This is a genomic window from Streptomyces sp. NPDC031497 (assembly GCF_055580905.1).
This window is the reverse complement of record NZ_JBVIKO010000019.1, coordinates 1-115343: the sequence shown is the minus strand read 5'-3', so window position 1 is coordinate 115343 and position 115343 is coordinate 1. Positions and strand designations below refer to the sequence as shown.

Below are 115343 nucleotides of genomic sequence, written 5' to 3'. Positions count from 1 at the left end.
CCGGTGAGTTCGACCTCGACGTCCTCGTACGTCCCCGGGGTCCACTCGACCGCCTTGTCGCGGCCGTGCCTGCTCAGCAGGTTGAGCACCCCGCGGGTGACCAGCGTCGAGGAGCCGTCGGGAGCCACGTCGCACAGCCGGACGATCACATGGGCGCGCGGGGTGGTGCTGTCCAGGCGGAGCCGGACGCGCGGCCGGCCGAGGATCTCGACGCGCTCGGCGAGAGGTTCGGAGTCGAAGCACACCGAACGGCCGTCCTCCTCGCGCTGGTCGGGCGGCAGGTCGCTCGCGTTGCCGAAGGGGAAGAACCGGCCGGCGTCCAGGCCGGTGTGGAGCGGGGAACGGACCAGGACCGGGGTGCGGGAGCCGGGAGCGAGGGCGCGCTCGCTCCATGTCACCCGCGGGGAGGGCCAGTCGGGCTCCCCCACCCAGCGGCCCGGCATCGTGTCGTACGAAGTGGCGGGCGGGACCGGGTCGTTGATCCAGGCGCGCAGCAGCGGTTCGCGCAGCACCCCGGTGTCGGTGTTCTTGAGGTGCTGGTCCCACCAGCGCAGGGTCTCCTGGAGGAAGCCGATCGCCGGGCCGGGCGGCAGCCCGCGGTCGGGGTACTGGTGGGACCAGGGTCCGATCAGGCCGCGCACCCGGTCGGCCGGGAGGTGCTCGACGAGGCGCAGCACGGTGTCGCGGTAGGGGTCGTGCCAGCCGCCGACCGCGAGGACGGCGGCGTCGATGGCGGTGTAGTCCTCGCAGACGCTGCCGTGCTGCCAGTAGGCGTCGCGCTCCTGGTGGTCGAGCCAGGTGTGCAGGAAGGGCTGGAGGGTGTCGAGGCGTTCGCGCCACATGGGCAGCCAGCGGTCGGTGCCGACGCTCGCCGGGTCCGGGGGGCGGGAGGCGAAGGCGAGCATGGTGCCGGCCCAGGCGAGCATGTCGATGCCGAGGACGGCGCCGCCGGTGTAGTGGACGTCGTTGTCGTAGCGGTCGTCGGTGGAGCAGACGGTGACGACCGCCTTGAGCGGCTCGGGGGCGAGGGCCGCTATCTGGAGGGCGTTGAAGCCGCCCCAGGAGATGCCGAACATGCCGACCTTGCCGGTGCACCAGGGCTGTGCGGCGAGCCAGTTGACGACGTCGACGCCGTCCGCGAGTTCCTGGGCGTCGTACTCGTCCCCGGGGGTGCCCTCGCTGTCGCCGTGGCCTCGGATGTCGACGCGTACGGAGGCGTAGCCGTGTCCGGCGTACCAGGGGTGGCGCTGGGCGTCGCGGGGCGCGGTCCAGTCGCTCTTGCGGTACGGGAGGTATTCGAGCAGCGCGGGCACGGGGTCGGACCCGGCGTCGGCGGGCCGCCAGATGCGCGCGTGCAGCCGGGTGGCGCCGTCCCTGGTGGGGATCCAGACGTCCTCGCGGACGACCTGGCGCTCGAACTGGTCGCGGTACTTCACGAAACTCCTTCGGCCACAGGGGCGTCGACGGGCTGCCAGCGGCGGACGCGGTGGCCGTCGCCGAGGTCCGTCCAGATGTCGTCCGCCGCAGCGGCGTCCGCCCAGTCCGGGGCGTCGCCGGTCAGGGGCGGGGCGTCGGGGTCGGGTTCGAGGGCGGCCGCCATCAGCCGGCGGGTGTAGGGGTGGCCGGGCGCGTCGAAGACGGCTTCCGTGGGGCCCTCCTCGACGACGACTCCGTGCCGCAGGACGACGACGCGGTCGGCGATGCCGCGCACCACCGCGAGGTCGTGGCTGATGAACAGGCAGGCCAGGTCGCGTTCGCGGCGCAGGTCGTCCAGGAGGCGCAGCACCTCGGCCTGGACGGAGACGTCCAGGGCGGTGGTGATCTCGTCGGCGATCAGGACGTCCGGTTCTCCGGCCAGCGCCCGTGCGATGCCGATGCGCTGGCGCTGTCCGCCGGAGAGCTGGGCGGGCAGCCGGTCGGCGAGGGCCGGGTCCAGGCGTACGTCGGCGATGAGCCGGCGGGCCTGTTCGGCGGTCTCGGTGCGGCCGGTCGAGGTGCCGAAGAACCGCAGCGGGCGGCGCACGGCGTCACCGACGGAGCGGCGGGGGTTCAGGGAGGTGTCCGCGTTCTGGAAGACCAGCTGGACCCTGCGTCGCAGCGACAGCGGCCGCCGGGGCGCCGGGCGGGCCAGGTCCCCGGCCTCGTGCGTCATGGTGCCGCCGGACGGGGTGCGCAGGCCCGCCAGGGTCCAGGCCAGCGTGGACTTGCCGCTGCCCGACTCGCCGACGAGGGCGAGGACCTCGCCGCGGCGGACGTCGAAGGAGACCCCGTGCACGGCGCGGGTGCTGCCGTAGTCGATGGTGACGTCGCTCGCGGCGACCGCGACCGGTGCGCCGTCCGGGACCACGGACTTGGCGCGGACCGTCCGTTCCCCCGCCTCGTCCACGACCGCGAGACCGGCGTCGTCCAGCCGTGGCACGCTCGCCAGCAGCTTCTTCGTGTACGGGTCCTGGGGCGCGGCGAACAGCCGCCGGGTGGCCGCCGACTCCACCACCCGGCCGGTCTTGAGGACGCACATGTCGTCGGCCAGGTGGGCGACGACGCCGAGGTCGTGGCTCACCAGGACGGCGGCCAGGCCGAGTTCGTCGCGCAGGGCGGCGATCAGGTCCAGGACGCTGCGCTGGGTGATGACGTCCAGGCCGGTGGTCGGCTCGTCGAGGACCAGGACCTTGGGGCGGGCGGCGACGGCCATGGCGATGGCGACGCGCTGCTGCTGGCCGCCGGACAGCTCGTGCGGGTAGCGGCGGGCGAGTTCGGCGGGGCGGGGCAGCCGGACCTGTTCGAGGAGTTCGACGACCGGTATGTGGCCACCGGCCTCCTCGATCTGCCGCCCGATCCGCATGGTCGGGGTCAGCGCCTGCCCGGCGTTCTGGGCGACCATGGCGACGGTCCCGCCGCGCAGCCGCCGCAACCGCGGTGCGGGCAGCGCGAACACGTCCTGTCCGTCGACGTGGACGCTGCCGCCGGTGATCCGGGAGCCGTGCCGCAGATGGCCGAGGAGGGTGGCGGCGATCGTGGACTTGCCGCTGCCGGACTCGCCGACGAGGGCGAGCGTCCGGCCCGGCGCCACCTCCAGGGACACCTCGTGCACGACCGGGACGTCGCGGCCGCCCGAACGGTAGGCGACGGAGAGGGAGTCGACGGAGACGACAGAGGTGACGGGGTCGATGGAGACGACAGAGGTCATCAGGAACCCTCCCTGATCCGGTCCACGCCCCACGCCTTGGACAGGCCGTCGGCCGCGAGGTTGAGCCCGACCACGAGGGTGGCCAGGGCGAAGATCGGCGCGAGGCTCGCCATCGGGACGACGGTGATGGCGGTGCGGTTCTCGGCGACCATCAAGCCCCAGTCGGGGGTCGGCGGGTCGGCGCCGAAGCCGAGGAAGGACAGCGAGGAGATCAGCAGCACCACCCAGGACGCGCGCATCGCGAACTCCACGCAGACCACGTCGGTGATGTTCGGCAGGACCTCGCGGCGCAGGATCGCCCAGGTGCTCTCGCCGCGGGCGCGGGCGGCGGTGACGTAGTCCATGGGGACGACGGCCAGCGCGGCGCCACGCACCACGCGGACGACCTGCGGGACGTAGACGACGGCGATGGCGAGGACGATCACCGCGGGCCCGGTGCCGAGCGCGGTGACGACGACGAGCAGGGCGAGGATCGACGGCACGGACAGGATCGCGTCGAGGACCCGGCCGAGCAGGTCGTCGAACCAGCCGCCGCGCAGGGCGGCCGCGCAGCCGATCACGGTGCCGAGGGCGACGGTGATCAGGGTGGCGGCGACGGAGACGCCGAGCGCGTACCGGCCGCCGTACAGCACCCTGGCGAGGACGTCGCGGCCGTACTGGTCGGTGCCCGCCCAGTGCTCCCAGCTCGAGCCGAGCAGGGCGTGCGAGGCGTCGTTGGCGATCGGGTCGTAGGAGGTGAGGAGCGGGGCGAGCAGCGCGACCAGGATGTGCACGGCGACGACGGCCAGGCCCACCAGGGCGGTGCGGGAGGAGCGCAGGCTTCGCCAGGCGCGGGCGGCGGCGTGCGGGGCCGCCGGAGCGGTGGCCGGGGCGGCCGGGGTGGTGTCGAGCGCGGTCATCGGGTCCTCCCTCGGGTGCGGAGCCTGGGGTTGAGGGCCATGGCGCCGAGGTCCGCGGCGAGGTTGCAGACGACGTAGATCACGGCGCTGACGAGGGCGATGGCCTGGATGACGGGCAGATCGCGGTTCTGTACGGAGGAGAGCATCAGCTTTCCGATGCCGGGGTAGTTGAAGACGTTCTCGACGACGGCGACCCCGCCCGCGAGCCAGGCGACGTTGAGGGCGATCACGTGCAGGGTGGGCAGCAGGGCGCTGGGCAGGGCGTGCCGGGTGACGACCCGCCAGGTGGACAGGCCCTTGAGGCGGGCGGTGGTGACGTACTCGCCGGCCAGCACGTCGATGACCGAGGTACGGGCCATCCGCACGATGTAGGCGGCCATGACGACGGCGAGCGCGAGCGCGGGCAGCCACACGGCGGGCAGGAGCTGGCCGACGCTCGCCTCGGGGCCGTAGAGGACGACCGCGGGGAACCAGGGCAGCGCGACGGAGAAGCACAGCACCAGCACGGTGGCGACCACGAACTCGGGGACGCTCATGCCGACCAGGCTGACGGTGGAGATGAGGTGGTCGGGCCAGCGGTCCCGGTACAGGCCGGCGAGGACGCCCAGGACGAGGGAGCCGGTCACCGCGAACAGGATGGTGACGAGGGCGATGAGCGCGGAGTTGCCGAGGTACTGGGCGACTTCGCCGCCGACGCCCTTGCCGGAGACGAGGGAGGTACCGAAGTCGCCGTGCAGGGCGCCCCCGACCCAGTCGAGGTAGCGCTCCCAGGCGGGCCGGTCGAGGCCGAGCTGGTCGCGGAGGGCGGCGACGGCGTCCGGGGTGGCGTCCTTGCCGAGGATCTGGGTGGCCACGTCGCCCGGCAGCGCCTGTACGGCGAGGAAGACGAGGACCGAGGAGAGGAACAGCGTGCCGACGGCCGAGGCCAGCCGGCGCAGGGTGAACGACAGCATGCTCAGGCTCCCTTCACGCCGATGTTGAGGTAGTCGAACTCGAAACCGTGCTCGGCGTAGCCGCGGACCTTGCGGGAGATGCCGACCAGCCGGTCGGCGAACATCGGGGTCATCGCCCCGCCCCGCTCGATGACCAGCCGCTGCGCCTCGCCGTACAGTGCACGGCGCTCGGTGTCGTCGGTCTCGGCGCGGGCCCGGTCCAGGACGGTGTCGAACTCCTTGTCGGACCAGGCGGTCTCGTTGTAGGAGGAGCCGCTGCGGAAGATCTGGGTGAAGAGCTGGTCGACGGGCCGCCCGGTGAACCAGTAGGTGGCCATCAGCGGCTTCTTCATCCAGATCTGCGTGTAGTAGGAATCCGCGGCGGCCGTCCTGACCCGGACCCGGATGCCGGCCCGTTTGGCGGAGTCCTGGTAGGCGAGGGCCATCGGCGTGAACAGCGGGTCGTAGGAGGAGGTGTAGAGGTCGACGGCCAGGCCCTCGTGCCCGGCCTGCTTGAGAAGGTGGCGGGCCTGCTCGGGGTCGTGCGCGGGGTGCGCGGCGATGTGGGCGGGGTCGGTGGGCGGTACGGGGTTGTCCCAGCCGGCACTGCCCGCGCCCTGGAGCGCGACCTTCACGACGTGCTCAGGGTCGTAGGCGAGCTTCATCGCCTGCCGGACCCGTACGTCGGTGAAGGGCTTCTCGGTGGTGAGCATCGGCAGCACGTACCACTGCGCGTCCTTCACCCGGGCGATGGTGGCCCGGTCGGAGGCGGCGACCACCCGGGCGGTGGCGAAGTCGAGGTTGGTCTGGGACAGCAGGTCCACCTGGCCGGCGAGCAGGGCGTTGGAGCGGGCGGACATGTCGGCGACCGAGTAGAAGGAGATCGTGTCGAGGACCGGGCGGCCGGCCCAGTGGTCCTTGTTCGCGGTGACCCGGCCGGGGCCCGCCGGGGTGAACGACTCCAGCTTGAAGGGGCCGGTGCCGATGCCGGTGCGGCCGATGCCCTTGGCGCTGCCGTCCGGGACGACATAGCAGTTGTAGTGCGTCAGCAGACTCGGGAACTCGGCGTTCGGAGTCTTCAGGGGGACGACGAGGGTGTGGGCGTCGGGGGTGCGCAGCGTGCCCGGGTCGACGAGCGGGGCGAGGACGGCGGCCTGGGGTGAGGCGGTCGCCTTGGCGAGGATGTGGCGCAGCGTGTAGGCGGCGTCGGCGGAGGTGAAGGCACGTCCGTCGTGGAAGGTGACGCCCTTGCGCAGCCGGAAGGTCCAGGTACGGGCCTTGCTGTCGGACTCCCATGACTCGGCGAGGTCGGGGGCGAGTTCGCCGTCCGCGCCGACGCGGACCAGCCGGTTGTAGAGGGCGCCGAGGTACTCGTACGCCGACAGGGAGCTGGCGGGATCGAGGGTCTCGGCGTCGGAGGCCGGGGGCCGGGCGATGCGCAGGGTGCCGCCGGCGTCGGGGGCACCCTTCAGGGCGGCAGCCGTCAGGTCGGGGGCGGCGGCTGCCCCCGTACACCCGGTGAGCAGCCAGGACGCGCCGAGCGAGGCCGCGCCGGCCACGCCCGCGGCGAGCACCGAGCGGCGCCTCGGCAGGTGGATGTCGGACATGGACCGACCGTCTCTCTCGCTATTCGTTCACCGGAACGATTGAGTGAAGTTCGTGAACGATAACCAGGAGACGACTTCCAGCCAACCCTTCGGACGCGGAAATTAACCTCGCGAAACGGATCGGTAACGAGATCGTGCGAGGCGAGGGGCGTACGGACGGCGCGGCCGCCCGGCGCGGACGAGACGCGGTGGGCGGGCCGGCCGGCCGGCGCCGAGACGTCGCCGGACGACGGGATCGCCGGACGACGGGATCACCGGGCGACGACGGGATCGCCGGGCACGGGGCGCCGCTGGCTCGCACTCGGCCCGCCGGGCGGAGACTTCGTCGTCCGCCGCCGTCGGACGCCAGGTGAGGGGCGCAGTGGGGGTGGTGTTGAATACGGCTCCATGAGCGAGAGCGGGCGTGCGGCTAGCCGAACGGCGGTCCTGGTCTGTCAGGGGCGGGCGGCGGCGGACGGGAGGATCGCCGCGGGCCGGTTCGCGGATCCGGTGGCGGTACGGCTGCTGCGCGCCGCGGAGCGCGTGCCCGTGGACGAGGTGCGCGCGGGCAAGGTGCCGGAGGGCTGGCAGGCACGCGTGGCGTACGAGGGTGTGCGGGCGTGTGCCGAGGTGGTCGCGCCGCGGACGGTCGCGATCGACGAGGCTCTGCGCGCCCGTCCGACGGGCCGGCTCGTGATTCTCGGCGCCGGTCTGGACACCCGCGCGTGGCGGCTGCCCGAGCTTGCGCGGACCGATGTGTGGGAGGTCGACCATCCGGCCTCCCAGCAGGACAAGCGCGCCCGCCTTGCCGCCGCCTCGGAGTTGCCGGCCGTCGCCCGTTCCGTACGGTTCGCGCCGGTCGATTTCGCCGTCGACGATCTCGGTGCGGTGCTGGACGCGGCCGGGCACGACCCGTCCGCCCCGACGACATGGCTGTGGGAGGGCGTCGTGCCGTACCTCACGCGCGACGAGGTCCGGGCGACGGTCGCCGCGCTCGCCGCGCGGTCGGCCCCGGGCAGCGTGCTCGTCGTCAACTACCAGGCGCCGTCGGCCAGGGCGGCCGTCGGCCGGCTGCTGGCACGCGTGCTCCGCAGTTCCATGACGTCGGGCGAGCCGTGGCGCTCGCTGTGGCGGCCGGCGCAAATGGCCGCGCTGCTGGCGGAGTACGGGCTGCGGGTGGTGTCGGACGACGATCTCCTCACGCTCGCGCACACGTTGGGCAGCCCTGCGCAGCGACGGTCGTCCCTGCGGTCCGGTCGGGTGACGGTCGCGGAGTGCCACCGCGGGTGAGTCCGCCGGCAGCGGGCCGACTGGCCCATGCCGTCGTGCGGAGGCTGTCCGACGGCGTTGCGGTTCCTGTGGCCGACGGACTCGAACACGGTCGGCCTGCGGGGGCGTTCGCGGGAGCGGAGTCGAAGCTCGTCTCGTCGCCGGCCCGCAGCGTGGCCGACCGGCGGTGCCCCTCCCCCGTCCCCCTGGCGACAGAACAGCGGGCCCGCTTCCCCGCTACCCCGTTTCGCCGCTACCCCGGAGAACACGTCACGATGTCCGTCCCGCGCGCCCGGTGGCAAACCCGGTGCGAGGCCGCCTTCGTGGGGCGGCGCGCGTGCGCATCTCCTGTACGAGTCCTGTTCGCCCGTTGCATGCTTTCCCCGTGTCTGATGGCGGGCGGTCGTGCACGCGGCGGGTGCGATCCCGTGCGTCCACGGCCTTCTCGCCCCGAGTCCGCACGCTCCGGGTGTCGTCCGGGCTGACAACGTTGTCCCCGACCGGCCGGACCGTGCCGTGTATCGCGACGTTGGAGAGGTTCCGTGCCTGTCAGACCCGATGCCCGCTTGCCCCGCATGCTGCCTTCGAGAACCGCCCGCCGACCTCGCCGGCGGCTGCGCGCGACGATCGCCGTACTCCTCGCCGGGACGCTCGGCCTCGCCGCGCTGGTGGACGGCGGCACGGCCGCGGCGACGCCGGCCGTGACCAAGTCCGCGGGGTCCGCGGGCACATCCGGCGGCACTGACTACACGAAGCTCGTCGACCCGTTCGTGTCGACCGCCGGTGACGACGGCAACGACCTGCCGGGAGCCGAGGCGCCGCACAGCCTGGCCAAGGTCAACCCGCTGACCACGCCGAACCGCAACCACACCGGATACGACTACGACGAGGACCACATCGCCGGGTTCACCGCGACGAACCTCGACGGCGTCGGCGGTTCGGGAGGCGGCGGCGACCTGCTCGTCGTGCCGACCTCCGTGCGGTACGACAGACGTCCCGCCCCGAGCACGTATGCGCACACGTACGGCCACGACGACGAGACCGCGACGCCCGGTTACTACCAGGCGGGTCTCGGGGCGATCTCCGGAACCGGCTCGTCGGTGACGCAGGACCCCGGCACCATCAAGGCCGAGATGACCGCGACGACGCGCACGGCGCTCGAACGCTACAGCTTCCCCGCCGGGTCGAACCCCGAACTCGTCCTGGACCTCGCGAACAACTTCACCAGCCGCACCCGCGCGACGATGAAGGCGACGACGCTCCCGGACGGGACCACGTCGATCACCGGGCTCATCGCCGGGTCGTTCAACGGCGCCTCGTACAAGCTGTACTACGACGCCACCACCAACGTCCCCGTGACCTCCCTCAAGAGCTGGGGCAACGACGGCAGGCTGAGCGACGCGACCACGCAGGACGGGTCCGACACGGGCGCCGTCCTCGGCTTCGACAAGTCCGCCGGGAACGACGTCGAACTGCGCGTCACGCTGTCGCCGATCAGCGCCGAACAGGCCGCGACCGACCAGGCGAACGAGGTGGGCCACCTCACCTTCGACCAGGCGCGCGCCCAGACGACGGCGGACTGGAACACCACCCTCGGCGCAGTCGCCGTGAAGGCCTCCGCGACGTCCGACCCCGGGTCGACGCTCACCAAGGAGTTCTACACGCACCTGTACCGCATGTACGCGCTGCCGGTGAACGCCACCAGCACCAGCGGAACGTACCGCGGCGTCGACGGAGCCGTGCACAAGACGAACGGCTTCACCTACTACGACGGCTGGTCCACCTGGGACGACTTCCGCAAGTACTCGGTCGAGGCCTATATCGACCCGGCCACCTACCGGGACCTGGTGCAGTCGCTCGTCGAGCTCTTCGCCGACGCGCACAGCTCGGGCAAGAGCCTCGGCAGCCTCACCCACTCGGTGCCGACGGTGCGCTGGGAGCGCTCGGCCGTGGTGGTCGCCGACGCGCTGTCGAAGGGTTACAAGAACTTCGACCGGCTCGACGAGGCGTACCCGGCGCTGCTGTCGTACACCGGCTACTACACGGGCGCGCAGCTGCGGCAGGGATACGTCTCGGGTGATCCCGGTACGACCGTGCAGCGCGGCTACGACCAGTGGGCGCTGTCCGTCATCGCCGACGCGCTCGGCAAGGACGCGGACGCGAGGAAGCTGCGCACCCAGTCGACCATGGCGATCGACAACCTCGTGAAGTCCGGTGCCTGGAAGGCGGCCGACGGCACCGAGGTCGGTCTGCTCACCCCGCGGGCCACGGGCGGCGACTGGCAGAGCGCCGACTACGAGAAGTTCGAGGCGGCCGGCCTCTACCAGGGCACGCTCTGGCAGTACCACTGGTACGACGCGTACGACATGGGCGGACTCATCAAGGCCATGGGCGGTGACAAGGCCGGCAGGGCAGCGGTGGAGCACATGTTCGGCGAGGACTCCGACGCCGACGACGGCTCGACCATGCTGCACTCCAACGCGAACGAGATCGACCTCCAGGCCCCCTATCTCTTCAACTACGTCGGTGAGCCGAGCCTGACGCAGAAGTGGGTGCGGGCCATCTACACCGGCACGACGTGGAACCGCTACATCGCGACCGGCTCCACGAACGAAGCCCCCAGCTCCGGCGGTCAGTTCACGCCGCCGGTCAGGACCCAGGTCTACAAGCTCTCCCCGAACGGCTTCCTGCCGACCATGGACAACGACGCCGGGACCATGTCGACCATGTTCGTCGGCGCCGCCCTCGGCCTGTTCCCGGTGACCGCCGGTTCCAGCCAGTTCCAGATCGGCAGCCCGTTCTTCGACTCCACGACGATCACCTACGCCAACGGCTCCACGTTCACGGTGAAGGCCGACGGCGTCTCGCCGAGCAACTACTACGTGCAGAGCGCGACCCTCAACGGCAAGCGGTTCGACAACACGTGGCTGGACTACTCCCAGATCATCTCCGGCGGCACGCTGGACTTCACGATGGGCTCCAAGCCCTCCCAGTGGGGCGCACGCACGAAGCCCGCGTACTCGCTGGACGCCGGCTCGGGCGGCACGGGTGACGGCGGCACGGGAGCGGGCAAGGGCGGCACCGTCGTCTCCGCCCGCCCGGGCACGGTCGACACGGCGGCGGACGGCACCGTCGACGGCGGCATCAAGCTCACGCTGTCCGGGCCGGCCTCCTTCGCCGCCCGCAAGGGCACCAGCCTCACCAGGACCGGCGCGGCGAGCGTGACCGGCCTGCCGGACGGCGTCACGGCGGACCTCCGGGTCAGCGGCTCGCGCACGGCGACGCTGTCGCTCAGCGGCACCACGAAGGTCGACGCACGCCTCGGCATCACGTTCCGCGACGCGGCCTTCGGCCATGGCGTGCCGGCCTCGACGGTGAGCGGCACCGGGATATCCGTGACCGATCCGCTCGTCGTCTCCGCCGCCGCGGTGCACCGCAAGGCCCTCGGCGCACTCGTCGACCAGGCGTCGCTGGTGCGTAGCGGCAACTACTCCGACGGCTCCTGGAGTCTGTTCCGCTCGGCGCTCGAACGCGCGCGGACCGTCCTCGCGGACACCGCCTCCGCGACCGGCACGATCATGGCCGCGCACGACGCGCTGGAGACCGCGATCGACGCGCTCACCATCGACGAGGGCGGCTACGCCGTCCTGCAGGCCGAGTCCCCCGACGAGAAGGAGGGCCCCAGCCTCGTGAGCGAGGCGTACTACTCGGACGGCGACCTCGGCGGGGTCACCGAGGGCGCGTGGGAACGGTTCGCCAAGCTGGACTTCGGCGGGATCGCCCCGCGCAGCGTCTCGGTCCGCTACGCCAACTCGCAGGCGGCGAACGCGAAGCCGAGCAGCGTCGACATCCACGCCGGCGCCGCCGACGGCCCGGTTGTCGCGACCGTCTCGCTCCCCGGGACCGGCGGCTGGCAGTACTACACCACGGTGCAGGCGGCCGTCACCGACCCGGACGCCCTGCTCGGTGCGAAGAGCGCGACGTTCGTGTTCCATGCCCCGTCCGGGCAGCAGTGGGTGTCGAACTTCGACCGGTACCAGTTCTCGCCGAACGAGGTCTCCTCGTCCCCCTCGACCACACTCGCCACGCTGACCGCGGTGAACAGCACCACGACCGGCGGCGGTTCGCTCCCGCTCGACCTCGGCAACGGCATCTTCGAGAACGTGACGAACGGCGCGTGGGCTGAGTGGAAGGACACGAACCTCCAGGACGGCGCCGACACCGTCAGCGTCAGCTACGACAAGCCCCAGTCACGGGCGGCGTCGGACTCGCACATCGAACTGCACCTCGGCTCGAAGGACGGCGCGAAGAAGGTCGACATCCCCCTCGACTACACCGGATCGGGCTGGGGAACCGTCGCCACCAAGACCGTGCAGCTCGACCCGAGCGTCTTCACCGGCGTCCAGGACGTGTACGCCGACTTCATCTCCAGCACGCAGACCTCCGCCCAGCCCTACGTGGGCAACGTCTACTCGCTGACGCTGACGAAGACCGCCGACGCCCCCGTGGGCTTCGACGCCACCGCGTTCCGCTCGAACAGCGGCGGCGGGCTCAAGAGCGAGCCGGTCGGCTGGACCGGCGCGGGTTCCGCCACCGACCTCGGCGGCACCTACCACGGCGCCTGGCTCGACTACGGGGACATCGACTTCGGCAACTCCCCGAAGAGCACCGTCACGATCACCTACGTCAACAACTCGGCCCGCTGCGGCACCGGTTCAGCCGTCCAGCTGTACCTGGACTCCTTCGACGCGGCCGACCCCGGGACGCCGTACGCGACCGTACCGCTGCCGGTCACGGGCGCCGCGTGGTCGTCAGGAGGGACGACGAGCCTGGCCCTGCCGAAGGCGATCACCGGCACGCACGCCGTCCATCTGCGGCTGACGACGACCCCCGACTCCTCGCATCCGTACGTCGCGAACCTGGGCCGGATCACCTTCGACCACGTCGACACGCCCGCCGTCACCGACAAGTCCGCCCTGCGGAAGGCGATCGACCAGTACGAGGGGCTCTCCGGCGACGCGGAGCGCTACGACACCGTCGACTTCGGGGTGTACCTGCGCGAACTCGCCGCGGCGCGCGCCCTGGTGGACGCCGACGACGCGACCCAGCTCGAAGTCGACACGCATACCCGCAGCCTCACCCTGGCCGCGGGGCAGCTGATCCCGCTGCCGAGGCTGAAGCTGGAGGACCTGGTCGCGACCGCGTCGGCCCTGGACAACTCCCGTTACACGGACGCGTCGTGGAAGGCGTTCACCGAGGCACTCACCGCGGCGAAGACCGCCGTCGCGGACGACACGGCCACGGACGGCACCCTCACCGCAGGGTACGACGCCCTCCACCACGCCCTGTCCGCGCTGACCACGAAGCCCAGGACGGCGCCTGCCGTGCCCGGCGCGGTGTCGGCGACGTCGTCCGGCACCAGTGTGACGGTCGCCTGGTCCGCTCCCGAGGACGACGGCGGCTCCCCGGTCACCGGCTACCGGATCACCCTCGACGACGGCCACCGGGTCGAGGTCGACGACCGGGACAGCCGGAGCACGACGTTCACCCGGCTGCGGTCCGGCAGGTCGTACACGGCGCGCGTCGCGGCGGTGAACAGGTTCGGCGTCTCGCGCCCGAGCGCCGCCACGGCGCCCGTGGTGACCGACGGCGGCAAGCCGCAGACGCCGGCCGTGACGGGTGTGCTCACCGACGGCAAGCAGGTCCGGGTGACCTGGCGGGCGGCCGGCGACGGCGGATTCCCGGTCATCGGATACACCGTGACCCTGAACGACGGAACCACCGCGCACCTTCCCGCCACGGCGGACACGGCGCTGCTCACCACCACGGGCAGGGCGAAGGCACACACGGCCACCGTCACCGCGGTCACGCCGGCCGGTACCTCGGCCGACACCACCACGATCACCCCGGTGGACACCTCCGACCCGGCATACGAGTCGGCACCCTTCCCTGATGACACTCCAAGGTGCCCCACGGCACCGCGCTCACCGCCGAGAACGACAGGATCGCCGTGCGCATCAACAACGCGGCAACACAGAAGGAGGTGGACCGGGCCGAGGTCGACGCCACGAACAGCGCCACGGTCACGCTGGCCGACGGCCTCGGTTCCCGGCTCGGCCAGATCTACGGCGAGGCTCTCAGCAGCGGCCAACTGCCCAAGACCAGCGCTCTGTTCTCCCGTGTCACGCAGGGCCTCGACGGAGTCGACGCGGCGAAGAACCACTACGGCTACCCGCGTCCGTACGTGCGGCTCGGGTTCGTCGGCGACGGCGGCGACGTCTACGAGTCGCAGGACGGTTCGTACAGCAGCCTCGCCACCAGCGGCTCGTATCCGAGCGGCCACACCTACGGCGGCTACGAGGCGGGGACCGTCCTCGCCACGCTGCTGCCGGAGCTGGCACCGTCGATCCTCGCGCGGACCTCGGAGTACGGGAACAACCGCATCGTCCTCGGGTTCCACTACCCGCTCGACGTCATGGGCGGCCGCATCACCGGACAGGCCACCGTGGCGCACCGGTGGGCGGACCCCGACTTCGCGAACCTGCTGATGCAGGCCCACACCGAGATCGAGAACGTGCTGCTCGCGCGGTGCGAGACGGAGGGGTACGGCGAGACGCTCACGGCCTGCGCGGGCGACCCGTACGACGGCCTGAGCACGACGCAGGACATCGACCTGTACACCCGGCGCCTGACCTACGGGTTCTCGCAGGTGGGCAAGGTCGGGCAGGCTCTCAGGACGCCGTCCGACGCGGCGGCGCTGCTGATCACGGCCTTCCCGGACCTCACCACCGCACAGCGCACCCAGGTCCTGGAGCAGACCGCGACGGACTCCGGGTACCCGCTCGACCTCACCGCGGACGGCGAGGCGAGCTGGCAGCGGATCAACCTGGCGGCGGCGATGGCGGCGCACGTGGCCGTGGACGCCGACGGGTCGGTCACGGTGACGAACTTCTCGGACGCCACGAAGGCGAGTGTCGCCGACGCCAAGGCGATCACCGTCGGGGGCGTCGCGATCGACGGGTTCGAGCCGGACGTGTCCACCTACGTCGTCGACTGGCCGCAGGGCACGAGGATCCCGGCCGTCTCCGCCGTACCGGCCAGGTCCGGGGCACGGGTTAAGGTCACCGACGGCAGTTCGGTCCTCTCGTCGACCGGGTCCCGGCTGACCGCCCGCACCATCGAGGTGACCTCGGCCAACGGTTCGGTCACCCGGACCTACACGGTCGGGTTGCAGTCCACGGACCGCGACCACCGGCCGGTCGCGGCCGCAGGTGACGGCGCCGTCGCGGCACCCGGCGGATGGGCCGCTTCCGGCGCGTGGGGCGGCGCAGTGGGCTCCGCGGGCGGTGCCGGGCTCTGGTCACGGGGGACGGAGTGGGCGCAGACGCGCGGAGTGCCCTGGGCCCGGAGCACGAGGTGACCACCGGACCTGCCGTGCCCTGCGGGGGCACGGCAGGTTCCCGCGGGGGCGCCGTCAGGAGACGTCGGGGGTGCTCATGGCCCAGCGGATCGTGCGGGTGAGCAGCCGGCCGGCCGGGCGTACCGTGACGTCGCCGGGACGGTGTGGCCAGGTGACGGTGACGGTCTAGGCGCACGTCAGTGTCGGTGTCCCCCAGTCTCCGTGGTCGTTGCCGTTGCCGTCGCCCGCGTCACCGACCTTGAGGTCGATCACCTGGGCGCCGCTGACGTCGACGTCGATCGGCACGGCGGCCTGTTTGCCGCGGATCGTCGGCGTGGTCACCAGGGTCCTGCCGTCGGCGATCACGGAGAACGTCACCGTGCCCGCACCGCCCGTCTCGTCGTCGACGCCGACGTCCGCCGTCAGCCGCGAGCACTGCCCGGCGAGGTAGAGCTGGACGTCGCTGACGGAGTTGGTGCCCAGGCCCTTGGCATGGCCGACACCGGCGATGGTGAGCGGACGCCCGTCGCCGGCGGCCTGCTCGCCGACGCTGCTGTCACGCTCCACCGGGCCCCATCCGTTGGTGGACGACAGGAACGTCAGGTCGCTCACCGCGCTCTTCCCGGCCGGTGGTGCCGGCGGGATCCCGCCGATGATGCGCTCGTCGGTGCCGGTGGCCTCCCGGCCGTTCTGCCGGTAGCGCATCGTGGCGGTGAGTGCCGAGGCGGACGGCAGCGTCCCGGCCGGCGGGCGGACCTGCCAGGTGAAGGCGGCCGACGTGCCGGGTCGCAGCCGGTCGACCGATGTGGGGCTGGTGGCGTTCACGCTCCAGCCGTCGGGCGCGGAGAGCGAGGCCGTCAGCCGGGAGGCGGACGCCCGGTCCTTCGGGACGTCGACCGTCGCCTCGGCCGTGAAGGCCTGTCCCGGCTGGGCGGTGTCCGGCACGTCCAGGGTGACGTCCGCTCCCGGGCGCTTCGGCATGGCGTAGGTCCGGGCGTCGTAGCGCGGGCTGTCGTTCTGTGCGACGCGCAGGGACGAGGCGAAGCTGCCGTAGTCGGTGAGCGAGACCTTGCCGAGGCCGCCGGTGCTGCCGTCGAGGTTCCACACGGCGATGGCGATGCTGTTGTGCCCGTTCGGGTTCAGGATGCCGTCGGGGACCGGGAAGGTGTGCTGGGGGCCGAGGTAGTTGACGTAGTTGCCGACCTGCCAGCCGTTCACGAAGATCGTGGCGCGGTACTTGCGGGCCGGGTCGTCGGTGAACGTCAGCCCCAGCGAGGTGTCCTGGCCGTGCGGCAGGTCCAGGTCGGCGTCGGTGCGGTACCAGGAGACGCCGGGACGGGTGTCGGTCGTGGGCAGGGAGACCTGGGTCCAGTTCCGGTCCGGGTAGCCCGGCAGGGACCAGCCGGCCCGTTCGCCGTACAGGCCGCCCGTCGAGAGCGGTCCGCGCACGGTGTCCTGGAGGTCCTCGCCGCCGCGTACGCCCTGGAGCCGCCAGGTGACGGAGGTCAGCGGCGCCCCGACGAGGGAGGCGCTGGTCAGGCCACGCGCGGTCTTGTTGCCGTTGGTGGAGTTGTAGTCCTCCTCGTGCCCCATGTTCACGGTGAGCACGGACAGGACGTTGTCGCCCTCGGACTTCACCGCGCCGTCCGGGAAGGTGAAGTCGCCGCTGCCCGTGGTGGAGCTGCCCAGGAAGGTGCCGTTGAGCCAGACGGAGAACGCCTGCGCGTCTCCGCCGGAGTCCGAGACCAGGTGGATGCCGGTCTCCTTGCCGGTGGCGCGGAAGCGGCCGCGGTACCAGGTGTTGCCGGTGTGGAAGCCGTAGTCGTCCGCGTAGAGCACCGGCAGTGTGTTGACGCCGGAGACGCTGTTGGTGGTCGCCTTGTCGGCCACCTGCCAGCTGGAGTCGTCGAATGCGGGCGCCGCTTCGGGGGATTCGTCGGCGTGCTTCCAGTTCGTCAGCGCCGGCAGGTGGATCGGGGCGGCCACCGGGATGGTGCCGGTCAGGCTTCCCGTGTCGGTCGCCTCGGTGCCCAAGGTCCTGCCGTTCCAGGTGACATGGGCGGCGGAGGTGAACACCTCGATGTTCTTGTCGTCGGCGTTGTCGCCGGTGAGCGCCACGGTGTGGCCGCCGTCCTTGCTGGTCGCCGTCCGCAGCAGGTGGGTGCCGCGTACGAGCACCGGGCCGGACGCCGTGTCCTGGCGCCAGAAGGTCTTCGCCGTGGCCTTGTCACCCGCGAGCAGCAGCAGCGGGCGCTGTCCGCCGCCGCTGATGCTGATGCGGACGAGGCCCTTGTGCGTGTAGTTCAGCCGCAGGTCGCCGGTGGCAGCGTCCCAGGTGGTGGTGACCGTGCCGCCGGTGGCGGTCACGGTGGGCTTGGAGGCGTAGCGAAGGACGGTCTCGCCGTCGCTGCCCGGGTCGCCGTAGAGCACGGCGACGTCCCGGTCGCCGATGGTCGCGCTGGTCATGATCTCGGAGGTCGAGTACTGCAACTGCGCGTCCCCGAGCCGGTAGTTCGCCACGATGACGTGCGAGTCGCGCCCGTCGAGCGTGATCGCGGTGCCCGGCTGCTGCGGCACGACCGGGTAGGTCGGCTCCGCGGCGGAGTCGCCCGTCGGTACGTCGATGGCGTCGACGGCCACGTAGTTGTCCGTGGACCCCGAGCTGTGGTTCCCGGCGACGACGATCTTCAGCGTGTGCGCGCCGGGTGCCAGGCCGGTCTTCTGGAAGAGCACCGCCTGGCTCTCACTGCCGGAGTCGTCGACCGTCGCCACCTTGGTGCCGTCGAGGTAGACGTCGGCGTTGCCGTGGTTGTTCGTCTTCGAGCCGATCCAGCGGATCGCGGTGCCGTCGAAGGGGACGGTGAGCGAGTCGCCGGCCTTGTTGGAGAACGACTCGGTGTGCTTGTAGTCGCCGCCGGTGTAGCTCGTGTCGGCCACGTGCGACCACGAACCGGCGTACTGCAGCGCGGAGTCGGGGTCGTCCCAGGTGTAGGTGGTGTCCCCGGTCGGCTGGGCGTTGAAGTCCAGCGAGATGTGGGTCTTGTCGACGGCCGTGGACGTGGAGTTCCCGTGCCGCAGGACGTGGAACTGCGTCCTGGTGCCGGGGTTCATCCGGGCGGTGTCGACGATCGCGGAGTCGTCCGGCGGAGTCGCCCTGATCGCCTCGGTCTCGGTCAGCGGGGCGACCGACTGGGTGAAGTACCCGATCAGCTTGTCCTCGTAGTACTTGGGATCGAGCTGGCGGGTCTCGCGGATCGCGGCCCCGTAGTCGTACGACGTGTAGTTCTCGGGCATGCCGAGCCAGCCCCAGTTGGTGCCGCCGTAGGTCATGTAGAAGCTCTGGGCGGTGGCGCCGACGGCGATGTTCTGCTTGTAGAAGACGTTGGCGAACTGGTCGTTGATCAGCTGGGCGCACTTGTCGTAGCCCGGTCCGCCCCAGGGGTCGAAGGCGCCGCCCTGGAACTCCGGTGAGTACAGCGGCTTTCCGGCCGGGTGGTCGTAGCTGATGTCGGGGACGCCGTTCCACTTCGAGGGGTTGGAGCAGTCGAAGCCCTGGGGGTAGGAGTCCGGGCCGTCGACGTCCAGTGCGCCGGTACCGGAGTTGAAGGTGCCGTTGTTGTTGCCGGTCAGCGGTACCGTGATGCCGTCGGCGCGGGCCTTGTCCTCCAGATGCCGCATGTAGGAGCGGCCGGCGGCCGAGCCGTTGTAGTACTCGTTCTCGACCTGGTAGGCGATGACCGACCCGGTGCCGTTGGTCAGTTGGTGGCGGGCGATGATCCGGTCGATCTGGGTCAGCCACTCGTCCGCGTACTTCAGGAACCGCGGGTCGTCGCTGCGGTTGTTCCCGGCCTTGGTGGTCAGCCAGCCGGGCAGGCCGCCGCTGTCCACCTCCGCGTTGATGTACGGCGCCGGGCGGGCGATGACGTAGAGGCCGGCCTCCTGGGCCATGTCGAGGAGCTTGTCGACGTCCCGCACTCCGGTGAAGTCGTACACGCCCGGCTTGGGCGAGTGGTATCCCCAGTCGAAGTACAGGGAGGTGGAGTTGAAGCCGGCGGCCTTCATCTTCTGGAAGATGTCCCGCCACAGGTCCTGGCTCGGGAGCCGGAAGTAGTGGAACTCACCGGACCACAGGTAGGTGCGCTTGCCGTCGACGAGGAACGAGTAGCCGTCGAGACTCACCGTGTGCGCCTGCGGGCTGACGGCAGGGGCGTCGGAGGGTGTGGCGACGGATGTCTGCTTTCCGGCGTCCCGCGCCGCGGCGGGCGCGGCCATCCCCACGGCGAGAGCGATGGACGCGGCCGTCGCGAGGAGCGCCCTCCCCCACCGACGGCGACCGGGTCTCGCGACCTCTGAACGGATCCCACTGCCTCGCACTGCGGCCTCCATCCCCCTGAGCAATCAGCATCGAACAGACTCAGGCAAAGCCGAACAGTAGGGGGACACAAGGTCCAACACAATGGGGCGGTAGGACACGGTCGAGACGACAGAGCCGGTTCGCGACATCGTCAGGTGCCCGTGGCGACCCTGAGGGGCCGGCCGCCGTCGACGGCCAGGCAGGTGCCGGTCACAGGCCCTTGTAGGGGCAGAAGGTCTGGCCTTCGACGGGCCGGAGCCGGCTCTCGTCGATGTCCGCGCGGGGGACGTACCAGCGCGGGGCGAAACCGGACTCGTAGAGCACGACGGGGTGTTCGGAACGGGCGATGACGGTGCCGTCGGCGCGGACCTCCAGCTGCGGGAGGTCGTGCGGATGTCGATGCGGTGGTAGGCGTCGGCGGCGTGCCCGAGGATGCGTTCGTCCTCCTCGTAGAAGGCGTCCATGGCGCGCCATGCGAAGGCGATACGGCCGTCGAGATCGCCGGCGTGTTGGGGCAGTGCGGTGAATTCCCAGGCGGCGCGTTCGGTGGTGCGGTCACCGGCGCTCACCGAGTACCAGGCGGTGTCGCCCAGGTCCTGGTGACGGGTGATCTTGCCGCCGTCGACGAGGGCCGTCTCCTCGACGTGCTCCCGGGGGAAGTAGGCGACCGGGTAACGGCCGGGTTCGTGCAGCAGGACGACGTCCTCGCTGTCGGCGATCCAGGTTCCGTTGAACCTCACGCGCATGCGGCGACGCAGCCGCTCGGCGAACAGCAGGCGTTCGGGCAGCGGTTCGGGGGTGAGGAAGTGTCCGGTCGCACCGGTGGAGAGGGGGCCTTGTTGCCAGGACAGTCCCATGGCTTTTCCTTCCGGGTGCCCGGGTGGGGGTGCTGAAGGGAGCCGTCAGGCGAGGGCGCGGGCGAGGAAGTCGCGGATGAGCTCGCCGATGGTCTCCAGATGGCTCTCCAGGGCGAAGTGCCCCGAGTCGACGAGGTGGACCTCGGCCTTGGGCAGATCCTGGGTGAAGGCCCGGGCGCCGTCGGGGCCGAAGATCTCGTCGTTGGCGCCCCATACGGCCAGCAGCGGGACCTGGGAGTCGCTGAAGTACTGGTGGACCCGCGGGTAGAGGTCGACGTTGGTGGGATAGTCACGGAAGAGCTTGAGCTGGATCTCGTCGTTGCCGGGACGGTCCAGCAGGGCCTGGTCGTGCACCCAGTTGTCCGGGCTGACCAGGCTGGGGTCGGCGACTCCGTTCAGGTACTGCCAGCGGGTGCTCTCCAGGGTGAGGGCGCCGCGCATGGCGGCTTCGGTCTCGGGTCCCGGTGCCTCGGTGTAGGCGAAGACGCCGTCCCAGAACGGCTTGACGAAGCCCTCCTCGTAGGCGTTGCCGTTCTGGGTGACGATCGCCTTGATGCGGTCCGGGGCCCGCAGGGCCAGACGCCAGCCGATGGGGGCGCCGTAGTCCTGGACGTACATCGCGAACCGGGTGGCGCCCAGCTGGTCGAGGAGTCCGGCCGTGACGTCGGTGAGGGCGTCGAAGGTGTACGGGAAGTCCTGGAGGCTCGGCATGGCGGACTGGCCGAAGCCGATGTGGTCGGGGGCGATCACGTGGTAGCGGTCGGCGAGCGCCGGGATCAGGTTGCGGAACATGTGCGAGCTGGTCGGGAAGCCGTGCAGGAGGACCACGACGGGCGCCTGCGGATCACCGGCCTCCCGGTAGAACACGTCGAGGCCGTCGACGGTGGCGGTGCGGTGGTGGACTACGGGAACCATGGATCTAACCCTTCTGGAAGCCTTGACTGGTTATTCCTTCAGTCGAGCACAGACCATCTAACCTGTCAACGCGACTTTGATGGTTAGATATGAGAACGGATGCGAAGGCCGGCACGCAGGCGATATATCGACGTAGGACCACAGATCCGCATTGATGTAACCTGTCAAACCAGTCGATGCGGTTAGGAGGCTGGCTGCCATGGTGACCGGCCGGGAGCAGCAGGACACGCTGCTGGAGCTCCTCAACAGCACGCCCGTGGTCCACGGCGAGGTCCAGGACCTGCTGGCCGAACCGGAGGCCGCCAGGTCCTGGCAGCTGGGCCACGGGGGCACGGGCAGCGCGGAGGAGCACCGGCAGCTGCTCCAGGCGCGCGATCTCCTGCGGGACGTGGTGAGCGGCGACCGGCCCGCCACCTCGCTGGCCCCCCTGCTGGAGGATGTCACCTCGCGCCCGCGGCTGTCGTCGGACGGGGTGGCGTGGGAGCTGGACGCCCCCGTGGAACGCCGGATGGCGGTGACTGCCGTGCTGACCTGGAGCACCCTGCAGGAGACCATGCCGGGCCGGCTGCGCGCGTGCGGCAACCCGGAGTGCCGCCTGTTCCTCATAGACCGCAGCAAGACCAACAGGGCCCGCTGGTGCTCGATGGCCGTCTGCGGCAACCGGATGAAGGCACGGCGCCACTACCAGCGCACCCGCGACGCCGCGGCCGGGTGACACCCGCGCCGACGGACCGTACACACCACCTCCCCACCGTCGCCGCGGCGAGGCCCTCGCGCAGCCGCTCGGGGTCGGGGCTCAGCCCGGCGAGGCGGGGGTCCCGGTAGGCCCAGGAGCGATGGCGCCGTCCCGGACGCCCCGGTGGGCCACCTTCGGCCCGACCGCGGCCCACGGAGCGTCTGCCGCGCTTGAGGCCCGGTGCGCACGCCTGTCGCACTCGGCGCGGTACACGTGCCCGCTCCTGTCGGCGCGCGCCAGCCGGACCAAGGGTGAGGACGTCAGTCCTGGGTCTCTTCGCCGGGCTCCTCCTCGGCCGGAAGGCCCTCCGGGCGGCGGCCCCGGGGCTGCTGGGGCTCGGGGTTGACCGGCGCGGGCGGGACACGGCGTTCCACCGGCTCGTCGACGGTCACGGTCAGCGGCTCACCGAAGTGGAGCACGGTCAGCGGTTTTTCGCCTTCCACCAGCCGGTAGCGCACATGGGTCTGCCCGATATCGACCTTCAGCCGCTGCCCGAGTTCCTGCACCGTGAAGGCCACCCTGGACAGCGCCTCGGGCAGCCGCGGTGCGAACCCCAGCCGGCCCGGCCTCCCGTCGTCGTCAAGGTGTCGCCGCATGCCGCCGAAGCCGGCGACCAAGGCGATCCACGTCCCGGCGAGGGAGGCGATGTGCAGACCGTCACGGGTGTTGTGCTCCAGGTCGTCGAGGTCCATCAGGGCGGCCTCGGCGAGGTAGGCGTAGGCCAGTCGCAGGTGCCCGGTCTCGGCTGCGAGGACCGCCTGGCAGCACGCCGACAGAGACGAGTCACGGACGGTCAACGCCTCGTAGTAGGCGAAGTTGCGGGCCTTCTGGTCATCGGTGAACGCCCACGCGCACTCCAGCATCGCCAGTACGACGTCGGCCTGCTTCACCACCTGTTTGCGGTACAGGTCGAAGTAGGGATAGTGCAGGAGGAGCGGGTAGTGCTCGGGCGGGGTGGCGTCGAAGTCCCAGTGCTGGAGGTTGGTGAATCCGGCCGACTGTTCGTGCACGCCGAGCGTTTCGTTGTACGGCACCGCCATGCGGGCCGCGGCCTCGCGCCAGCCGGCGGTCTCCTCGTCGTCGACACCGAGTTCCTCGGCCCGGTCCGGATGACGCGCGGCCACGTCCGCGGCGGCCCGCAGATTCTGGCGGGCCATCAGGTTGGTGTACAGGTTGTCCCGCGAGATCGCGCTGTACTCGTCGGGTCCGGTGACGCCGTCGACATGGAAGACACCGTCCGCGTCATGGTGGCCGAGACGACGCCACAGTCGGGCGGTTTCGACGAGGAGGTCGAGCCCCTCGCCCCGCTCGAACTCCTCGTCACCGGTCACCATGACGTAGCGGAACGCGGCCATGGCGATGTCCGCGTTGATGTGGAAGGCAGCCGTCCCGGCCGGCCAGTAGGCGGAGGACTCCGAACCGTCGATCGTCCGCCAGGGGAACATGGCCCCCGCCAGATTCAGCTCACGGGCGCGTTCCCGCGCCGCCGGCAGCATGCTGTGCCGCCATCGCAGCGCCGACGCGACGGCCTCCGGAGCGGTGAACGTCAGTACCGGCAGCACATAGGACTCGGTGTCCCAGAAGCAGTGCCCGTCGTACCCGGTCCCGGTCAGCCCCTTCGCGGGAATCGCCCGGTTCTCGCCACGGGCGGCCGCCTGGAGCACGTGGAAGAGAGCGAAGCGCACCGCCTGCTGGATCTGTGCGTCCCCGTCCACCTCCACGTCCGCTCCGGCCCAGAAACGGTCCAGATAGGCCCGCTGCCCGGCCACCAGCCCGTCCCAGCCGGTGCTGACCGCGGCCGCCACCGCTCCGTCCACCTGATCGTGCACGGCCGACAGCGAACGCTCCCCCGACCAGCCGTAGGCCACGAACTTGAACAGCCGCAGCGGCTGTCCGGGCGTCAGGTCCGCCGTCACCGTCAGACGGCTGACGTCGGGCTCGCTCTCCGCCGTCCAGCGGGTGCTCTCCGGTCCTTCGATCAGATGGTCGGCCGCCGCTCCCACCCGGAGCGCACTGCGGTCGGTGCGGTGCAGCAGCCGCAGCCGGGTTCCCTGCGCGAAGCTGTCTTCCGAGGTCAACGGGGACTCGATCGCCGCGGCGACGCGCGGATCGCCCACCAGGCGGGGCAGTTGTTCGTTCGCGACGAGTTCGGACTGCACGGCCACCGTGGTCGGTCCGTCGACCGGTTCGATCTCGTACACCACCGCGGCCACCGCCCTCTGGATGAAGGACACCAGCCGCCGCGAGGTGATCCGGACCGTACGGCCGCCGGGCGAGGTCCATCTCGCGGTACGGCTGAGCACACCCGTTCGGAAGTCCAGCACCCGCTCGTGCTCCAGCAACTTGCCATAGCGGAGATCGCACGGGTGATCGTCGACCAGCAGCCGGATGATCTTGCCGTCGGTGATGTTGATCATCGTCTGGCCGGACTCGGGATATCCGTAGCCGGCCTCCGCGTAGGGCAGCGGATGCCGCTCGAACACGCCGTTGAGGTAAGCGCCGGGCAACCCGTGGGGCTCCCCCTCGTCGAGGTTGCCCCGCCATCCGATGTGCCCGTTGGACAGGGCGAACACCGACTCGCTCTGGGCGAGCAGGTCCAGGTTCAGCTCGTTTTCACGCAGGCACCATGGCTCCACCGTGAAATTGGGATGAATGATCACCGCGACTCCAGGATCTCGGCCGGACCACGGAGCACGACGTCCGCCACGCGGACGTGGCGGAACGAGCCCTTGTCGGGTAGCGCCCCGTCCTCACGGATCCGGCACCGCGCCAGGCTGCTCCTCCGCGCACCCGATCCGCAGGCGGACGCCGCACGCGACGAGAAACATGGACGCCCCGTCCTCACGGAGCCGGCCGTCCATGCGGTCGTCGCGGTCGTCCACCACCTCGAAGGGCACAAGGTCAATCGCCTCACTTACGACACGTTCGCTGAGATATCCGTCGAGCATCCTGTTCCGGGCAGCCGCGCTCATCCGCACGGTCCGGGTGGGTACGGCGCCGAGGCTAGGCGGCACCCGCCGCCGACGGTCCGCACGCACGGCCCGGCACGCCGGAAGGCACCCGCTCGGTCGAGACGCGCCCGGCCGACAAGGCGCCGATCAGGTCATGCACTCGAACGGGCCACGGACGGCGACGGCCATCGAGTCCGGTCGGACCGCGGTCGTCGGTGAGGAGGCCGCCGCTTCCGGTGCCCGGACGGGCTTCTCGTCCCCGACGCCGCTGTCACGGCATGGGCGGCGGCGAGGCCGGAGCACGACCACGGCGCACCTGTGCGATAGGACGCTTAATCCCTATGGTGGAGCAGCCTTGGTCTCTTCGTGTCCCATGGAGCCGCGCGTCCGACGACGACGGGAGCCCGGAGCTGCGGGAGGGGATCAGGGTGCCGCCCTCGATTTCAGTGAGTCGTACGGCTCCATGTGGTGGTCGGCCGGACCGGCTCCCGGGCGGGTGTGAGGATCCACACCTCCTCCGGGATTGCGTCGACCGGGCCGGCACGCAAGAGTGTTCCAACTACCGGACCCAGCACGCGAGATGCTTCCGTCGGGCACCGCACACGGTGGCGCGGGCGAAGAGGATGGGATGCACGTGAGCCCAATGCCGTTGAGAGGGTTCGCGGTGGCCTCGGCCACCGCGGTCACCGCCGTCGGAAGCGTCGTCGGTGTCGCCTCCGGCAGCAGCGCGCAGAACAACGACGCGCAGGCTCCGGCAACCGATGCCACCCTCCTCGCGGACCTGCCCGAGGGCCGGCAGGCGCAGGTGCAGACCGCGTCCCTGACGCAGCAGGCCGACGCCGTGGCCGTCCAGGCGGACGCGAGCGCCAGGAAGGACGCCGAGCAGACCGCCCGGGCGGCGGCGGCCAAGACCGCACAGGCCAAGAAGGACGCGGCCGACAAGGCCGCCAAAGACCGTGAAGAAGCCAGGACCACGGCCGGCGATTCCACCGCCACCTTCCCGGTGCAGAGCTCCTACACCGTGGCGCAGCTCAAAGCGATGGCCACAGAGATCGTCGGCAGCGGCCAGTTCCAGTGCTTCAGCAACATCGTGGACCACGAGTCCACCTGGAACTACCTCGCCGTCAACCCCTCTTCCGGCGCCTACGGGCTCGTCCAGGCCCTGCCCGGTTCCAAGATGGCCTCCGTCGCCGCCGACTGGCAGACCAACCCGGCCACCCAGATCAAGTGGGGCCTCAACTACATGAACACCACCTACGGCAGCCCCTGCCAGGCCTGGGCCTTCTGGCAAGTCCACCACGCGTACTGACGGCCCCCTGTCCGGTGGGGCCAGGCGTTTCACGCCCGTCCCCGGGGGATGTCATCCGCCGGCGGCGTCCTCGGCCTCCCAGCGCAGCAGGTCGCCCGGCTGACACTGGAGCACCTCGCAGAGCGCGGCGAGCGTCGCGAAACGTACTGCCCTGGCGCGGCCGTTCTTGAGTACCGCCAGGTTGGCGGGCGTGATCCCCACCCGGTCCGCGAGTTCGCCCACGGACATCTTCCGCCTGGCCAGCATCACGTCGATGTCGACGGCGATCGGCATCAGATCACCTCGTCCAACTCGGCCCGCATCTGCGCCGCTTCGACGTCGCGCGCGACGGCCTGGGCGAGCAGCATCCGCAGCACGAGCACGATGAGCGCGACCCCGAGGATGGCCACGCCGATCCCGCCCATGATCACAGTGACGCCGGGGTCGTCCCGCTGGCCCGGCGCGTTGACGGCCGTGACCGCGAACCACAACAGGGCAGCCGCCACGATCGCGCGGATCACGAAGTCCACGTACCGGAAGGCGGCGTGGGAGAACACGGTTCCGCGTCGCACCATCGTCACCAGCCGCCATACGCAGACCAGGGCGACCTGGGCAGACACCATGCCCAGGATCGTGATCACGCGCAGCGGGGTCAGTGGGAGCGACCCGTCCTCCGGGTCACTCCCACTGACCAACGCCCACACCATCCCTGCCTGCACGAACACGGTGCCGGCGAGCACCACCGCGAGCACCGCGCGCAGCGCACGCACTGTCAGCTTCCCCACGACCCATCCTTCCATCGAGCGACGATGGGAATCTATCGATTTTCGATAGGCCGAGCAAGGGGATGCGGCGCCGAGGCCGCCGGTCGGTCTGCCCGGCGGCGGAAAGTCTGCCCGGCGGCGGAAAGATCGAGGTGCCGCCGGGAGGGCGGGCCCCCTGGTCCTCAGTCCTCCGCGATCCGGATGACGGTCCTGCCCGGGACGCGTTGTTCAGGGGCGAAGGCCGCGACCGCCTCGGTCAGCGGACGCACCGCGCCGACGCGCACCCGGAGCCGTCCGTCCCGCACCCGCTGCGCCAGGTCCGCGAGGCGTGCACGGTCCGGTTCCACGACGAAGAACAAGGCCCGCCCGTCCTCGGGACGGACCGTGGGCGGCTGGACGATGGAGACGAGCGTGCCACCGGCCCGTACGAGCCCGGCCGAACGATCGAGGACGTCGCCGCCGATCACGTCGAACACCACGTCGACCTCGCCGGCGTCCGCCGGCAGGCCGGAGTCGAGGTCCAGGAACGTGTGCGCACCGAGCGCGAGGACGGTGTCCCGGTCGGCGGACCGGCCGGTGCCGATCACGCGGGTTCCCGCCTCCCGCGCGAGCTGCACCGCGAGCGAGCCGACGGCCCCCGCGGCACCGTGGATCAGGACGGTCTGGCCGGTCACGATCCGCGCGTGGTCGAACAGGCCCTGCCAGGCCGTCAGACCGGAGATCGGCAGCACGGCCGCCACCGTGTGGTCGACGTCCGCGGGCAGCGGGGCGAGGTTGCGGGCCTCCACGGCGACGTACTCGGCCAGCGAGCCGTCGCGGGTCCAGTCGGTCAGACCGAAGACCCGCTGACCGACCGTGAGACCGGTGGTCCCGTAGCCGAGCTCCGCCACGACACCCGAGACCTCGTGCCCGGGCACGCTCGGCGTCCGGTCGCGGCCCGTGCGATCGGTCCACGTTCCGGGCCAGGCGAGCTCCCCCCGGGTGAATCCGGCGGCATGGACCCGCACGACGACGTCGTTCTCGGCGGCATGGGGATACGGCCGGTCGGTAAGGAGCAGCCCGCTGACTCCGGCGTCGCGGTCGGTCGCGGTGATGGCTTGCATGAGCGTTCTTCCCGTCTGGTCGGTGAACTGGCCGGCGAGCTGGTCCGCCCCTGGCCTCTGTCTGGTTTCCCACGAAGTGCGCATATCCATCGCATCGGGCGGCCGGTGGTTCCGTAGGCAGGTGACCGTCCGACGTGGACGAGGGGGATCAGGGGCGCCGAGCGCCGGCACGGTAACGGTGGCCGGCCGGAACGACGACGGCGACGGCAGCGGCCGGAAGCCACCGGTCTCATCGGCTTTCCCCGCTTTCCCCGGGCGCCCTCGATATCAATTCGGCCAGGGCGCATCCATGATGCGTTCGACCATGGTCGTGCGACGGAAACCCGGAACAAAGTGCTCCAGCACGTCAGCATTGATGGTTCCGTACGTGGTGTCCGGACGGTTCTTGAGTCCGTCGACGAACGCCTCCAGGAATCCCTTCTTGAATTGTCCACGGGGGTGGGCGGCGATGATCTCGTCCACCCGGTCTCGATTCAGCCGGTCCAGTCCCCAGCCGACCGCGTCGGTCAGCACGCCGTAGTTCGTGGCGGCCGTCTCCGGGCCCATCCGGCCGGGGATCCCGGGCGTCGTGTGCAGTGCGATCGCCATCCACACGACGTCGGCCGCGCTCTTCGAGAAACCGCGGTCGAGCAGGAACGCGCGTGCGTGATCGGCGCCGTCGAGCTCGAAGCGCTGCTCGGTGTCGGAGAACGGGGTCGAAAGCCCCGTGTCGTGGAACATCGCGGACATGTAGAGCAGCTCGGGATCGGGCCGGAGACCGAGCGCGCGTGCTTGCAGGGAACCGAGGAGAAAAACCCGCCGTGAATGGTGGAAGATGAGCGGACTGGCCGTTTCCCGGAGGTAATCCGTGGCCTCCGTCACTGCTGAGGTATCGGGAATTTTCACACCCGCGATGATGTCGGACACGGTGTTCCACCTTTCGATGCGTCGACAGGGAGCAGGTACTTCCTTCGTTGTCTACGATGGCGGCCGTGCTGCTCCGCCGCCGCCTCGGTACGGCCAGGAACCACTCGAATCCAGACACCTGAGGAAGGGGACTGTGAGCTCCGGAACACATCGGGTCGCGATCCTCGTCTACGACGGGGTGGCGCTGCTGGACGTCGCCGGTCCGGCGGAGGTGTTCGGGGAGGCGAACCGGCTGGGCGCCGACTACCGGATCACCCTGCTGTCGACGACCGGTGCCGACGTCGCCTCGTCGATCGGGATCCGGATCGCCGTCGACGGCAGCCCCGCCTCCGAGCCGGATCCCGACACGTTCGTGCTGCCGGGCGGGGCCGTCTATCCGAGGGCTCCCGTCACTCGGGACCTGGTCGAGGCCACGACGGAGCTGGCGAGCCGGTCCGGCCGGGTGGCGTCCGTCTGCTCCGGCGCGTTCGTCCTCGGCGCCGCCGGTCTCCTGGACGGGAAGCGCGCGACCACCCACTGGAAGATCACGCGCGAACTCGCCGGCCGGTACCCGGGCATCCGTGTGGAACCCGATGCCCTTTACGTGCGCGACGGCACCACGTACACCTCGGCGGGGGTCACCGCCGGCATCGACCTGGCGCTGGCTCTCGTCGAGGAGGACCACGGCCCCGACCTGAGCCGGGACGTCGCCCGCGCCCTGGTGGTCTACCTGCAACGCGCAGGCGGCCAGTCGCAGTTCTCCGCGCCCCTGCAGACGCCGCCGCCCCGGTCCCCGGCATTGCGCACCGTCGTGGACATGGTGACGGCGGACCCTGCGGGGGACCACTCCCTCGGTGAACTCGCCAGGCATCTCCACCTCAGCCCCCGCCATCTGACGCGGCTGTTCAGGGAAGAGCTGGCCACCACACCGGCTCGCTACGTCGAGTCGATCCGGTTCGATCTCGCGAAGGCGCTGCTCGACCAGGGACACACCGCGACACAGGCGGCCGCGTTGGCCGGGTTCCCGGGTTACGAGAGTCTCCGGCGGGTCTTCGCAAGGGAGTTGTCGATCAGTCCGGCCGCGTACCAGCGCCGCTTCAGCACCGCCCGCCGCACTCCGTGACCTCGGCGCCACCGGCCGGCTCGCCCACTTGGTCGTAGCCGTGCCGGCCGTACTCGACGGCGAGGACATGGCCGTCGGGGCGACGAGGAGGCCGTCGCCGTCGCCAACGGCGACCGCTACGGGCTCAGGCAGAGAAGGGGACCGGGCGGCGAATGCCGCCTCGGTCCGGGCGAGTTGGTCGTTGCCGACGGTGGCCGGCCGGTCTCGGTGGGACGGTCGGGGCTCGTATGCCATACGTGATCACTGGCAAACCGAGGGAACGCCCCGCCCGGCTCGAAGCCTGGTGCGGCACGCGGTGGCGGCTCCCGGTGGTTCAGAAGCCGATGGCTTCGCGGAGCAGCAGGACGGTGCCGCGGCCGGGCTGATGTTCCCCGTTGAGGATGAGAAGGCGGTTGACGGCGCTGGGCCACCCGTAGGCTTCCCGGGTGCGGGCGCTTTCCAGCGGAAGGCAGTGGTCTTCGACGCGCCGTAGCGCGGTGTCCAGGTCGGGTACCACCTTCTGCGCCCCGACGATCCAGATCGCGCGGGCCGCGCCGCCGGCGTAGCCGGGCAACTGGCTTCCGCTGCCCGAGGCGACCACGAGGGAGCCGGTCTCGGTGACCGCGGCGACGCTGCCGACGATGACGTCGGGGCCGGCCAGCAGCCGCCGGATGTCGTCGGCGCCCGTGACCCGGTCCATGGCCAGGACGCGTGGCTTGATGGCCTGGTACCGTCCGCCCGCGTTGATGTCCTCGTCGATCCCGGACAGCCGGAGGGTCTCGCTGGCCCCGGTGAACACGCCGGCGCCCTCCGGTATCAGCTCTTTGACGCGGCTGCGCGCGGCAGCGGCGTCGTCGAGGATCTCCACGGTGAAACCGTGTGCGGTCAGCGCGGTGGCCGCCCGCTCCAGGCGCTGCGCGGGCGCCGGGTCGGTGAACGGTGTTGCCGGCATGGAGGTGGTCATGGTGTCTCCGCGCTTCCTGTTCGCTGGATGATGTGTTCGTCCCGTCGGTTCGACAACGCAGCCCGCCGGAATGTGAGGCGGCGCACGGCCTCACATTCCGATGCGCTGTCTTGTCGAACCGATGAGGGCAGACACGACCGAGGGAGCCGTCGCCACCATGACCACCCGATCCGGGCAAGGACACGCACAGCCCGATCCGGGCCTGGACGCGATCATGAGCGAGCGGCGTCAGCTGACGAACATCGCCTACCGGCTCCTGGGCTCCCTGGCCGAGGCCGAGGACGCCGTCCAGGAGACCTACACCCGCTGGTACACGATGTCCTCTCAGCAGCGGGACGCCGTCGAGTCCCCCGGCGCCTGGCTGACGACGGTCACCAGCCGCATCTGCCTCAACGTGCTCGGCTCTGCCCGGGCCCGGCGAGAGACCTACGTGGGCGAATGGCTCCCCGAGCCGCTGCCCGAACGTACGGAGTGGACCACGGGCTGGACCGGCGGTACCACCTCCGACCCGGCCGACCGGGTCACCCTGGACGAGTCGGTCAACCTGGCCTTTCTGGTCGTGCTCGAATCGATGACCCCGGCCGAACGCGTCGCGTTCATCCTCCACGACGTCTTCTGCCACTCCTTCGCCGAAGTGGCCGAGATCGTCGGCCGTACCCCGGCGGCATGCCGCCAGCTGGCCTCCTCGGCCCGCCGCCGTGTCCGGGCCTCGCGGCCCCCCGCGACTCCGGCTGCCGAGCGCGCCGGCATCATCAGGGACTTCAAGCAGGCATGGGAGGCCCAGGACATCGACGCACTCATCGGCCTGCTCGACCCCGATGCCACGGCGATCGCGGACGGCGGTGGCCTCGCCGCGACCTTCCTGCACCCCATCGAGGGCGGCGAGCGGATCGCCTACGCCTGGAGGGAGATCGCCCGCCGCAGGCCCGGCGACATGAAGCTCCTGGAGCGTACGGTCAACGGTCAGCCCGGTCTGGTGGCCGTGCAGGAAGGCGTCACCGTGACGGTGTTCGCCTTCGACGTCGCGGGCGACCGCATCACGCGCATCTGGGTCGTACGCAATCCCGAGAAACTCCGTCACTGGACGACGGCAGGCTGAACCCGCGTCTCCCCACCGCCGGTCCGCTGACAGTCAACACCGGCGGTGGAACACGGACCCGGACGCGAGACCCTGAGACGGCGTCCGGGCGGCATGCGCGTCCGGTCGGCGGGCCGCTTCACCGGCCGCGCAGGGCCGCGCTGATGGTCCTTGCCGTCTGCTGCGCCACGCCCACCAGCCGGTCCAGGCTGTGTGCGGGATCGGTCACGATGCTCAGGGACGCCGGCGGCGCGCCGTGCGGTCCGTGCACCGGTACGGCCACACAGCACACGCCGGCCGCCACGTCCTCCCGGTCGAAGGCGACGCCCAGCTCCCGGATCGCCTCGGCCTCCCGTCGCCAGGACCCCGGCAGCGGGCCCAGCGGGAGCCGCGGAAACGCCCCGGCGACCAGTACCTTCCCCGCCGCGGTGAACCACGGCCAGGCCCGGCCGTCGAGTGTTCGGCCGAGCACCCCGCCATCCTCGCCGGGCGTCCAGTCCAGGACCAGTGTCTGTCCCTCCCACAGCACGTTGAGCCCCACCGACGCGCCGGTGATCCGGGCCAGGCGGCGGGCCGGTGCGCCGCCGGCGGCGCGCAGACCGGGGTACGGCTGCCAGCCCTGCCCGAGCCGGAAGATCCGCGGTCCCATGCGGTAGCCCCGGCGGCTTCGCTCGACGGCGCCCAGTTCGACCAGCTGTTCAAGGAGCCGGTAGGCGGTCGTCTTGGGCAGTCCGCACTCGGCCGCGAGCCTGGTCAGTCCGGCCTCTTCGATCCGCTCCACCGCGCCCAGCAGAGCGAAGGCGCCCTCCAGCACACTCCGGCCGCCGCCGTCCGGCACCTGTGGCCGAGGCTGCGGGTGCGGTGCGACGGACCGGGTCTGCGGCTCGTACGGGTGGTCCGGCCGCCGCGCCGTCGATTCCGCCGTTCTCGTCTCTGTCGTCGCTGTCGCTCCCCGTTGGTGGTTCACGTCTCTCTCCCCGGATGCCACCGGACCGGCTCCCCCGCGGCGCCGCTCCCCGTGTGCGGTGCGCCGCCGTGCGCGGAGTCGCTCCGCCCCGGCAGACTGAAGTCCGCCTCATCAGACTGAAGTTCGAGTGTGGTCCGGAACGTTGTCGATAGGTTGTCGCCCGGCACAAGATTGTGTGCATCGAGTGAAGAAAATCTGTGCGGGGAGTGTGGACATCGTGGTGGAACTGCACCTTCTCGGTCCCGTGGAGCTCTCGGTGCAGGGCCGGACCGTCGAGGTCGGGCCGCCGCAGCGCCGGACGGTGCTGGCCGCGCTGGCGGTGGACGCCGGCCGGCCCGTCCCGGCCGACGTGCTGATCAGACGGGTCTGGGGCGCCGATCCACCGGACGGGGCGCGGCGCGCGCTGCACGCCCATGTCGCCCGGCTGCGTCGGCTGTGCGAGCAGACCGCGGACGCGGGACATCCCCGGTTGCGCCTGGTGCGCCGCTCGGCCGGATACCTTCTGGAGGCCCGCCCGGACCAGGTGGACATCCACCGGTTCCGGCAGCTGGCCGGCCGGGCCCGGGAGACGGAGCGGTCGGACGAGGCACGGGCGGCGCTGCTGCGTGAGGCGCTCGGACTGTGGCACGGGGAACCGCTGTCCGGGCTCGGCGGGCAGTGGGCGGCACAGGTCCGCGAGGCCTGGCGGCGGCAGCACGTGGACGCCTCGGTCGCCTGGGCCCGGGTGGAGTCGCGGGTCAGCGATCCGGTCGCCGTGATCGGCCCGCTGACCGAACTCCTCGACGCCTACCCGCTGGTGGAACCGCTGACCGAGGCGCTGATGCGGGCGCTGCACGCCGCCGGCCGCAGCGCGGAGGCGCTGGACTTCTACTCGACCGTCCGCAAGCGGCTCGCCGAGGAACTGGGCACCGACCCCGGCGCGGAGTTGCGCAAGGTCCACCAGACGATCCTGCGGGGAGGCCTTGCCGAGCCCGTCGCACGGCCGGTGCCCCGGTCGCCGGTCCGGGCCGCTCCCCCGGCGCGACGGCCGGCCGTGACGACTCCCTGGCCGGGCCCGGCACCTGGCCAACTACCCATGGGGGTAAGCGGATTCACCGGACGCGGGGAGGAACTCGCCCGCCTCGAGGACATCCTCGCCGCCACGGTGGAGCAGCCCTCGGCGGTGGTGATCACAGCGGTGTCGGGCACGGCCGGGGTGGGCAAGACCGCGCTGGCCGTGCACTGGGCTCGCCAGGCCCGACAAGCCTTTCCCGACGGCCAGTTGTACGTGAATCTGCACGGGTTCGCGCCCGGCGGATCGGCGACGAGCCCGGCGGAGGCGGTACGGGGGTTCCTGGACGCCCTCGAAGTGCCCCCGGCCCGTATCCCGGCCGGGCTGGAGGCGCAGGTCGGGCTGTACCGCAGCCTGCTGGCGGGGCGCCGGGTGCTGGTGGTGCTGGACAACGCCCGCGACGCCGAACAGGTCCGTCCGCTGCTGCCCGGAGCGCCCGGCTGTCTTGCGCTGATCACCAGCCGAAGATCCCTGACCGGTCTTGCCGCCACCGAGGGCGCACAGCTGCTGACCGTCGGCATGCTCACCCCCGAAGAGGCCCGGGAGCTGCTGATCCGCCGGCTGGGCACCGCCCGGGTGACGGCCGACCCCGAGGCCGTACGGGAGATCGTGGGCCGGTGCGCGGGCCTGCCGCTCGCACTCGCGATCGTCGCCGCCCGGGCCGCCGCCCAGCCCGGTCTGCCGCTCGCGGCCCTCGCCGAGGAGCTGCGCCGGGCCGACGGGCGCCTCGACGCCCTGGACGGCGGGGAGGCGAGCAGCGAGGTGCGGGCGGTGTTCTCCTGGTCGTACCGGGCACTCGGCCCCGACTCCGCCCGGCTCTTCCGATTACTGGGCCTCCACCCCGGTCCCGATGCCGCGCTCCCGGCCGTCGCCGCCCTGGCCGGCGTACCGGCCGCCCGCGCCCGGGTGCTGCTGGCCGAACTGGTCCGTGGACATCTGCTCACCGAAGAGCCCGCCGGCCGGTACGCCTTCCACGACCTGCTGCGCGCCTACGCCGCCGAGCTGGTCCGCGAGTACGACGGCGGCGACGTCCGGCACGCGGCGGAGCACCGGCTGCTCGACCATTACCTGCACACCGCGCACCGGGCGGACGCCCTGCTGACTCCCCGGCCCAGCCCGACGGCCCTGCCGGCCACCCAACCGGGCGTCACGGTCGCGGAGTTGACCGATCACCGGCAGGCCCAGGCCTGGTTCGCCGCCGAGCACCCGGTGCTGCTCGCCGCGGTGGAGCAGGCGGCCGCCGACGGCTTCCCCGGCCACACCTGGAGGCTGGCCTCCGCGCTGACGACCTATCTCGACCGGCACGGGTACTGGCGGGCACTGACCGCCGTGCACACCACGGCGCTGGACGCCGCCCGGCGCCGGGGCGACGAGGCCGGGCAGGCCGAGGCCCACCGGGGTCTCGGGCTCGCCGAGGACCGGCTGGACCATGCCGACGAAGCTCGCCGCCACTATCAGCGGGCGCTGGAGCTGTTCGGCGAGGTCGGCAGCCACGCCGGTCAGGCCCGCATCCATCAGCACCTGTCCCGGATGTCCGAGGCGCAGGGCCGGCACCAGGAGGCGCTCGGCCACGCCCAGGACAGCCTGTCGCACCACCGCGCCGCCGACGACCGGGCCGGGCAGTCCGCCGCCCTGAACCACATCGGCTGGATCCTCGCCCGGCGCGGTGACCACCAGGAGGCCCTGACGCATTGCCGGCAGGCCCTCGGTCTGGCGCTGGAGACCGGCGATCTCAACGGGCAGGCCCACATCCAGGACAGTCTCGGTTACATCCACCACCGGCTCGGCGAGCACGCCGAGGCCGTCGACCGCTATCAGCAGGCACTGGATCTGTTCCATCAGACGGGCGACCGCCACAGCGAGGCCGCCGGCCTGGTCTGTCTCGGCGACATCCACGACGCCACCGGCCGCCCGTATCCGGCCCGTGCCGCGTGGGCCCAGGCCCTGGCCATCACCGGTGAACTCGGCCTCCCGGACACGGATCCGCTCCGCGCCCGGCTCCTCGAACGGCATCGTCCCGGGACCGCCGACGCCACCACCGCCGAGTCGCGCCCGGCACCGGCGTGAGACCGGCGGCGTCGGGCCGCCGGCCGGTCAGGCACCGGGCGCCGACGCCGAGGGTGCGGGCGAGGCTCGCACCGCCGCCGACTCCGATCGGCTTCCGCGACGGGGACCGTGCGTGCGAACGGGGCCCGGACCGCATCCGCGGTTCACGCAGACCGACCGCTCCCCCGGCTGCCGCGGTACCCCGGCCGCGGGCTGCGCCGTGCCGCCCGAGTCCGCGCGCACGTGGTCCGCTGAGCGGAAAGGCACATGACAGACGCCTTCGGCCTGTTCACGCTGGCCGCCTCAGGTACATGCGAAACGCATGGCACACGGGACCGGCCGCTCAACCGACGGCCGCGACACGGGGGAACGGCGACTGGCGATGGTTTGGAACGAGTTGACGGCGGAACCGCGAAGAGACCTTACTGCAGGACGGGAACAGGATCATGTCGGACTGCGCCTGTTCGGCGCCTTCCGACTGGAGGGGGCGAACGGGTTGATCGCCGTTCCGGCGAGCGCACAGCGGCTGCTGGCCTATCTCGGACTGCACAGACGTGCACCCCGTTCGGTCGTCGCCGGGACGTTGTGGCCCGACGTCGCCGAGGAGCACGCTCTCGGCAGTCTGCGTACGGTCCTGTGGCGGCTGCGCCGGATGCGGCAGTCGGCGGTCCGCAGCGACGGCGACAGCCTGTGCCTGGCGGACGGCGTGTCCGTCGACGTCGACGACTTCACCCGGGCGGCGCTGCGGTTGACCGGTTCCTCGCAGGCTCCGGGGGATGTGCCGCCCCCGCTGATCCTCCTGGAGAACGGCGAGCTGCTTCCCGGCTGGGACGAGGAGTGGATCCGCCCGGAGCGGGAGCGGCTGCGCCAACTCCGCCTGCACGCACTCGAATCACTGAGCGTCCGGCTTACCCTGCGCGGCTGCTACGCGCTCGCGCTGGAGGCGGCCCTCAGGTGCGTCGCGATCGAGCCCCTGCGGGAGAGTGCCCACTGTGCGGTGGTCGCCGTCCACCTGGCCGAGAACAACGTCGTGGAGGCGATCCGGCACTACGAGGCGTTCCGGCGGCTGCTTCGCGAGGAGCTCGGACTCGAACCGTCGGCGCGCTTGGCCGGCATGTTCCCGTACCAGGTCAAGGGCGGTACGCGGCTGTCGTCGCCCGTGGTCTCGGCGGCCGGGAGGGCGCCGACGGCCAGGGCGAAGACGCTCGGTCCCAGCGGGGGTTGACGCGGCGGTGACGTCCCGGTCACGGGAGGCCTGCCATCGTCTCCGTGCCCACGCAGGGCCGGCACTTGTTCGACAAGGAAAAGGGAGGCGCCGACATGGCCACATGCCGGGGAGTCGATCTCTCGGTCTATCAGGGAGCCCAGAACTGGAACGCCCGCAAGGCGGAAGGCGTCGTCTTCGCCTTCGCCAAGGCCAGCGAGGGCGAGCACTCCCGGGACGCACACTTCACCACGCACATCGCGGGCATCGCCGAGGCCGGGCTCGTCCCCGGTGCCTACCACTTCGGCTGGCCCAACCAGGACGCCGGCGCCGAGGCGGCCAACTACATCGCCGCCGTGAAACCGCACGCAGGCCCGGGCTTCGTGCACTGGCTGGACCTGGAACGCAGGTCCGACGGCGCCAACTACGGCGGCGTCACAGCCGCCGGGATCAGGGCCTACGCCACAGCCTGGATCGCCAGGGTGCAGGCCGCCTTTCCCCATCAGCGGGTCGGGCTGTACACGGCGGGGAGTGACCTGGCGGCCGGCCACGCGCCCGCCACCGTCCCCCTGTGGTACCCCGCCTACCCCTGGTCCGGTGCGGCGACCTACGCGCAGGCCGAGGCACACCCGAAGCCCAGTCCGTCCGGCAGGTCCCCGCTGTTCTGGCAGTTCACCTCGACCCCCCTCGACCGATCCATCTGCTACCTGAGCGAGTCGGCGCTGCGCGCCTGGGCCGCCGGAGAGGAAACCGAAGACATGGCGCTCACCACGGACGACATCAACAAGGTCGCGGCCGCGGTCGTCGCGAAGCTCGTCGCCGGCGGCGGTGTGCTGGAGACGGCGGACGTCCGAGAGGTCGCGTCCGCGGCGGCGAAGGAGGTCCTGACCATGGACGGGGTGATCAAGGCCCCTGCCGATGCCCCGGATGTGAAGACCAACCCCTACTGGGCCCTCCAGTCCTACATCAAGGACACCAACGCCCGGGTGCGCCTCGTACAGGCGACGGAGGCGGCCCAGAGCGCGGTCATCGCGCAACTCGCCACCGCGCTCGCGACGTTCGACAAGAACATCGACCCCGCCGCACTGGTCGCCTCCATCACCACGGCGATCGAGACGGCCGTGGGCAAGGTCGTCATCCACCTCGACCCCGCGTCCTGAGACTCCGGGAGGGCTGTCCCCATGAACCTCTTCGCCAGCTTCATGCGCACGGTCGTGCCGATCGTCGCCGGGCTCCTGCTGACCTTGCTGGTCCGTATCGGTGTCGACTTCGACTCGGCGTCGGTGGCGAGCGTGGTCACCACGGTTCTCACCGGCGCGTACTACACGACGTTCCGGCTCCTCGAGAGCCTCGCCGTGAAGATCCACTCCCGGCCGCTCGCGACCGTCGCCGGAATCCTCCTCGGCTGGGCGGCTCCGCCCGACTACGCGGGTACGGCGCGCCCGGCGCAGGGCACCCCCGAGCACAGCCCCTGACCTCGGTTGCCGGAGCAGCACCACAGCCGCCCTCGCGTTCGATGTGCTGGTCCGACGGGTCCGGGGAACGCCCCCTCCGCGTTCCCCGTTGGCCAGGGACGCGGGGGCGGTACAAGGCCCGGAGGCGGCCGGCGGGGGGCGCGCCTGCCGGGCTGTGGATGCACCTGCCACCAGCTGTCCGCTCCTGACGGCGCCTCCCAGTCCGGCTCCCCCAGCTCCAGGCGATGCCCCTCACCGGACGCCCGGACGGGCCGGCCGGCAGCGCATCGGCGCGTACGGTCCGCGGCCGCCCTCGTCATTGCCCCAGAACCGCACCTGCGCGGCGAACCGTCCGAGGCCGCGCCGTCCCGGCTCCGTGAAGCACCGTCCTGGGCCCCGAGGGGGAGCGATCGGAACGGACTCCGCTACCCGGCATGCCGTGGGCAGCCACTGGGTCCGGGCCGTCCACGGCTGTCACGGGTGTCCCGCACGTCCGCCGCGCTTCCCGCCAGACCGTTGACGAGCAGAAATACCGATGTTCGGCCCGCGCGCCCGGTCAGCCCTGGGCGATCCGGGAGACGTGCTCCCAGTCGGCCCAGGTCTGCAGGCGCTCGGCGTAGAGGGGCGCGATGATCTCGATGGGTTCGGTGCCGAAGAGCACCCGCAGCGGCGGGTTCTCGGCGTCGACGATCTGGAGCAGGGCGGTGGCGGCATCGGCCGGGTCGGCGAACCGGACGTCTCCCATGCGGGCGGCCATGGCCGCGCGGACCTCGTCGTAGGCGGGGTTCAGCTCGGCGTGCACGCCGGAGGAGCCGCCCCAGTCCGTGGTGAAGCCGCCCGGCTCGACCACGGTGACCTTGATCCCCGCACCGGCGACTTCCTGCGCGAGGGCCTCGCTGAATCCCTCCAGCGCCCACTTGGAGGCGTGGTAGCCGCCGAGCGAGGGGAACGCGGCGACGCCGCCGGCGGACGAGATCTGCACGATGTGGCCGCTGCCCTGGGCCCGCATCACCGGCAGGGCGGCCTGGGTGACCCAGAAGGCGCCGAACAGGTTCGTCTCCATCTGGTCGCGCAACTGCTGCTCGCTGATCTCCTCGATCATGCCGAACAGGCCGTAGCCGGCGTTGTTGACGACCACGTCGAGGCGGCCGAACTTCTCCTGCGCCGCGGCCACGGCGGCGGCCACGGCCGCCTTGTCGGTGACGTCCAGCGCGACGGGAAGCACCGCGTCGTCGCCGTACTTGGCGACCAGGCCGTCCAGCGAGGCGGCGTTCCTGGCGGTCGCGACGACCTTGTCCCCGCGCTCCAGGGCGGACTCGGCGAAGGCGCGGCCCAGGCCGCGGGACGTGCCGGTGATGAACCAGACCTTGCTCATGGTGTTCTCCTTCGGATCCGGACTCCGGGACAGACCTCCCGGGGCCGACTGCACTGTAACCCGAAAATTAGATGAGTCCAAAAATAGAGGAGTCCATATTTCGGAACGTAAGATGACACCGACAGAAAGAGGTGCGATGAACCTGCGGGAGCGCAAGAAGCTCGCGACCTGGCATGCCATCCGGTCGGCCGCGCTGCGGCTGTTCGACGAGCAGGGCTACGAGGCCACGACCATCGAGCAGATCGCGGCCGCGGCGAACGTCTCGCGTGCCACCTTCTTCAACTACTTCGCGGGCAAGGAAGCCGTGGTCTTCGACCAGGACCCCGAGGAGCGGCAGGCCTGGCAGGCCCTGATGAGCGGCCGCCCCTCGGACGAACAGCTGTGGGATTCGCTGAGCGCGATCCTGACCGGCTTCCTGGAGAGCCTGCGGGACCGGATGCCCCTGCAGCGCCGCCTCAAGGCACAGTCGCCCGTCCTCGCCCAGTCGGGCCAGAACTTCGGCGAGCGGTTCTTCACCGAGCTGAGGAAGTGGGTGACGTCCCGCACCGCCCTCGGCGACGAACTGACCGCCACCCTGCAGTTCAACCTCGCCCTGGCCGCCGCCGACACCGCGTATCAGACCTGGCCCGACGACGAGCCCTTCGACGGCTTCCTGGAGCGCCTTGAGCGCTGCTTGCACCAGGCACGCCCCGCCGTGGCCGCCGGCTGAGCGACGGAACCACCGGTCTCCGCCGCGAACCCGGGGCAGGCCAGGTCGCCGCGGCGGGGCGGCAGCCGTGTCCGGTGCGGGCCCCGGACACGGTGTCCTCCCGTCAGGTGATCAGTAGTGGATCGGCCCGGCCTGGCCGCCGCCGACAGCGATCGACTCGCCGTTGATCGCCACGCTCAGGGGGGAGGCCAAGAAGGCGACGGTGCTCGCGATCTCCTCCGCCGTGACCAGACGGCCGATGCCCACCGCCGAGGAGAGCCGCCGGACGATCTCCGCCTCGTCGACACCCTGCGCCTCGGCCATGGCCGCGAACACCGCGGGGGACGCCTCGGTGATCGTCATGCCCGGGTGGACGACGGTGACGTTGACCCCCTGGGGGCCGAGCTCGTCCGCCAGGTTCTTCGTCATCGCCGCCACCGCGACGTTGCGCACCGAGCCGATCACCGACCCGGTCTGCCGCGCGGCCAGGCCGCTGACGTTGATGACGCGTCCCCATCCGCGCGCGGTCATCAGCGGAGCCACCGCTCGGACGCAGCGCAGATAGCCGAGGACCTTCGTCTCCACCTCTTGCCGCAGCCGGTCGTCGTCGATGTCGGCGAGCGCGCCGGCAAACCCCGAAGTGGCAGGTGTCGCAGCACAATTGACGAGGATGTCCACGCTCCCGAACGTGTCGGCCGCCCGCCGTACCAGCTCCTGTACGGACGCCTCGTCGGTGGTGTCCGTCACCACGGCGAGTGCCCGGCCGCCATCGGCGACGATGCGCGCGGCCGCCGCGTCGAGCGCGTCCCCGCCTCTGGCGGCCAGCACGACAGCCGCGCCTTCGGCGGCCAGCGCACGGGCGACGGCGTACCCGATGCCCCGGCTCGCTCCCGTCACGATCGCGCACTTCCCGGCGAGTTGCAGATCCATGCGAGACCGGCCTCCCTGGTCACCAACGTGTACGGGCCCGCAAGTCTAGATCGTGCCCAGCACCCGCACCCAAGCGGCTCTGCCTCGTGTCTCCTTGCGCGCAAGGGCGCCCGAGCGCGCGGATCCCCGGCGCCCCCGAGCCCTCTTCAGTCGGCGAGGGCACTGGCTCCGGCGATCCGCCGGCGGAACGCCGACGTCACCACTTCCAGCAGCACCACCGCGCCGCCGTCCACCTCGGCGATCGCCTTCTGGAGCGCCGGACCGACCTCGTCGGGATCGGAGACCCGGTAGGCCTTCGCGCCGAGTGCCGTGCCGATCTCGGCGTACTGGCCGCCGAGCTCCTTGAGCCCGAACCTCTGGTCGGCGACGGGCTGGTGCTCGCCGTACCCGGTCATCTCGTTGTTGTTCGTCAGGACGATCAGTACCGGGATCTTGTTGCGTACGGCGGTCTCGATCTCCAGGCCGCACTGGCCGAAGGCGGCGTCGCCGAGGTAGCAGACGGAGAGCTTGTCCGGTGCCGCGACCTTGGCACCCAGCGCCAGACCGAGCGACGAGCCCAGTGGCGTGCTGTTCCCCCAGCCGAGGTACCCACGCGGCCGGGTCGCCCTGTAGTGCGGGGCGAGATGGTCCCGCGGATATCCCGAGTCGTGGGTGATGATCGTACGGTCCGGGTCCAGCGCGGCGATCATCTCGTGCACCAGGCGGAGCGGACTGACCGGGACGTCGTTCGTCTCGAAGTAGGGCTCCCACTCGGCGGCCGCCTTGGCATTGAAGTCCGCGACCTCCTTACGGAAGTCGGTCTTCGCGCTGGCCGGCCTCCGCGACCGGAGTTGACGGCGGAGTTCCGCGGTGATCTGACGGAGCACCAGCTTCGCGTCCCCCACGAGCCCGCAGGCGATCGGGTACTGCAACGACAGATCGTCCGGGTCGTTGGTCGCCTGGACGATCGTCTTGCCGGCCGGTACGCGGAACGAGCCGAGCGTGTGGAGCAGACTCGCGCCGATGCTGAAGACGAGGTCGGCGGCCGGTACGAACTCGGCGATGCCCGGACTGATGCCCGTGCCACCGCTGCCGATGGACAGGGGGTGGTCCTCGGGGAACGCGCTCTTGGCGATGTAGGTCGTCGCGACCGGAGCGTTGATCGCCTCGGCGAACTCGACGAGTTCGGCCGTCGCGTCGGCCCAGAGCACGCCCTGTCCGACACGGATCACCGGCCGCTCGGCGTCCAGCAACAGGGCGACCGCCCGTTCCACGTCCGCCGGATCGGCGGCGCTGAGGTGACGGCGGGGCGGCTCGTATGCGAGGAGGGCGTCGTCGATCTCCTCCTCGGCGACATCAAGGGGCAGTTCGAGCAGCACCGGTCCGGGCCGGCCCGACCGCATGAGCTGGAACGCGCGCCGGAGCTGGGCCGGAATCGTCCTCGCGCTCTCGAACCGGGCCGACCACTTCGTGATCGAACGGAAGGAGTCCACGGCGTCGAACGTCGTACGCAGCCCGAGTTCGTCGAGCGGATTGCCGTTGGGCAGGTACAGCAGGGGCACGGAGTCGCTGTAGGCCTGGGCGATACTTCCGAAGGAGTGCTCGGCGCCGGGACCGTGCTGGGTCATGGCGACGCCGATGCGCTGACCGTTGCTGATCCGGCTGTAGGCGTCGGCCATGTTGATGACGCTGCGCTCCTCCCTCCCGACGATCGGCCGGATCCCGACGGCCGCCGCGGTGTCGATCATCTTGTTGGCCGGGAAGCAGAACACGTTCTCCACGCCTTCTCGGCGCAACACCTCGGCAACTGCCTCGCTCCCGCGCATCATGCTTCCTTCCCTGCCGTCCGGCACGGCTCCACTTGACTGCGACCTTCGGTATGCAATTTTGCATACATTAGTGGCGACCGCAAGACCCTCACCGACCCCCACCCGTTCTGATCCTGTCCGCTCAGAAGCGCTGGGCTACTTCGTTCACCAGCTCGTGCCCGTCACGCAGACGCAGGATCTGTTCGCGCACGAGCCGGTAGGCACGCTCCTCCCAGCCGCGGATCGTGCCGACGTGCGGCGTGATGAGTACGTTCGGCGCGTCCCACAGTGGGTGGCCGACGGGAAGCGGCTCGGGGTCGGTGACGTCCAGGAACGCCCGGATCCGCCGGCCGAGCACTTCGGCGACGAGCGCCTCGGTGTCCACCACCCCGCCGCGTGAGACGTTCACCAGCAGCGCGTCGTCGCGCAGTGCGGCGAGGAACCCGGCGTCGACCAGGTGGTGCGTGTCGTCGGTGTGCGGCACCGCGAGTGCCACCACGTCCTGCCCGGGCAGCAGCCGCCGCAGCTCGGCGACGTCATGGACACCCGGCCGCGGGCGCCGGGCGACGACCGTGACCTCGGCGCCGAACACCCGGACAGCGGTGGCGATGCGCGTCCCGATGTCGCCCGCGCCGATGACCAGCACGCGCCGGCCGTCCAGTCCCTCGGTGAACCGCTGCTCCCAGCGGTGGTCGCGCTGCGCCATGGCGAACGGAACGATGCCCCGCAGCATCGTGATCATCCCGCCCACCGCGAGCTCCGCGGTCGATCGCCCGTGTACGCCACGCCCGTTGCACAGCAGGACGCCCTCGGGCACCACGGAGAGCCACGCATCGACTCCCGACGAGACCAGCTGCACGACCCGGAGCCGGGGAAGGGACTCCAGCGTCTCTCGGCTCGGCCGCGTGGCGAAGCGGCCGACGAAGAATGCGATCTCGTCGCCATGGGCCGGGATCTCACCGATGCCGTCCCACACGATCACCCGGACATCACCCGGCAGCGCACCGAGCGCGGCGCGTGCGGCTCCGTCGGGAACACTCACCGTCAGCATCGAACCGGACATGGCCACTCACCCCTTGAACAAGTCCCCGTGGTCGCGAGGGACTCGACGTCGGCCTCGGCAGCCGCGGTGTTCCCGGGCCCGGGTGCGGGCATCACCGTCCCGGCCGGCGGGCGCGTACCACGATGCGGGGACGCAGGGCCGCGGTGGAGCGGCCTCTGACGGCGGAGAGCCAGACTCCGGTGCCGTAGGCAAGGTCGTCGAGGCGGCGGGCGACGGCGTAGCGCAGGGGGCCGAGTCCGCCGGTGCTGCGGCTCCGGTACTCCAGGGCCACGTCCGCGACGGCCGCCACCGCGGCGGCGCGGCGGACCCGACGGGAGACCAGGCATCCGGCCGCCGTGGCCGGCCACCAGTGCCGGGTGAGCAACGCGCCGCCCTGAGCGAGGGCGTTGACGGCTCCGCCGCCGGTCAGCCGGGCGGCCTCGCGCAGCGGGTGTGCGGTGCCGTCGAGGGTGCGCGCGACGCGCAGGGTCGCCGTCGTCCACAGGGCCGCGGCCACCGGCAGGGACCAGCGGCGCTGCGCCGCGACCGTGACCACCAGGGCCGCGCTCCAGGGTGCGAGCACGGCCGTGGCGGTGTCGCGGGGGTGGCGTACGGCGAGGGGGTGGGCGCCGGTGCCGTAGTCGGCCTTGCGCCGGAACCAGTCGACGACGTGCGCCCGATGCTCGTGGGCGGCCTGCACGGCGGGCTCGTAGCGGATACGGCGCCCGCTCTCGGTCAGCCGCCAGCACAGGTCGACGTCCTCGCCGACCCGCAGGGACTCGTCGAAGCCACCGATGTCCAGCAGGGTCCCGACGTGTGCCACCAGGCAGGCGCTGGGCACCCACGAGACGGGACTGCCGGGGCGCACCGATGCGGGGTGTGTGCCGAGGTCGAGGGAGGAACGGGCGTGTTCGTAACGGCTGATCCAGCCGTCGGCGGAGTCCGCGGTCAGCGCCGTGATGCGGGGGACGGCCATGGCGACGGACGGGTCGGCGAAGTGCCGCATCAGTACGGGTACGGTCTCGGCGGGCAGCACGATGTCGGAGTCCACGAAGACGACGTGCGAGGTCGTCACCTGACGCAGTCCGGCATTGCGCGCGCCGGCCGGGCCGACGTTGACGGGCAACGTCAGCAGGCGTGCGCCGTGTTCTGCGGCCACGGCGGCCACCCGTTCCGGGGCGAGCGAGGCGTCGTCGACGACGATGACCGGGCTGCCGGACGGTATGCAGGCGAGCAGGCGCCCCAGTTGCACGGGCCGGTCCCGTACCGGGATGACATACGTGCACGAGGGCGCGCTCTCCCCCGTCGGGGCGGGGTCGGCCACCGCGGTGAGCTGGGGGTTGGCCATGCCGTTCGACAGCAGTCGGTCCGCCAGGAACGCGCTCGCCGCGTCCCGCACGCACAGGCTGCGGCCGGCCAGCATGGCCCGGGCCCGCGGGGTCAGCCGCAGCAGCCGGGTGGGCTGTCCGCCCAGCAGGGCCCCGCCGCCGTCGAGGACCCGGGTGCCGCGGTCGAGGGTCACGGTGAAACCGTTGGGGAGGGTCATGGAGACAGCCGTTCTCGGGCGGAGTCGTTCGGGGCGGCGCGGGTGCCGGGGGCCGCTGGTGCCGGGCCGTGCGCGGCCGTCCGCCGGGCCGCGGCCGGCGTCCGCGCGGACGCCGGGGGCTCGCCCAGTCGCCCGCGCGGGTCGGGGCGCCAGGCCTGGATGCGCCGGGCGGCGCTGTCCGCCAGGGCGCGCAGCAGGGCACGGCCCTCCTGCGCGGTGGCGCCGGTCGGGTCGCCGAGGACGCCGTTCGGTGCGACGGCCCGGACTCCGCGCGCCGTCAGCTCCGGCATGAGCTGGACGATCGGTCGGGTGTCTCCGGGGACGGCGGCGTCGAGACGTACGGCGTCGGGGACGAGGTGGAGCATGAGCGACGTCTCGGTGCGCCCGGCGTGCGCGTCTCCGCCGGGGACACCGCAGCCGAGCCACGCGGTGTCGTGTCCCTCGGCCCGCAGCTGGGCCACAGCCGCGTCGAGGGTGGCCACGTTGCCGCCGTGACCGTTGACGAACACGCACCGGCCGGCCCACAGCGACAGCGACCGCACCATCTCGATCAGCACCGTCCGCAGTGCCTCGTGACCGATGGACACGGTGCCGGGAAAGTGGGCGTGCTCACCGCTCGCGCCGAAGGCGAGTGCGGGTGCCAGCAGCACCCGTGCGCCGGAGCACTCTTCTGTCCGGTCCCGGTCCGTGAGCCGTTGGACGGCCGCACGGGCCACCGCGGTGGCCACGACGGTGTCGGTGTCCAGCGGCAGGTGTGGTCCGTGCTGTTCGGTCGATCCGACGGCGACGACCACCAGCGGCGCACCGGTGATCTCCGGCCACACCGCTCGCCCCAACTCGTTCTCTCCGCGGCCGCCCTGACCTGGCATGTCAGCCGCTTGCGCCGAGAGTGCGGGTGAAGCCCTCGGGGATGACCAGGTCGTCGGGGCACAGCTCGTGGACCGAGGCCCGGCCCAGTCCCAGGACGGCGGAGTCGAGCCCGCCGCGCAGCAGGTCCAGTACGTTCTCCACACCGGCCTGGCCGTTGGCGCCGAGGCCCCACAGGTAGGCGCGGCCGATCAGGACGGCCCGGGCGCCGAGGGCCAGCGCCTTGGCCACGTCGCCGCCGCGGCGGACACCCCCGTCGAGGAGTACCTCGATGTCGCTGCCGACGGCCTCCACGACGGAGGGCAGGATCCGGATGGTCGCGGGGGTGGTGTCCAGGTTGTTGCCTCCGTGGTTGGAGACGGAGACCGCGGAGACGCCGGCGTCCACGGCGCGTCTGGCGTCGTCGACCCGGGTGACGCCCTTGAGCAGGAACGGCCCGCCCCACTCCTCGCGCATCCACTTGACGTCGTCCCAGGTGGGCGGAGGGGTCTGCATCCACTCGTAGTAGGCGCCGAAGAAGGTGGGGGCGCTGCCGCCCGGCGGTTGGAGGTTCGGGGCCGTCAGGTCGGGTATCCGGCCGGTTCTGGCGAAGGACCACAGCCAGCGTGGCCGGGTGACCACGTCGGGCGCGAGCTTCATCGCCGTCTTGAGGTTGATCGATTCCGGGATCTCCGGGCTGCCCCAGTCCCGGCCGACGGAGAAGGACCAGTCGAGGGTGGCGATCAGGGCCTTCGCGCCGGCGGCGCGGGCCCGTTCCATGCGCCGGCTCATGCTCTCGCGGGTGCCGGTCCAGTACATCTGGTAGAAGGTGTTCGCGTTGGCCGCGGTGACCTCCTCCACCGGTTTGGAGGCGAACGAGCTCAGTCCCATGATCACCCCGCGGTTCGCCGCCGCACGGGCCACGGCGACCTCGCCGTCGGGGTGGACGGCCTGGACGCCGGTCGGTGAGATCACCACCGGCATGGACGTCTCCACGCCCAGCACGGTGGTGGTCAGATCACGCTCGGCGTAGTGGCCCGCGACCCGGGGCGCGAAGCCCAGTTCGGCGAAGGCCCCCAGGTTGTCGTCGATGGTCCGGCCCCGTTCCGAGCCGGCCACGAGGGCGTCGTACACGGTGCTGGGGAGGTACTTCTTGGCGCGGCGCTGGGCTTCCGCGACCGTCTCGAACCAGGGATTCCTGCCCATGCGGCGACTCTCCCTTGCAAAGGACTGTTATACGGACGGGATCTGCCGGACGGCAGGCGCGGGTACCACGGACACCGTGAGACACGGCGTCATGTGAGGCTCAGTCCGGCCAGCGGGTCCTCGGCACAGGCGCTGACCGGCGGCCGGTCGGCCTCCCGGCGGCGGGTCAGCACCAGGTCGACCGGGCCTCGGCGCCCCGCGGGTGCGGTGCGATGGGTGTGGTCGGCGGAGGGCTTGGGAAGGTGACCGCGCCCTTCGGGGCGCTGCGCGAGCAGCTGCTCCCCGTAGCCACGGACGCACTCGGGATCGGGGCCGTCCAACGGCAGACCGGTGAAGAACTTGGCGGCCATGCAGCCGCCCTTGCAGGTGTCGTAGAAGGAACAGGAGGCGCACGCCCCGCCTGTCTGCGGCTCCCGCAGGCCGAGGAACAGCTCGGACTCGCGCCACACGCGGGCGAAGCCGCCGTCCGCGCGCACGTTGCCTGCCAGGAACTCGTCATGGATCGCGAACGGGCAGGCGTAGACGTCGCCGACCGGGTCGATCAGACAGACCACCCGGCCGGCGCCGCACAGGTTCAGGCCCGGCAGGGCCTGGCCGTAGGCGGACAGGTGGAAGAACGAGTCACCGGTCAGGACCTGGTCTCCGTGGGCCACCAGCCAGTCGTACAGCTCACGCTGCTGGGCCTGGGTGGGGTGCAGTTCGTCCCACACATCCGCGCCGCGCCCGGAGGGGCGCAGCCGGGTGAGCCGGAGCTGTGCGCCGTAGCGGTCGGCGATGGCCTTGAACTCGTCCATCTGCGGGATGTTGTGGCGGGTGCAGACCACGGAGAGCTTGAAGTTCTTCATCCCGGCGTCGGCGAGGTTCCGCATGGCGCGCAGCGCGGTGTCGTACGAACCCGCTCCGCGCACCGCGTCGTTGACCTCGGGGGTTGCCCCGTCGAGGGAGATCTGGACGTCCACGTAGTCGTTGGCGGCCAGGCGACGGGCCACCTCGGGAGTGATCCGTACCCCGTTGGTGGAGAACTTGACGCCGACGTGGTGGGCGGTGGCGTAGTCGAGGAGCTCGAAGAAGTCGGCGCGGACGGTGGGCTCGCCGCCGCCGATGTTCACGTAGAAGACCTGCATGGCCTCCAGCTCGTCGATGACGGCCTTGGCCTCGGCGGTGGTCAGCTCCCGCGGGTCACGCCGCCCCGAGCTGGACAGGCAGTGGGTGCAGGACAGGTTGCAGGCGTAGGTCAGCTCCCAGGTCAGGCAGATGGGGGCGTCCAGGCCGTATTCGAAGAGATCGACCAGGCGGCCCCCGGCCGGCCGCGCCGGTGCCACCGTCGGCCGGGGTGCTCGGGCAGTCATGACGTGCTCCTTTCGACGACCATCGAGGAGCGGGCCAGCGCGGCCAGCGCTCGCCCGAAGCCGGGCAGTTCGCTGTCCCTGACCTCGGCGGCCGAGCAGGCGGCCCGCGCCGTGGGCGCCGTGGCCAGGCCCTGGACGGTGGCGAGCAGCCGGGGGTCCTTGAGGAAGGTGAGCTTGCGGGTGCCGAAGTGGTAGAGCAGTGCGCCGAAGGGTTCGGGCCGCACCGAGACCTGCGGGTGCAGGTCCCAGGCGCGGTCCAGGTCGATCGGGGAATCGATCGGGTTCATGGGTCTTCCCGGCGGCCTAGTAGACGCCGCACATGCCGTCGATCGAGACCTCCTCGATCAGCGTGTCCGTCTCGACCAGTGCCTCGGGCTCGACCTCGGCGGCCTGCTCGTCGGCGGGAAGGGTGTCGAACTCGTTCATGCGGTCCTCCCGGAGCTTGGCTCCGGCGGACTGGTGCCGGAGCGTGTTGGGGCGGAGCGGAAAGGAAGGGCAACCGCCGTCGGAATCGGCGGGCGGCAACGGGCGCGCGTCACGGTCCGTTCACGTGCCGGGCCGAAGGCGAACAGCGGGCGGCTCCCTGCTTGTAGCCAGGAGAGTAACGGCACGTGGTGCCAAAAGGAAGGCGTCGGCGTGCAACTGCAACCGAGGGTGCGGTCGCTGCGCCGGCGACACGTCTCCGGCCTGCGTGAACTTCCCGCGAGCCGGGCCGATGTCCGGCACCGCCGCGGGCTGCGGCGCATCGCTGTGGGCGGTCCGGGGGCTTGCGCTCGTGCCGGGACTCGGCTTTGATCCCTGAGCCATGACAGAGATCCGCCTGCTCGTCCGCCCCAGGCCTCTCCCGTGAGTTCGGCACTCTCGTCCGGCGCACCTCACGATGTGCTCGTGGTCGGCGCGGGCGCCGCGGGCGCGGTGCTGGCCGCCCGCCTGAGCGAGGATCCCGACCGCACCGTCCTGCTGCTGGAGGCGGGCTCGTCCCCCGCGACCGAGGAGGAGTTCGGCCGCCGGCTGCTCGACGCACGGCTGGTCCCCGGCGCTCAGCCGGATCACCCCGGCACCTGCGTCCACCCCGTCCACCTCACCCCCGAGCGTCCGTGGGCGGTGCCTCGCGGCCGGGTGCTCGGCGGTTCCACCACCGTCAACGGCGGGTACTTCGTGCGCGCCCGCCGCCAGGACTTCGACCGCTGGTCCGCCCTGGGCAACCCTGCCTGGGCCTACGACCGGGTCCTGCCCTTCCTGCGCGCGCTGGAGAACGACCTCGACCTCGGCGCCGGGCCCCTGCACGGCGGTCAGGGCCCCGTGCGGGTCCGGCGCGTGCGGACGGACCACCCCGCGGCCAGGGCTTTCCGCGACGCGGCGCACACCTGCGGATACGCCCTGGAGCCGGACAAGAACGACCTCGACGCGGCGCCCGGCTTCGGACCGGTACCGACCAACTCCGTGGACGGCGTACGCCGCAACACCGCCCTGAACTACCTGCCGCCGAAGGTCCGTGCCCGGCCCAATCTCACCGTACGAGGCGGAAGTCACGTCGTCCGGGTCGCGGTGGCACACGGCCGCGCCGTCGGCGTGGTGCTCGTCGACGGCACACTCGTCCGCGCGGGCGAGGTCGTGCTGAGCGCCGGGGCCATCGGCTCCCCCCAGTTGCTGCTTCTGTCGGGCATCGGCCCACGCGCCGACCTGGAGCGGCTCGGCATACCCGTGGTCCGCGACACGCCCGCTGTCGGTGCGCGTCTGAGCGACCATCCTCAGGTGGTCCTCGACTGGACGCTCCGCCACGACCCACCCGCGCCGCGGGAATCCTGGCTCGGCGGATGCCTGCATCTGGCCTCGGGCGTCGGCGAGTCCGGCGGCCGCGACGGTCCCGGCGACCTGGAGATACTCCAGTCCCTCGTGCCGATGAGGGGGTTGACCAGCGGCCGGACCGGCGCGCCGGGGGAACCGCTGCCGTTCCTGGTCGCCGCGCAGGCACCGCGGCGTACCGGCCGGCTGAGTCTGGTCGCCTCCGATCCCGCGACGCCGCCGCGCATCCACTACGGATACCTCAGCACACCGGAGGACCGACGCCGGCTGCGCGAGGGCGTGCGCGCCGCGGCCGCGCTGCTGGCGTCACCGCCCATGGCGGATCTCGCCGCCGGACGGGCCGGGCCGGCCCCTGACGTGCTGGCGGCGGACAGGGCGCTCGACCGGTGGGTCGCCGACAACCTCGGTACCGCACAGCACACCTGTGGCACAGTGCCGATGGGGAGCGCCGACGACCCCGGCCGTGCCGCCGTCGACCAGTACGGACGTCTTCACGGCGTCCGCGCGCTACGCGTCGCCGATACCTCGATCCTCCCTGACGCTCCCCTGCGCGGTCCCGCCGCCACTGCCGTCCTGGTGGGCGAGGTGGTCGCGGACGCCATGCGCCGCGAGGTGCCCTGATGTTCCCGGCTGCCGGAAACCGCCACCGGCGTGCGCCGCACCCACCGCACGCCGGGTGCCTGCGTGACACCGCACCGCTCCGCCACGGCCCGTGGCCGGCGGATCAGCCTGGGAGATGGATCAACGAGTCCCACCCGCCGGCCAGTTGACGGAACGTCGCGTCGATCAGCGGCGTGAGGAGTTGCCGTTCGTCGGCGAGCCAGTGCTCGTAGGCGGCGATGGCGGCGGCCAGGGAGGCGTAGCCGACGAGCCGCGGCAGCAGATCGGACGCCGACAGGCCGGTGCGTGTCGCCACGAACTCGGTCACGATGGCACGCCACGCGTTGTACCGCAGGGTGGCGTCGGCCTGGAGGGTCGGCACGGTGAGGATGAGCTGCATCCGTTGCCGATGCCAGGGCACTTCCTCGGGGTCGAACCGGTTGAACTCGACGACCGCCTCACGCAGCGCATCGGCGAAGGGGACGTCCGGGTCGACGGCGTCGAGCAGTGTGCGCAGGCCCGCCAGCTGGTTCTCGAAGTCGCCCCAGACCAGGTCGTTCTTCGAACCGAAATAGCGGAAGAAGGTACGGCGCCCGATGCCGGCGGCGCCGGCGATGTCGTCCACCGTCGTGCTGTCGAACCCCTGGGAGGAGAACAGCTCGAAGCCGATGCGTTCCAGGTCGGTGCGAGAGGTGGCGCGGGGCCTCCCGATCCTGCCAGGTGCGTCCGCTCGCGTGCTGGTGGCCTGCTCCACGGGCCCTCCCTCCCCCGGGCGGCCCTCCGGCGCCGGCCCAGGGCACCACACGATACGCGTCGCCGGCGGCATGCCGCGAACGACCGCGTACCGGCCCCGGGGAAGGCCGGGACGACTTCAGCGGGAGCTCTTCACCAGGCCGATGATCTCCGCGGCGGTCCCGGTCTCTCCCAGCTTCGGGAAGACGCGCTCGACGGCGTTGGTGTGCGCCTCGGGGTCGAGGTCGGTCATCGCGTCGGTCGCCAGGGTCACGTGGTATCCGAGCGCGTACGCCGATCGCGCGGTGGACTCGACGCCGATGCTCGTCGCGATTCCGGTGAGGACGACCTGGGTCACGTTCTGCGACCGCAGGTAGCTGTCCAGGTCCGTGCCGGGGAAGGCGTCCCAGGTCTTCTTGGTGACGACGTGGTCGCCGGCCTCGGCCTTCAGCTGCGGAACGAGATCCGTCCAGTTCGGCGCGGGAGCCGCCCTGGACTTGGGCAGCTCATTGCGGCCCGGGGCGCCGCCCGCGACGTTGATCAGGACGACCGGCAGCGCGTACGAGCGGAAGACGGCGGCCAGCTCGGCCGCGCGATCCACGACCTCCGAGGCCGGATGCACGGTCGGCAGACCCACTGTGCCTTCCTGAAGATCGACGACGAGAAGCGCGGAACGGGCGTCCACGGTGGTCAGAGACATGCCATAGCCCTTCATTTTGCGAGACACTTTTGCAGACATTTTTGCATTCAGAACTGTATCAGTTTTGGGCCGATGCGACGGCGAGCATCCTGCCGCGTTCGTGCAGCTTGACCCGCCCTCGGCCCAGCGGCCGCCCCGCGATCTCCTCCGCGGCGTCGATGCGCTGCCACGCGGACCACTCCACGACATCGACGCCGCGTTCCCGAAGCAGGAGGAGGGGATCCTCATATCCCCGACGAGGCGGCTTCGTGGTCCGCGCCCGATCCTGTGTGATCGCGGCGACAGTCGCGACGGCGTCCTGCTTGTTCGTGCCGATGACGCCGCTCGGCCCTCGCTTGATCCAGCCCGCGGCATACACGCCGGCGAGTTCTCCGGTGCCGTCCATGACCCGGCCCTCGGCATGCGGGACGGTGCCGGTGTCCGGCTGGAACGGCAGGCCGGGCAGGGGCAGGCCCCGATAGCCCACCGAGCGGACGAAGAACTGCGCGGGAAGCACCTCGTCGGCCTCCGCCTGCCCCGGACCACGGCGGATCACCCGCAGACCGCGGGCGGAGTCCTCGCCCACGAACGCGACCGGGGTGCGGAAAAAGGCGAAGCGCACGGTTCGGCGGTGCGCTCCCGTCGGTGTGCCGGCGGCGTATCCACGCAGCGTCGCCAGCATCCGACGCGTGGACGGACTCTCCTGCGCGGAGCCGGCGGCGGCCTGGTCGTCCGCCAGGTCGTCCGGGTCGGCCAGGACCTCCGTACCGGACAACTCCCGGAGTTCGCCCAGCTCCTTGCTGCTGAACTTGGCGTGGGCCGGACCGCGGCGCCCCACGACGAGGATCTCGCGGACCGTGCTGGCCGCCAGCACGTCGACGACGTGTTGGGGCACGTCGGTGCGGCGCAGTTCGTCAGGGGTGCGGCAGAGCATCCGGGCCACGTCCAGGGCCACGTTGCCCACCCCGATGATCACGGCGGTCTCGGCCGTCAGCGCGAAGCGGTCCACCGCGGCGTCGGGGTGTCCGCTGTACCAGGCGACGAAGTCGGTCGCCGAAGCCACCCCCGGCAGGTCCTCGCCCGGGATCGACAGGTGGCGGTCCGCGCTCGCCCCGCAGGCGACCACGACGGCGTCGTAACGCTGCCGCAGCTCGTCGAACGTGATGTCAGTACCCACCCGTACGTTTCCGAGGAAGCGCACGCGCGGGTGGGCGAATATCTCCGCGAGCGAGCCGACGATCGACTTGATCCGCTGGTGGTCCGGGGCGACGCCGTAGCGCACCAGCCCGAACGGCACGGGCAGTCGCTCGTAGACATCGACGACGGCGTCCAGGCCGGCCTGTTCGGAGAGCTCCTGGGCGACATACGCGCCCGAGGGCCCGGAACCCACGACGGCCACGCGAAAGGCGGTCCCGCTCATCGGTCCTCGCCCTGGGCCCCGGTCCCGGCGACGATGTCCGCGTCATGGGTGGACGGGCCGAACTTCTTGGCGCCCCTGGGCGACCCGATGCTGTCGAAGAACGACGCGTTCGCGCTCAGGAACGCGTGGTTGTCGTCGCTCAGGTCCTCCGAGTACAGGATCGCGGACATCGGGCACGCCTCCTCGCAGGCGCCGCACTCGATGCATTCGTCCGGATGGATGTACATCATCCGTCCGCCCTCGTATATGCAGTCGACCGGACACACCGCGATGCAGCTTCTGTCCTTCACGTCGACACAGGCCGACGTCACCACGTAGGTCATCGGACCTCCTTTTGTTGGAACTTGGAACTGGTCAGGCCTGACCGTTCTGGGTCACGCGTCCGCCGCTCCGCGCGCGGTGCTCACCGGAGGACCAACGGCAGCTCGTACCAGCCGTTGCGCAGCAGCTGACGGATCTCACGAGGCTCGCCCGCCTTCTCGATCACCGAGAAGCGGGAGAGCAGTGCCTCGTAGAACAGGCGTGTCTCGAGGCGGGCCAGATGGGCGGCGATGCAGAGGTGCGGGCCATAGCCGAACGACAGATGGGCGGCGGCGTTCGGCCGCCGGATGTCGTAGGTCCAGGGGTCCTCGAACACCTCGGGGTCGCGGTTCCCGGCGTCGAACAGCAGATAGACCCGCTGGCCTTCCTTGATGGTGACGCCGCGCACCTCGGTGTCGTGCGTCACCGTACGCAGGAAGCCGCGCGCAGGTGTCGTCCACCGCAACGACTCCTCGATCGCACCGCCCAGCAGCTGCGGTTCGGCCCGCAGCAGCTCCGTCTGCCCGGGGTGTTCGGCGAGCGCCAGGGCCATGCCGGCCAGCAGCGAGCGGGTCGTGTCACTGCCGCCGGCGAGGAAGAGGCCGCAGTAGATGAGCAGGGTGCTCTCCGTCAGCGGCCGGCCGTCCAACTCCGCCGCCAGCAGCGTCGAGATCAGGTCCTCGCCGGGCCGGGCACGCTTGACCTCGAACTGAGCGCGGAAGAACGCGTTCATCTCCTGGAACTGCCGTACGGCCTCGCGGATGTTCTCCGCTCCGTGGATGAGCTTCAGGGACTCCAGCGCGTCGCTCCACCCCCGGATCTTCTCGTCGTGACCGGACGGCAGCCCGATGAAGTCCTCGGCGACCTTGATGGGCAGCCTCGCCGCGATGGTCTCGACGAAGTCGAACGGCTCGCCCGGTACGACGCCGCCGACCAGCGTGTCGGCCTGCCGCTGCACGTGGTCACGCAAGGAGGCGAGGGCCCGTGGTGCGAAACTGCGGGAGGCGACACCGCGCAGTTGACCGTGGCGTGGCGGGTCCGCGTAGGCGAACTGCTCCCCGGGGCCGTACAGGGTGGCGTACGCCTCGGCCTCTTCCGGTTCCAGCCGAAGCTGATGCAGGTGCAGCCCGCGGCTGGAGCTGAAGATCTCCGGGGTACGAGCGGCCTCCCGGATGTCTTCGTGCTTCGAGAGGACGAACAGGTCGAGCGGCTCGTAGTAGAAGACCGGGTGCTCGGCATGCAGCCGCGAGTAGACCTCCTGCCGGTCCTCGAAGTAGAAGTCCGGGTCCTCGATCTTGACGTCGTCGCTGGTCAGTGTCGTCATCTGGTCATCGCCGATCTCTCGATGTGCTGGCTGTTCGGGGCGTCCCGCAGGGGCCAGGGCGCGTCAGGACTTCCAGGCGCTTCTGGGCCCCAGCAGCTGGCCGCCGTCGACGACGAGCTGCGTGCCGGTGATGTAGCTGGAGTCGTCGGACGCCAGGAACAGTGCCGCCGCGGCGATCTCGTCCGGCCGGCCGATCCGCGGGATGGTCATCCGGCCGAACCAGGCGTCCTTGTCCAAGGCGGCGAAGCCGGGCCCGGAGTTCATCGGCGTCTCGACTCCGCCCGGGTGCAGCGAGTTGACCCGGATGCCGTGCTCCCCCAGCTCCCGGGCCGCCGCCCGCGCGTACGCGGCGTTGCCGGCCTTGCTGACCGCGTAGGGGATGAATCCCGGACCCACGGACATCGAGGCGATGGACGACACCACCACCACCGAGCCGCCGCCGGCTTCGATCATCCCGGGCAGACAGGCCTGGGTGCCGATGATCGGTCCGAGCACGTTGACGCCGACGGCCAGGCCCACCGACTCCGCGTCGACGGAGGCCACCGTCCCCGGCGTCATCACGCCCGCGTTGTGGACCAGCACCGTCGGCCGCAGCCCGAACGCCTCCTGGCAGAGCGAGACGGCGCCGTCCCAGTGGCTCCGCTCGCGGACGTCCACGTGAAGGTAGCGGGCCGGCTCCCCCAGTTCGTCGGCCAGTGCGGCTCCTTCGGAGTCCAGGACGTCGGCGATCAGGACGCTCGCGCCGGCGCCCACGAAGCACCTCGCCATGGCCGCGCCGATGCCCCGTGCGCCACCCGTGACGATCGCAGCCCGGCCGAGGAGTCGGTCCGAGTCACTTCCTCTGCTCATCGAAGTCCACTCGCCTCCGTGTGGGAAACGTGCTGGTCAACGCCGCACGGAAGGATTCCCGCCCTCCACGCAGTGTTCATTTTTGCATACATTTACAGTATGGTGGCGGGAGATCAGCGTCAAGTAGTACCTGCGTCACCCAGCAATATGCATGCATAAGTGCGTTCACAGAGAGGTGCCTCGTGCGGGACAACCGAACCAAGATGCGGATGGCGTCGGGCCGGCCGGCCCTGGGCGTGTCGCTCACCATCCCCGACGCCTTCGTCACGGAGGCCATCGGCGCGGGCGACTTCGACTTCGTTCTGATCGACATGGAGCACGCCCCGATCTCGGTCGACGTGCTCCAGACCATGCTCGTCGCACTGCGGGCTTCCGCGTCGACGGTGTTCGTCCGCCCCACCGCGAACGACGCCGTGCTGATCGGCCAGATACTCGATCTGGGGGCCGAGGGCGTGATCGTTCCCGGTGTGCACGACGCCGCTCAGTGCGCCGCGGCGGTGAGCGCGACGCGCTATCCCCCGGCCGGAGTACGCGGGTTCGGGCCGCGCCGGGCGGCCCGCCTCGACGGCGGCCGTGCGGAGTACCTCGCACGGGCCGACCAGGAGATCGCCGCCTTCGTGATGATCGAGCACGTGGACGCGGTCTCCGGCATCGACGCCATCCTGGAGACGCCCGGACTGGACGGGATCATGGTCGGACCGGCCGATCTCGCGGCATCGATGGGGCACTTGCACGATCTCGGCCACCCGGCGGTCAAAGCCGCCATCGACACAGTGGCGTCGGCATGCGAGCGGCACTCGTTCCCGTTCGGCATCTTCGCCGCGGCCGAGGCATCGGCCCGCCTGTGGGTGCGCAGGGGCGCCCGGTTCATCGCGGTCGGTGCCGACACCCAGTTCCTCGACCAGGGCATCGCACGCACCAAGTCGCTGATCGCGGAGATCACTTCGGTCGACTGAGCGCGCGTGGCGGCCGTCCTGCCGGCCGGGGTCGGCCCCGGCCGGAAGGCCACGGCCCGCAGCCCACCGGAGTCCGGGGGCTGCGGGCCGCCGCTGTGGCCTGACCGGAACTCAGGCGACCGCGGCAGGATCGGGCAGGGGCAGGCCGAACACCACCGCGTGCGCGTCCGCGGTGCCGGCGAGCGCCGTCTTCTCCCCGAACTCGGAGAAGATGACGGTTCCCGGCTCGTAGACCACGCCGTCGACGGTCAGCCGGCCGTCGATGATCCAGAGCAGTTGCGTGCGCTCGGCGGTGAGGTCCAGGACCCCATCGGCCGTGTCCCACGCGTAGTTGGCGACGTAGACATCGTCCTCGGTGAAGCGGCCGAGGGTCTTGGCCGAGACGCCCCCGCCGATCGGGCGCCAGGCGAAACCCTCCGGTTCCATGATCACGGGCTGCGGGTAGCGAGGCGTGGGATAGACGAGCTCGCGCTGGTTGAAGGTCTCCCACACCGCGTTGCGGCCGTCGGCGCGATGTTCCTCGCCGTCCGCGTCGACGGTGATGTAGTAGCCGTCCCGGAACTCGCCCGTCTTCTGCATCTGCGCGTAGGTCTCGTCGTGCTGGGCCCGGGAGACCCAGTGCTCGCCCCACTGGATCAGCAGGATCTCCGCCTCCTCGATCGTCTCCGGGCCGTACGCGGCGCCGGCCGGGAAGAACACCGACTGCCCTTGCGCGGACACCTGGAAATGACCGAAGTCGGGCTGCCCGCTGACGGTGTAGCGGATCTGGTCGAAATTGTGCTTGTGCCGCGGGGCGGTGAACGTGCCGTGCCCGCCCTCGTAGCGCACGAGGTCCGCGGTGTACCCGACGCCCGGCGACACCTCCCCCTCGTGCACGAGCTTGCGGTGCACCCGGCCGGGCCGGTTGGCCTTGCTGACGAGGCTCCACGGAATCTTCGCGGTTTCGATCACATGCATGTCGACTCCTATCGGTACCGGCAGCGAGGTCGTCGGTGCGCCGCCGGTCGGACACGGACAGGTGGGCGCGGACGTTCTCGCGCCGGGTGAGAGCGACCGGGAGAGCCGCCCCGGGGTCGGCGGCCCCTGGGGCAGGGCAGTGTGGTCAGGGGGCGTCCGTGGGTTCGCGATCCAGGATGATCGCCTTGGGCTCCAGGTACGGCATGAGGCCTTCGCGGCCGCCCTCCCGGCCGATTCCCGACTGCTTGAAGCCGCCGAACGCGAAGGCGTGCGAGTTGCGATGGGCGTTGTGGCCGACCGTCCCCGAGCGGATGCGCCGGGCGAACTGCCAGGCGCGGTTCTCGTCGTCGGTGAACACCGCGCTGTTCAGACCGTAGGGGCTGTCGTTGGCGACGCGGATCTGGTCTTCCTCGTTCTCGGCCGGGATGACGCTCAGAACGGGGCCGAAGACCTCGTTGCGGGCGATGGTCGAGTGGTTGTCCACATGGCCGAGGAGCGTCGGCTCGATGAACCAGCCCTTGTCGAGTCCGGCCGGCCGGTGGCCTCCCACGGCGAGCTGCGCGCCCTCCTCGAGTCCCTTGCCGATCAGTCGCTCGATGGTGTCCCGCTGCCGCCGCGCGGCGACAGGTCCCATGTCGCTCTCGGAGTCGAACGGGTCCCCGACCCTGACCTTGGCGAACTCGGCGCTGAGCGCCTCGACGAGTTCGTCGTGCCGGTGCTTGCTGACGATGACACGGGTCAGGGCGGAGCACACCTGACCGGTCAGTTCCATGGTCGAGTCCGCGAGGGAGGCGGCCGCCTTCTCCAGGTCGTAGTCGTCCAGGACCAGCGCGGCCGACTTGCCGCCGAGTTCCAGGTTGACCCGGGCGACGCGGTCGGCGCACAGGGCGGCGATGCGCTTGCCGGCCGCTGTCGAGCCGGTGAAACTCACCTTGTCGACACCCGGGTTGGCCACCAGCGTCTCGGACGCGGCCCGATGCGCGGTGACGACGTTGACGACTCCGGCGGGCAGGCCCACCTCCTCGGCGATCTCGGCGAGGAGGTAGCCGGCCGACGGCGACTCCGGTGAGGACTTCAGGACGATGGAGCAGCCCGCGATGAGCGCCGGGGCGAGCTTGAACGACAGGGCGACGATCGCGGCGTTCCACGGCACGATCGCGCCGACGACACCGACCGGTTCGCGGGCGAGCCAGCCGTGGCCACCACCTGCCGGGGTGTGCCGCTCGATCCACTCGAAGTCGTCGGCGAGGCTTGCGTAGAAGTCGTAGATCCCCGCGATCCTGGCCCCGCGGACCACGGCGTCACCGTGCAGGATGCCCATCTCGGACGCCCAGGTGTACGCGATCTCGGACTGCCGCTTGCGCAGCCCTTCGGCGATGGCGCGGAGGTACTCGGCCCGCTCGGCGGGGCGCAGGTAAGGCCACGGGCCCTCGTCGAACGCGTGGCGCGCCGCGTCCACGGCGCGGCCGACGTCCTCGGGCTTGGCCTCGGCGACCTGGAGGTAGACCTCCTCGGTGGCCGGCTGGACGACGTCGATGAGGTCACTGGTCGACGGCTTCACCCAGGCGCCGCCGATGTAGAAACGGTCAGGGTGCTTGAGGGGAGCGGCGGCAATCTTCGGTGCGGTCACTGCGTTCGTCTCCAGAGTGTTGAAGCTGGAAGCAGAGGTAACCCGCCGTCATGGCAGGGGTCGGAGGTCCGGGGTCGTCGGCCCCGCGTCGACGTCCGTGCCGTGCGGCGAGCGTTTCCTCGCCCTCACCCGGCGGCCGGTACAGACACACGGCGTCGGCAAATATGTATGCATTCTAGCCGACACTTTGGCATGCAGGAAGACCTCCGTGGCGGCGCGAGGGCGCACTCCGGCATGGGGGGCGGCCGGCGGCAGCGCGTGGCAGCCCTGACCACAGGGCGCCGCGTGGCACGCCGGGCCTGCTGCGGGGCGAGGGGAATCGGGCGTCACCGCCGCTCGCCGCGGTACACCCGCGGCGCGGCAGCGATCACGTCGGCAGGCATGCGCGAGCCCGGGCGCACCTACGCCCGGGCTCCGGCGCACGCACAGGTCAGGAACGACCCCGCAGGAGCATGGAACTCTCGTGGCCGCCGACACGGTGCGCGTCGAACAGCTCGACGAGGGCCTCGCGGTCGTACTTGCGCAACGCCTTGATGATCTGCTTGTGCTCCTGGCTGATCCGGGTGGTCACGTGCGGCAGTCGCCACCACCACGCGAGATAGCCCTCGGACAGCTGCCACAGCCGCTGGATCTCGCGCTTGAACTGGTTCAACGGCGACAGTTCGAAGATCGTGAAGTGGAAGTCGCGGTTGGCCCGGAGAACCGCCGCGATCTCGCCCTGCCCTACGGCCGCGATCATCTCGTCGTTGTACCGCGCGAGTGCGTCCAGCGTCGCCTTGTCGGGCTTGGCGATCGAGCGGAGCAGTTCCCCTTCCAGCAGCTCGCGCATCCGGTAGATCTCGGCGAGGTCCGACGGCTCGAGACGGGCCACGACATAGCCGCGGTTGGTCTCGTAGGTGACGACGCCCTCGGACTCGAGCGTGCGCAGCGCCTCGCGGAGCGGGCTGCGGGAGACCCCGATCTGCTCGGCCAGCTCGACCTGACGGATCTTCTGCCCCGGCAGCAGGGCCCCCTCGATGATCAGGCCCCTGATCTGCGCGGCCGCCTGCAGAGTCAGCTGCATCGGCTCGGAGACGGAGCGCGCGCGCCCGGTCGCGGCCGACTCCTCCGACTCGGAACCGGGCTTCCCGACCACAGCGTCACCGCCAGCCTTCACCGCACTGCCCATCCGTTCGTTTCGCCGTCATTAGTGAGGCCAAAGATACACGCAGCCGGTCCCGCGGAGGCGAAAGTTGCAGGCAGACAGCTTGACTTGGAGCGGCGACCCACGGTTACGCTCATGGCACCTACCCACGTAGTGACTGCGAGGTGGAACTGGCGTGTCCGGCGAACGGATGGACTCCTCCCCCGACCTGGCAGGCGAGCCGCCCCTGGCCGGCCTGCGCGTCGTCGACATGACGATCTGGATGGCGGGGCCGGTGACCGGCATGCTCCTCGCCGACCTCGGAGCCGACGTCGTGAAGGTGGAGAGCGTCAACGGCGACCCCACGCGCTCGCACACGGCCCCCACCGCCGGCAGCGGGACCAGCGGGACCAGCATCTCCTACTCCACCTTCAACAGGAACAAGCGCTCCATAGCCCTGGACCTCGGTTCCTCGGACGACCGGGGAACCTTCGACCGGATGATCGAGCAGGCCGACGTCTTCGTCACCAATATGAGCCCCACGACCGTCACCAAGCTGGGCATCGACGCGGACTCCCTGCATGCCGTGAACCCCCGGCTGGTATACGCCCGCGGCTCCGGGCTCGGTCCCGGCGGACCCCGGGCCAACGACCTCACACAGGACATGACGGGCATGGCGTACGCCGGAATGCTGTTCGCCCTGTCTCCCGACCCGGAGCAGCCGTTCGCCCCGCCCGGCGCGCTGAACGACGTGATCACCGGCACCTATCTGTTCAGCGGTGTACTGGCCGCGCTGCTGCGCCGCGCCCGGACCGGCCGCGGCGAGACCGTGACCGGGTCCCTCCTGCAGAGCGCGCTGTGGACGCAGATGGGTCTGGTCGGTTCGGTGGCCAACACCGAGGGCGCCTCGACCACGGGCAGGCCGCGCACCGACCCGCGCAACGCGCTCCTGAACCAGTACCGGGCCGGTGACGGCAGGTGGATCGCCGTGGCCGCGGTCAATGCCCGGGCGTGGGACGCGTTCGTGGCCGGTGCGGGGATCGAGCACCTGGTCGCCGACCCGCGCTTCGCCACGTACGCCGACATGCTGGCCAACACGCACGATATGCGCGTCGAACTGGACCGGCACTTCGCCACCCGCCCGGCCGGCCACTGGCTCGAACGGCTGCGCGCACACGGTGTGTGGTGTGCTCCCGTGAACCGTCTCGGGGACGTCCTGGACGACGAACAGGTCACGGCGAACAACTATCTGACCACGCTGAGCGACGGGCTGCGGACGGTGTCGATGCCGTTCACGCTCGACGGTTTCGCACCCGACGCGACGGCCGGGCCCGGCCTCGACGCCGACCGCGAGGCGGTCCTGCGGGACTGGGGCGTGAACCCCGCCGCTCGCCCCTCCCCTGGGGCCTGACCTCGGTCCCCGGCCGAAGGCGGCTGTGCCACTCACTACTGAGGTAGGCACTGTGGCCGTCGTTGCTATGCTGGGGCCCAGCAGGCCGACGCACGCGGCAACCCCACGTCCACAGTGTGAAGGGACCCCACCCATGGCCCGGCAGGTCTCCGCCCCCGTCAACGCGTCCCGGCTCGACACCCGGGTTATCAACGCCCTGGTGGAACTCGGGTTCTCCCAGTACGAGGCGCGCACCTACGCCGGCCTCATCGGGCGGGAGCCGATGACCGGCTACGCCGTCGCCAAGGAGACGAACGTCCCGCAGCCCAAGGTCTACGAGACGCTGGTACGCCTCGTGGAGCGTGGTGCGGTGGTGCAGACCAGCAGCACACCCGCGAAGTTCATCGCCGTGTCGCCGACCCGTGTGCTCAACGAGCTGGAGTCCGCCTTCCGTCAGCGGCTGGCCACGGTCGAGCTGGAGATCTCGCGGATGCGTCCGGCCGATGCCGGAATGCAGAACCTGCGGCCGTACCAGGAGGCGACCTCGTGGGTCGAGATCGCCGCCGCGGCCCGGCAGCTCATCACGGGCGCCGGGGAACGGGTGTACGTCTCCGGCCACAGCACGTACCTCGACGCCCTCGGCGACGCCCTCGACGAGGCCGACCGGCGCGGCGTCCGTATCGACGTGCTGTGCTTCGGGGAGCCGCCCTTCTCGCTCGAGAACGGCACCGTCATCCGGCACAGCAGTACCGACGGCACCGTCTACCGGCACCACCAGGCACGGCACCTGGCACTCACCTGTGACTCGGCCGGCTCCTTGTGGGCCCTCGCTCCCGAGGGCGACGTCTGGGAAGCCGTCTTCGCCACCGACGACACCCTGCTCGCGGCGCTGGTGAAGGGTTTCGTCCGGCACGACATCTTCATGCAGCGCACGTACCACGACTTCGCCGACGACATGCGCGCCCGCTACGGCGCGGGGCTCGAGGGGCTGTTCGACCGGAACGCCGCGGCGTCCGGCCGGCGCGGACAGCGCCACACCGACCCGCCGGAGACGGACCAGGGCGGGCTGCGCTCACTGGGCTGATCAGCGGGCCAGCAGTACCGCGTCCAGGGTCACGTAGTCGGTGCCGGACTCGCCGACGACCATCCGCAGGGGGTTGACCTCGATCTCGGCGACGCGCCCGGCCTCCGCCAGGAACATCGTCGCGAACGCCTGCGCCACGCGGGTGAGCTGGGCCGCGTCGGCCGCCCGTCCGCCGCGCACCCCCTGCATCCGCCGCCACAGCCGCAGCGGGCTCAGCGCCCGGGTGAACTGCTCGTCGGTGAACGGGATCGCGAGGTGCAGGACGTCCTTCTCGATCTCGGTCTCGACGCCGCCGGTGCCGACGGTCAGCACCGGGCCGAACACCTCGTCGTGGTGGGCGCCCACCAGCACGTCGAGACCCTCGCCCACCATCTCCTGGAGGTACACCCCGTCGGCCGTGAAGCCGAAGGGGGCCAGCCGACCGGGATCGGTCATCGTCGTCCAGACGCGTGCCGCCTCCTCGGGTGAGGTGATGTGCAGGGCGACACCGCCGACCTCGGTCTTGTGCACCAGGCCCTGGGCGGACAGCTTCATCGCCACCGGCCGGCCGATGCGGCGCTGGGCCTCGGCGGCCTCCTGCGCGGAGGCGGCGAACTCCTCGGCGGGGAAGCGCAGGCCGTAGCGTTCGAGGAGTTCGCGGGCCTCGTCGTAGCCGAGAGCGGTAGGGGTGGCGTGGGACTCCTCGGGCGGCTCGGCGGCTGTCTCCGCCGGGGGCGTGGGCGCGGCCGGCAGGGACACCTTCGCCCATTCCACGACCCGGGTCAGGGCGGTCACCGCGCGGTTCAGGCCGTCGTACGGTGCGAAACCGGCGTCGGAGAGCACGTCGTACCCGCCGCCGTGCTTCGGCGACATCCACACCGGGATGAGCAGGGTGTCGTGCCCGGCGGCTATCTCCAGCGCGTCGGTGGTCACCGATACGGTGCTGTCGCCGTAATCGGCGGGCATCGCGAACAGGATCGAGCCGACGTTCGGGTCGTCGCAGATCAGCTGGAACACCGCGCGGTTCAGCTCGGAGTCCGTGAACACCCTCGTGGTGAGGTCGACCGGGTTGTCGACGAAGCCGAAGCTCGGCGCCCGCTCCACGAGGGCCCGGGCGGTGTCCGCGGTGAACTCGGCCAGGTGCAGGCCCGCGGCGCCGATCATGTCGGCGCCGAGCGACGCCGTGCCGCCGGAGAAGGAGTACACGCAGACCTGCCCGGCACGGGTGATGTCCGCGTCGAGGGCCTTGTGGAACAGCAGCAGCGTCTCGGCGAGTTCGTCGACGTCGTCGACGCGGATCACGCCGTGCTGCCGGAACACGGCGTCGGCGACGACGTCGTTCCCCGCGATGGACGCGGTGTGCGAGGCGGCGGTCTTCTGCCCGTACTCGGAGCGGCCGATCTTGAGGACCACCAGCGGCTTGCCGGCCTGCTGGGCGCGGCGGGCCGCGGCGATGAACTTCGCGCCGTCACTGAACCCCTCGACCACCGCGCCGATCACGCGCAGCCGGTCGTCGTCGACCATGTGGTTGACGAAGTCGCCGACGTCCAGGTCGGCCTCGTTGCCGGGGGACGCCCACAGTCCGATGCCCAGGCCCCGCTCGCGCCACTGCATGACCGCGCGGCCCAGTCCGCCGCCCTGGGTGACCAGGCCGACCGGGCCGAGGCTCACGTCGTCGCCGGCGACCGGGGACATGGTCAGCAGCACCCCGTCGGCGTTGTTGGACAGTCCCGGGGAGTTGGGGCCGTACACCCGCATGCCGGCCGCGCGAGCGGTCTCGACGATCCCCCGCTGGAGGTCGGCGCCCGAGTCGTCGGTCTCGGAGAATCCGGAGCTGAGCACCATGACGTGCCGGGTTCCGGCCGCCGCGCAGTCCTTGACGACGTCGAGCACCGCGCCGGCGGCCACGAGGACGATCGCCACGTCGACGGGCTCGCCGGGGATCGCCGACACGGACGGGTAGGCCCGGTCACCCAGGACGGTGTCGTAGGCCGGGTTGACCGGGAAGGTGCCGCCGGGGATCGAGGAGTTGTTGCGGACGTTGTGGTACGTCGAGCGTCCGAAGGAGCCGGGCCGGTCGGAGGCGCCGACCACCGCGACCCTGTTCGGACGGACCAGCCGGGAGATGTCCGCGAAGGACGACATCGAGATCACCTGTTCCGTGGGGTGTGGACGGACTGTCCCGTTACGCGTGGGCCCGGCCGGGCCTGGTGCCGACCACGCAGATGAAGCAGACGCAGTCGCCGGGGGCGCCGCCGAGGTTCTGGGTGAGGGCCAGACCGCGGTCCGCGGTGGCCACCTGCCGTTCGCCGGCCTCACCACGCAGTTGCAGCCAGCACTCGTAGATCATCCGCAGGCCGCTGGCGCCGACCGGGTGCCCGAAGCTCTTCAGGCCGCCGTCGGGGTTGACCGGCAGGTCCCCGTCGCGGTCGAAGCGGCCGTCGAGGACGTTCCGCCAGGCCGTGCCGCGCCCGGCGAACCCGAGGTCCTCCATGAGCACGATCTCGGTCGGCGTGAAGCAGTCGTGGACCTCGGCCAGGGCCAGCTCACGCCGCGGGTCGGTGATCCCGGCCTGCTCGTAGGCGCCCTGGGCGCAGCTGACGACCTCGGGGAAGCTCGTGTAGTCGTACCCCTCGTCCGCGGCGCCGGAGCCCGAGCCGGTGACCAGCGACAGCGCCTTGATGTACAGAGGGCGGTCGGTGTAGAGGTGGGCGTCCTCGGCACGGACGACGAGGGCCGCGGCGGCGCCGTCGGCCACACCGGAGCAGTCCAGTACACCGAGGACGCCGGCGACCGCGGGCGAGCGGGCGATGGTCTCCTTCGAGATCTCCTTGCGGAACTGGGCCCGCGGGTTCAGGGCGCCGTTGGCGTGGTTCTTCCACGCGACGTGGGTCATCGCCTCGCGGAAGTCCTCGGCGGAGACGCCGTAGCGCTGCTGGTAGGCGGGGGCCAGCAGGCTGAAGTTGGCCGGGGCGGAGGTGTTCACACGCGTCCCGTCGTCCTGGATCTTCGGGGAGACGAGCCCGGAGTAGCCGGTGTCCTTGAGCTTCTCCACACCCACCGCCATCGCCACGTCGACGGCGCCGGAGGCGACCGCGTACACGGCGGCCCGCAGCGCCTCGGAGCCGGTGGCGCACATGTTCTCGACCCGGGTGACGGGCTTGCCCGTCAGACGCAGCGGGCGGCTGAGCGCCATGCCGCTGATCCCGGAGAGGTAGGTGCCCAGCCAGTACGCGTCGACGTCGTCGGCCGACAGGTTCGCGCCCTTGAGGACCTCGGTGACCGCCTCGACCGCGAGTTCGTCGGCGCTGCGGTCGAAGTGCTCGCCGAAGCGGGTACAGCTCATCGAGACGATGGCCACCCGGTCGCTGAGACTGTGCTGTGCCACGACGGTCTCCTAGCTCTCGTCGTCCGTGGACGGGTCGCGGTGCGGGCGCGACTTCCAGACGTAGTTGTGGATGCCGTCGACGGTTCCGCCGCGCCGGAAGGTGGGCACGACCTCGTCGCCGACCTCGATCGGGCGGCGGACGTCGGTCAGTTCGCACTGGAGCCGTCCGCCGCCCGCGAAGGCCACGACGGCGCTGACGAGCGGCGGGCTCGGGGAGAACGCGAGACGGTCGACGGTGAAGGTGACGATGCGAGCGGTGTCGCCGCCCGCGCTCACCGGGTCGAACGCGCCGGTGTGCCGGCACCGGTAGCAGACCGTGGGCAGCGGGTACTGCACGGCGCCGCACGCGCGGCACCGCCCGCCGGACAGGGAGAGCTTGTAGCGGCGGTTGCGCCAGGCGTAGGGCGCGGAGGGGCGGTCCGGTTCGGGACGGCGGGGGCGCTCGCCCTCGACACGCCGGCGCCACAGCAGGTACTGGGGGTAGGTGATCGTCACGCCGTCGCCGATCCGGTCGCGCACCGGGCGCCCGCGCAGCTCCGCGATGGTGTCGGCGGCCCGCAGGACGATCGCGTCGGCGCCGTCGGCGAGGGAGACCAGCAGCAGGCGTTCGCCCGGTTCGGCCGCGTCGAGGAGGTCGGCGAGCAGCAGGCCGGGGTGGGCGGTTCCGGTGTTGCCGACGGCGTCGGCGAGGTCGGCTCCCTGCTGCTGGGCGCCGGTGGTGCGGCGGACGGCGGCGCCGACGGTGCGTACGGCCCGCGGGTTGAGACCGGCGACGGCGAAGCGGTCGATGCCGTCCAGGTCGAGGCCCTGTTTGGCCAGGGTGATCAGCAGCTGGTCGGCGAGTTCGGCGTACCGCTGTTCGCCGAAGCGTTCCTCCCAGGTGTGGGCGTCGTCGGAGCCGGGGGCGCGCCACCGGTCGATGAACTCGGCGGTCGCGGAGGCGGTGTGGGTGAGGTCGGCGAGCGTGCCGTCGTCGCCGAACAGGTAGGCCGCCGAGGCGTCGCCGCCGCCGCGTTCGTCGGCGCCGCCGACGGGGCCGCCGCGGCGGTCGGCGAGGACGGCCAGCCCGCCGTCGCGGGCCGCCGCGAGCAGGGCCGTGATGCCGGAGCGCAGGTTCGCGCCGAGGTCGACGGCGGTGATGTCGGGGGGCAGGTCGAGGGCGGCGTGCACGGTGGTCGCGTTGGTCTTGTCCGCGTAGACCGGGTCGGAGGTGGCGAACCAGAGGCTGCCCACGGACTCCGCACGGCCCCGTACCACGGGGAGCGCGGCCGCCACACCGAGCGTGGTGGTGTCCTCGTCGTATCCGGCGACGCTGCGTTCGCCGGAGGCGTCCGCGCCCAGGGCCGCCGCGATCTCCGACCGCCGCAGCCGGTACTGCGGGATGTAGCAGTGGTACCTGACGATGCCGGTCACGCGCCCGCCTTCCTTCGTTGTCGACGCGCGGGGAACCCGCCTAGCGCAGGGCGGAGACGCCCAGTAGTTCCTTGCCGATCCCCAGGATCTGGATCTGTGAGGTGCCCTCGGGGATGGTCGCTTCGCGGGCGTCGCGGAACAGCCTCTCGGGGACGCTGCCTTCCATCAGCCCCGCGGCGCCGAAGACCTGGACCGCGCTGGTGGCGGCCGCGTTGGCGGCCTCCGAGCAGTAGTACTTGGCCATGGCGCACTCGGTGCGGGCCTGGTGGCCGGCGTCCAGCAGCCGTGCGGCCGACTGGTACATCTGGCGGGCCGCCCGGGTGCGTACGGCGATGTCGACGACGAGTTGCTGTACCAGCTGGAACCCGGCCAGGGGCCGCCCGAACTGGTGCCGGTCCCGTGCGTGGCCGGTCGCCGCTTCCAGGGCCGCCTGGGCCAGTCCGGTGCAGCCGGCGCTCACGTTGAGGCGGCCGGCGTTGACGGCGCGCATCGCGAGGGACAGGCCGCGTCCGATCTCGCCCAGTACGTTCGCGGCCGGGACCACGACCCCGTCCAGCTCGACGTCGCAGCAGGTCACGGAGCGCACCGGCAGGTGCGGGCGGTCGACCGCGCGATATCCGTCGGCGCGTTCGACCAGGAACGCGGTGACGCCGCGGGACCCGAGGTCCGGGTCGACGGTCGCGAGCACGATGCCGAAGTCGCCGTGGTCGGCGTTGGTGATGTACGCCTTGCGGCCGGTGAGCCGCCAGGAGCCGTCCGGCAGGCGTTCCGCCCTGGTGGACAGGGCGGTGGCGTCCGAACCGGCGTCGGGCTCGGTGATCGCGAACCAGCCCAATCGCCGGCCCGCCAGCAGTGGCCGGAGGAACCGCTCCTTCTGCTCGTCGGTGCCCGCCATGGAGAGGAGTTCGGCCACCAGCGTGAGGATGTTGGCGGTGGTGCGGATACTCCCCCAGCAGCGTCCGGCCTCCTCCATCAGCAGGGCGCTCGCCAGATGCGACAGGCCCAGTCCCCCGTCGGCGACCGGGATCGCGCCGCGGACGAAGCCGACGTCGAGCAGGCCGGGCACGATCTCCATGGGGAAGGTACGGTCCCGGTCGGCGGCCGGGATCAGCGGCGCGACGCCGTCCAGGTAGGCGCGGGCGCGCCGCAGCAGTGCCCGGGTCTCCTCGTCGAGGAGGGCCCAGTGGCCGGGCAGGTCCTTGTCCCCGGCCCCGGTGGCGGTGGTGGTCAGCTGAACCGCCCCCCGGAGACGTGCACGACCTCGCCGGTGAGGAACCCGGCCTCGGGTGAGGTGAGGTAGAGGACGGCGGCGGCGATGTCGCTCGGCTCGCCCAGGCGCTTGATGCTGTTCGCCTTCACCGCCCGCTCGGCGATCGCCTCGAAGGTCTCCAGGCCGCGCAGCGACGCCGTCTCGATCAGGCCCGGTGCGATCGCGTTCGCGGTGACGCCCTTGCGGCCCAGTTCCTTGGCGACCGACTTGGTCAGGCCGACCACTCCGGCCTTGGCCGCCGAGTAGTTGGCCTGGCCGGGGTTGCCCTGCCAGGCACGGGAGGCGAGCGTGACGATACGGCCGTAGCCCTGGGCGGTCATCAGTCGTGCCGCTTCGCGGACGCAGAAGAAGGTTCCGGTCAGGCAGACGTCGATGACGTCGGACCATTCCTCGTCGGTCAGCTCGGTCAGGCGGCGGTCGCGCGGGAATCCGTGGCTGGTCACCAGGATGTCCAGACGGCCGTGGCGTTGTTCGATGCCGTGAACGGCCGCACGGACCGCCGCGGAGTCCGTCACGTCCAGGAGCAGGGACTCCACCGGCTTGGCGTCCGGCACCGCCGCGGCGCAGCCGGCCACCGCTCGTTCGAGCGCTTCGGCACTGACGTCGGCGACGACGACCTGTGCTCCGGCCGCCGCGAGCCAGTGGGCGGTCTCGCTGCCGAGGCCGCCGGCGCCGCCGGTGATCAGTGCGACCTGGTCCCGCAGGTCGCTGAGGCGACGTGACATCGCGCTTCCCCTCCTTCTGCTGAGAACTTCTCTGAGAACTTCTTCTGAGAACTTCTCTGCCGAGAACTTCATGGATGACGTCGTGATGGCCGGGTCTCCGTCGCCGCGGGTGCGAAGGGACGGGCGGCTAGAGGGTGCGCGCGATGATCTCCTTCATGATCTCGTTCGCGCCGCCGTAGACCTTCTGGACGCGGGCGTCGGCGTACATCCGCGCGATCGGGTACTCCTCCATGTAGCCGTAGCCGCCGAAGAGTTGCACGCACTCGTCGAGGACCTTGCACTGCACGTCGGACAGCCACCACTTGGCCATCGCGGCGGTCTCGTTGTCGAGGCGGCCCTCGCCGATCGCGACGATGCAGTGGTCGAGGAAGAGCCGGGCGGCCCTGGCGAGCGTGGCGCACTCGGCGAGCACGAACCGGGTGTTCTGCTGTTGGTACAGCGGCTTGCCGAACACCTTGCGGTCCTTGGTGTACTCCAGGGTCAGCCGGACGGCCTTCTCGGTCTGCACGACGGCGTTGACGGCGAGGATGAGCCGTTCCTGGGGCATCTGTGTCATCAGCGCGGGGAAGCCGGCACCCTCGGCGCCGATGCGGTTGGCCACCGGCACGCGGCAGTCGGTGAAGAACAGTTCGGAGGTGTCGGCGGCGTGCTGGCCGATCTTGCGCAGCGGCGCGCCCCGGGAGAAGCCGGGCCGGTCGGCCTCGACCGCGATGAGCGTGATCGCCTTGGGATCGGCGTCGGCGGCGTCGGGGTTCTCCACCTTGACGGCGACGATGACCAGGTCGGCGGTCCGGCCGTTGGTGATGAAGGTCTTCGCCGCGTTGACGACGTACTCGTCGCCCTCGCGCCGTGCCTTGCCCGTCATGGCCCGCACGTCGCTGCCGGCGCCCGGCTCGGTCATCGCGATCGCGCCGATGGTGCTGCCCTCGACCATCTGCGGGAGCCACTTCAGACGCTGTTCCTCGGTGCCGTACCTGAGGATGTAGTCGGTGACGACGCCGCTGTGGACGTTGTTGCCCCAGCCCTTCTCGACCGCCCGCGACTGCTCCTGGGTGATCACGACCTGGTGCAGGATGTTCCCGCCGGGGCCGCCGTACTCCTCGGGCACGGTGGGGCACAGCAGGCCGAGTTCGCCGGCCTTCAGCCAGAAGTCGCGGTCGACGTAGCGCTGTTCGGACCATTCGGCCATCCGCGGCGCGGCCTCACGCTCGAAGAACTGGCGTGCCACGTCGCGCAGTGCCTTGAGCTCGTCGGTCATCCAGGGGGATACGTAGTCGGTCATGTCCCGGCCTCGGTCGTGGGATCGGTGCGGAAGGTGGCGGAGCCGCGCAGTGTCGTGGTGCCGTCCGCGAGAGCGGCGGTGAGGTCGAGGACGACCGTGCGCCGGCCGTCCTCCTCGTGGATCTCGCGGACGGTGCCCCGGCAGGTGACCTGCGCGTGGACCGGGGTCCTGGCGACGAACCGCACCGTCCAGGTGTGCAGTCGCGTCTGTGCGAGGTGCGAGGTGAGCAGGGCTCCCAGGTAGGCCATCGACAGCATGCCGTGCGCGAAGACGTCGGACTCGCCGGCCGCGCGGGCGGCGTCGATGTCGATGTGGAGGGGGTTGTGGTCGCCCGAGGCACCGGCGAACAGGGCGAGCGTGGTCCGGCTGATCGGGGGCAGCACGAGCGGGGGCAGCTCATCGCCCACCGCGAGGGTCTCCAGGTCCGTCATGCGGCGGCGTCCCATCTGATGGCCAGGACGTTGACCAGCTCCGCGACCGGCTCACCGTCCCGTGTCACGGATGCCGTGCGCTCCAGGAGCCCGAGCCGGCCTTCGCGTTTCTCGGTGTAGCCGGTGATGCCGAGTTCGAAGTCGAGCCGGTCCCCGGCGAAGCACGGCCGGTGGTAGGTGAACGTCTCACCGGCGTGCAGCGCGGCCGGCAGACCGGCGCCGAGCAGGCCGAGCGCGTGGTACGGATCGGGGCGGCCCATCTCCAGGCTGAACAGGTACGTGGGCGGCACGAGCAGGTCCGGGTAGCCGGCTGCCCGGGCGGCGGCGACGTCGTGGCACACGGGGCGCAGGTCGCCGATCGTGCGCGCGAAGAACCGCAGCGGGCCGCGCTCGACGGTGACGTCGAAACCGGGAAGCCGCTCCCCCACGATCGACTGACGTGACACCGGTCCGTCCCCTTCCCTTAAGAAATACATCCACTAATGCATACACTGTCTCGTGTCGAAGGAACAAGAGGAAGGTCAGGACGAGGGGTCACTGCTTCCGTAGTGAACATGACGGGCCCACTCTGAATTGAGGAGAGATAATTGCTACCTACCACGTTAGTGAGTACGATCCCTCCTGCGATCAACGCTCTGCACACGCCCCTCTCGCGCCGCGGGCCGCGCCGTCGCCGCACCGGAACACCGCGGCTGCCGTGCCCTTGACGGGCGCCGGGGATCACCGGAAGTCATCGAGTCCCTGGAGGCATCCATTGGCACAGGCGGTACTGGACGGCATCCGCGTCGTCGATCTGTCCGAACAGGTGCCGGGCCCCTACGCCACCCGTCTGCTCGCCGGTCTGGGAGCCGATGTCATCAAGGTGGAGCGTCCTGACTCCGGTGACCGGCTGCGGCATCGCCCGGTGATGTTCGCCGCGGAGAACCGCGGCAAGCGCGACCTGTCGATCGATCTGAAGGCGCCCGAGGGCCGGGCAGCCCTCCTGCGGCTGGTCGCGTCGGCCGACGTCCTCGTGGAGGGCTACCGGCCCGGCGTGATGGAGCGGCTCGGCCTGGGTTTCGAGAAGCTCACCGAGACGAACCCGCGCCTCGTCTACGTCTCCATATCCGGGTACGGCGCCACCGGCCCGTACCGTGACCTGCCCGGCCACGACTTCCAGTACCTCGCCCACGCCGGCGCCATCCCGGCCCCACAGGCGTACTACGCGGCCGACTACGTGCCGACCACCCTGCCGGTGGCCGACATGGGCACCTCGGTGTACTCGGTGCTCGCGATCGTCCTCGCCCTGCTCGAAAAGCAGCGCGACCCCGACGCGTTCACCGCCTGCCACCTGGACATCGGCATGTCGGACTGCACGCTGGCGCTCATGGAACCGCGCATCGCCGAGGCCCTCAGGGAGCCCTCCGCCTCCGCGGCCCTGGTGCGTCCCGGTTACGGCGTCTACCTCACCGCCGACGACCGCTGTGTCAGCATCGGCGCATTGGAGGACCACTTCTGGCAGCGTCTCGTCCGCGCGCTGGGTCTCGACCGGTTCGCGGGCGAGGAGTTCGCCGCCTACCAGGACCGGCGCCGGCTCATCAGCCAGATCGACAAGCCGCTGCGGGAGCGGGTGTCCGAGTTCACCCGGGACGCGCTCATCGATCTCCTCGTGCACCACGACGTGCCCGTGGCACCGGTCAACGACCTGCACGAGGCGGCCCGGGACCCGCATTTCCGGGCCCGCGGCATGGTCTACGACACGCCGGACGACGAGCACCCGCGCATCGCCGAATGGCCGGCCGCCCTCGACCGCTTCGCCGACCGCGGCCGTCTCACGCCGACTCCGGCGCTCGGCGGGCACAGCCGTGAGGTGCTCTCCGAACACGGGCTCGGCGAGGCGGAGATCGATGCCCTGATCGCCTCCGGCGTCGTCCGCCAGGCAGACACCACGCCCGACCACTGACCGTGCCGCGGCCCCGGCCGGCCGGCGGCGATACGCACCCACGTCTCAAGGAGTGCTCATGGACTGGTCCTCGTACCGTCACCTCACCTTCGACTACCCGGACGACGGTGTCCTGCTGATCAAGATCAACCGTCCGGACCGGCTGAACGCGATGAACGCGCCGCTGCACACGGAGCTCAGCCAGGTGTGGCTGGACGTCGACAAGGACGACGACTGCCGCGCAGTCGTCATCACCGGGGAGGGCAAGGCCTTCTCGGCGGGCGGCGACTTCGAGATGGTCGAGGCGAGCCTGGGCAGCTACCAGGTCGTCTCCCGGCTGTTCAAGGAAGCGGCCGACCTCGTCCACAACATCACCGACATCAGCAAGCCGGTGATCTCCGCGATCAACGGCACCGCCGTGGGTGCGGGTCTCGCCGTCGCGCTCACCGCGGACATCAGCATCATGTCGGAGACCGCCCGGTTCACCGACGGCCACCACAAGATCGGCGTGGCCGCCGGCGACCACGCGGCCTTCATCTGGCCGCTGCTGTGCGGCATGGCCAAGGCCCGCTACTACCTGCTGACCAACGACTTCATCGACGGCATCGAGGCCGAACGCATCGGCCTGGTCAGCAAGTGCGCCCCTGCCGACGAGGTACTGCCCGAGGCGCTGCGGGTCGCGGCCAAGCTGGCCGCCGGCCCCCGGCACGCCACCGCCGCCACCAAGCGCACCCTCAACCACTGGATCCGGCACGCCACGCCGATCTTCGAGAACGCCCTGGCGCTGGAGATGCTGCAGTTCTTCAGCGACGACGCCCGCGAGGGCTACGAGGCGATGCGGGAGAAGCGCGCGCCGAAGTTCCCGTCGAACCGCGGGACGCAGGTATGAGCCCGGCCGAGCACGCCGGTCTCGTCGGCGACGACCGTCTCTACTTCGAGGACGTGCCGCTCGACCGGACGTTCGTCACCTCCGGCCGGACCGTCACCGAGGCCGACGTCGTCGGCTTCGCCGGTCTGTCGGGCGACTGGAACGCGCTGCACGTCGACGCCCACGCAGCGGCCGCGACGTCGTTCGGCGGGCGCATCGCGCACGGGCTGCTCGTGCTGTCGATGGCGTCCGGCATGACGACCCGGCTGCCCGTCCTGCAGGGCCTGCAGCCCTCCCTGCTCGGCATGACCGGCATGTCGTGCCGCTGGCCCGCCCCGACCCGGATCGGTGACACGCTCCGCATCGAGCTGACCTTCGTCAAGGCCGAGTACACCGCCAGCCGTACCCGCGGCCTGGTCACCGAGCAGCGGCGCGCCGTAAACCAGGACGGCGTCGTCGTCCTGGACAGCGAGTGGGCGCTGCTCGTCGCGGCCCGGCCCCGGGACGCCTCATGAGCGATGTCCATGTCGACACCGCGGACCACGTCGCGGTGATGACCCTGGACCGCGCCCCGGTCAACGCCCTGTCGTCCGCCTTCTACGAGGAGATCGCCGCCGCACTGGAGCAGGTGGCCGGCGACGACACGGTGAACGTGCTCGTCCTGCGGTCCGCGAGCGGCAGGGCGTTCTGTGCCGGCGCGGACGTCACCGAGCTGGCCGGCCTCACCGGTCCGGCCGCGCAGGAGGCCGACGTACGGCGGCAGGAGCTGGCCGGCCGCGTCTTCGGGCGGCTGCTGGCGCTGCCGCAGCCGAGCATCGCCGTGGTGGACGGCCCGGCGATCGGCGCCGGCGCGGTCATCGCGTCCTGCTGCGACATGCGGATGGGATCACCGCGGGCCGAGTTCGTGCTGCCCGAGGTGGACGTCGGGCGGTGCGGCGGCGGCCGGCACCTGATGCGGCATCTGCCGCAGGGCGTAGTCCGCCGGATGTACTTCACCGCCACACCGCTGACCAGCGAGGAAGCCCTCCGTTACGGCTTCCTCGACGCCGTGTACGACACCGGTGCGGAACTGGCGGACGCCGCGCTGGAGCGCGCCCGGGGCATCGCGGCCAAGAGCCCCGTGGCGCTGCGCCTGGGCAAGGCCGCCCTCGACGCCGCCGAACCGCTGCCGGTGCGGGAGGGATACGCGGTCGAGCAGCAGTACACGCTGCGCCTCGCACGTACCGACGATTCCCGTGAGGCGCTGGCCGCGCGCCGGGAGAAGCGGCCGCCGGTGTTCACCGGCAGGTGAGCAGCCGGTGCGGGCGGCGGCCAGGTGCTCTGCTCAGCGCCCGCTGTTCCTGTCGCGCAGCCAGCTGTCGAATTCGACGGCGACGATGCGCTCGTCGTGCACGTCGGCCGCGTCGTCGGACGCCAGCCAGACGACGGGCGGGCCCATCACCGAGGGCTCCAGGAGCGCGTGTCCCCCGGGCACCGCGCCGGAAGGGATCATCCCCGTGCTGGTCCCCCCGCCGGGCAGCAGCAGGTTGACCCGGATGTCCGTGTCCCGCAGGTCGGCGGCCATGATCCGGGACAGCGCCTCGCTGCCGGCGCGCGACGGTCCATAGGGGACGAACCCGGGCAGTCGCATGGTCGTATGGTTCATCGAGATGTTGACGATGCGGCCGTGGCCGCCGGCGGCCAGCATCCGCTTCGTGACCGCCCTCGCTACCAGGAAGTAGCCGGTCAGATTGGTCTCGATCACCGCGCGGAAGCCGTCGGCCGGTACCTCCCAGAAGCCCTGGGGGTCCGTCATGAAGCGCGGGTTGACCGTGCGCATGCCGATCCCGGCGTTGTTCACCAGCATATCGACGCCGCCGAGCCGCTCCCAGGCCTCGTCGACGGCCTTCTCCACCGCCGCTTCGTCCCGCACGTCCAGTCCGATGCCGATCGCGCCCGGGAGGCCGGCGGCGACCTCGCTCGCACGCTCGCCGGAGCGGCCGGTCAGCGCGACCGTCGCTCCCGACGTCGCCAGGGCGGCGGCCATGGCGTATCCCAGCCCGCTCGTCCCACCGGTCACCAGTGCCTTCATCGGATCATCTCCATCGTGCGAACCACCCGCTCGCGCTGGCGGGCCGAGGTCCGCGACGGCGCCGGGGACCTCATGAGCACCACACTAGGCCTCGCAAGCCGGGCGAAATCGACCCGGGTCCGCCATGCGGTCCACTCCCCCGCGCCCGCGCCCGCGCCCGCGGCCCGGCCGGGGCCGGACGGCCATGAGCCGTCGGCGGGTCAGGTGACGGCGCCCGCCTCGCGCAGTGCGCGGATCGCCTCCGCGTCGTAGCCGAGTTCGGTGAGTACTTCGTCGCTGTGCTCCCCGACGGCGGGCGGATAGCCCCACGGCCGGGCCGGCGTGCGGGAGAGGTGAACGGGGTTGTTCACGGTGACGATCTCGCCGTGGACGGGGTGGTCGAGGACCAGCCGCATGTCGTTGTTCAGCACCTGGGGATCCTCGAACACCTCCTCCAGCCGGTTCACCGGGCTGCACGGCACGTCACCGGCGTCCAGCAGCGGGACCCAGTGCGCGGTCGGCCGCGCGGCGAAGGCCCGTTCGAGTTCGGGGACCAGGTCGTTCCGGTTGCGCACGCGGTCGGCGTTGGTCGCGTACCGCGGGTCGCCCGCCAGGTCCTCGCGCGCGAGCGCGTGGCAGAGGTTGACCCAGAACTTCTCGGTCAGGCACGCCACGACCATCCAGCCGTCGGCCGTCGCGAACACCTGGTAGGGCACGATGTTGGTCTGGGCGCCGCCCATCGGCCGGTAGGGCACCCCGGTGCGGTGGTAGGCCACGGACAGGTTCGCCAGCAGGGACACCTGCCCGTCGAGGAGGTTGACGCTCACCTGCTGGCCGGTTCCGTCCCGGTCGCGGACCCTGAGTCCCAGCAGGATCGCGTTCATCGCGAGGTAGGAGCACAGGAAGTCGCCGACCGCCGGACCCACTTTCACCGGGGTGCGCCCCGGTTCGCCCGAGGTGCCCATGACTCCGCCGCGGGCCTGGGCGATCAGGTCCATGCCGGGCCGGCCGGCCAGCGGGCCGCTCTCGCCGTAGCCGGTGATCGAGCAGTAGACCAGCCTCGGGTGGAGTTCGGCCAACGACGCGTAGTCGACGCCGAGCCGGGCCGCCGCGGAGGGGCGCATCGACACGGCGAGCACGTCCGCGTCCGCCAGCATCCGTTCCAGGACGCCGAAGCCGGCGGCGGTCTTGAGGTCGAGGGCTATCGCGCGTTTGCTGCGGTTGACGCTGTACGCGTAGGCGCTCTCCCCCGGCCCGAACGTGTTGTCGATGCGGCGCAGCGGGTCGCCCGACGGGGGTTCGATCTTGATGACGTCCGCGCCGAAGTCGCCGAGCATCGAGGTCGCGTAGGGGCCGGAGGCGATCTGTGTCAGGTCGACGACCTTGATGCCGTCCAGGGGTTGTGTCATGGGGAGCTGCCTCAGTGCTGTCGGCGGTTCGAGAAGGGCCGAAGGGGCCGGGGCGCGAGCCGGGGCGCCTCTGCGTGGACGGTCAGGTGTGCAGGTGGTAGCCGCCCGAGACGCACAGGACCTCACCGGTGATGAAGCCGGCCTTCTCGCCGGCGAGGAACGCGACGGCGTTGGCGATGTCCTGGGGCTGTCCGACGCGGCCCAGCGGGGTCTGGCGTGCCATCTCGTCCACGTACTCGTCGCCGTAGATCTTGCCGAGGAACGGGTTCCAGGCCAGTCCGGGGGCGACCGCGTTGACGCGGATCCCGTGGGGCGCGGCCTCCATCGCCGCGGCACGGGTGAAGCCCATGATGCCGGCCTTCGCCGACGCGTAGTGCGCCTCGCCCTCGGCGGTACGCATCCATCCGGCGATCGAGGACATGTTGACGATGGCGCCGCCGGTGCCCTGGGCGCGCATGATGTTCAGGGCCCGCCGGGTCACGAGGAACGGCCCGGTGAGGGTCACGTCCAGCACGGTCTGCCAGGTCTCGGTGGGCATCTCGTGCAGCGGCGCCAGCATGTTGATGCCACTGTTGTTCACGACGATGTCGAGCCTGCCGTGCTGCTCCACGACGCCGTTCATGACCTCGTCGATCCGGCTTTCGTCCCGTACGTCGAGCGGGACGCCCGTGACGTCGGCGCCGGTGTCCTCGGCGATGTCGGCGGCGACCGATTCGGTGCGGCCTGCGTGCTGGTCGCTGATCACGACCTTCGCGCCCTCGCGGGCGAACGTCCGGGCGACGGCCTGGCCGATTCCGGCGCCGGCGGCGGCCGTGACGAAGACGACCTTGTCGGAGAAGTCCATGGGGTCTGCGCTCCCTGTCTGGTGGGGTGTGCGGGTGGTGGGGACGGTCAGATCCCGGTGATCAGCTGCCATGCGGCGAGGTCGCCGGAGACCGCCTGGGCGCCGAGACGGCGGGCCCAGTGGGCCGGGGTGCCGTCGGCGGCCGACCATTCCCACAGGCGGCGGGTGTAGCGCTGCAGCGCGTACTCCATCGTCACGCCGATCGCGCCGTGCACCTGGTGCGCGGTCCGACCGGCCGTCATGGCCGCGGTGCCGCTGAGGGTGCGGGCGGCCGCGACGAGGGCGAGGTCGAGCGCCGGGTCGCTGTCCTCGCCGAGGGCCGCGTGGGCGGCGTCCACGAGGACGGCGACGCGCTGCGCCTCCGACGCCAGTCGGGTCAGGTGGGCCTGCACCGCCTGGAACCGGTTGATGGGCCTGCCGAACTGGCTGCGTTGGGCGGCGTACTCGATCGCGATCTCGGCGGTGCGCTGCAGGGCACGGGAGAGGGCGACCGACCTGGCGAGTGCGGCGCGGCGGCCCAGGGTCTCCATACCCTCCGCGTGGTCGACGCCGGTGGGCACCAACTGCCGTACCGGGACGGCGTCGAGGCGCACGGCGCGCACCAGCGGTTCGCCCGCGGTGTCGGCTCCGGTGGCGGGCCGGGCGAGGCCGGCCATGGCCACCGTGGCGACGTGCAGCTTCCCGTTTTGCTCGACGGGCACGACGAGGGTGCCGGCCTGGTCGGGCCAGCGGATCTCGTCGACGGTGCCGGTGAGTGTCGTCCCGTCGTCGGTGACGCGTACGGTTCCCGTGCCCAGGACGGCCAGTTCGTCCGCCCAGGGGAAGGTGATGCCTGCCCGGGCCAGCAGCCAGCCCGCCTGGACCGGGCCCTCGATGACGGGTGTGCTCGTCCCCGCGTAGGCGGTTCCCCGTACGATCTCCAGCGCGTCGGAGAGGGATCCGCCGCTGCCTCCGAGGTCCTCCGGCACCGAGACCCCGAGGTAGCCCGTCGTCCGCAACTCGTCGGACACCCGCAGCGATACGGGGTCGGCCTGGCCGCGCGGCACCGACCGGACGGCCGGATCGGGGTCGGCCGCGATGCGGGACGCCTGCTCGTACACGGTCTCGGCGAGCGGCGAGCCCAGCGCCCTGGTCCGGCCCGAGCGGGTCCAGGAGCCGAGCTGCCTGCTCACCAGGAGGCGCAGCACCTCGTTGGTGCCGCCGGCCGTGGTGAACACCGCCGAGCGCAGCCGGTTGATGTCGAGGAACTCGTGGAAGCGGTCGGCGGCGGGTCCCGGCTCGATCCCCTCGTACCGGTAGGCCCACAGCTGGTCGACCAGGAGCTGTTCCAGCTCGGTCCCGAGGTCCTTGGCCATCGCCGCCTCCGCGACGGGGGAACGGCCGTCGTCGACCATGCGTGCGATCGACAGGGACATGAGCCGCAGGCCCATCTGCTGGGCGATCACACTGCCGATGAGGTCGTGGCTGTGCTGCGGCGCGGTGACATGCCGACGCGACCGCACGAAGGCCTCGAACAACGGGAACGTCGACAGGTAGCGTTCCGGGCCGGCGCGCTCCAGGGCGAGTTCGGCGGTCAGCTGCTCCCAGCCGGACCCCTCCCTGCCGATCAGCCGGTCGTCGGCGGCGAAGACGTCGTCGATGACGACCTCGTTGAAGTGCCGCTCGCCGTCCATGCCCTCGATGGGGTGGACGGTCAGGCCCTCGGCGTCCATCGGTACGACGATCAGGCTGAGGCCGTTGTGCTTGACGTCCGAGTCGCTCGTGCGGCACAGGATCTCGATGTAGTCGGCCTTGTCGGCGTCCGTGGTCCAGATCTTGCGCCCGGTGATCCGCCAGCCGCCGTCGACCTTCTGGGCGCGGGTACGGACCGAGGCGAGGTCGGAGCCCGACTCCGGTTCGCTGAACCCTCCCGCGATCAGACACCGTCCCGAGGCGATCAGCGGCAGGAGTTCACGGCGCAGCGTTTCCGGGCCGTTGGCCAGGAGGCTGGGGGCGGTCTGCCGGTCGGCGGTCCAGTGGGCGCCGAGCGGGGCGCCCGCGGCCAGCAGTTCGGAGATGACCAGGCAGCGCTCCACACCGGAGCGGGCCGCTCCCCCGTACTCGGCCGGGATGGTCATCCCCACCCAGCCGCGGCGGGCGAGTTCCGCGCTGAACTCGCGCGAGAGGCCACCGCGTGTCGGGCTCTCGGCGGACGGCGGGAAGGGCGCGGCCCGGGCGAACGCGCGTACCTCGGTGACGAGGGCGCGTTCGGTGCCGGTGAGTGCGATCGGTTCGAAGCCGAGGGGCTTGCCGTGATCACTCATGTCTCTCGGATGCTCCCTGCCGTGGGTGAGGTGTCGGTGCGCCGGGGACCGGTTGCCGCGACGTCCGGTCGGGTCAGTGGTCCGCGGACAGCAGGCCGCCGGGGTCGACCGAGCCGCGCAGCAGCGCGATCTCCTCGGTGGTCGGGGTGAAGGCCTCGGGCGGTGTGCCGGGCAGCGCCCATCCGGTGCGCTGTCGGACGTCGTGCCAGTCGACCGGGTGCAGCGCCAGGTCGGGGGTGAGCGTCCCGTCGTCGGCGGGCCTGAACAGGAGGTCGGGGGTGAGCAGGATCGTTGGTCCGGCGTTGGGCAACCCGAGTTCCGTCCGGCCGCGGCCGCGGTAGGAGTGGCCGATGACGGAGGCGTAGTCGACCCGGTCGACCAGGGTGCGCCGGTCGTGGCGCTCGGTGTAGAGGATCGTGCCGCGGGCGGTGTGCCCCAGGCCGGTGTTGGCGAGCCCCGGTCCGCGCAGGCGTCCCGACGGGGTGTTCACCCAGTGCAGGTTCACACAGCCGTACCGGTCGATCTGCATGCCCCCGTAGAACATGACGTCGATGCCGAGTTCGGTGAGGGCGAAGACGTCGCTCATGTCGCCGATCGCGACCGGCTTGCAGTCCCAGCCGGCGGTGAACTCCGGGACCAGGCGGCGCGGATTGACGTAGACGCCGGCTCCCAGCACGGTCAGCCGCGGCGCGTGCGTGGCCTGGGCCAGCAGGCAGGCCGCGAGCGGTACGGCAGAGGCGGCGCCGGTCAGGACGGTCGTGTCGTCCTTGAGTTCGCGTGCGATCGCGATGCTGATGCGCTCCCGCGGTGACAGTTCGGTGGTGTCCGTCATCTCAGCACGCCGCCCGTTCGAGTTCCCGCAGCCTGGCTTCGGGCAGCCCGGCCACATAGGTGTGGTGATCGACGTCGCAGTGCTGTGCGACGTAGTCGGAGAAGCCGCCCGACCTGGCCTGTTCCTGGTAGCCGCACAGGTGTTCGAGGTCAGCGGTGTAGGAGCCGACGCTGCCCAGCGGATGCGCCCCGAACGGGGTCTCCACGACGTCATCGACGAGGTATCCGGGGACGGAGACTCCGAGCCGCGCAGCTTCCGCGGTGCTGATCACCCTGTCGACCTGGGCGACGACATACCGGGCCGCGCGGGCGATGAGCACATCGGCCCAGCGGCTGCCGAAGTGGACCAGGTTGCCGTTCTCGTCCCCGAGCGGTGCGTGCAGCAGCGCCACGTCGACCCGCAGCGGTGCGACGCCGGTGAGGCCGCCGGATGTCACGGTCAACGGGTTGTCGTCGACGAGGTCGTTGGTCCCCATGTGGTCGAGGACCTGGAAGGGGGCGTTGTGGTCGGCCGCGAGGTAGCCGCCGAGGAGCAGTGCCTCGTCGCAGTCCTCGAAGGTGACGGAGCCGTCCTCCGCGGCCCGCCGCGTGCACGGTGCCAGGCCCAGGCTCGCCAGGGAGATGTGCGGGATACGTACCGTGCTCACGCGGCCGGCCCCGATCAGGACGTCGGCGTCCCAGGAGGCGGCGGGCGCGGAGCACAGGAACAGGTCCGTGGTGCCGGCCCGGAGCAGGGCGCGCACCAACGTGCTGGGGCGGTTCTCCAGCAGCATCCCGCCGAGCGCGACGCTGCCGACATCGCGCAGGCGGAGCTCCACCTCGGGCAGGCTGATGATCGACATCGGATGCGGTACAGCCCTTCGGTCCGGGCCGGGGCACTGCCGGCCTCCGTCTCACCCGTCGGCAGAAACGGCGGGATACAGAGCGCCCGTGCCCCCAGCGGCATGCCGGAGGCTCACGACCTTCGGCAAATCTGCATTCATTTTAGGCGACATTCCAGATGACGGGAAGAGTCGCGGCCGACAGATCGACAGGGCGCGGGGGCCCGGAGAGAACCGGGCAAGGGCCGAATATCCGCTGGCCAGCATGGGTTTTTCCGTCAAGCGCACCGGGCGGAGCAGATACGACACACAGCCGGGACGCGCGACGCGAGACACAATGGACTCGTTTCTGTATGCAAGACAGACGAGTATGTCCTCTGCCCGCGCCGCGCTGACACAGGGCCCGCACCCCGGGGCCGAAGGGCCTCAGGTACGGGGCGGCACCGCCAGCCGCTCCCGCGCCTGGTCCAGGCTCGCACCCTCGGCGATCATCCGGCGGCACTGGAGCAGCGCCTTCGGCCAGTTGACCACCGCCGCGGCACACACCCTCCCCGCGGCGTCGGCATGCAGGACGGCCGCCTGGGGCCGCTGTCCCGCCAGGTCTCCGACCAGGGCGTCCTGGCCGCCGGCCACAGGCCGTCCGATGAGCTGAAGCTTCCAGTCGTACTGGTCGGACCAGACGTAGTCGCTGGGCCGGTACGGCACCCGGGCATCGGGATGAGTGATGTTGCGCGCGGCACAGCGGGCCTGGTCGGTGGCGTTCGTCCAGTGCTCGGAGCGCACCAGGGTGCCGAGCACCGGATGCGGCCAACGGGCCACGTCGCCGACCGCGTACACGCCGGGCGCCCCGACCGCCGCCAGGTACTCGTCGCAGACCACCCCGTCGTCGATGGTCAGGCCGCTGTCCGCGAGCCATCCGACGTTGGGCGTCGCGCCGATGCCGACGACCACCGTCGCGGCCCGCAGCCGCGTACCGTCGTCCAGGGTCACGGTGAGATCGCCGGCCGCACCCGTCACCGAGCCGACCCCGACCCCGAAGCGGGCGTCCACCCCATGCCGCGCGTGCACCTGCGACAGGAGTTCGCCGAGCACGGGCCCGGCGACGCGGGCCATCGGGACCGCCACGGGGTCCACCACGGTCACCTCGCATCCGGCGGTCCGTGCGGCCGCCGCCGCCTCCGCACCGATGAACCCGCCGCCGATCACGACGACGGAAGAGCCCGGCACGAGGTGCTGCTTCAGGTTCGTGCTGTCCGCGAGCGTGCGCAGCAGATGTACGCCCGACTCCGGCCGCCAGGGCGAAGGGCGGGCGGAGAGGCCGGTCGCGATCACGAGCGTGTCGTAGCCGACGACGCCGCCGTCGGCCAGTTTCACCCTGCGCGCGGTCGCGTCCAGGCCCGCCGCCGCCACGCCGAGCCGCAGCTCGATCCCGGCTGCCGCCGCGTCCGCCTCGGCGATCAGGGCGATGCGTTCACGGTCCCATGCCCCGGCGAGTATCTGCTTGGACAGCGGGGGGCGGTCGTACGGCCACTCCGCCTCCTCGCCTATGACGGTGACGGTGACATCGGCGTCCCCGTCGGCCGTCAGGGCCTGCGCCGTGTGGATACCCGCCACCGACGAGCCCACGACGACGACCTTGTGCGCCACGGCGACCTCCCTCATCTCGACCGGCGGCCGGGTTGTTGACGCGTCCCGGTCTGCCGCATACCGTAACTCGTGAAAACATTTTTGCATACATTAAGGGGGATGCTGTGCCCTTCACCGCACGAATCGACCGTGATGCCTGCGAAGGCCATGGCCTGTGCATCCTCGACAACCCGGCTGTCTTCCAGATGGACGACGACGGCTGCGCGACGGTCGCCCTTCACGACGTGCCCGACGAACGCCGCGCGAAGGTCGAAGCGTCCGTCCGCGGCTGTCCGGCGGGGGCCATCAGCATCGAAGGCTGACCGCCGGTCCACGACCGGGCGGTCGGCACCGCGGCATCCGGTGACAGATCGTCAGTGGGTGCGATGCGGATTCCCGTCGCCGTGCCGTACGTACTACGCCGATGCCCTCGACCACCTGGCGGTCGAGGGCATCGGCGTGCTGCGATCTGCGCCGGGAAGGGCGGATGCGTATCGGCGGTGGGGTGCGCATCCTGGTCGCCGGCCCGGGACGACGGTGGGCGGTCGCGGTGCCGTGTGCCCACCATCGTCCCGGCTTCCGGTTCTCAGGTCCCGGCCTCCTGTTCCCGGCCTTCAGTTCCCGGCCTTCCTAGCCCAGCCTTCCTATCCCGGTCCGCCGACCGTCCGGGAGGACGTCCGCGTCAGGCGGTCTCCGCCACCGGCTGCCTGTCCTGGCCGGTGTTGCCGAGATAGTGGTCGAAGACGTCTCCTCGCGCGTCGGCCGCGGCGCCGCTCCAGACGAGTCGGCCCCTGCGGAGGATGTGGCACTCGTCGGCGATCTGTAGCGCGCGGTGGACGAACTGCTCGATGACGATGAGCGAGACACCCATGTCGATGGCCCGCTCCAGGCCCTCGAACACCTCGTCCACGACGAGGGGCGCGAGCCCCAGCGAGATCTCGTCGGCGATGACCAGGCGCGGCAGATGGGCGAGGATACGGGCCAGCGACAGCATCTGCTGCTGACCTCCCGACATGGTGCCGGCGATCTGGGTGCGCCGGTCGGCGAGGATCGGGAACAGCTCCATCGCCCGGTCCGTCGCCTGTGCTCGTTCCGCCTTGGGCGCCGTCTGCACGGCGATGCGCAGGTTCTCCGCCACCGTCAGCGCGGGGAACACCCCCCGTCCCTCGGGCAGATGGGCCAGGCCGAGCCGCCGGATGCGGTGGGCGGGCAGGCCCGTGATGTCGGTGCCGTCGAAGACGATCCGGCCCGACCGCACGGGCACCAGTCCGCACACCGCGCGGGCGAGCGTGCTCTTGCCGGCGCCGTTGGCCCCGAGCAGGGCCGTCACCGCGTTCCCCGGCACCGACAGGGACACTCCGCGGACGGCTGTGGCGTTGCCGTAGTCGACGGCGAGGTCCTCGATCCGCAGGATGGGCTCGCCGCTCGACGTCGTCCGGGCCCGCGCGGTGCCCGCCACGGGCTTCCTGGTGGTCGCCTCCGCCCGCGGGCCGGGTTCCGGGACGGCTTCGACCTCGCCCAGGTAGGCCGAGCGTACGGTCTCGTCCGCACGGATCTCGGCGGGCGTGCCCTGGGCGATCAGCTGGCCGAAGTCGAGGACGTAGACCCGGCTGGAGAGGCCGAACACGATCTCGACGTCGTGCTCGACGAGCAGCATCGATATGCCGCGGGTGGCGACGATCCGGGCGAGGGCCTCGGCCAGGACCCGCGACTCGCCCGCGTTGAGCCCGGAGAAGGGCTCGTCGAGCAGAACGGCCTGGGGGCCGGTGGCCAGGGCCCGGCCGATTTCCACGAGGCGGCACATGCCCAGCGGGAGTCCGGCCACCGGAAGGTCCGCCGCGTCGGCGAGGCCGAGCAGGTCGAGGATCTGTTCGACGGCGGTCAGCTCGCCGGGTTCGGTGCGCAGGTGGCGGCCCGTGAACGGGTCGCTCCAGGACCGCGAGGGCTTCTCGTCCAGGCGGTGGGCGAGCAGGAGGTGGTCGCGCACGGTGAGGTCACCGGAGAGTTCGGGGTGCTGGAAGGTACGGGCCAGGCCGTGCCGGACCCGGCCCTGCGGAGTCATCCCGGACACCTCTTCCCCGGCGAGCAGGACGGTGCCCTCCTGCGCGTGGACGTTGCCCGACAGCACGCCGAGCAGGGTCGACTTGCCCGCGCCGTTGGGGCCCAGCAGGCCCACGACCGTGCCGGCGGGCACGTCGATGTCCACGTTCTGCAGGGCCTTCAGGCCACCGAAGCGGACCGACACGCCCCGCGCGGAGAGCACGGTCCGCGTCGGGTCCGCCACGGCCCTGGGCACGGGTGTGGGCCCGGGTGCGGGGGCCGGCTCCGCTGCGGGAAGGGCCGTCCGGGCCGCCGGGACGGCCGGCTGTGCCGTGTCGTCCTGCCGCGTCCGCGGGCGCAGCCTGCCCAGCAGTGCGCGGCCGGCGCTCCGCAGCTGGCGGCCGTTGAGCGAGATGACGCCCTCGGGGTTGCGGGCCAGCAGCACGGCGCCGACGCCGAACAGCAGGTCGGGCACCGGGCCGAGTCGGACCGGCAGATAGGAGCTGAAGATGTCCGGCAGGAAGACGAAGAACAGGCCGGAGGCGAGCGCGGCGTTGTTGGTGCGGGTGCCGTTGGTGACCAGGACCGCGAACCACACGAGGCCGGCGATGGTGCTGTAGGAGCTCGGCAGCGCCGACCCGTTGTAGATGGCGAGGAAGCCGCCGCCGAAGCCGGCCAGCATGGCGGCCACCATGAAGACGGCGGTCTTCATCCGCAGGACGCTCACGCCCGTGGCCCTTGCGCCCGTCTCCGACGAGCGCAGTGCCCCGAGTGCCAGGCCGGTCGTCGAGCGGCGGACGGCGGCGATGATCAGGCCGGCCACGACGAACATGGCGAGCATGAAGTACGAGAAGGTCCGGTCGTCCGAGGCGAATCCCGGCCGGTCGACCGTGACGCCGACGCCGAACTGGACGAACCGGTCGGCGGTGAAGACCACGGAGGACAGGAACAGGCCCACGGTGAGGGTGACCAGGGCGACGTAGAGGTTGCCCATACGGACCGTCAGGGCGCCCACGACGAGGCCGCCCACGCCGGCCAGCAGACCGCCGATCAGCACGCCCAGCAGGACGGGGAGGTGGAAGACGGTTGCCGCCTGGCCGGTGGCCAGCGCGCCGACGCCGGCGAAGCTGATCTGGCAGAGCGAGATCAGGCCGGCCTCGCCGGTGAGCAGCGTGTAGGAGAGGAAGACGATGCCCATGGCGAGGGCCTCGGCGACCAGTCCGACGCGGTAGCCGGTCAGGAGCAGGGGCAGGACGGCCGCGACGGTCAGGAACAGGTTCCGCGGGATGAGCCCGGCCAGCCCGGTGGCCGCGCGTACGGCGAGCGTCCCGCCGCGGCGGGACGTCCCGGCTGCTCCCGGGGCAGCGGTCTGTGGTGCCGTGGCGGTGGCGCGGTCCAGGCTGCCGCCCGTGCGTTCCCGGCCGACCGAGCCCCGCCAGGAGTAGACCAGCAGGAAGACCAGCACCATCGCGAAGGGGATGCTGGAGATGACGTCGGCGGTCCACTTGCTGGAGGCGGGCAGCAGCCACTGGAGCAGGGAGCCGACGATCCCCATGAGGACGCCGACGCCGACGGCGAGCGGCAGGCTGCGCAGTCGCGCGGCGACGACCGCGGCGAAGGCCGAGGCGGTGAGCAGCGTGTAGTTGTCGACGGAGCTGACGTTGAGGATCGGTGCGGCCAGCACGCCGGCCAGACCCGCGAGGAACGTGCTCGCCGTCCACACACCGACGGCCACCCGTGCCGGGCTGATGCCGGACAGCGAGGTCAGGGCCTCGGAATCGACGGTGGAACGCACCATCAGGCCCACCCCGGTGCGGCGCAGCACGTAGGTGCCGACGGCGAGCACGGCGACGATGCAGCCGTACGCGATGATCTGGTCGAGGGTGACCGTGGCGCCGGCGAAGTGGTAGACCCGCACCGGCTTCGGGGCGAGGCCGGGCGAGGTGAGGATCGCCTTGTTCCCGAAGACGAGTTCGGAGGCGGCCGTGATGGCCACCGACAGGCCGATGGTCGAGGCGACCTTGGTCAGCGAGCTTGCCTGGGTGAGGAACCGGAACAGCAGGTAGTGGAACGCCACGCCGAGCAGCGGGCCGACCACGCAGATGGCCACGACGGCGGCCGGTGCGACCGGCCAGCCCTGCTGGACGTTGAGGAAGTAGTAGAACCGGGCGATGAAGAAGGCGATCGAGCCGAAGGCGAAGTTCAGCACGCCCGCGGAGACATAGGTGACGACGATGCTGGCAGCCGAGATCGCGTAGATCCCACCGAGCACCAGACCGGCGAATACGTAGCCCAACATTGATTGCTCCTGTGCCGAATGCTGCGGCGGCTGCCGACGGGGACCGTCAGTGGTGAAGCGAGACCGGCAAGGTGGCCGGGCCGTTCAGCTGCACGTGCGGGTAGCGGGTGGCCGGGCCGGTGCGCCGCACCTCGCCGAACCGGTCGAGGAGGTGGCGGAAGAGCGCCCGTGCCTCCATCCGGGCCAGGCCCGAGCCGAGGCAGAAGTGGGTGCCGAACCCGAAGGAGGCGTGGTTCGCGCGCTCGCGGGCGGGGTCGAACCGGTCGGGCTCGGTGAAGTGGGCGGGGTCCCGGTTGGCCGCCGGATAGAGCATGTACACACGGTCGCCGGCCTTCAGTTCCCTGTCGGCGACGGTGGTGTCGGCGGTCAGGGTACGGACGAACCCACGGGCGGGCGGGGACAGCCGCAGGACCTCCTCCATCGCGGCGTCCAGCAGGGCGGGGTCCGCCCGCATCGCCTCGGTCTCCTCCGGGTGGTCGGCGAGGTGCCCGGCCATGGAGGAGAGCAGCAGACGGGTGGTGCCGCCGTTCGACATGAGGGTGGAGACATGCGCGAGGACCACCGCGTCCGGGACGTCGCCGCCGTCCAGCCGCGACCTGAAGAACATCGAGATCATGTCGGTGCCGGGGTTCTCGCGCTTGGCGGCGATCCGGGCCCGCAGGAAGTCCTTGAGCTCGTCGAAGCGTCGGCCCGGTCCCTCCAGGTCGGCGACGCTCTCGACCCTGGTCAGGTCCTCCAGCGCCGCCACCCAGGTCACCATGCGCGGGATGTCGACCTCGGTGACGCCGAGGATCGCCGCGGCCACGTACAGGGGCAGCCGGGCCGCGATCCGCTCCACGAAGTCGAACGACGATCCGGGCTCGACCTCGTCGACCAGCTGTCGGCAGAACGTGTCGAGCGCCTCCTGGAAACCGTCGAGGTAGCGCGGGGCGAGCGTCGGCGCCATCAGCCCGCGCAGTTGCTTCTGCCGGGGCGGGTCCTTGGTGATCACCAGTTCGCCGTCCGGTTCGTTGAACCGCTCGAACGCTGCCAGCGCGCCGTCCCGGGCCATGCGCAGCTGGTTGAGCGTCAGACCCCCGGTGTTGGAGAACAGTTCCGGGTGCGTGGAGACGTGCCGTACGTCGTCCATCCGGGTCAGCAGGTGCACGTCGAGGGGTTCGTAGTGGAACGCCGGCGCCTCCTCGCGCAGCCGGGCGTACACCTCGAACTGGCGGTCGGTGTAGAAGTCGAAGTCCTCGACCTGGACGAGGTCCTTGAGTGGTGTGGTCATCCCAGTGCTCCGCCTGCGTCGAGCGTGAAGGTGCTGCCGGTGATGTAGCGCCCGCTGTCGGCGGCGAGGTAGAGCACGGCCGCCGAGACGTCCTGGGGACTCAGCGCGAAGATCCCCATGGCGTTGTGGGTGCGCGCGGAATCCTCGAAGTCCTCGCGGGTCGGGTCGGCCAGATCGGGCCGGAACAGCCGGTACATCGGCTCGTTGAGGATCATCGGTGTCTCCACGCCGGTCGGGTGGATGGTGTTGACGCGGATGGCCTGCGGGGCGAGTTCCTTGGCCAGGACCTTCATCAGCCCGACCAGTCCGTGCTTGGACGCGGTGTAGTGGGCGATGTTGCCCGAGATGATCTCGGTGGCCGCGGAGCTGGTGATGATCACCGAGCCGCCCCGGCCCCCGGCGCTGATGTGCGGGATCGTCGCACGGCAGGTCTTCCAAACACCGGTGAGGTTGATGTCGATGGTGTCCTGCCAGGTCTGCTCGTCCATCGTGAGCGTCGGCGACGGCGTGCTGATGCCGGCGTTGGCGCAGACGATGTCGAGCCTGCCGAACCGGGCGACCGCGTCGTCGACCGCGCCGCGCAGCACGGCCTCGTCGCGTACGTCGGCGACGGCGGTGACGACGGTTCCGCCGACGGCCTCGACCTCCTCGGCGGTCTGCCGCAGGTCGTCCTCGGTGGACAGCGGATACGGCACGCTGCCGATCGTGGTGCACGCGTCCAGGGCGATGATGTGCGCGCCCTCGCGTGCGAGAGCGACCGCGTGGCTCCTGCCCTGGCCGCGGGCCGCCCCGGTGATGCAGGCGACCTTGCCTTCCAACACGCCCATTGTCTCCGCCCTTCGGGGATGTCTCGGGGACGCGATCCGCTCACCGGGCCCGGTGAGCGGTCCCTCGTCAGCCGTTCCTGGTACCGGGAATCGCCTTGATCCGGATCTCGTCCCTGCCGGTGAGGGACACGAACTCCTTGCCCTTGACCTTGACCATGTAGGTGCAGTTGCCGGGGAACTGCTGCTGGGTGTCGGCGAAGGTGGAGTAGTTGACCGGGCAGGTCAGGCCGCCGTGGTCGTCACTGGTCACCTTCCGCAACGCTGTGGTGAAGCCCTTGGCCGAGGTGTCCTTCGCCGCGGCGGCGGCCTTGAGGCCCGTGACCGCGGTGTCCGCGGTGAACCAGCCCCACTCGTGGCTGGCCGACGGGTAGGGCTTGGTCCAGTTCGCGTATGTCTTCAGCGCGTTCATCATGCGGGTGACGCCGGGGGTCTTCAGCGAGGCGGGGGTGTAGCCGGCGGCCATGTCGATGCCCTGTGCCGCGGTGACGGACTCGGCGGAGTCGAACAGTTCCTGGCCGTACCCGCCCTGCACGAAGGAGGCCTTCAGCGTGACACCGGCGTTCTTCAGCGCGGTGAACAGCGAAAGGCTGTCCCCGACCTGCATCTGGGTGCCGACCACGTCACAGCCCGCGTTCTTGATCGACAGGGCGATCGCGCTGAAGTTGGCCTGGCCCGGGTCGAAGGAGAAGTTGGTGTAGGGCACCGGCATGCCGGAGGCCTTCACCGATCCGGCCATCGCCTTGCCGTTGGAGACCGTGGAGGGGGAGTTGTACCCGATCCCGCAGTACTTCGTGCCGCCCTGCTGCTTGAAGAACTCGGGGATTCCCGTGTAGTTGGGGAAGTTGTTGTCCGAACTGCCGAACGCGGCGAAGATGTTCGCGTTCTTGGCGTCGCCGCACTCCGGGCCGTCGATGCAGTCACCGACCACCGGGATGTTCTTCTGCACCGCGTAGCGGTACGAACCGAAGAAGAAGGCACCCGCCGCGAGCACGATGTCCGCGTGGTCCTGCTCCGACAGGCGCTGAAGCGCCGCCAGTGACGTCTGCGGGCTGACGCCTTCGTCCTCGCTCACGACCTTGAGCGTGACGCCCGGGATCTCGTGCGTGGCGTTGGCGAGTTCGATCCGCGCCTTGGCCGCGTCCACGGTCTTCTGACCGAACGAGGAGGCGGCCGGGCCGTTCAGCGGGGTCAGTACCCCGATCGTGAGGGTGTCGGACCCGGACTTGCCGTCCACGGCGTCCGCGCCGGAACCACAGGCCGAGAGTGAGGCCGAGAGCGTGGCCGCGACGGCCAGGCCTGCGAGGGAGTTGCGGTAAAGGCTCATCGTTGAGCACCTTTCGCTGGCGTCCAGAGGGAGAACGGCGCGGAATGGTTTCTCCACAGCGACGGCGCGGGTCCGCCCCAAAGGCAGGGCTGTCGGTCCGTGCGTGGCACTTCCGGTCCGCACGGGCAGCGTCTGCCCGTGCTTCACCAGGAGGCGTCTGCGGCGTGGCCGCGCAGACGGGAATCAGCTTCGATCGGCCGATATTCACTACTAGAGTAGGTAGGTGGAGGGGAAGCTAGCACCGGGCTCAGGGGGTGTCAACGACTCGGAAGGTCCAGGCGCCGGCAGGGCGTCACCCCGGTCCGCGCGCGGCTCCGCCGCGCCGACGGCGGCACGGTGAGCGGGGAGCGTCCGGCCGGCGGCACGGACCTCCCGGCTCCGCGTCAACGCGGGCGCCGTCGGGCCGGGGTACGGCGGGGCAGCGAAGAGAGCGGCCACCCCTGCGCCGGGCGAAGGGACCGTGGCCTGGGGCGGCACACAGCCGACGGGCCGGAGAACCGGCGGAACGGAGGGCAGGAGGCTGCGCGGCTCCGGAGACGTGAAAGGGCCCGCACGGCACAGGCTTCCCGCCTGGCCGTGCGGGCCGGGCCGCACCCGGCGGCAGGCCGGCCCTCCCCCACGCGCCCACGTGCGGAGGTCCTGGCGCCGCCGGGCCGCCCCGTGGGGCACCCCCGGGCGGCGCGGCCGGTCTACTCGGCCGTGTCGAACTCGATCGGCAGGTACTCGTGGGTCAGCACGATGCCGGTGGCCGACTTGACCTGCTCGCCGGCAGGCACGCGGATCCGGGTGATGCGCTTGAACAACTCCTGGAAGCCGATCTCGATCTGCAGACGGGCGAAGTGCAGTCCGATACAGCGGTGCGGCCCGAGACCGAACGCGGCGTGCGGATTGCGCCCCCGGTCGAAGCGCAGCTCGGCCGGGTCCTCGAAGCGGGTCTCGTCACGGTTCGCCGAGGCGTAGTGGATGGCCACCCGGTCACCGGCATGCAGGGGACAGCCCCCGACCTCGGTGTCCCGGGTCACGGTCCTGGCCATGAAGGTGATGGGCGACTCGAGGCGCAGGAACTCGTCGAGATCGCCCTTGACCCAGTCGGGATTCCGCAGGCGGCTCTCCAGTGCCGGGTCGTCGGCGACATGCCTGACGATGTTCCCGAGGGCGGCCTTGGTGGTGTCGAGGCCACCCGTGAACAGGATCGTGGTGGCACCGACCCGTTCCTCCATGGTGAGCGGCCGGCCCTGGACCGTGGCCCGGATGATCGCGGACAGCACGTCGTCGCGCTCGCTGCCGGACTCGGCCCGCTCGTGCAGCAGTTCCTCCGCCAGCGCGGCGAGTTCGAAGAAGGCCTCGTGCCTGCCCTCGCTGCTGATCTCCGTGGCCAGGCGGATGGCCTTGGCGAGGCGCTCCTTGTTGTCGTCGTCGAGGATGACCTTCGCCAGGTTGCCCGAGGTGAACGGGACCGCGAACTCGGTCATGAACTCGAACCGCCCTTTGGGAACGAGTTCGTCGAGCAGTTCACGGGCGTGCTGGCGGATGTCGTCCTCGTAGCGGGCGAGGAACGACCGGGACAGATACGGGTTGAGCGCCCTGCGGTACTCGAGATGGTTCGGCGGGTCCTCCGTCAGCGGTGGCTGCGGGATCGGCACACCGCGCAGCCCGGCCTGCACCGAGCTGAAAGTGGCCGCGTCCTCGAGTACGGCCCGCACGTCGTCGTACCGCGTGACGATGTGGTAGCCGTCGTCGGCATCCGTCTTCACCACGGGGCAGGACGAGCGCGCGTAGGACAGGACCTCCCACAGGCGCTCGCTGTGCACCGGATCGAAAAGGTCGAAGTGCGCGGCGAGTTCATCGACCGGAATCTTCTCATTGTCCAGGCTGGTCATGTCGACCTCCGTCGAGGCGGCCCAGGGAGCCGTCCAGACGCGGACGGCAGGAGGGAAGGGAATCCTCGGCGCGCGGCCGGGGCGGCGCGCCAATCATCCGGAAACTACACACGGGGTAGTACCTCCGCAAGTAGTGAGGCAAAAGACGTCAGGCGGCAGGGCCGGCCGCCGCACGGATCGCCATCTCGGGACAGTTGTCGACCGCCGCGGCGACGTCGGCCGCGTACTCGGGGCCGGGCTCGGGCACCAGGACGACACCGAGCCCCTCGTCGCTGACGTCGAACAGCGCGGCACTGATCAGGGCGCAGCGGCCGTGCCCCTGGCACCGCTGCGGGTCTATCGACAAGGCCATCACGAGCTCCGAAAGGTAGGCGACACCGGCATGCCGGGCGCGACTGGCGCATGCGGCGGACCGGCGGCCCGCCTGGCGACTCCGCCCCTGCCGCGCGGCCTTTCCGGTATCCGCCGACAAAGCCGAACGACCACTGGCAGGGACAGTTATGCATGCAGAATGACGTGACCACACCATCCGGGGGATGTCCTCGCGCGATCGTGCGGCTCAGCCCCACGCTACGCAGATCTCAAGGTCGGCGCCACGTTCCGACGAGGACGATCTCCGACGGGAACAGAACTCCTGCGCAATCCTTGACGGATCGGCGAAAGGCGATCTAGCGTTTCGGGCGTGTAAAACTGCACACATTTTTCTCCTCTGTACGTGGTCCCGTGCCTCAGCCGACGCCTGCTCGACACGTAAGGAGTCAACCCGTGACCATGCGCATCGACATCGCCGCCGCACCGGTTCCCGCATTCATCGCCGGACCCGGCGCCAGGCCGATGCTGATCGACGGCGACTGGACCGGTGCACAGTCGGGTGACACGTTCGAGACGGTCAATCCGGCCACCGGAACGGCGCTGGCCTCCGTGGCCTCGGGCGGAGCGTCCGACGTCGACCGGGCCGTCGCCGCCGCCCGCCGGGCCTTCGAGGACCGGTCCTGGCCGGACATGAACCCGCACGACCGGACCATGGTCCTGCTGCGCATCGCCGACGCGATCGACGCCCATGCCGAAGAACTGGCCACCCTCGAGTCGCTCGACGGCGGGATCCCGATCACCTTGACCCGGGGCATGGTCGCCGACGCGGCGAAGACCTTCCGCTACTACGCCGGCTGGCCGACCAAGATGACCGGCACGGTCAACCCGGTCGACGCCTCGGTGCACTGCTACACCGTGCGCGAACCCGTCGGCGTCTGCGCGGGAATCATCCCGTGGAACGGTCCGATCACGATGGCGGCCTGGAAGATCGCCCCCGCGCTCGCATGCGGCAACACGGTCGTCCTGAAGCCGGCCGAGCAGACGCCGCTGACCGCACTGCGGCTCGCGGAGATCATCACGGAGACGGGTCTGCCCCGCGGGGTCCTCAACGTCGTCACCGGCTTCGGTCACACCGCCGGCGCCGCGATCGCCGCCCATCCGGGCGTCGACAAGGTGTCGTTCACCGGCTCGACGGCCACCGGAAAGGCGATCCTGCAGGCCTCGCAGGGCAACCTCAAGCGGGTCACGCTGGAGCTGGGCGGGAAGTCGCCGCACATCATCATGCCCGACGCGGACATCCCGGCGGCGGCACGGGCCGCCGCCGGCGGGTTCGCCATGCTCACCGGGCAGGTCTGCGTCGCGGGCACCCGCATCCTCGTCCACGAGACCGTGCACGACGAGTTCTCCGAGGAACTGGCCAAGGCGCTCGCGCAGTTCCGGGTCGGCGATCCGCTCGCGGAGGACACGGTGCTGGGCCCCGTCGTCTCAGCCCAGCAGTTCGAACGGGTCAACTCCTATGTCGCCATCGGCCGCGAGCAGGGCGCCGAGGTCGCGATCGGCGGCGGGGAGTACGACGCTCCCGGCTACTTCGTGCAGCCGACGGTCTTCACCGGTGTCGACAACAGCATGCGCCTGGCCCGGGAGGAGATCTTCGGCCCGGTCGCCGCACTTCTGACCTTCCGGGACGTGGACGAGGCCGTGCGCATCGCGAACGACACCGACTACGGACTGGCCGCCGCGGTCGCCACGTCCAGCGTGTCCACCGCGCACAGCGTGGCCCGCAGACTGCGGGCCGGCGTGGTCTGGGTGAACACGTACTCCGAACTGGATCTCACCTTCCCGTTCGGCGGCTTCAAGCAGTCCGGTATCGGCCGCGAGCTGGGCGAGAAGTCACTCGACAACTTCACCGAGCTGAAGTCGGTCTTCATCAGGCTCTAGCCGGGGCGACCCGCCCCCGCGGCCGTCCTCGCTTCACCCACGTCACCTCGAAGGAGAGGCCAAAGTGTCTACGCGTACCCGAGCCGCCGTGTGCTGGGAAGTCGGCCGCCCCTGGGAAATAGTCGACTGCACCCTCCCCGATCCCCGGGCGGGCGAGGTCCTCGTGAAACTGGAGTACGCCGGGCTGTGCCACAGCGACGATCACAACGTGACCGGTGACTTCCCCGCCAACCTGCCGGTGGTCGGGGGACACGAGGGGGCGGGCGTCGTCGTCGCCGTCGGCGCGGGCGTCGACCGGGTCTCCGTCGGCGATCCGGTGATGCTGCTGCCACTGCCGACGTGCGGCGCGTGCCGCTACTGCGCGGACGGACGCACGCACCTGTGCGACAGGAACCTCGACGTCATGACCGGCGCCCGCGCGGACGGCACGTTCGCGTTCACCACCTCCGACGGTCGTGAGATCGGGGCGTACGGCCAGCTCGGCACCTTCTCCGAATACACCCTGGTGCAGGAGATCCGCGTCCAGCGCTACGAGCGCGACATCCCCGCGCAGGTCGCGGCCGTGACCAGCTGCGGGGTCATCACCGGATACGGCTCGGCGGTCCGCGCCGCCGGCATCCGGGACGGCGACACCGTGGTCGTCGTCGGCACCGGCGGGGTCGGGATGAGCGCGGTGATGGGCGCGGCCGTCTCGGGCGCCGCGAACATCGTGGCGGTGGACCCGGTCGCGTTCAAGCGGGAGCAGGCACTGAAGTTCGGTGCCACCCACACCGCGGAGAGCGTCGAGGAGGCTCAGGGCATCGTCTCCGAACTGACCCGCAACCGGATGGCCGACGCCGCGATCATCACGGTGGGAGTGCTGTACGGCTCCATGATCGGGCCCGTGAGCCGCCTGGTGAGCAAGGGAGGCAACGTCGTCGTCACGTCCGTCGCCCCGGTCACCGAGGACACGGTGAGTCTGCCGCTGGTCGAGTTCGCCATGTCGGCGAAGAACCTGATCGGCGTGGTGATGGGGTTGACGCGCCCGCTCGCCGACATCGAGCGGATCTACGCCCTCTACCGGGCCGGACGGCTGCCGCTGGACGGCCTCGTCACCCGCACCTACACACTCGATGACATCAACCGCGGCTACGAGGACATGCACAAGGGCCTGAACCTCCGAGGCGTCCTCGCTTTCTGAATCCCGGCGTCGCGGTCGTCGACGGCATGGTCAGGGCTTTCCGGCGGTCTCTCCGGTCGTGTCCAGTCCGTCGGCCGTGGCCGGCGCGGTCCGGACCGCGCTCTCCTCGGTCGGTGTTTCCCGCCGGATCGTCGCCAGCGCGACCACCGCGCAGACGGCCGCGGCGATGGCTCCGATGCGCAGGATGTCGTTGAGGCCGGAGGCGGTGGCCGCCCGGGCCGCCTCGACGACGGTTCGCCGCAGCGGGCCCGGGACGCCGGCCGCGGCCTGGGCGCCCGCGCCGGAGCCGACCGCCTCGGAGAGTGCGGCGATCGTGTCGTGCGGGAGGGGCACCGAGGCCAGTTGACCGCTGGTCGCGTCGGTGGCCCGCCGTTGGAAGACCGCGCCGAGCACGGCCACGCCGGTGGCCAGGCCGACCTGGCGCATGGTGTTCACCATTCCGGTCGCCATGCCGGCGCGGGCGGGCTCGGCCAGGGAGAGGGCCGCGTTGGAGGTCGCGGCGCTGCCCGCGCCCAGCCCGATTCCGGCGACGACGAACCCGGCGACCAGCGCGGTCCACCGGGAGTCGGCGTCGAGGCGGGCGGTCAGGGCCAGCCCGGCCGCCGTCAGCAGGAGACTCCCGCCGACGGTCAGGCGCGGCGGGACGCGGTCGGCCAGTGCCGCCGTGACCGGCGCGGCCACGAAGGAGGCGATCGTGAGCGGCAGGAAGCGCAGGCCCGTGGCCGACGGCCCGTAGCCCAGGGTGTTCGCGACATACAGGGCCGTGTAGTTCATGGCCGCGACGAGCGTGGCCATCATGGCGAACACGGCCACCGCGACGCCCAGGAACGACGGCCGGCCGAACAGGCGCAGGTCGAGCATGGGCTCGCCCGCCCGCAACTCCCGCACGAACAGGGCCGCCAGCAGGATCGCCGCCGCCGCGAACAGCGTGAGGATCGGCGCGGACGCCCAGCCCTCGTCGTTGCCGCGGATGACCGCCAGCATCAGCGCGAACAGGCCCGCGGTGAGAAGCACCGCCCCGGAGGCGTCGATACCGCGGGTGGCGGCGCCGCGGGACTCCCGCAGCCGCAGCCGGCCGGCGGCCAGGGTCGCCAGCCCGATCGGCACGTTGATCAGGAAGATCCAGCGCCACCCCGGGCCCTGGACGAGGTAACCGCCGACGAGCGGGCCCACCGCGGTGGCGGCGGCCATGGTGGCGCCGAACGCGCCGATCGCACCGGCCCGCTCCCGTGCCTGCGGGAACGCCTCGCCGAGCAGTGGCAGCGCCACCCCGAACAGCAGGGCGCCACCGGCCCCTTGCCCGGCGCGCGTGATGTCGAGCGAGAGGGACGACCAGGCCAGCGCGCAGCCGAGCGAGCCCGCGGTGAACAGGGCCATCCCGGCCAGGAAGACCCGGCGCCGGCCGATGCGGTCGCCCAGGGTGCCCGCGGTGAGCAGGAGTCCGGCGAGCGGAACCGTGTAGGCGTCGACGACCCACTGCAGGGAGCCCAGGTCGGAGTGGAAGTCCGTCTGGATGCTGCTGAGGGCCACGAAGACCACGGTGAGGTCGAGGAGGAGCATGAACGTCGCCGTGCAGACCACGGCGAGGGTCCAGCGTTTGACGTTCCAGGTGGGGGGACGGTCGGACATGGTGGTTTCGTATCTTCCGTTTCCACAATCGCGCGCGGTCGCTCCGCGGGGAGCCGGGACGGACAGGGTTTCTCCGGGCCGCAAAAGCCCGGGCTCGACGCCCGCGTCCGCGCGGGCCGCGGTGGCTAGGGGGTCTCTGCCGTCTGCCGCGGGTTCTGCCGGAGCGCGTGGAGGGCGATGCACAGCTCCGTGATCCCGTGCGGTTCGGAGGTCGAACGGCCGGTGTACTCGGTGATCCGGCGGAAGCGCTGGCGCACGGTGTTCGGATGGCAGTACATGCGCCTGGCCGTCTCCTCGGTCGAGCCCCCGCAGGCCAGCCAGGTCTCCAAGGTGTCGAGCAGCACGTCCCGTTCGGCCGGCGGGAGCGTGTCGAGGGGTCCGAAGACATTGCGCGCCAGACGCTGGGTGATCTCGGGCGCGGCCGCCGCGGCGACCGCCACCAGGCTGTCGTCGAACACGGTGACCGCGCAGCCGCCCGCGCGGCCGCCCTGCATGGCGATCTTCGCGTACCACAGGCTCGTCCCGGTGTCGTACAGGTCCTCGTAGGCGGGACTGACGCCGGTCCTGCTGACCGCCTCGCCCTCCAGGATCTCGACGAGCTGGTCGTACTGCCGGGCCGTGGCGAGCTGGACGATGCCGACGTGGGTGTCCGGGCGCAGATGCCACACCGAGTGGATGCGGCTTCCGCGCAGGGCCTGTTCCGTGCGCACGAGCGGGTGGCGCCCGAACGACGTCACCTCCGCCGCCACGACCGCGAACCTGCCGTACCGCGGCATGCGCAGGACGCCGATGGCCGCCAGGAGAGTGGCGGCATCGAGGCTCCGATTGGTCAACAGGGCTTCGAGCAGCGCGGAACGCTCCTGCTCCGCGTTGCGGAGCAGTTCGGTGGTGGCCTCGCGGTGACCGGCGATCGTCGACTCGATCAGCGCGTCCTGGACGGCCCAGATCGAGGACACCGCCGTGACCAGACCTTCGTGGTCGACCAGGCCGGTGGCGGTCGCCTCCGCGATGAGCAGCTCCCAGACGAACCTGATACCCGATCGGTAGCCGGCGATCAGGGTGGTCTCCGGCACGTTCTGCCGGGCACGCCTGCGCCCGGTGTCGGTGCCCAGCGAGGGGTCGAGCGGCGCCTGGCCGGCGAGCGCGCGCAGCACATTGCGCAACTCCACCCGGCAGGACTCGCGCAGTTCCTCCAGCGGGACGCAGTTGCCGCCGTGGTCGCTGGCCTCGGACCGGATGCGCTCGGCCATGGCGTCACCGAGTTCACCGACTCGCTCCACGAGACCCGCCACGAGCTTGGCGAGACCCTCGGCGGGTTCGTCCGTCACCTTCGCACCTCAGTCCTGCCTGCCGTCCCGGCTCCGGCCGGTCGCCGATCGCCGTGTCCAGGATGATCGCCCGCACAGCCGGCTGTCGATGTGCCCGGCAACAGGCTCGTCGCGCCCGCGCGGTGGATTCCCACTCCGGTCGGTGTTCCGTCAGCGCGGGCTTCCACCCTGTCGCGCGACCGCCGACCTCACTTGCTTTACAAAGCAAATATGCGCCTCCTAGTCTCTCGCCTGAACGTCGCACGACCCGGTGTGACGCCCATGGTCATGGAGGTACCGAGGCGATGAACGACAACGACGAGACAGCCCGGCACTGGATCGGCGGCCAGTGGCGGGGCTCGGCCACCGTCTCCACGTCGCACAACCCGGCCAACGGCGCGGTCCTGGGAGAGTACGCGGACGGCGGACGCGCGGAGGCGGAAGCGGCGGTGACCGCGGCCCGCCGCGCCTTCACCTCGACCACCTGGCCGACGGACCGGAACCTGCGCCGCAGGACACTGACCGAGATGGTGGCCGCTTTCGAGGCACACGCGGAGGAACTGGCCCAGCTCCTCACCGCGGAGAACGGCAAGCTGCTGCGCGAGGCCCGCCTGGAGGCCGGCTTCGCCGCCGGCGCGCTGACCTACGCGATCGCCGGCCTGACCACCGACACCGGGACGTTCGCACAGACCGACTCGAACACCTGGTTCAGCAGCCTGCCCGAGCCGCTCGGGGTCGTGGCGGTCATCGTGCCGTGGAACTCGCCGGTCGCCCTGTTCCTGCGTGCGCTGGGCCCCGCCCTGGCTGCGGGCAACACCGTCGCGGTGAGGCTGCCGGGCCAGACGGCCCTGACCAACGCGCTGATGGCACGGATCATCTCCCAAGTGCCCTCGCTCCCGGCAGGGGTGGTCAACATGTTCACCGAGTCGGGCAACACCGGCGCTCCGCACCTGGCCGCCTCGCCCGACGTCGACGCGGTCAGCTACACCGGCAGCACCGCGATCGGCCGGCTGGTCGCCGCCACCGGCGCGGCCACCCTGAAACGGATGACCATGGAGCTGAGCGGCAGGACTCCCATGGTTGTCTTCGAGGACGCCGACCTCGACCACGCGCTGCCCCTGCTCACCCTGGCCCTCACGCTGGGGGCCGGGCAGCTCTGCACGGCCGGCAGCCGCATCCTCGTCCACCGCTCCCTCGCCGACCAGGTCCGCGAACGCCTCGGCGCCGCCCTCGAATCGGTCGTCGTCGGTCCCGGAGACGACGAACGCTCCCGGATGGGCCCGCTCATCGACCGGAACGCGGTACAGCGGGTCGACCGCCTCGTCGAGGAGTCCCTGGCGCACGGCGGCAAGGCGATCGTGCGCGGCGGCCCGGTCACCGACGGTCCGCTCGCCGCGGGCGCGTTCTACCGCCCCAGCCTGATCGAGGTCACCGACCCCGACGCCGATCTCGTCCACGAGGAGATCTTCGCCCCGGTCGCCACCTTCGAGGTCTTCGACGACGAGGCCGAGGCGGTGGAGCGTGCGAACGCGACCCAGTACGGCCTGGCGGCCGCCGTCTTCACCCGCGACGGCGACCGCGCCCGGCGGGTCAGCCGGGCGATACGGGCGGGCACCGTCTGGACCAACTCCTGGCTCCTGCGCGACGAGGGCTTCCCCGAGGGCGGCTTCAAGCAGAGCGGCATCGGCCGGCTGCGCGGACCGCTCTCCCTCGCCGAGTTCCAGGAGACCAAGACGTACGTCCACGTCACCCTGCCCGCAGCATTCTGAGCACGGACACGCGCTCGACGACGAACCAAGGGCATTCATGTACGCGAACATCATGCACATGGGTGTACATGATTCGAGCGGGCATGCCAGACTCCTTCAACTCCCGTGCACCACATCCCAGTTGGAGAGGCAGGCAGTCATGTCCATCTCCCGGCGGGCCGTGCTGGCCACGGCAGGCGGCGCCGCGGCCGCCTACGCCAGCGCACCTCTGCCCGCGCACGCCGAGGCCGGGCACGTGCCGGCCGCCACCACGCACGTCCTCAGAGCCGCCGCCGACTACGCGGTCGAGAAGGTCCGCACCGTCGCACCCGGCGTCAACGGCTTCCCCGTCGTGACCAAGTTCGAAAAGTGGACCTACTCCCAGAACGGCGACTGGGTCGGCGGATTCTGGCCCGGCACCCTGTGGATGTGCTGGCTCCACACCGACGACGCCCGGTTCCGCACCCTCGCCCTCGACTCCGCACGCAAGCTCGCCCCCCGCCGCGGCGACACGACCACCCACGACCTCGGTTTCCTGTTCACCCCCTCCTGGGTCACCGCCTGGCGGCTGACCGGAGACGACCAGTGGCGCACCGGCGCCATCCAGGCAGCCGACTCCCTCATCCGGCGCTACAACCCCCGCGGCCGGTTCCTGCGGGCCTGGGGCGCGCTGGACGACCCCGCCAACGCGGGGCGCATCATCATGGACACGATGATGAACCTCGACCTGCTCGCCTTCGCCACGCAGCAGACCGGCGACACCGCCTATCTCGACATCGCCGTCGCCCATGCCGAGACCACCCAGCGTCTCTTCCCGCGGGCCGACGGTTCCACCCCGCACGTCTGGGACCTCGACCCGGCCACCGGCGCCCCCATCGGCCCCAACACCGTCCAGGGCTACAGCCCCACCTCCTGCTGGTCCCGCGGACAGGCCTGGGGGATCTACGGATTCACCACCCTCTACCGCCGCACCGCCGACCCCCGGTTCCTCGCCACGGCGACGCGCCTGGCCGAGTACGCCATCGGCGCGCTCACCCCCGACCACGTCCCCGTCTGGGACTACCGGGCGCCCCAGCACCCCCACGACATCAAGGACGCGTCCGCCGGAGCCATCATGGCCTGCGGGCTCCTCGACCTGGCCGCCGCGACCGGCCACGAGAAGTACCGCGGCGTCGCCCTGCGGCTGCTGACCGCGCTCGCGGGTACCTGCCTGACCAGGGCCTCCACCCGGGCGGACGCCGTCGTCGCCCGCTGCACCCGCAACCGGCCGGCCGAGGACGGCATCGAGGTCTCCCTCCCCTACGCCGACTACTACCTCCTCGAGGGCATCCACCGGGTCCTGCACCCCGAGGCCCTCGACCGTGCCATCGACCTCACGATGCCCTGATCGACGGCGAAGGTGGGCAGGTGCTCAGCGGCGACGGCAGCAGGCCGCGCTGTTCGGCCGCCTGGCCGGCACCGGTCGGCTTCCGGCAGTTCAGTGGCTGTTACATGGACCGCTGTCCGTCGCACCGGCGACTGGTGAGATGATCACACCATGGGGACGGAAGAACTCGTTCGGCGCCGGACGCGCCGAGCCGTCACGCCGGCATCCGGCGTCCCAGACCACCGAGTCGACCTTCCGCACCCCGAAAGGGGAAGTACCGTGTCCGTGTTCCAGCGCATCCTCGTCGCCGTCGATCCCAGCCCCGCCCGCCGCTCCGCCGTACGGCTGGCCGGCGAGCTGGCGCAGCTCACCAACGCCGAGGTCCGCGTCGTACACGTCATCGCCTCCGCCGCCTCCGTCGCGGCGATCGTCCCGCTGGAGGAGGACACCGAGGCCCAGGCCGTTCTGGACGAGGCGCTCGCCGCCCTCCGGGACCAGGGCGTCAAGGCCGAGGGAACCCTCCTGAGGGGGCTCACCACCCAGGTCGCGACCGCCATCTCGGATACCGCCGAGGAGTTCGACGCCGACCTCATCGTGCTGAGCCCGCACCACCGCAGCGCCGCGCAGGCGCTGTTCGACCCGCGGGTCAGCGATGCCGTCGCGCACCGCACCCACACCGCGATCCTGCTCGCCCCGGAGAGCCAGGACCAGGTCTGACCGGCATGAGCCCCGGGGCCGCCGCGGATGTCCGTGTCCGCGGCGGCCCCGGGGCTCACGCATGCGGGCCCCTCGGCGCGGCGGACGCCGTCTCCTAGCGGCGGCGCCAGGGCAGCGCCTCCTGCTCGTCGCCGTCGGCGTCCATGCGCTGGAGCGCGGTGTTGATGGACTCGCCGATCGCGGCGAACTGGTTCACCTGCTCAGGGGTGAGGGCGTCGAAGACGGCTCGGCGGACCGCCTCCACGTGGCCGGGGGCGGCGCGCTCCAGGAGGCGCATGCCCTCCTCGGTGAGGACGGCGAACTGGTTGCGGCGGTTGCCGGGGTCCTCGCGGCGGTCGACGTACCCGGTCTCCTGGAGCCGGGTCACGGCGTGGGTGAGCCGGCTTCGGGTGATCTTCAGGCGTTCGGCCAGCTCGGACATGGTCAGGCTGTGGTCCTTGACCGACGACAGGTGGGCGAGCAGGGTGTAGTCGGCGTGGGTCATGCCCGCATCGCGCCGGAGCTGGCGGTTCAGGTGGTCGGACAGGTGCGTGGAGAACTGGACATAGGCGAGCCACGCCCGTCGTTCCTCGGGGTTCAGCCAGCGTGGCGTCGTGGTCATGCGCGCACTGTAACCATTTACGTTTGAATGTTCAAACCTCTTGCGAGGCCCGCGTTTCGGCGCCGCGGCCGAGCTCTCTCCGGTGTCCCGGAGCGGTGCGCGGGAACCGCTGGCGGAGGGTTCCTGCGCACCGCAGCGGGCTCGGGGGTTGTGTCAGGCGCCGACGTACTCCGCGAGGTGCTCGGCGGTGAGGGTCTTGCGGGCGGCGACGAGGTCGGCGGGGGTGCCCTCGAAGACGATCCGGCCGCCGTCGTGGCCGGCGCCGGGGCCGAGGTCGATGATCCAGTCCGCGTGGGCCATGACCGCCTGGTGGTGCTCGACGACGATGACGGACTTGCCGGCGTCGACCAGCCGGTCGAGCAGGCCGAGGAGTTGCTCGACGTCGGCGAGGTGCAGGCCCGCGGTCGGCTCGTCGAGGACGTAGACACCGCCCTTGTCGGCCATGTGCGTGGCCAGCTTGAGGCGCTGGCGCTCGCCGCCCGAAAGGGTGGTGAGCGGCTGGCCGATGGTGAGGTAGCCGAGGCCGACGTCCTGGAGCCGCTGGACGATCCGCTGGGCGGCCGGGACGTTCGCCTCGTCCGCCGCGAAGAACGCCACGGCCTCGTTCACCGACAGGGCCAGCACCTCGCTGATGTCGCGGCCGTGGAGTTCGTAGTCGAGCACCGAGCGCTCGAACCGCTTCCCGTCGCAGTCCTCGCAGGTGGTGGCGACGCCGGCCATCATCGCCAGGTCGGTGTAGACGACGCCGACGCCGTTGCAGGTGGGGCAGGCGCCCTCGGAGTTGGGGCTGAACAGGGCCGGCTTGACGCCGTTCTCCTTGGCGAAGGCTTTGCGGATCGGCTCCAGAAGCCCTGTGTACGTCGCCGGGTTGCTGCGCCGGGAGCCACGGATGGCGCCCTGGTCGACGGAGACCACCCCGGCGCCGGCCGGGATCGAGCCGTGCACGAGGGAACTCTTGCCGGAGCCGGCGACGCCGGTGACGACGGTCAGGACCCCGAGCGGGACGTCGACGTCGACGCCCTGGAGGTTGTGGGTGCTCGCGCCCCGGATCTCCAGCGCCCCGGTGGGCTTGCGGACGCTCTCCTTGAGGGTGGCCCGGTCGTCGATGTGGCGGCCGGTGATGGTGCCGGCCTTGCGCAGGCCTTCGACGGTGCCCTCGAAGCAGACGGTGCCGCCTCCCGCACCGGCGCCGGGGCCGAGGTCCACGACGTGGTCGGCGATCGCGATGACCTCCGGCTTGTGCTCGACGACGAGGACGGTGTTGCCCTTGTCGCGCAGTCGCAGCAGCAGGCCGTTCATCCGCTGGATGTCGTGCGGGTGCAGGCCGGTGGTGGGCTCGTCGAAGACGTAGGTGGCGTCGGTGAGCGAGGAGCCGAGGTGACGGATCATCTTGGTGCGCTGGGCCTCGCCGCCGGACAGGGTGCCGGCCGGCCGGTCCAGCGAGAGATAGCCGAGGCCGATCTCCACGAACGACTCCAGGGTGTCGTGGAGCGTCCTGAGGAGCGGTGCCACCGACGGCTCGTCGAGGCCCTCGACCCATCCGGCCAGGTCGCTGATCTGCATCGCGCAGGCGTCGGCGATGCTGATCCCGGCGATCTTCGAGGAGCGGGCGCCCTCGCTCAGGCGGGTGCCGTCGCAGTCGGGGCAGGTGGCGAAGGTGACCGCGCGCTCCACGAACTCGCGGATGTGCGGCTGCATCGACTCCTTGTCCTTGGAGAGCATCGACTTCTGGATGCGCGGGATCAGACCTTCGTAGGTCATGTTGATGCCCGCGATCTTCATCCGGGTCGGCTCGCGGTGCAGGAAGTCGTGCAGCTCCTTCTTGGTGAACTTCCTGATCGGCTTGTCCGGGTCGAAGAAGCCGGACTCGGCGTAGAGACGGGAGTTCCAGCCGCCGCCCTTGTAGCCGGGAACGGTGATCGCGCCCTCGTTGAGGGACTTGGTGTCGTCGTAGAGCCGGCCGAGGTCGAGGTCGGTGACGGCGCCGCGGCCCTCGCAGCGCGGGCACATGCCGCCGGTGATGCTGAAGCTGCGGCGCTCCTTGACCTGCTGTCCGCCGCGTTCGACGGTGACGGCGCCGGCCCCGCTGATGGAGGCGATGTTGAAGGAGAACGCCTTGGGCGAGCCGATGTGCGGCTTGCCCAAGCGGCTGAAGAGGATGCGCAGCAGCGCGTTGGCGTCGGTGGCGGTGCCGACGGTGGAGCGGGGGTCGCCGCCCATCCGCTGCTGGTCGACGATGATCGCGGTGGTCAGTCCGTCAAGGACGTCGACCTCGGGGCGGGCCAGGTTGGGCATGAAGCCCTGGACGAAGGCGGGATAGGTCTCATTGATCAGCCGCTGCGACTCGGCGGCGATGGTGTCGAACACCAGCGAGCTCTTGCCCGAGCCGGAGACTCCGGTGAAGACCGTCAGCCGGCGCTTCGGGATCTCGATGCTGATGTCCTTGAGGTTGTTCTCTCGCGCGCCGTGCACCCGGATCAGGTCGTGGCTGTCCGCCACGTGCGGCGCGGACGCCTGCGTCTCGGTCGTTCTGGCCATGCTCAAACCCGTCTCCATCCGCTGCGCGGGGCCTCCGTCGACGGCCGCCACGCTAGCCGGGGTGGAACACTAGCGCTTCTCCATTACTGACCGGTCCCGCCGGCCGGGGCCGGGCGGGCGGCGGGGCTCGGGTGCCAGCGCGGTGAGCTGCCTGGTCAGGGACGCCGTGACCGCGCCGACGGTGCCGGGATCGGCGAGGTGCGGGGAGCGGCGGGTGGCTCTCCCCCGCCCCGGACGAACGCCGGCAGGTTCCCGGTCCCAGGAGCGTCCGGTGATCCGCCGGGCGGTGGCGAGCGGGGCGTCGGTGCCGTGTCGTGCCCAGGGCAGCGGCGGCCGGGGCGGTGCGGCGAACCGGCTGGAGGTCAGGTCCTCACCGGCCACGGGAGTCCCCCTCCGGCCGCGCCTGCGGGATGCCGCTGGCCGGCGTCACGCGCCGGCCCGTGCCGAGATCGAGCAGCAGCTCGGCGCTCCGCCAGCTCGCCCGGAGTTCGTGCGCGCCGAACTCCTGCCGACAGGCCGGATTGTCGAGGTGCGGCGGACTCGGTTCCAGGTCGGGCAGCGCGCCGTCGACGGTGAACGCCCCGCTCCAGGGAAGGTGCAGCCGGCGCCCGTCCCGCGCGGTCCAGGCGACCTGGGGATCACCGTGCCGATCGCGGCCGAAGTCGGGGAGGGCGAGGGAGTCGGTGAACTCGGCGAAGGAGCCGTCCGCCGTGCGCCGGCCGACGGCACCGGGTTCGCCGTCGCCGCCGAGGACGCCGTCCATGTCGGGCAGGGGCACCGGGCGGCTTTCGGCGGCGGACGACGCGGTGTTCCACCGGGACGCCGGCCACGACTGCCCACGGGCGCCGCGCTCTCAGCGAACACACTCCGCCCGGCTGCACCCAACCCAACCCGGCTCGGCTCGGCTCGGCTCGGCTCGGCTCGGCTACGAAGATTTTGCGTTCTCGCGGGACGCCCATGAACCGGCCCCGACCTGCCCGGAGCCCGCTTTGTCCGCCCCTACGTCCCACAGGTAACGGCGAGTTCACCGGGCTTCTCTTCCTCGGCAGTCTACGCGCGTGGTGTCATGCCCACGCTCACCCACCCCCCACGTGAGCGTCAACTCGACTAGGAGTCAGGCATGCTGAAGCTTCTCGGTCGCGCGGGTGTCGCCCTGGCGGCCGGCGTTGCCGTGGTCGCCGCCGCGGTCCCCGCGAACGCCGCGAGCTACACCGCGTTCGCCTTCTCGCTCAGCAGCAGCGAGCCCACGATCTACGACTTCATCAACTCGGCCACCAGCTCGCTCGACATGACGATGTACGAGCTGGAGGACACCACGGCCGTCAACGACCTGATAGCCCTCAAGAACAAGGGCGTCACCGTGCGGGTGGTCCTCGACCGGGCCCACCAGAGCGCCAACAGTTCCGCGTACAGCGCCCTGACCAAGGCGGGCGTGGGTGTGGTGTGGTCGCCGTCCAGCTTCGTCTACACGCACCAGAAGACCATCACCGTGGACGCCGCCAAGTCGCTGGTCCTGACCGGCAACCTGACCTCGCAGTACTACTCGACCGGCCGGGACTACGGGGTGTTCACCGACGACACCCGCGATGTCGCCGCGATCGAGAAGGTGTTCGCCGCCGACTACGCCGGCACCTCGGTCACCCCCACCGACGGCGACCACCTGCTCTGGTCCCCCACCGACTCCCGCAGCCGGCTGCTGTCCGTGATCAACGCCGCCACCAAGACGCTCGACGTCGAGGAACTGGAGTTCAGCGACAGCACGGTGGTCAACGCGATCGTCGCCCGGGCCGAGGCGGGCGTGAAGGTGCGGGTGGTCCTGGAGACACCCGGCGACTACGCCGGCGAGGTCTCCGAGATCGAGGACGCCGGCGGCACGGTCGTCGGCTACTCCGACCCCGACGGCTTCTACATCCACGCCAAGGCCATGGTCGCCGACTACGGCCTGTCCACCCAGGAGGTGGAGGCCGGTTCCATGAACATCAGCAGCAACTCCCTCTCCAACAACCGGGAGTTGGGCATCATCCTCACGGGCACGGGGGTGGCGCAGTCGGTGGCCACGACCATCGAGACCACGTTCACCAGCGACTACAACGGCGGCACCGCCGCATAGCGGACCGGTCCTCCGCCCCGGCGGCGCGTACGCGCGGCCGGGGCGGAGGCCGGCCCACGCGGGGAGACCAGCAGGTGTGGCGACGCGGCCTGCTCGGGAGACGGTGGGCCTCGCCCCGGCCGCGAAGCACCCGCACAGCGCGGCGGCCCTCCCCATGCCGGCAGCGGGAACGGCACGGTCCCGCCGTACGGCCGCGGCTCGACCCGGCCCACCGCCGTGACCAGCACCGGAAGCGAGATCGCGCGGCCCGTCGTACGCACGCCCGGTGGCCGTAATCTTGCGCACGTGAACGCCGAGACCGTGCCAGAGCCCCTGGACTCCCCGCAGCCCCGTCCGCAGTCCCTGCTGCTCGCCTTCTTCGGCAACCATGTGCTGGAGCGGGGCCCGCTGGGCGTCTACTCGGGCAGCATCATCACGGTCCTGGGCCGGGCGGACGTCGGCGAGCAGGCCGTGCGCTCCACGCTCACCCGGATGGTCAACAGGAACCTGCTGCGACGCCAACGGCACGGGCGCAAGACGTACTTCGGCCTGACGCCGCTCGCCACGCAGATCCTGCACGACGGCCGGCGGCGCATCTGGCAGACGGGCGCGGTCAACGACGACTGGGACGGCTCCTGGACCCTGCTCGGCTTCTCGCTTCCGGAGTCCTGGCAGCGCCAGCGGCACGATCTGCGCTCGCAGCTCGGGTGGTCGGGGTTCGGGCCGCTGTACAGCGGGCTGTGGATCGCGCCCGGCCGGGTGGACGTCTCCGCCGTCGTCGCCGAGCTGGGGCTCTCCGCGCACGTCAAGATCTTCCACGCGCATGCCGACGAGGCGACGGACATCGGCCTCATGATCCGCGACACCTGGGACCTGGGGTCGATCGCCGCCCGCTACGAGGACTTCCGCACCCGCTGGGAGGCATGGCGCGCCGGCCCCGGTGACGACCCGGTCGTCACCCGGCTGCGCCTGGTCAGCGAGTGGCTGGGCGTCATCCGCACCGACCCCCGGCTGCCCGTCCGGCATCTGCCCACCGACTGGCCGGCCCACCGGGCGGAGGCCACGTTCCACCGGGTCGCGGCCGAGACCGAAGCCCCCGCCCGTCGAACGGCCGCGGATCTGCTGGACACCATGCCCCTGTGACCTCCGTGCCCCCTCCCGCCCGGTCGGCGGACCCGCGGCTCGCCCGGAATCCCCTGGTCAGCACGGATCACCGCCGATCTATGCTTCTTGCAGCAGGAGGTTCGCCGGACCGCCGAAGGAGAGGGTGCCCGGGTACGGCGACGCCCTCCGTCCGGCATCCGCACCGTGTCCGTCTCTCCCGAGGAAGCCCCGTTGAACTTCTGGTCGATCTATGAGCATGGCTTCGCGCGGGTCGCCGCGTGCACCGGCCACACCGTCATCGCCGACCCGCGCGCCAACGCCGAGGCGGTCCTGCGCCAGGCGCGCCGCTGCGCGGAGGACGGGGTCGCCGTGGCCGTCTTCCCGGAACTGGGCCTGACCGGTTACTCGATCGAGGACCTGCTCCTCCAGGACGTGGTGCTCGACCAGGTCGAGGAGGCCCTCGCGACGGTGGCGGCCGGTTCGGCCGGGCTGCTGCCGGTCCTCGTCGTCGGCGCCCCGCTGCGCCACCGCAACCGGATCTACAACTGCGCGGTGTTCGTGCACCGGGGCCGGGTCCTCGGCGTCGCACCGAAGTCGTACCCGCCGAACTACCGGGAGTTCTACGAGCGCCGGCAGATCGCCTCGGGCGACGACGAGCGGGGCGGCACCATCCGGATCGGCGGCGAGAACGTGCCGTTCGGGGTCGACCTGCTGTTCGACGCCGAGGACGTCCCCGGTCTGGTGCTGCACGCCGAGATCTGCGAGGACATGTGGGTGCCGGTACCGCCGAGCGCGGAGGCCGCGCTGGCCGGCGCGACCGTGCTGGTGAACCTCTCGGGCAGCCCGATCACGGTCGGCCGCGCGGAGGACCGCAAGCTGCTGTGCCGCTCGGCGTCGCAGCGCTGCCTGGCCGCGTACCTCTACGCGGCGGCCGGACTGGGTGAGTCGTCGACGGACCTGTCCTGGGACGGCCAGACCATGATCTACGAGAACGGCGCACTGCTCGCCGAGACCGACCGGTTCCCGCTGGACGACCAGTACGCGGTGGCCGACGTGGACCTGGACCTGCTGCGCCAGGAGCGGGCCCGGATGGGCTCGTTCGACGACAACCGGCGCACCCACGCGGCACGCACCGGCGGCTTCCGGACCGTCCCCTTCCGGCTCGACCCGCCGGCCGCCGACCTGGGCCTGCGCCGCAGGGTCGAACGCTTCCCCTTCGTGCCCGCCGACCCCGAGCGGCTCGCCCTGGACTGCTACGAGGCGTACAACATCCAGGTCGCGGCGCTCCAGCAGCGGCTGGCGGCGATCGGCGGCCCGAAGGTGGTCATCGGGGTGTCTGGCGGCCTCGACTCCACGCACGCGCTGATCGTCGCCGCCCGGGCCATGGACCGCGCGGGCCGCCCGCGCAGCGACATTCTGGCCTTCACCCTGCCGGGGTTCGCCACCGGCGAGCACACCAAGGGCAACGCCCACCGGTTGATGAACTCGCTGGGCGTGACCGCCTCCGAACTGGACATCACGCCGACCGCACGGCTCATGCTCAAGGAGATGGGGCACCCGTTCGCCGCCGACGAGCCGGTGTACGACATCACCTTCGAGAACGTGCAGGCCGGCCTGCGCACCGACTACCTCTTCCGGCTCGCCAACCAGCGCGGCGGCATCGTGCTGGGCACCGGTGACCTCTCCGAGCTGGCGCTCGGCTGGTGCACCTACGGCGTCGGCGACCAGATGAGCCACTACAACGTCAACTCCGGTGTGCCGAAGACGCTGATCCAGCATCTGATCCGCTGGGTCATCAGCAGCGAGCAGTTCGACCCGGAGACCGGCAGGACGCTCGCCGCCATCCTCGACACGGAGATCAGCCCCGAACTGGTGCCGGGCGAGGAGCTGCAGTCCACCGAGTCCAAGATCGGCCCGTACGCGCTGCACGACTTCACCCTCTACCAGGTGCTGCGGCACGGGTTCCGGCCGTCGAAGATCGCCTTCCTGGCCTGGCACGCCTGGCACGACCGGGAAGCGGGCGCCTGGCCGCCCGGCTTCCCCGAGTCCGACCGCAAGGCGTACGACCTGGCCGAGATCCGGCACTGGCTCGACTACTTCTGCCGGCGCTTCTTCGCCTTCGCCCAGTTCAAACGCTCGGCCATGCCGAACGGCCCGAAGGTCTCGGCGGGCGGCTCCCTCTCTCCCCGGGGCGACTGGCGTGCCCCGTCGGACAGTTCGGCGAAGGCCTGGCTGCACGACCTGGCGCGCGTCCCTGAGGCGTAGCGTCCCTGCCCGCGATTTGGTGTCCGCCCTGTGGCCCCGCTACGATTGATCTTGCACGCGGCACTCCAAGTCCGGGTAACGCGTGATGCGTTGGTGGTCCAAGGAAAGACGCCCCGCTTCCTGTGGGGAGATGCAGGTGCAAGGCCTGCCCGGCGCTCCGACCGAAGAGCCCCGCCCCCGATCCGTCGGGGGCGGGGCTCTTCGCATGTGCGGCTCTCGGCGACGGCCGTACGCACCCGGACGGGCGAACCCTCCGCCGACACCCGGAAGGAGCCTTGGGGCAGGGCAAAGCACCTGGTCAGGGAGGACTCGGCGGTACGGCGGGCAGGTCGTGGGCCGGGGCACCGGTTGCGGCGCCCCGCACGGCTTTCCAGGGTGGGCGCAAGGACAGCAGTCTCGAAAGGAACCCCATGCGCGCCCTAGTCTCCCGCGGCCTCCTCGTCTCCCCCCTGGTCTGTGCCGCCCTGGTCTTCGGCCCGGCCGCCGCCACCGCTGCCGCCGCCGACGCCGGCCGAGAAGCCTCGGGAACCGGTGTCGCACAGACGGTTCCGGGGCCCGGTATCGATGTCGCCACCCTCCTGGACCGCATCGAAGCGATGGACACGACGCGGTACGACCCCGCCCTGGCCCCCCTCCTGAACACGCTGCCCAAGCTCGCCACGGCGGACGGCACCGCCCTCGACCCCGCTCGGGCCGCCGCCTACGCCAAGGAAGTGCGGGAGTGGAGCGACGCCCTCCAGAAGCGGCTGAGGCAACTGGACGCCGGCGGCACCGGCCGCTCGGCCCGGGCTGCCGACCCCGTCTCGGACCTGGTGAACGCGATCCAGGCCACGGTCAACAGCCTCCTCAGCTCGCTGACCTCGCTCGACCTCGGCGGGGTGCTGGGCGCCGTCACCGGGCTGCTCGGGTCCATTCTCGACGCGGTCACGGGCCTCCTCGGCTCCGTGCCCGCGCTGCCGTCGCTGCCCGCCGCGGATACAACCGTGTCGACGACGACCGTCACACCGTGAGGAACTGACCCGCAGCAACCATGGTTCGGGGGGGGGGGGGGGGGGGGGGGGGGGGGGGGGGGGGGGGGGGGGGGGGGGGGGGGGGGGGGGGGGGGGGGGGGGGGTGTGGTTCCTGGGCGGGATGGGGA

90 protein-coding genes and 1 pseudogene (1 of these 91 running past the window's edge) are annotated in these 115343 nt (G+C 71.3%); 29 read left to right on the top strand and 62 right to left on the bottom strand.

What is annotated here, in order from left to right; all coding sequences use genetic code 11:
- The 5 genes in view from ACZ5K7_RS32895 to ACZ5K7_RS32875 are tightly spaced (at most 2 nt apart) and all read right to left on the bottom strand, a layout consistent with a single transcriptional unit that may run on beyond the window.
- On the bottom strand, window positions 1-1436 hold the 5' portion of the coding sequence (locus tag ACZ5K7_RS32895) for a CocE/NonD family hydrolase (protein ID WP_468919040.1). 571 nt of this gene lie to the left of the window's left edge; only the first 1436 of its 2007 coding nucleotides appear in the window; its start codon is at window positions 1434-1436; its stop codon lies beyond the left edge, outside the window.
- A complete protein-coding gene (locus tag ACZ5K7_RS32890; protein WP_468919038.1) occupies window positions 1433-3187 on the bottom strand; it encodes a dipeptide ABC transporter ATP-binding protein in 1755 nt (584 codons plus the stop codon). The genes ACZ5K7_RS32895 and ACZ5K7_RS32890 overlap by 4 nt, the downstream gene beginning before the upstream one ends.
- The gene (locus tag ACZ5K7_RS32885) at window positions 3187-4086 is read right to left on the bottom strand and encodes an ABC transporter permease (RefSeq protein ID WP_468919037.1); all 900 of its coding nucleotides are present in this window, start codon (window positions 4084-4086) and stop codon (window positions 3187-3189) included. The genes ACZ5K7_RS32890 and ACZ5K7_RS32885 overlap by 1 nt, the downstream gene beginning before the upstream one ends.
- Window positions 4083-5039, bottom strand: coding sequence for an ABC transporter permease (locus ACZ5K7_RS32880; protein ID WP_468919035.1), 957 nt, complete (start codon window positions 5037-5039; stop codon window positions 4083-4085). Before ACZ5K7_RS32880 ends, ACZ5K7_RS32885 begins: the two co-directional genes overlap by 4 nt.
- 2 nt (window positions 5040-5041) lie before the next feature.
- Entirely contained in the window at window positions 5042-6625 is a 1584-nt protein-coding gene (locus tag ACZ5K7_RS32875; RefSeq protein ID WP_468919033.1) for an ABC transporter substrate-binding protein, read from the bottom strand.
- 387 nt (window positions 6626-7012) lie between these two features.
- Here ACZ5K7_RS32875 and ACZ5K7_RS32870 point away from each other — a divergent pair, with 387 nt between their 5' ends.
- On the top strand, window positions 7013-7894 hold the full coding sequence (locus ACZ5K7_RS32870) for a class I SAM-dependent methyltransferase (protein WP_468919032.1): 882 nt from the start codon (window positions 7013-7015) through the stop codon (window positions 7892-7894).
- A gap of 554 nt (window positions 7895-8448) precedes the next feature.
- A pseudogene (locus tag ACZ5K7_RS32865) lies at window positions 8449-15293 on the top strand (glycoside hydrolase domain-containing protein).
- A 165-nt stretch (window positions 15294-15458) separates the two neighbouring features.
- Here the strand turns inward: ACZ5K7_RS32865 and ACZ5K7_RS32860 are convergent.
- The 3 genes from ACZ5K7_RS32860 to ACZ5K7_RS32850 form a co-directional block, all read right to left on the bottom strand.
- Window positions 15459-19544 carry a beta-galactosidase gene (locus tag ACZ5K7_RS32860; RefSeq protein WP_468919030.1) on the bottom strand — a complete coding sequence of 1362 codons (4086 nt, stop codon included), beginning with the start codon at window positions 19542-19544 and terminating at the stop codon, window positions 15459-15461.
- 126 nt (window positions 19545-19670) lie between these two features.
- Entirely contained in the window at window positions 19671-20483 is an 813-nt protein-coding gene (locus tag ACZ5K7_RS32855) for a DUF427 domain-containing protein (RefSeq protein WP_468919028.1), read from the bottom strand.
- 45 nt (window positions 20484-20528) lie between these two features.
- Window positions 20529-21398, bottom strand: a complete 870-nt coding sequence (locus ACZ5K7_RS32850; protein ID WP_468919026.1) for an alpha/beta fold hydrolase — start codon at window positions 21396-21398, stop codon at window positions 20529-20531.
- 199 nt (window positions 21399-21597) lie between these two features.
- On the opposite strand from ACZ5K7_RS32850, the gene ACZ5K7_RS32845 reads away from it, so the two are divergent.
- Window positions 21598-22113: a CGNR zinc finger domain-containing protein gene (locus tag ACZ5K7_RS32845; RefSeq protein ID WP_468919024.1), complete on the top strand. Its 516-nt coding sequence runs from the start codon at window positions 21598-21600 to the stop codon at window positions 22111-22113.
- Window positions 22114-22394: 281 nt separating this feature from the next.
- Here ACZ5K7_RS32845 and ACZ5K7_RS32840 read toward each other — a convergent pair whose 3' ends face one another.
- Entirely contained in the window at window positions 22395-24794 is a 2400-nt protein-coding gene (locus tag ACZ5K7_RS32840; RefSeq protein WP_468919022.1) for a glycoside hydrolase family 65 protein, read from the bottom strand.
- 90 nt (window positions 24795-24884) lie between these two features.
- Complete coding sequence (locus tag ACZ5K7_RS32835) at window positions 24885-25106, bottom strand: hypothetical protein (protein WP_468919020.1); 222 nt, start codon at window positions 25104-25106, stop codon at window positions 24885-24887.
- A 607-nt stretch (window positions 25107-25713) separates the two neighbouring features.
- On the opposite strand from ACZ5K7_RS32835, the gene ACZ5K7_RS32830 reads away from it, so the two are divergent.
- Entirely contained in the window at window positions 25714-26394 is a 681-nt protein-coding gene (locus ACZ5K7_RS32830; RefSeq protein WP_468919019.1) for an aggregation-promoting factor C-terminal-like domain-containing protein, read from the top strand.
- 51 nt (window positions 26395-26445) lie between these two features.
- Here the strand turns inward: ACZ5K7_RS32830 and ACZ5K7_RS32825 are convergent, their stop codons facing one another.
- The 4 genes from ACZ5K7_RS32825 to ACZ5K7_RS32810 form a co-directional block, all read right to left on the bottom strand.
- Window positions 26446-26667, bottom strand: a complete 222-nt coding sequence (locus tag ACZ5K7_RS32825; RefSeq protein WP_351701928.1) for a helix-turn-helix domain-containing protein — start codon at window positions 26665-26667, stop codon at window positions 26446-26448.
- The gene (locus tag ACZ5K7_RS32820) at window positions 26667-27158 is read right to left on the bottom strand and encodes a DUF2975 domain-containing protein (protein ID WP_351701931.1); all 492 of its coding nucleotides are present in this window, start codon (window positions 27156-27158) and stop codon (window positions 26667-26669) included. Before ACZ5K7_RS32820 ends, ACZ5K7_RS32825 begins: the two co-directional genes overlap by 1 nt.
- 161 nt (window positions 27159-27319) lie before the next feature.
- A complete protein-coding gene (locus ACZ5K7_RS32815; RefSeq protein WP_468919016.1) occupies window positions 27320-28240 on the bottom strand; it encodes an NADP-dependent oxidoreductase in 921 nt (306 codons plus the stop codon).
- 267 nt (window positions 28241-28507) lie between these two features.
- A complete protein-coding gene (locus ACZ5K7_RS32810) occupies window positions 28508-29146 on the bottom strand; it encodes an HD domain-containing protein (protein WP_468919014.1) in 639 nt (212 codons plus the stop codon).
- A gap of 133 nt (window positions 29147-29279) precedes the next feature.
- On the opposite strand from ACZ5K7_RS32810, the gene ACZ5K7_RS32805 reads away from it, so the two are divergent.
- Entirely contained in the window at window positions 29280-30248 is a 969-nt protein-coding gene (locus ACZ5K7_RS32805; protein WP_468919012.1) for a GlxA family transcriptional regulator, read from the top strand.
- A gap of 313 nt (window positions 30249-30561) precedes the next feature.
- Here the strand turns inward: ACZ5K7_RS32805 and ACZ5K7_RS32800 are convergent, their stop codons facing one another.
- Complete coding sequence (locus ACZ5K7_RS32800; protein ID WP_468919010.1) at window positions 30562-31191, bottom strand: LUD domain-containing protein; 630 nt, start codon at window positions 31189-31191, stop codon at window positions 30562-30564.
- 157 nt (window positions 31192-31348) lie between these two features.
- Between ACZ5K7_RS32800 and sigJ the strand changes: the two genes are divergently transcribed.
- Window positions 31349-32290 (top strand): RNA polymerase sigma factor SigJ, encoded by a 942-nt coding sequence (sigJ, locus tag ACZ5K7_RS32795; protein WP_468919009.1) that lies wholly within the window; start codon window positions 31349-31351, stop codon window positions 32288-32290.
- Between the two features lie 118 nt (window positions 32291-32408).
- Here sigJ and ACZ5K7_RS32790 read toward each other — a convergent pair whose 3' ends face one another.
- Window positions 32409-33236 carry an IclR family transcriptional regulator gene (locus ACZ5K7_RS32790; protein ID WP_468919008.1) on the bottom strand — a complete coding sequence of 276 codons (828 nt, stop codon included), beginning with the start codon at window positions 33234-33236 and terminating at the stop codon, window positions 32409-32411.
- A 217-nt stretch (window positions 33237-33453) separates the two neighbouring features.
- On the opposite strand from ACZ5K7_RS32790, the gene ACZ5K7_RS32785 reads away from it, so the two are divergent.
- From ACZ5K7_RS32785 to ACZ5K7_RS32770, 4 genes are all read left to right on the top strand, one after another.
- Window positions 33454-36354: an AfsR/SARP family transcriptional regulator gene (locus tag ACZ5K7_RS32785; protein WP_468919006.1), complete on the top strand. Its 2901-nt coding sequence runs from the start codon at window positions 33454-33456 to the stop codon at window positions 36352-36354.
- 475 nt (window positions 36355-36829) lie between these two features.
- Window positions 36830-37558 carry an AfsR/SARP family transcriptional regulator gene (locus tag ACZ5K7_RS32780; protein ID WP_468919004.1) on the top strand — a complete coding sequence of 243 codons (729 nt, stop codon included), beginning with the start codon at window positions 36830-36832 and terminating at the stop codon, window positions 37556-37558.
- A gap of 95 nt (window positions 37559-37653) precedes the next feature.
- On the top strand, window positions 37654-38697 hold the full coding sequence (locus tag ACZ5K7_RS32775) for a glycoside hydrolase family 25 protein (protein ID WP_351701960.1): 1044 nt from the start codon (window positions 37654-37656) through the stop codon (window positions 38695-38697).
- Window positions 38698-38718: 21 nt separating this feature from the next.
- Window positions 38719-39012: a hypothetical protein gene (locus ACZ5K7_RS32770; protein ID WP_468919002.1), complete on the top strand. Its 294-nt coding sequence runs from the start codon at window positions 38719-38721 to the stop codon at window positions 39010-39012.
- A 535-nt stretch (window positions 39013-39547) separates the two neighbouring features.
- Here ACZ5K7_RS32770 and ACZ5K7_RS32765 read toward each other — a convergent pair.
- Complete coding sequence (locus ACZ5K7_RS32765) at window positions 39548-40366, bottom strand: SDR family NAD(P)-dependent oxidoreductase (RefSeq protein ID WP_351701966.1); 819 nt, start codon at window positions 40364-40366, stop codon at window positions 39548-39550.
- Window positions 40367-40502: 136 nt separating this feature from the next.
- On the opposite strand from ACZ5K7_RS32765, the gene ACZ5K7_RS32760 reads away from it, so the two are divergent.
- Window positions 40503-41075 (top strand): TetR/AcrR family transcriptional regulator, encoded by a 573-nt coding sequence (locus ACZ5K7_RS32760; RefSeq protein WP_468919000.1) that lies wholly within the window; start codon window positions 40503-40505, stop codon window positions 41073-41075.
- A gap of 111 nt (window positions 41076-41186) precedes the next feature.
- Here the strand turns inward: ACZ5K7_RS32760 and ACZ5K7_RS32755 are convergent, their stop codons facing one another.
- The 9 genes from ACZ5K7_RS32755 to mftA form a co-directional block, all read right to left on the bottom strand.
- Complete coding sequence (locus tag ACZ5K7_RS32755; RefSeq protein WP_468918998.1) at window positions 41187-41984, bottom strand: SDR family NAD(P)-dependent oxidoreductase; 798 nt, start codon at window positions 41982-41984, stop codon at window positions 41187-41189.
- 146 nt (window positions 41985-42130) lie between these two features.
- Window positions 42131-43792, bottom strand: coding sequence for a thiamine pyrophosphate-requiring protein (locus tag ACZ5K7_RS32750; RefSeq protein ID WP_468918996.1), 1662 nt, complete (start codon window positions 43790-43792; stop codon window positions 42131-42133).
- 121 nt (window positions 43793-43913) lie between these two features.
- A complete protein-coding gene (locus ACZ5K7_RS32745; RefSeq protein ID WP_468918995.1) occupies window positions 43914-44834 on the bottom strand; it encodes a 2-hydroxyacid dehydrogenase in 921 nt (306 codons plus the stop codon).
- Between the two features lie 91 nt (window positions 44835-44925).
- A complete protein-coding gene (gene mftF, locus ACZ5K7_RS32740) occupies window positions 44926-46359 on the bottom strand; it encodes a mycofactocin biosynthesis glycosyltransferase MftF (protein WP_468918993.1) in 1434 nt (477 codons plus the stop codon).
- Window positions 46356-47228 carry a mycofactocin biosynthesis peptidyl-dipeptidase MftE gene (mftE, locus tag ACZ5K7_RS32735; RefSeq protein ID WP_450972724.1) on the bottom strand — a complete coding sequence of 291 codons (873 nt, stop codon included), beginning with the start codon at window positions 47226-47228 and terminating at the stop codon, window positions 46356-46358. Before mftE ends, mftF begins: the two co-directional genes overlap by 4 nt.
- A gap of 1 nt (window position 47229) precedes the next feature.
- The gene (mftD, locus tag ACZ5K7_RS32730) at window positions 47230-48411 is read right to left on the bottom strand and encodes a pre-mycofactocin synthase MftD (RefSeq protein WP_468918990.1); all 1182 of its coding nucleotides are present in this window, start codon (window positions 48409-48411) and stop codon (window positions 47230-47232) included.
- Between the two features lie 89 nt (window positions 48412-48500).
- Window positions 48501-49760 carry a mycofactocin radical SAM maturase gene (mftC, locus tag ACZ5K7_RS32725; protein ID WP_468918987.1) on the bottom strand — a complete coding sequence of 420 codons (1260 nt, stop codon included), beginning with the start codon at window positions 49758-49760 and terminating at the stop codon, window positions 48501-48503.
- On the bottom strand, window positions 49757-50047 hold the full coding sequence (mftB, locus tag ACZ5K7_RS32720) for a mycofactocin biosynthesis chaperone MftB (protein WP_351701990.1): 291 nt from the start codon (window positions 50045-50047) through the stop codon (window positions 49757-49759). Before mftB ends, mftC begins: the two co-directional genes overlap by 4 nt.
- Window positions 50048-50063: 16 nt before the next feature.
- The gene (mftA, locus tag ACZ5K7_RS32715) at window positions 50064-50186 is read right to left on the bottom strand and encodes a mycofactocin precursor MftA (protein ID WP_351701993.1); all 123 of its coding nucleotides are present in this window, start codon (window positions 50184-50186) and stop codon (window positions 50064-50066) included.
- 420 nt (window positions 50187-50606) lie between these two features.
- Between mftA and mftG the strand changes: the two genes are divergently transcribed.
- A complete protein-coding gene (gene mftG / locus ACZ5K7_RS32710; RefSeq protein WP_468918982.1) occupies window positions 50607-52187 on the top strand; it encodes a mycofactocin dehydrogenase MftG in 1581 nt (526 codons plus the stop codon).
- Window positions 52188-52290: 103 nt separating this feature from the next.
- On the opposite strand, the gene mftR is transcribed toward mftG, so the two are convergent.
- The 6 genes from mftR to ACZ5K7_RS32680 form a co-directional block, all read right to left on the bottom strand.
- On the bottom strand, window positions 52291-52920 hold the full coding sequence (gene mftR / locus ACZ5K7_RS32705; protein ID WP_351701999.1) for a mycofactocin system transcriptional regulator: 630 nt from the start codon (window positions 52918-52920) through the stop codon (window positions 52291-52293).
- 117 nt (window positions 52921-53037) lie between these two features.
- Window positions 53038-53598: a cysteine hydrolase family protein gene (locus ACZ5K7_RS32700; protein ID WP_468918978.1), complete on the bottom strand. Its 561-nt coding sequence runs from the start codon at window positions 53596-53598 to the stop codon at window positions 53038-53040.
- A gap of 58 nt (window positions 53599-53656) precedes the next feature.
- The gene (locus tag ACZ5K7_RS32695) at window positions 53657-54997 is read right to left on the bottom strand and encodes an FAD-dependent oxidoreductase (RefSeq protein ID WP_468918975.1); all 1341 of its coding nucleotides are present in this window, start codon (window positions 54995-54997) and stop codon (window positions 53657-53659) included.
- Window positions 54994-55320, bottom strand: a complete 327-nt coding sequence (gene fdxA, locus ACZ5K7_RS32690; RefSeq protein ID WP_351702008.1) for a ferredoxin — start codon at window positions 55318-55320, stop codon at window positions 54994-54996. Before fdxA ends, ACZ5K7_RS32695 begins: the two co-directional genes overlap by 4 nt.
- A gap of 80 nt (window positions 55321-55400) precedes the next feature.
- The gene (locus tag ACZ5K7_RS32685) at window positions 55401-56621 is read right to left on the bottom strand and encodes a cytochrome P450 (RefSeq protein WP_468918973.1); all 1221 of its coding nucleotides are present in this window, start codon (window positions 56619-56621) and stop codon (window positions 55401-55403) included.
- A 63-nt stretch (window positions 56622-56684) separates the two neighbouring features.
- A complete protein-coding gene (locus ACZ5K7_RS32680) occupies window positions 56685-57470 on the bottom strand; it encodes an SDR family NAD(P)-dependent oxidoreductase (RefSeq protein WP_468918970.1) in 786 nt (261 codons plus the stop codon).
- Between the two features lie 182 nt (window positions 57471-57652).
- Here ACZ5K7_RS32680 and ACZ5K7_RS32675 point away from each other — a divergent pair, with 182 nt between their 5' ends.
- Window positions 57653-58426, top strand: coding sequence for an HpcH/HpaI aldolase family protein (locus tag ACZ5K7_RS32675; RefSeq protein ID WP_468918968.1), 774 nt, complete (start codon window positions 57653-57655; stop codon window positions 58424-58426).
- Window positions 58427-58537: 111 nt separating this feature from the next.
- Here ACZ5K7_RS32675 and ACZ5K7_RS32670 read toward each other — a convergent pair whose 3' ends face one another.
- From ACZ5K7_RS32670 to ACZ5K7_RS32660, 3 genes are all read right to left on the bottom strand, one after another.
- Entirely contained in the window at window positions 58538-59383 is an 846-nt protein-coding gene (locus tag ACZ5K7_RS32670) for a hypothetical protein (RefSeq protein ID WP_468918966.1), read from the bottom strand.
- Window positions 59384-59528: 145 nt separating this feature from the next.
- The gene (locus tag ACZ5K7_RS32665) at window positions 59529-61013 is read right to left on the bottom strand and encodes an aldehyde dehydrogenase (protein ID WP_351702023.1); all 1485 of its coding nucleotides are present in this window, start codon (window positions 61011-61013) and stop codon (window positions 59529-59531) included.
- Window positions 61014-61443: 430 nt separating this feature from the next.
- On the bottom strand, window positions 61444-62148 hold the full coding sequence (locus ACZ5K7_RS32660) for a GntR family transcriptional regulator (protein WP_351702026.1): 705 nt from the start codon (window positions 62146-62148) through the stop codon (window positions 61444-61446).
- Window positions 62149-62332: 184 nt separating this feature from the next.
- Here ACZ5K7_RS32660 and ACZ5K7_RS32655 point away from each other — a divergent pair, with 184 nt between their 5' ends.
- On the top strand, window positions 62333-63547 hold the full coding sequence (locus ACZ5K7_RS32655) for a CaiB/BaiF CoA transferase family protein (protein WP_468918962.1): 1215 nt from the start codon (window positions 62333-62335) through the stop codon (window positions 63545-63547).
- Window positions 63548-63680: 133 nt separating this feature from the next.
- A complete protein-coding gene (locus tag ACZ5K7_RS32650) occupies window positions 63681-64610 on the top strand; it encodes a TrmB family transcriptional regulator (protein WP_351702032.1) in 930 nt (309 codons plus the stop codon).
- On the opposite strand, the gene ACZ5K7_RS32645 is transcribed toward ACZ5K7_RS32650, so the two are convergent.
- The 8 genes from ACZ5K7_RS32645 to ACZ5K7_RS32610 form a co-directional block, all read right to left on the bottom strand.
- Window positions 64611-66734 carry an acetate--CoA ligase family protein gene (locus ACZ5K7_RS32645; protein WP_468918958.1) on the bottom strand — a complete coding sequence of 708 codons (2124 nt, stop codon included), beginning with the start codon at window positions 66732-66734 and terminating at the stop codon, window positions 64611-64613.
- 40 nt (window positions 66735-66774) lie between these two features.
- Window positions 66775-67977 (bottom strand): acetyl-CoA acetyltransferase, encoded by a 1203-nt coding sequence (locus tag ACZ5K7_RS32640; RefSeq protein WP_468918956.1) that lies wholly within the window; start codon window positions 67975-67977, stop codon window positions 66775-66777.
- 9 nt (window positions 67978-67986) lie between these two features.
- On the bottom strand, window positions 67987-69390 hold the full coding sequence (locus ACZ5K7_RS32635; RefSeq protein WP_468918954.1) for an OB-fold domain-containing protein: 1404 nt from the start codon (window positions 69388-69390) through the stop codon (window positions 67987-67989).
- Between the two features lie 40 nt (window positions 69391-69430).
- On the bottom strand, window positions 69431-70585 hold the full coding sequence (locus ACZ5K7_RS32630) for an acyl-CoA dehydrogenase family protein (RefSeq protein ID WP_468919276.1): 1155 nt from the start codon (window positions 70583-70585) through the stop codon (window positions 69431-69433).
- 32 nt (window positions 70586-70617) lie between these two features.
- Entirely contained in the window at window positions 70618-71385 is a 768-nt protein-coding gene (locus ACZ5K7_RS32625) for an SDR family NAD(P)-dependent oxidoreductase (RefSeq protein WP_351702044.1), read from the bottom strand.
- Between the two features lie 127 nt (window positions 71386-71512).
- On the bottom strand, window positions 71513-72667 hold the full coding sequence (locus ACZ5K7_RS32620) for an acyl-CoA dehydrogenase family protein (RefSeq protein WP_468918950.1): 1155 nt from the start codon (window positions 72665-72667) through the stop codon (window positions 71513-71515).
- Complete coding sequence (locus ACZ5K7_RS32615) at window positions 72664-73098, bottom strand: MaoC/PaaZ C-terminal domain-containing protein (RefSeq protein ID WP_351702050.1); 435 nt, start codon at window positions 73096-73098, stop codon at window positions 72664-72666. The genes ACZ5K7_RS32620 and ACZ5K7_RS32615 overlap by 4 nt, the downstream gene beginning before the upstream one ends.
- Window positions 73095-73544: a MaoC family dehydratase N-terminal domain-containing protein gene (locus ACZ5K7_RS32610; protein ID WP_351702053.1), complete on the bottom strand. Its 450-nt coding sequence runs from the start codon at window positions 73542-73544 to the stop codon at window positions 73095-73097. Before ACZ5K7_RS32610 ends, ACZ5K7_RS32615 begins: the two co-directional genes overlap by 4 nt.
- A 308-nt stretch (window positions 73545-73852) precedes the next feature.
- On the opposite strand from ACZ5K7_RS32610, the gene ACZ5K7_RS32605 reads away from it, so the two are divergent.
- The 4 genes from ACZ5K7_RS32605 to ACZ5K7_RS32590 are packed head-to-tail and all read left to right on the top strand — an operon-like array spanning window position 73853 to window position 77178.
- Window positions 73853-75040 (top strand): CaiB/BaiF CoA transferase family protein, encoded by a 1188-nt coding sequence (locus tag ACZ5K7_RS32605; protein WP_351702056.1) that lies wholly within the window; start codon window positions 73853-73855, stop codon window positions 75038-75040.
- A 58-nt stretch (window positions 75041-75098) separates the two neighbouring features.
- On the top strand, window positions 75099-75908 hold the full coding sequence (locus tag ACZ5K7_RS32600) for an enoyl-CoA hydratase/isomerase family protein (RefSeq protein WP_351702059.1): 810 nt from the start codon (window positions 75099-75101) through the stop codon (window positions 75906-75908).
- On the top strand, window positions 75905-76402 hold the full coding sequence (locus ACZ5K7_RS32595) for a MaoC/PaaZ C-terminal domain-containing protein (protein ID WP_468918945.1): 498 nt from the start codon (window positions 75905-75907) through the stop codon (window positions 76400-76402). The genes ACZ5K7_RS32600 and ACZ5K7_RS32595 overlap by 4 nt, the downstream gene beginning before the upstream one ends.
- A complete protein-coding gene (locus ACZ5K7_RS32590; protein WP_468918942.1) occupies window positions 76399-77178 on the top strand; it encodes an enoyl-CoA hydratase-related protein in 780 nt (259 codons plus the stop codon). Before ACZ5K7_RS32595 ends, ACZ5K7_RS32590 begins: the two co-directional genes overlap by 4 nt.
- Window positions 77179-77211: 33 nt before the next feature.
- Here ACZ5K7_RS32590 and ACZ5K7_RS32585 read toward each other — a convergent pair whose 3' ends face one another.
- The 7 genes from ACZ5K7_RS32585 to ACZ5K7_RS32555 all read right to left on the bottom strand — a co-directional run bounded on the left by ACZ5K7_RS32585 (window position 77212) and on the right by ACZ5K7_RS32555 (window position 85792).
- Window positions 77212-77958, bottom strand: coding sequence for an SDR family NAD(P)-dependent oxidoreductase (locus ACZ5K7_RS32585; protein WP_468918939.1), 747 nt, complete (start codon window positions 77956-77958; stop codon window positions 77212-77214).
- 200 nt (window positions 77959-78158) lie between these two features.
- Window positions 78159-79346, bottom strand: coding sequence for a CaiB/BaiF CoA transferase family protein (locus tag ACZ5K7_RS32580; RefSeq protein ID WP_468918936.1), 1188 nt, complete (start codon window positions 79344-79346; stop codon window positions 78159-78161).
- A gap of 82 nt (window positions 79347-79428) precedes the next feature.
- Window positions 79429-80190: an SDR family NAD(P)-dependent oxidoreductase gene (locus ACZ5K7_RS32575; RefSeq protein WP_351702074.1), complete on the bottom strand. Its 762-nt coding sequence runs from the start codon at window positions 80188-80190 to the stop codon at window positions 79429-79431.
- Between the two features lie 47 nt (window positions 80191-80237).
- Window positions 80238-82493, bottom strand: coding sequence for an acyl-CoA dehydrogenase family protein (locus tag ACZ5K7_RS32570; RefSeq protein ID WP_468918933.1), 2256 nt, complete (start codon window positions 82491-82493; stop codon window positions 80238-80240).
- 73 nt (window positions 82494-82566) lie between these two features.
- On the bottom strand, window positions 82567-83325 hold the full coding sequence (locus ACZ5K7_RS32565; protein WP_468918930.1) for a CoA-transferase subunit beta: 759 nt from the start codon (window positions 83323-83325) through the stop codon (window positions 82567-82569).
- A gap of 1 nt (window position 83326) precedes the next feature.
- Window positions 83327-84166: a CoA transferase subunit A gene (locus tag ACZ5K7_RS32560; RefSeq protein WP_468918927.1), complete on the bottom strand. Its 840-nt coding sequence runs from the start codon at window positions 84164-84166 to the stop codon at window positions 83327-83329.
- 405 nt (window positions 84167-84571) lie between these two features.
- Window positions 84572-85792 (bottom strand): NAD(P)/FAD-dependent oxidoreductase, encoded by a 1221-nt coding sequence (locus ACZ5K7_RS32555; protein WP_468918924.1) that lies wholly within the window; start codon window positions 85790-85792, stop codon window positions 84572-84574.
- A 104-nt stretch (window positions 85793-85896) separates the two neighbouring features.
- On the opposite strand from ACZ5K7_RS32555, the gene ACZ5K7_RS32550 reads away from it, so the two are divergent.
- Window positions 85897-86094, top strand: a complete 198-nt coding sequence (locus tag ACZ5K7_RS32550) for a ferredoxin (RefSeq protein ID WP_351702089.1) — start codon at window positions 85897-85899, stop codon at window positions 86092-86094.
- 359 nt (window positions 86095-86453) lie between these two features.
- Here ACZ5K7_RS32550 and ACZ5K7_RS32545 read toward each other — a convergent pair whose 3' ends face one another.
- The 6 genes from ACZ5K7_RS32545 to ACZ5K7_RS32520 all read right to left on the bottom strand — a co-directional run bounded on the left by ACZ5K7_RS32545 (window position 86454) and on the right by ACZ5K7_RS32520 (window position 95763).
- On the bottom strand, window positions 86454-90110 hold the full coding sequence (locus tag ACZ5K7_RS32545) for an ATP-binding cassette domain-containing protein (protein WP_468918921.1): 3657 nt from the start codon (window positions 90108-90110) through the stop codon (window positions 86454-86456).
- A 46-nt stretch (window positions 90111-90156) separates the two neighbouring features.
- Window positions 90157-91380: a cytochrome P450 gene (locus ACZ5K7_RS32540; RefSeq protein WP_468918919.1), complete on the bottom strand. Its 1224-nt coding sequence runs from the start codon at window positions 91378-91380 to the stop codon at window positions 90157-90159.
- Window positions 91377-92207 (bottom strand): mycofactocin-coupled SDR family oxidoreductase, encoded by an 831-nt coding sequence (locus ACZ5K7_RS32535; protein ID WP_468918916.1) that lies wholly within the window; start codon window positions 92205-92207, stop codon window positions 91377-91379. Before ACZ5K7_RS32535 ends, ACZ5K7_RS32540 begins: the two co-directional genes overlap by 4 nt.
- A 67-nt stretch (window positions 92208-92274) precedes the next feature.
- Window positions 92275-93531 carry an ABC transporter substrate-binding protein gene (locus tag ACZ5K7_RS32530; RefSeq protein WP_468918913.1) on the bottom strand — a complete coding sequence of 419 codons (1257 nt, stop codon included), beginning with the start codon at window positions 93529-93531 and terminating at the stop codon, window positions 92275-92277.
- A gap of 689 nt (window positions 93532-94220) precedes the next feature.
- Entirely contained in the window at window positions 94221-95411 is a 1191-nt protein-coding gene (locus ACZ5K7_RS32525) for a cytochrome P450 (protein WP_468918910.1), read from the bottom strand.
- A gap of 148 nt (window positions 95412-95559) precedes the next feature.
- The gene (locus tag ACZ5K7_RS32520) at window positions 95560-95763 is read right to left on the bottom strand and encodes a ferredoxin (protein WP_351702109.1); all 204 of its coding nucleotides are present in this window, start codon (window positions 95761-95763) and stop codon (window positions 95560-95562) included.
- Between the two features lie 419 nt (window positions 95764-96182).
- On the opposite strand from ACZ5K7_RS32520, the gene ACZ5K7_RS32515 reads away from it, so the two are divergent.
- Both ACZ5K7_RS32515 and ACZ5K7_RS32510 read left to right on the top strand, forming a co-directional pair.
- Entirely contained in the window at window positions 96183-97661 is a 1479-nt protein-coding gene (locus ACZ5K7_RS32515) for an aldehyde dehydrogenase family protein (protein WP_351702329.1), read from the top strand.
- Window positions 97662-97725: 64 nt separating this feature from the next.
- Entirely contained in the window at window positions 97726-98841 is a 1116-nt protein-coding gene (locus tag ACZ5K7_RS32510; RefSeq protein WP_351702112.1) for an NDMA-dependent alcohol dehydrogenase, read from the top strand.
- Window positions 98842-98871: 30 nt separating this feature from the next.
- Here ACZ5K7_RS32510 and ACZ5K7_RS32505 read toward each other — a convergent pair whose 3' ends face one another.
- Window positions 98872-100470 carry an MFS transporter gene (locus tag ACZ5K7_RS32505; RefSeq protein ID WP_468918906.1) on the bottom strand — a complete coding sequence of 533 codons (1599 nt, stop codon included), beginning with the start codon at window positions 100468-100470 and terminating at the stop codon, window positions 98872-98874.
- Window positions 100471-100595: 125 nt separating this feature from the next.
- Complete coding sequence (locus tag ACZ5K7_RS32500) at window positions 100596-101798, bottom strand: PucR family transcriptional regulator (protein ID WP_351702118.1); 1203 nt, start codon at window positions 101796-101798, stop codon at window positions 100596-100598.
- Window positions 101799-102082: 284 nt separating this feature from the next.
- Here ACZ5K7_RS32500 and ACZ5K7_RS32495 point away from each other — a divergent pair, with 284 nt between their 5' ends.
- The 3 genes from ACZ5K7_RS32495 to ACZ5K7_RS32485 all read left to right on the top strand — a co-directional run bounded on the left by ACZ5K7_RS32495 (window position 102083) and on the right by ACZ5K7_RS32485 (window position 105608).
- On the top strand, window positions 102083-103546 hold the full coding sequence (locus ACZ5K7_RS32495) for an aldehyde dehydrogenase family protein (RefSeq protein ID WP_351702121.1): 1464 nt from the start codon (window positions 102083-102085) through the stop codon (window positions 103544-103546).
- A 139-nt stretch (window positions 103547-103685) separates the two neighbouring features.
- Window positions 103686-104912 (top strand): glycoside hydrolase family 88 protein, encoded by a 1227-nt coding sequence (locus tag ACZ5K7_RS32490; RefSeq protein WP_468918901.1) that lies wholly within the window; start codon window positions 103686-103688, stop codon window positions 104910-104912.
- Window positions 104913-105170: 258 nt separating this feature from the next.
- Complete coding sequence (locus tag ACZ5K7_RS32485) at window positions 105171-105608, top strand: universal stress protein (protein WP_468918898.1); 438 nt, start codon at window positions 105171-105173, stop codon at window positions 105606-105608.
- Window positions 105609-105702: 94 nt separating this feature from the next.
- Here the strand turns inward: ACZ5K7_RS32485 and ACZ5K7_RS32480 are convergent, their stop codons facing one another.
- From ACZ5K7_RS32480 to ACZ5K7_RS32465, 4 genes are all read right to left on the bottom strand, one after another.
- Window positions 105703-106209 (bottom strand): MarR family winged helix-turn-helix transcriptional regulator, encoded by a 507-nt coding sequence (locus ACZ5K7_RS32480; RefSeq protein ID WP_351702127.1) that lies wholly within the window; start codon window positions 106207-106209, stop codon window positions 105703-105705.
- Window positions 106210-106362: 153 nt separating this feature from the next.
- The gene (locus tag ACZ5K7_RS32475) at window positions 106363-108747 is read right to left on the bottom strand and encodes an ATP-binding cassette domain-containing protein (RefSeq protein ID WP_468918894.1); all 2385 of its coding nucleotides are present in this window, start codon (window positions 108745-108747) and stop codon (window positions 106363-106365) included.
- Window positions 108748-108816: 69 nt separating this feature from the next.
- Entirely contained in the window at window positions 108817-109128 is a 312-nt protein-coding gene (locus ACZ5K7_RS32470) for a hypothetical protein (protein WP_468918891.1), read from the bottom strand.
- Window positions 109118-109525: a hypothetical protein gene (locus ACZ5K7_RS32465; protein WP_468918888.1), complete on the bottom strand. Its 408-nt coding sequence runs from the start codon at window positions 109523-109525 to the stop codon at window positions 109118-109120. The genes ACZ5K7_RS32470 and ACZ5K7_RS32465 overlap by 11 nt, the downstream gene beginning before the upstream one ends.
- A 342-nt stretch (window positions 109526-109867) precedes the next feature.
- Here ACZ5K7_RS32465 and ACZ5K7_RS32460 point away from each other — a divergent pair, with 342 nt between their 5' ends.
- From ACZ5K7_RS32460 to ACZ5K7_RS32445, 4 genes are all read left to right on the top strand, one after another.
- Window positions 109868-110857 carry a phospholipase D-like domain-containing protein gene (locus ACZ5K7_RS32460; protein ID WP_351702133.1) on the top strand — a complete coding sequence of 330 codons (990 nt, stop codon included), beginning with the start codon at window positions 109868-109870 and terminating at the stop codon, window positions 110855-110857.
- A 285-nt stretch (window positions 110858-111142) separates the two neighbouring features.
- Complete coding sequence (locus ACZ5K7_RS32455; protein WP_468918885.1) at window positions 111143-111979, top strand: PaaX family transcriptional regulator; 837 nt, start codon at window positions 111143-111145, stop codon at window positions 111977-111979.
- 192 nt (window positions 111980-112171) lie between these two features.
- A complete protein-coding gene (locus ACZ5K7_RS32450; RefSeq protein ID WP_351702338.1) occupies window positions 112172-114205 on the top strand; it encodes an NAD(+) synthase in 2034 nt (677 codons plus the stop codon).
- A 410-nt stretch (window positions 114206-114615) separates the two neighbouring features.
- Window positions 114616-115215 (top strand): hypothetical protein, encoded by a 600-nt coding sequence (locus ACZ5K7_RS32445; protein ID WP_468918882.1) that lies wholly within the window; start codon window positions 114616-114618, stop codon window positions 115213-115215.
- Window positions 115216-115343: the final 128 nt, after the last annotated feature.

Bases quoted from the DNA above. Each gene is read 5' to 3' on its own strand.
- ACZ5K7_RS32890 (WP_468919038.1), bottom strand. From the start codon at position 3,187: ATGACCTCTGTCGTCTCCATCGACCCCGTCACCTCTGTCGTCTCCGTC.
- ACZ5K7_RS32885 (WP_468919037.1), bottom strand. From the start codon at position 4,086: ATGACCGCGCTCGACACCACCCCGGCCGCCCCGGCCACCGCTCCGGCG.
- ACZ5K7_RS32880 (WP_468919035.1), bottom strand. From the start codon at position 5,039: ATGCTGTCGTTCACCCTGCGCCGGCTGGCCTCGGCCGTCGGCACGCTG.
- ACZ5K7_RS32875 (WP_468919033.1), bottom strand. From the start codon at position 6,625: ATGTCCGACATCCACCTGCCGAGGCGCCGCTCGGTGCTCGCCGCGGGC.
- ACZ5K7_RS32870 (WP_468919032.1), top strand. From the start codon at position 7,013: ATGAGCGAGAGCGGGCGTGCGGCTAGCCGAACGGCGGTCCTGGTCTGT.
- ACZ5K7_RS32860 (WP_468919030.1), bottom strand. From the start codon at position 19,544: ATGGCCGCGCCCGCCGCGGCGCGGGACGCCGGAAAGCAGACATCCGTC.
- ACZ5K7_RS32855 (WP_468919028.1), bottom strand. From the start codon at position 20,483: ATGGGACTGTCCTGGCAACAAGGCCCCCTCTCCACCGGTGCGACCGGA.
- ACZ5K7_RS32850 (WP_468919026.1), bottom strand. From the start codon at position 21,398: ATGGTTCCCGTAGTCCACCACCGCACCGCCACCGTCGACGGCCTCGAC.
- ACZ5K7_RS32845 (WP_468919024.1), top strand. From the start codon at position 21,598: ATGGTGACCGGCCGGGAGCAGCAGGACACGCTGCTGGAGCTCCTCAAC.
- ACZ5K7_RS32835 (WP_468919020.1), bottom strand. From the start codon at position 25,106: ATGAGCGCGGCTGCCCGGAACAGGATGCTCGACGGATATCTCAGCGAA.
- ACZ5K7_RS32830 (WP_468919019.1), top strand. From the start codon at position 25,714: ATGCACGTGAGCCCAATGCCGTTGAGAGGGTTCGCGGTGGCCTCGGCC.
- ACZ5K7_RS32825 (WP_351701928.1), bottom strand. From the start codon at position 26,667: ATGCCGATCGCCGTCGACATCGACGTGATGCTGGCCAGGCGGAAGATG.
- ACZ5K7_RS32815 (WP_468919016.1), bottom strand. From the start codon at position 28,240: ATGCAAGCCATCACCGCGACCGACCGCGACGCCGGAGTCAGCGGGCTG.
- ACZ5K7_RS32800 (WP_468919010.1), bottom strand. From the start codon at position 31,191: ATGACCACCTCCATGCCGGCAACACCGTTCACCGACCCGGCGCCCGCG.
- sigJ (WP_468919009.1), top strand. From the start codon at position 31,349: ATGACCACCCGATCCGGGCAAGGACACGCACAGCCCGATCCGGGCCTG.
- ACZ5K7_RS32775 (WP_351701960.1), top strand. From the start codon at position 37,654: ATGGCCACATGCCGGGGAGTCGATCTCTCGGTCTATCAGGGAGCCCAG.
- ACZ5K7_RS32770 (WP_468919002.1), top strand. From the start codon at position 38,719: ATGAACCTCTTCGCCAGCTTCATGCGCACGGTCGTGCCGATCGTCGCC.
- ACZ5K7_RS32765 (WP_351701966.1), bottom strand. From the start codon at position 40,366: ATGAGCAAGGTCTGGTTCATCACCGGCACGTCCCGCGGCCTGGGCCGC.
- ACZ5K7_RS32760 (WP_468919000.1), top strand. From the start codon at position 40,503: ATGAACCTGCGGGAGCGCAAGAAGCTCGCGACCTGGCATGCCATCCGG.
- ACZ5K7_RS32755 (WP_468918998.1), bottom strand. From the start codon at position 41,984: ATGGATCTGCAACTCGCCGGGAAGTGCGCGATCGTGACGGGAGCGAGC.
- ACZ5K7_RS32750 (WP_468918996.1), bottom strand. From the start codon at position 43,792: ATGATGCGCGGGAGCGAGGCAGTTGCCGAGGTGTTGCGCCGAGAAGGC.
- ACZ5K7_RS32745 (WP_468918995.1), bottom strand. From the start codon at position 44,834: ATGTCCGGTTCGATGCTGACGGTGAGTGTTCCCGACGGAGCCGCACGC.
- mftF (WP_468918993.1), bottom strand. From the start codon at position 46,359: ATGACCCTCCCCAACGGTTTCACCGTGACCCTCGACCGCGGCACCCGG.
- mftE (WP_450972724.1), bottom strand. From the start codon at position 47,228: ATGCCAGGTCAGGGCGGCCGCGGAGAGAACGAGTTGGGGCGAGCGGTG.
- mftD (WP_468918990.1), bottom strand. From the start codon at position 48,411: ATGGGCAGGAATCCCTGGTTCGAGACGGTCGCGGAAGCCCAGCGCCGC.
- mftC (WP_468918987.1), bottom strand. From the start codon at position 49,760: ATGACTGCCCGAGCACCCCGGCCGACGGTGGCACCGGCGCGGCCGGCC.
- mftB (WP_351701990.1), bottom strand. From the start codon at position 50,047: ATGAACCCGATCGATTCCCCGATCGACCTGGACCGCGCCTGGGACCTG.
- mftA (WP_351701993.1), bottom strand. From the start codon at position 50,186: ATGAACGAGTTCGACACCCTTCCCGCCGACGAGCAGGCCGCCGAGGTC.
- ACZ5K7_RS32700 (WP_468918978.1), bottom strand. From the start codon at position 53,598: ATGTCTCTGACCACCGTGGACGCCCGTTCCGCGCTTCTCGTCGTCGAT.
- ACZ5K7_RS32695 (WP_468918975.1), bottom strand. From the start codon at position 54,997: ATGAGCGGGACCGCCTTTCGCGTGGCCGTCGTGGGTTCCGGGCCCTCG.
- fdxA (WP_351702008.1), bottom strand. From the start codon at position 55,320: ATGACCTACGTGGTGACGTCGGCCTGTGTCGACGTGAAGGACAGAAGC.
- ACZ5K7_RS32685 (WP_468918973.1), bottom strand. From the start codon at position 56,621: ATGACGACACTGACCAGCGACGACGTCAAGATCGAGGACCCGGACTTC.
- ACZ5K7_RS32680 (WP_468918970.1), bottom strand. From the start codon at position 57,470: ATGAGCAGAGGAAGTGACTCGGACCGACTCCTCGGCCGGGCTGCGATC.
- ACZ5K7_RS32670 (WP_468918966.1), bottom strand. From the start codon at position 59,383: ATGCATGTGATCGAAACCGCGAAGATTCCGTGGAGCCTCGTCAGCAAG.
- ACZ5K7_RS32650 (WP_351702032.1), top strand. From the start codon at position 63,681: ATGGCCCGGCAGGTCTCCGCCCCCGTCAACGCGTCCCGGCTCGACACC.
- ACZ5K7_RS32645 (WP_468918958.1), bottom strand. From the start codon at position 66,734: ATGTCGTCCTTCGCGGACATCTCCCGGCTGGTCCGTCCGAACAGGGTC.
- ACZ5K7_RS32625 (WP_351702044.1), bottom strand. From the start codon at position 71,385: ATGTCACGTCGCCTCAGCGACCTGCGGGACCAGGTCGCACTGATCACC.
- ACZ5K7_RS32620 (WP_468918950.1), bottom strand. From the start codon at position 72,667: ATGACCGACTACGTATCCCCCTGGATGACCGACGAGCTCAAGGCACTG.
- ACZ5K7_RS32615 (WP_351702050.1), bottom strand. From the start codon at position 73,098: ATGACGGACCTGGAGACCCTCGCGGTGGGCGATGAGCTGCCCCCGCTC.
- ACZ5K7_RS32600 (WP_351702059.1), top strand. From the start codon at position 75,099: ATGGACTGGTCCTCGTACCGTCACCTCACCTTCGACTACCCGGACGAC.
- ACZ5K7_RS32595 (WP_468918945.1), top strand. From the start codon at position 75,905: ATGAGCCCGGCCGAGCACGCCGGTCTCGTCGGCGACGACCGTCTCTAC.
- ACZ5K7_RS32590 (WP_468918942.1), top strand. From the start codon at position 76,399: ATGAGCGATGTCCATGTCGACACCGCGGACCACGTCGCGGTGATGACC.
- ACZ5K7_RS32585 (WP_468918939.1), bottom strand. From the start codon at position 77,958: ATGAAGGCACTGGTGACCGGTGGGACGAGCGGGCTGGGATACGCCATG.
- ACZ5K7_RS32580 (WP_468918936.1), bottom strand. From the start codon at position 79,346: ATGACACAACCCCTGGACGGCATCAAGGTCGTCGACCTGACACAGATC.
- ACZ5K7_RS32575 (WP_351702074.1), bottom strand. From the start codon at position 80,190: ATGGACTTCTCCGACAAGGTCGTCTTCGTCACGGCCGCCGCCGGCGCC.
- ACZ5K7_RS32570 (WP_468918933.1), bottom strand. From the start codon at position 82,493: ATGAGTGATCACGGCAAGCCCCTCGGCTTCGAACCGATCGCACTCACC.
- ACZ5K7_RS32565 (WP_468918930.1), bottom strand. From the start codon at position 83,325: ATGACGGACACCACCGAACTGTCACCGCGGGAGCGCATCAGCATCGCG.
- ACZ5K7_RS32560 (WP_468918927.1), bottom strand. From the start codon at position 84,166: ATGTCGATCATCAGCCTGCCCGAGGTGGAGCTCCGCCTGCGCGATGTC.
- ACZ5K7_RS32545 (WP_468918921.1), bottom strand. From the start codon at position 90,110: ATGTTGGGCTACGTATTCGCCGGTCTGGTGCTCGGTGGGATCTACGCG.
- ACZ5K7_RS32540 (WP_468918919.1), bottom strand. From the start codon at position 91,380: ATGACCACACCACTCAAGGACCTCGTCCAGGTCGAGGACTTCGACTTC.
- ACZ5K7_RS32535 (WP_468918916.1), bottom strand. From the start codon at position 92,207: ATGGGCGTGTTGGAAGGCAAGGTCGCCTGCATCACCGGGGCGGCCCGC.
- ACZ5K7_RS32530 (WP_468918913.1), bottom strand. From the start codon at position 93,531: ATGAGCCTTTACCGCAACTCCCTCGCAGGCCTGGCCGTCGCGGCCACG.
- ACZ5K7_RS32525 (WP_468918910.1), bottom strand. From the start codon at position 95,411: ATGACCAGCCTGGACAATGAGAAGATTCCGGTCGATGAACTCGCCGCG.
- ACZ5K7_RS32520 (WP_351702109.1), bottom strand. From the start codon at position 95,763: ATGGCCTTGTCGATAGACCCGCAGCGGTGCCAGGGGCACGGCCGCTGC.
- ACZ5K7_RS32515 (WP_351702329.1), top strand. From the start codon at position 96,183: ATGCGCATCGACATCGCCGCCGCACCGGTTCCCGCATTCATCGCCGGA.
- ACZ5K7_RS32505 (WP_468918906.1), bottom strand. From the start codon at position 100,470: ATGTCCGACCGTCCCCCCACCTGGAACGTCAAACGCTGGACCCTCGCC.
- ACZ5K7_RS32495 (WP_351702121.1), top strand. From the start codon at position 102,083: ATGAACGACAACGACGAGACAGCCCGGCACTGGATCGGCGGCCAGTGG.
- ACZ5K7_RS32490 (WP_468918901.1), top strand. From the start codon at position 103,686: ATGTCCATCTCCCGGCGGGCCGTGCTGGCCACGGCAGGCGGCGCCGCG.
- ACZ5K7_RS32480 (WP_351702127.1), bottom strand. From the start codon at position 106,209: ATGACCACGACGCCACGCTGGCTGAACCCCGAGGAACGACGGGCGTGG.
- ACZ5K7_RS32475 (WP_468918894.1), bottom strand. From the start codon at position 108,747: ATGGCCAGAACGACCGAGACGCAGGCGTCCGCGCCGCACGTGGCGGAC.
- ACZ5K7_RS32460 (WP_351702133.1), top strand. From the start codon at position 109,868: ATGCTGAAGCTTCTCGGTCGCGCGGGTGTCGCCCTGGCGGCCGGCGTT.
- ACZ5K7_RS32445 (WP_468918882.1), top strand. From the start codon at position 114,616: ATGCGCGCCCTAGTCTCCCGCGGCCTCCTCGTCTCCCCCCTGGTCTGT.